The 115,343-nt window shown below is 40.2% G+C and carries 90 protein-coding genes, 2 tRNA genes and 1 pseudogene (2 of these 93 running past the window's edge); 36 read left to right on the top strand and 57 right to left on the bottom strand.

Going from position 1 to position 115,343, the window contains the following annotated elements:
* The 5 genes from FPK91_RS01180 to FPK91_RS01165 form a co-directional block, all read right to left on the bottom strand.
* On the bottom strand, nt 1-1,721 hold the 5' portion of the coding sequence (locus tag FPK91_RS01180; protein WP_144206896.1) for a S9 family peptidase. The gene continues 220 nt to the left of window position 1, outside the view; 1,721 of the gene's 1,941 nt are visible here — the first part of the coding sequence; it begins with the start codon at nt 1,719-1,721; its stop codon lies beyond the left edge, outside the window.
* 194 nt (nt 1,722-1,915) lie between these two features.
* Nucleotides 1,916-2,053 carry a hypothetical protein gene (locus tag FPK91_RS20895; RefSeq protein ID WP_158638057.1) on the bottom strand — a complete coding sequence of 46 codons (138 nt, stop codon included), beginning with the start codon at nt 2,051-2,053 and terminating at the stop codon, nt 1,916-1,918.
* A 212-nt stretch (nt 2,054-2,265) separates the two neighbouring features.
* The gene (locus FPK91_RS01175; protein ID WP_144206894.1) at nt 2,266-4,449 is read right to left on the bottom strand and encodes an OsmC domain/YcaO domain-containing protein; all 2,184 of its coding nucleotides are present in this window, start codon (nt 4,447-4,449) and stop codon (nt 2,266-2,268) included.
* A gap of 288 nt (nt 4,450-4,737) precedes the next feature.
* Nucleotides 4,738-5,904: a N(5)-(carboxyethyl)ornithine synthase gene (locus FPK91_RS01170; protein WP_144206892.1), complete on the bottom strand. Its 1,167-nt coding sequence runs from the start codon at nt 5,902-5,904 to the stop codon at nt 4,738-4,740.
* A gap of 670 nt (nt 5,905-6,574) precedes the next feature.
* Nucleotides 6,575-7,108: an Lrp/AsnC family transcriptional regulator gene (locus FPK91_RS01165; RefSeq protein ID WP_144206890.1), complete on the bottom strand. Its 534-nt coding sequence runs from the start codon at nt 7,106-7,108 to the stop codon at nt 6,575-6,577.
* A 229-nt stretch (nt 7,109-7,337) separates the two neighbouring features.
* Between FPK91_RS01165 and FPK91_RS01160 the strand changes: the two genes are divergently transcribed.
* The 3 genes from FPK91_RS01160 (at nt 7,338) to FPK91_RS01150 (ending at nt 12,162) form a co-directional block, all read left to right on the top strand.
* Entirely contained in the window at nt 7,338-9,491 is a 2,154-nt protein-coding gene (locus FPK91_RS01160; RefSeq protein ID WP_144206888.1) for a TonB-dependent receptor, read from the top strand.
* A gap of 90 nt (nt 9,492-9,581) precedes the next feature.
* Entirely contained in the window at nt 9,582-10,931 is a 1,350-nt protein-coding gene (locus FPK91_RS01155; RefSeq protein WP_144206886.1) for a cytosine permease, read from the top strand.
* A gap of 112 nt (nt 10,932-11,043) precedes the next feature.
* Nucleotides 11,044-12,162, top strand: coding sequence for a DUF917 domain-containing protein (locus FPK91_RS01150; protein WP_144206884.1), 1,119 nt, complete (start codon nt 11,044-11,046; stop codon nt 12,160-12,162).
* Nucleotides 12,163-12,221: 59 nt separating this feature from the next.
* Here FPK91_RS01150 and FPK91_RS01145 read toward each other — a convergent pair whose 3' ends face one another.
* Nucleotides 12,222-12,683 carry a methyltransferase family protein gene (locus FPK91_RS01145; RefSeq protein WP_144206882.1) on the bottom strand — a complete coding sequence of 154 codons (462 nt, stop codon included), beginning with the start codon at nt 12,681-12,683 and terminating at the stop codon, nt 12,222-12,224.
* A gap of 98 nt (nt 12,684-12,781) precedes the next feature.
* Nucleotides 12,782-13,594 (bottom strand): sulfite exporter TauE/SafE family protein, encoded by an 813-nt coding sequence (locus FPK91_RS01140; RefSeq protein ID WP_144206880.1) that lies wholly within the window; start codon nt 13,592-13,594, stop codon nt 12,782-12,784.
* A gap of 315 nt (nt 13,595-13,909) precedes the next feature.
* Here FPK91_RS01140 and FPK91_RS01135 point away from each other — a divergent pair, with 315 nt between their 5' ends.
* Together FPK91_RS01135 and FPK91_RS01130 are read left to right on the top strand one after the other, a co-directional pair.
* On the top strand, nt 13,910-14,884 hold the full coding sequence (locus FPK91_RS01135) for a DUF1852 domain-containing protein (RefSeq protein WP_144206878.1): 975 nt from the start codon (nt 13,910-13,912) through the stop codon (nt 14,882-14,884).
* 57 nt (nt 14,885-14,941) lie between these two features.
* Nucleotides 14,942-15,970 carry a methionine synthase gene (locus FPK91_RS01130; RefSeq protein ID WP_144206876.1) on the top strand — a complete coding sequence of 343 codons (1,029 nt, stop codon included), beginning with the start codon at nt 14,942-14,944 and terminating at the stop codon, nt 15,968-15,970.
* 513 nt (nt 15,971-16,483) lie between these two features.
* Here the strand turns inward: FPK91_RS01130 and FPK91_RS01125 are convergent.
* The 15 genes from FPK91_RS01125 to FPK91_RS01055 all read right to left on the bottom strand — a co-directional run bounded on the left by FPK91_RS01125 (nt 16,484) and on the right by FPK91_RS01055 (nt 40,770).
* On the bottom strand, nt 16,484-17,878 hold the full coding sequence (locus FPK91_RS01125) for an ATP-binding protein (RefSeq protein ID WP_144206873.1): 1,395 nt from the start codon (nt 17,876-17,878) through the stop codon (nt 16,484-16,486).
* Nucleotides 17,879-17,926: 48 nt separating this feature from the next.
* A complete protein-coding gene (locus FPK91_RS01120) occupies nt 17,927-18,586 on the bottom strand; it encodes a response regulator (protein WP_144206871.1) in 660 nt (219 codons plus the stop codon).
* Nucleotides 18,587-18,633: 47 nt separating this feature from the next.
* Nucleotides 18,634-19,461, bottom strand: coding sequence for an FAD:protein FMN transferase (locus FPK91_RS01115; protein ID WP_144214059.1), 828 nt, complete (start codon nt 19,459-19,461; stop codon nt 18,634-18,636).
* A gap of 125 nt (nt 19,462-19,586) precedes the next feature.
* Nucleotides 19,587-20,885: a DUF3570 domain-containing protein gene (locus tag FPK91_RS01110; RefSeq protein ID WP_144206869.1), complete on the bottom strand. Its 1,299-nt coding sequence runs from the start codon at nt 20,883-20,885 to the stop codon at nt 19,587-19,589.
* Nucleotides 20,876-21,061, bottom strand: coding sequence for a DUF4266 domain-containing protein (locus tag FPK91_RS01105; RefSeq protein ID WP_144214057.1), 186 nt, complete (start codon nt 21,059-21,061; stop codon nt 20,876-20,878). Before FPK91_RS01105 ends, FPK91_RS01110 begins: the two co-directional genes overlap by 10 nt.
* A 58-nt stretch (nt 21,062-21,119) precedes the next feature.
* Nucleotides 21,120-21,638 (bottom strand): TlpA family protein disulfide reductase, encoded by a 519-nt coding sequence (locus FPK91_RS01100; protein WP_144206867.1) that lies wholly within the window; start codon nt 21,636-21,638, stop codon nt 21,120-21,122.
* Between the two features lie 282 nt (nt 21,639-21,920).
* Nucleotides 21,921-22,487, bottom strand: coding sequence for a cytochrome b/b6 domain-containing protein (locus FPK91_RS01095; protein WP_144206865.1), 567 nt, complete (start codon nt 22,485-22,487; stop codon nt 21,921-21,923).
* Nucleotides 22,488-22,821: 334 nt separating this feature from the next.
* The gene (locus FPK91_RS01090) at nt 22,822-24,777 is read right to left on the bottom strand and encodes a multiheme c-type cytochrome (protein WP_144206863.1); all 1,956 of its coding nucleotides are present in this window, start codon (nt 24,775-24,777) and stop codon (nt 22,822-22,824) included.
* A gap of 750 nt (nt 24,778-25,527) precedes the next feature.
* Nucleotides 25,528-26,772, bottom strand: a complete 1,245-nt coding sequence (locus FPK91_RS01085; RefSeq protein ID WP_144206861.1) for an NADH:flavin oxidoreductase/NADH oxidase family protein — start codon at nt 26,770-26,772, stop codon at nt 25,528-25,530.
* 183 nt (nt 26,773-26,955) lie between these two features.
* Complete coding sequence (locus tag FPK91_RS01080) at nt 26,956-27,342, bottom strand: hypothetical protein (protein WP_144206859.1); 387 nt, start codon at nt 27,340-27,342, stop codon at nt 26,956-26,958.
* Between the two features lie 722 nt (nt 27,343-28,064).
* The gene (locus tag FPK91_RS01075) at nt 28,065-30,644 is read right to left on the bottom strand and encodes an agarase (protein ID WP_158638056.1); all 2,580 of its coding nucleotides are present in this window, start codon (nt 30,642-30,644) and stop codon (nt 28,065-28,067) included.
* Between the two features lie 810 nt (nt 30,645-31,454).
* Nucleotides 31,455-31,724 (bottom strand): hypothetical protein, encoded by a 270-nt coding sequence (locus FPK91_RS01070; protein ID WP_144206857.1) that lies wholly within the window; start codon nt 31,722-31,724, stop codon nt 31,455-31,457.
* A 1,008-nt stretch (nt 31,725-32,732) separates the two neighbouring features.
* Nucleotides 32,733-36,326: a VCBS domain-containing protein gene (locus FPK91_RS01065; protein WP_144206855.1), complete on the bottom strand. Its 3,594-nt coding sequence runs from the start codon at nt 36,324-36,326 to the stop codon at nt 32,733-32,735.
* A 64-nt stretch (nt 36,327-36,390) separates the two neighbouring features.
* The gene (locus FPK91_RS01060) at nt 36,391-39,429 is read right to left on the bottom strand and encodes a TonB-dependent receptor (protein WP_144206853.1); all 3,039 of its coding nucleotides are present in this window, start codon (nt 39,427-39,429) and stop codon (nt 36,391-36,393) included.
* Between the two features lie 351 nt (nt 39,430-39,780).
* A complete protein-coding gene (locus FPK91_RS01055) occupies nt 39,781-40,770 on the bottom strand; it encodes a polysaccharide lyase family 7 protein (protein WP_144206851.1) in 990 nt (329 codons plus the stop codon).
* A 1,132-nt stretch (nt 40,771-41,902) separates the two neighbouring features.
* Between FPK91_RS01055 and FPK91_RS21030 the strand changes: the two genes are divergently transcribed.
* From FPK91_RS21030 to FPK91_RS01045, 3 genes and pseudogenes are all read left to right on the top strand, one after another.
* On the top strand, nt 41,903-42,025 hold the full coding sequence (locus tag FPK91_RS21030; RefSeq protein WP_405127331.1) for a hypothetical protein: 123 nt from the start codon (nt 41,903-41,905) through the stop codon (nt 42,023-42,025).
* Between the two features lie 192 nt (nt 42,026-42,217).
* Nucleotides 42,218-42,454 carry a tyrosine-type recombinase/integrase gene (locus FPK91_RS21025; protein WP_227006736.1) on the top strand — a complete coding sequence of 79 codons (237 nt, stop codon included), beginning with the start codon at nt 42,218-42,220 and terminating at the stop codon, nt 42,452-42,454.
* Nucleotides 42,451-43,598: pseudogene (locus FPK91_RS01045) on the top strand (IS91 family transposase). Before FPK91_RS21025 ends, FPK91_RS01045 begins: the two are co-directional and overlap by 4 nt.
* A 262-nt stretch (nt 43,599-43,860) precedes the next feature.
* Here FPK91_RS01045 and FPK91_RS01040 read toward each other — a convergent pair.
* The 3 genes from FPK91_RS01040 to FPK91_RS01030 form a co-directional block, all read right to left on the bottom strand.
* Nucleotides 43,861-44,943, bottom strand: a complete 1,083-nt coding sequence (locus FPK91_RS01040; protein WP_144206849.1) for a hypothetical protein — start codon at nt 44,941-44,943, stop codon at nt 43,861-43,863.
* 117 nt (nt 44,944-45,060) lie between these two features.
* A complete protein-coding gene (locus FPK91_RS01035) occupies nt 45,061-45,642 on the bottom strand; it encodes a hypothetical protein (RefSeq protein WP_144206847.1) in 582 nt (193 codons plus the stop codon).
* Between the two features lie 721 nt (nt 45,643-46,363).
* Entirely contained in the window at nt 46,364-46,810 is a 447-nt protein-coding gene (locus FPK91_RS01030; protein ID WP_144206845.1) for a DUF2938 domain-containing protein, read from the bottom strand.
* Nucleotides 46,811-47,291: 481 nt separating this feature from the next.
* Here FPK91_RS01030 and FPK91_RS01025 point away from each other — a divergent pair, with 481 nt between their 5' ends.
* Both FPK91_RS01025 and FPK91_RS01020 read left to right on the top strand, forming a co-directional pair.
* Nucleotides 47,292-47,966, top strand: a complete 675-nt coding sequence (locus tag FPK91_RS01025) for a glutathione S-transferase family protein (RefSeq protein WP_144206843.1) — start codon at nt 47,292-47,294, stop codon at nt 47,964-47,966.
* Between the two features lie 117 nt (nt 47,967-48,083).
* Nucleotides 48,084-49,211, top strand: coding sequence for a zinc-binding dehydrogenase (locus FPK91_RS01020; RefSeq protein WP_144206841.1), 1,128 nt, complete (start codon nt 48,084-48,086; stop codon nt 49,209-49,211).
* A 265-nt stretch (nt 49,212-49,476) separates the two neighbouring features.
* On the opposite strand, the gene FPK91_RS01015 is transcribed toward FPK91_RS01020, so the two are convergent.
* From FPK91_RS01015 to rnm, 11 genes are all read right to left on the bottom strand, one after another.
* Entirely contained in the window at nt 49,477-52,086 is a 2,610-nt protein-coding gene (locus FPK91_RS01015) for an endonuclease (RefSeq protein ID WP_144206839.1), read from the bottom strand.
* A gap of 63 nt (nt 52,087-52,149) precedes the next feature.
* Nucleotides 52,150-55,287, bottom strand: coding sequence for an ExeM/NucH family extracellular endonuclease (locus tag FPK91_RS01010; protein WP_144206837.1), 3,138 nt, complete (start codon nt 55,285-55,287; stop codon nt 52,150-52,152).
* Between the two features lie 33 nt (nt 55,288-55,320).
* Nucleotides 55,321-56,373, bottom strand: coding sequence for a porin (locus FPK91_RS01005; RefSeq protein WP_144206836.1), 1,053 nt, complete (start codon nt 56,371-56,373; stop codon nt 55,321-55,323).
* 1,152 nt (nt 56,374-57,525) lie between these two features.
* Nucleotides 57,526-60,264, bottom strand: a complete 2,739-nt coding sequence (locus FPK91_RS20890) for an Lcl domain-containing protein (protein ID WP_158638055.1) — start codon at nt 60,262-60,264, stop codon at nt 57,526-57,528.
* Nucleotides 60,265-61,118: 854 nt separating this feature from the next.
* Nucleotides 61,119-61,209: transfer RNA gene (locus FPK91_RS00995), tRNA-Ser, on the bottom strand.
* A 132-nt stretch (nt 61,210-61,341) separates the two neighbouring features.
* The gene (locus tag FPK91_RS00990; RefSeq protein WP_144206834.1) at nt 61,342-61,674 is read right to left on the bottom strand and encodes a hypothetical protein; all 333 of its coding nucleotides are present in this window, start codon (nt 61,672-61,674) and stop codon (nt 61,342-61,344) included.
* Nucleotides 61,675-61,951: 277 nt separating this feature from the next.
* Nucleotides 61,952-62,824 (bottom strand): 23S rRNA pseudouridine(2605) synthase RluB, encoded by an 873-nt coding sequence (gene rluB, locus FPK91_RS00985; RefSeq protein ID WP_144206832.1) that lies wholly within the window; start codon nt 62,822-62,824, stop codon nt 61,952-61,954.
* Nucleotides 62,825-63,412, bottom strand: a complete 588-nt coding sequence (scpB, locus tag FPK91_RS00980) for an SMC-Scp complex subunit ScpB (RefSeq protein ID WP_144206830.1) — start codon at nt 63,410-63,412, stop codon at nt 62,825-62,827.
* Nucleotides 63,413-63,445: 33 nt separating this feature from the next.
* The gene (locus FPK91_RS00975) at nt 63,446-64,234 is read right to left on the bottom strand and encodes a segregation and condensation protein A (RefSeq protein ID WP_144206828.1); all 789 of its coding nucleotides are present in this window, start codon (nt 64,232-64,234) and stop codon (nt 63,446-63,448) included.
* A gap of 270 nt (nt 64,235-64,504) precedes the next feature.
* Complete coding sequence (locus tag FPK91_RS00970; RefSeq protein WP_144206826.1) at nt 64,505-65,125, bottom strand: L-threonylcarbamoyladenylate synthase; 621 nt, start codon at nt 65,123-65,125, stop codon at nt 64,505-64,507.
* On the bottom strand, nt 65,122-65,982 hold the full coding sequence (rnm, locus tag FPK91_RS00965) for an RNase RNM (protein ID WP_144206824.1): 861 nt from the start codon (nt 65,980-65,982) through the stop codon (nt 65,122-65,124). Before rnm ends, FPK91_RS00970 begins: the two co-directional genes overlap by 4 nt.
* A 528-nt stretch (nt 65,983-66,510) precedes the next feature.
* Between rnm and FPK91_RS00960 the strand changes: the two genes are divergently transcribed.
* The 6 genes from FPK91_RS00960 (at nt 66,511) to trpA (ending at nt 73,370) form a co-directional block, all read left to right on the top strand.
* A complete protein-coding gene (locus FPK91_RS00960) occupies nt 66,511-68,061 on the top strand; it encodes an anthranilate synthase component 1 (protein WP_144206822.1) in 1,551 nt (516 codons plus the stop codon).
* A gap of 38 nt (nt 68,062-68,099) precedes the next feature.
* Nucleotides 68,100-68,717 (top strand): aminodeoxychorismate/anthranilate synthase component II, encoded by a 618-nt coding sequence (locus FPK91_RS00955; RefSeq protein ID WP_144214055.1) that lies wholly within the window; start codon nt 68,100-68,102, stop codon nt 68,715-68,717.
* Complete coding sequence (trpD, locus tag FPK91_RS00950; RefSeq protein WP_144206820.1) at nt 68,717-69,757, top strand: anthranilate phosphoribosyltransferase; 1,041 nt, start codon at nt 68,717-68,719, stop codon at nt 69,755-69,757. The genes FPK91_RS00955 and trpD overlap by 1 nt, the downstream gene beginning before the upstream one ends.
* Complete coding sequence (gene trpCF / locus FPK91_RS00945; protein ID WP_144206818.1) at nt 69,757-71,232, top strand: bifunctional indole-3-glycerol-phosphate synthase TrpC/phosphoribosylanthranilate isomerase TrpF; 1,476 nt, start codon at nt 69,757-69,759, stop codon at nt 71,230-71,232. The genes trpD and trpCF overlap by 1 nt, the downstream gene beginning before the upstream one ends.
* 97 nt (nt 71,233-71,329) lie before the next feature.
* Entirely contained in the window at nt 71,330-72,535 is a 1,206-nt protein-coding gene (trpB, locus tag FPK91_RS00940; RefSeq protein WP_144206816.1) for a tryptophan synthase subunit beta, read from the top strand.
* A 4-nt stretch (nt 72,536-72,539) separates the two neighbouring features.
* Nucleotides 72,540-73,370, top strand: a complete 831-nt coding sequence (gene trpA / locus FPK91_RS00935) for a tryptophan synthase subunit alpha (protein ID WP_144206814.1) — start codon at nt 72,540-72,542, stop codon at nt 73,368-73,370.
* A gap of 212 nt (nt 73,371-73,582) precedes the next feature.
* Here the strand turns inward: trpA and FPK91_RS00930 are convergent, their stop codons facing one another.
* The gene (locus FPK91_RS00930; RefSeq protein WP_144206812.1) at nt 73,583-74,797 is read right to left on the bottom strand and encodes an OmpP1/FadL family transporter; all 1,215 of its coding nucleotides are present in this window, start codon (nt 74,795-74,797) and stop codon (nt 73,583-73,585) included.
* A gap of 236 nt (nt 74,798-75,033) precedes the next feature.
* On the opposite strand from FPK91_RS00930, the gene FPK91_RS00925 reads away from it, so the two are divergent.
* The 3 genes from FPK91_RS00925 to xthA are packed head-to-tail and all read left to right on the top strand — an operon-like array spanning nt 75,034 to nt 76,712.
* Nucleotides 75,034-75,585 (top strand): septation protein A, encoded by a 552-nt coding sequence (locus FPK91_RS00925; RefSeq protein ID WP_144206810.1) that lies wholly within the window; start codon nt 75,034-75,036, stop codon nt 75,583-75,585.
* Nucleotides 75,586-75,603: 18 nt separating this feature from the next.
* Entirely contained in the window at nt 75,604-75,903 is a 300-nt protein-coding gene (locus FPK91_RS00920) for a YciI family protein (RefSeq protein WP_144206808.1), read from the top strand.
* Entirely contained in the window at nt 75,903-76,712 is an 810-nt protein-coding gene (gene xthA / locus FPK91_RS00915; protein ID WP_144206806.1) for an exodeoxyribonuclease III, read from the top strand. The genes FPK91_RS00920 and xthA overlap by 1 nt, the downstream gene beginning before the upstream one ends.
* Nucleotides 76,713-76,883: 171 nt before the next feature.
* On the opposite strand, the gene FPK91_RS00910 is transcribed toward xthA, so the two are convergent.
* The 6 genes from FPK91_RS00910 to FPK91_RS00885 all read right to left on the bottom strand — a co-directional run bounded on the left by FPK91_RS00910 (nt 76,884) and on the right by FPK91_RS00885 (nt 79,826).
* A complete protein-coding gene (locus tag FPK91_RS00910) occupies nt 76,884-77,060 on the bottom strand; it encodes a GGDEF domain-containing protein (protein WP_264371784.1) in 177 nt (58 codons plus the stop codon).
* Between the two features lie 233 nt (nt 77,061-77,293).
* Nucleotides 77,294-77,569: a hypothetical protein gene (locus tag FPK91_RS00905; RefSeq protein ID WP_144206802.1), complete on the bottom strand. Its 276-nt coding sequence runs from the start codon at nt 77,567-77,569 to the stop codon at nt 77,294-77,296.
* A gap of 195 nt (nt 77,570-77,764) precedes the next feature.
* Nucleotides 77,765-78,040: a hypothetical protein gene (locus FPK91_RS00900; protein ID WP_144206800.1), complete on the bottom strand. Its 276-nt coding sequence runs from the start codon at nt 78,038-78,040 to the stop codon at nt 77,765-77,767.
* A gap of 48 nt (nt 78,041-78,088) precedes the next feature.
* Complete coding sequence (locus FPK91_RS00895) at nt 78,089-78,898, bottom strand: SAM-dependent methyltransferase (protein WP_319593228.1); 810 nt, start codon at nt 78,896-78,898, stop codon at nt 78,089-78,091.
* A gap of 50 nt (nt 78,899-78,948) precedes the next feature.
* Nucleotides 78,949-79,515, bottom strand: a complete 567-nt coding sequence (locus tag FPK91_RS00890) for a GNAT family N-acetyltransferase (protein ID WP_144206798.1) — start codon at nt 79,513-79,515, stop codon at nt 78,949-78,951.
* Nucleotides 79,512-79,826 (bottom strand): hypothetical protein, encoded by a 315-nt coding sequence (locus FPK91_RS00885; RefSeq protein WP_144206796.1) that lies wholly within the window; start codon nt 79,824-79,826, stop codon nt 79,512-79,514. Before FPK91_RS00885 ends, FPK91_RS00890 begins: the two co-directional genes overlap by 4 nt.
* A gap of 452 nt (nt 79,827-80,278) precedes the next feature.
* On the opposite strand from FPK91_RS00885, the gene FPK91_RS00880 reads away from it, so the two are divergent.
* Nucleotides 80,279-81,010, top strand: coding sequence for a type 2 periplasmic-binding domain-containing protein (locus FPK91_RS00880; protein WP_144206795.1), 732 nt, complete (start codon nt 80,279-80,281; stop codon nt 81,008-81,010).
* 203 nt (nt 81,011-81,213) lie between these two features.
* On the opposite strand, the gene FPK91_RS00875 is transcribed toward FPK91_RS00880, so the two are convergent.
* The 5 genes from FPK91_RS00875 to FPK91_RS00855 all read right to left on the bottom strand — a co-directional run bounded on the left by FPK91_RS00875 (nt 81,214) and on the right by FPK91_RS00855 (nt 86,553).
* Nucleotides 81,214-83,457 (bottom strand): xanthine dehydrogenase family protein molybdopterin-binding subunit, encoded by a 2,244-nt coding sequence (locus tag FPK91_RS00875; protein WP_144206793.1) that lies wholly within the window; start codon nt 83,455-83,457, stop codon nt 81,214-81,216.
* 2 nt (nt 83,458-83,459) lie between these two features.
* Nucleotides 83,460-83,924, bottom strand: a complete 465-nt coding sequence (locus tag FPK91_RS00870; RefSeq protein ID WP_144206791.1) for a (2Fe-2S)-binding protein — start codon at nt 83,922-83,924, stop codon at nt 83,460-83,462.
* A gap of 3 nt (nt 83,925-83,927) precedes the next feature.
* The gene (locus FPK91_RS00865) at nt 83,928-84,560 is read right to left on the bottom strand and encodes a nucleotidyltransferase family protein (RefSeq protein ID WP_227006649.1); all 633 of its coding nucleotides are present in this window, start codon (nt 84,558-84,560) and stop codon (nt 83,928-83,930) included.
* Nucleotides 84,557-85,615 (bottom strand): XdhC family protein, encoded by a 1,059-nt coding sequence (locus tag FPK91_RS00860; RefSeq protein ID WP_144206789.1) that lies wholly within the window; start codon nt 85,613-85,615, stop codon nt 84,557-84,559. The genes FPK91_RS00865 and FPK91_RS00860 overlap by 4 nt, the downstream gene beginning before the upstream one ends.
* Before the next feature lie 293 nt (nt 85,616-85,908).
* Nucleotides 85,909-86,553 carry an MBL fold metallo-hydrolase gene (locus tag FPK91_RS00855; RefSeq protein WP_144206787.1) on the bottom strand — a complete coding sequence of 215 codons (645 nt, stop codon included), beginning with the start codon at nt 86,551-86,553 and terminating at the stop codon, nt 85,909-85,911.
* Between the two features lie 269 nt (nt 86,554-86,822).
* On the opposite strand from FPK91_RS00855, the gene FPK91_RS00850 reads away from it, so the two are divergent.
* The gene (locus tag FPK91_RS00850) at nt 86,823-88,121 is read left to right on the top strand and encodes an alpha/beta fold hydrolase (RefSeq protein WP_144206785.1); all 1,299 of its coding nucleotides are present in this window, start codon (nt 86,823-86,825) and stop codon (nt 88,119-88,121) included.
* 289 nt (nt 88,122-88,410) lie between these two features.
* On the opposite strand, the gene FPK91_RS00845 is transcribed toward FPK91_RS00850, so the two are convergent.
* Complete coding sequence (locus FPK91_RS00845; RefSeq protein ID WP_144206783.1) at nt 88,411-88,899, bottom strand: hypothetical protein; 489 nt, start codon at nt 88,897-88,899, stop codon at nt 88,411-88,413.
* 1,008 nt (nt 88,900-89,907) lie between these two features.
* Between FPK91_RS00845 and FPK91_RS00835 the strand changes: the two genes are divergently transcribed.
* Nucleotides 89,908-90,246, top strand: coding sequence for a cytosolic protein (locus FPK91_RS00835; protein WP_144206782.1), 339 nt, complete (start codon nt 89,908-89,910; stop codon nt 90,244-90,246).
* A gap of 83 nt (nt 90,247-90,329) precedes the next feature.
* On the opposite strand, the gene FPK91_RS00830 is transcribed toward FPK91_RS00835, so the two are convergent.
* A complete protein-coding gene (locus FPK91_RS00830) occupies nt 90,330-90,647 on the bottom strand; it encodes an antibiotic biosynthesis monooxygenase family protein (RefSeq protein ID WP_144206780.1) in 318 nt (105 codons plus the stop codon).
* Nucleotides 90,648-90,760: 113 nt separating this feature from the next.
* Nucleotides 90,761-91,240: a L,D-transpeptidase family protein gene (locus FPK91_RS00825; RefSeq protein ID WP_144206778.1), complete on the bottom strand. Its 480-nt coding sequence runs from the start codon at nt 91,238-91,240 to the stop codon at nt 90,761-90,763.
* Nucleotides 91,241-92,241: 1,001 nt separating this feature from the next.
* Here FPK91_RS00825 and FPK91_RS00820 point away from each other — a divergent pair.
* Together FPK91_RS00820 and yidZ are read left to right on the top strand one after the other, a co-directional pair.
* Nucleotides 92,242-93,441, top strand: coding sequence for an MFS transporter (locus FPK91_RS00820; protein ID WP_144206776.1), 1,200 nt, complete (start codon nt 92,242-92,244; stop codon nt 93,439-93,441).
* Nucleotides 93,416-94,381 carry an HTH-type transcriptional regulator YidZ gene (yidZ, locus tag FPK91_RS00815; protein ID WP_144206774.1) on the top strand — a complete coding sequence of 322 codons (966 nt, stop codon included), beginning with the start codon at nt 93,416-93,418 and terminating at the stop codon, nt 94,379-94,381. Before FPK91_RS00820 ends, yidZ begins: the two co-directional genes overlap by 26 nt.
* Nucleotides 94,382-94,674: 293 nt before the next feature.
* Here the strand turns inward: yidZ and hutZ are convergent, their stop codons facing one another.
* From hutZ to FPK91_RS00800, 3 genes are all read right to left on the bottom strand, one after another.
* A complete protein-coding gene (gene hutZ, locus FPK91_RS00810; protein ID WP_144206772.1) occupies nt 94,675-95,223 on the bottom strand; it encodes a heme utilization protein HutZ in 549 nt (182 codons plus the stop codon).
* Nucleotides 95,224-95,314: 91 nt separating this feature from the next.
* Nucleotides 95,315-95,824 (bottom strand): heme utilization cystosolic carrier protein HutX, encoded by a 510-nt coding sequence (hutX, locus tag FPK91_RS00805; protein WP_144206770.1) that lies wholly within the window; start codon nt 95,822-95,824, stop codon nt 95,315-95,317.
* A gap of 124 nt (nt 95,825-95,948) precedes the next feature.
* Nucleotides 95,949-97,985 (bottom strand): TonB-dependent hemoglobin/transferrin/lactoferrin family receptor, encoded by a 2,037-nt coding sequence (locus FPK91_RS00800; RefSeq protein ID WP_144206768.1) that lies wholly within the window; start codon nt 97,983-97,985, stop codon nt 95,949-95,951.
* Between the two features lie 404 nt (nt 97,986-98,389).
* Between FPK91_RS00800 and FPK91_RS00795 the strand changes: the two genes are divergently transcribed.
* From FPK91_RS00795 to FPK91_RS00755, 9 genes are all read left to right on the top strand, one after another.
* Entirely contained in the window at nt 98,390-99,139 is a 750-nt protein-coding gene (locus FPK91_RS00795; protein WP_144206766.1) for an energy transducer TonB, read from the top strand.
* A 147-nt stretch (nt 99,140-99,286) separates the two neighbouring features.
* Nucleotides 99,287-100,015, top strand: a complete 729-nt coding sequence (locus FPK91_RS00790; protein WP_144206764.1) for a MotA/TolQ/ExbB proton channel family protein — start codon at nt 99,287-99,289, stop codon at nt 100,013-100,015.
* Entirely contained in the window at nt 100,012-100,428 is a 417-nt protein-coding gene (locus FPK91_RS00785; RefSeq protein WP_144206762.1) for an ExbD/TolR family protein, read from the top strand. The genes FPK91_RS00790 and FPK91_RS00785 overlap by 4 nt, the downstream gene beginning before the upstream one ends.
* Nucleotides 100,429-100,483: 55 nt before the next feature.
* Nucleotides 100,484-101,485 (top strand): heme/hemin ABC transporter substrate-binding protein, encoded by a 1,002-nt coding sequence (locus tag FPK91_RS00780; protein WP_144206760.1) that lies wholly within the window; start codon nt 100,484-100,486, stop codon nt 101,483-101,485.
* 27 nt (nt 101,486-101,512) lie between these two features.
* A complete protein-coding gene (locus FPK91_RS00775; RefSeq protein WP_144206758.1) occupies nt 101,513-102,529 on the top strand; it encodes a FecCD family ABC transporter permease in 1,017 nt (338 codons plus the stop codon).
* Between the two features lie 18 nt (nt 102,530-102,547).
* On the top strand, nt 102,548-103,435 hold the full coding sequence (locus FPK91_RS00770) for a heme ABC transporter ATP-binding protein (protein WP_227006648.1): 888 nt from the start codon (nt 102,548-102,550) through the stop codon (nt 103,433-103,435).
* 94 nt (nt 103,436-103,529) lie between these two features.
* Nucleotides 103,530-105,386, top strand: coding sequence for an ABC transporter ATP-binding protein (locus FPK91_RS00765; protein ID WP_227006647.1), 1,857 nt, complete (start codon nt 103,530-103,532; stop codon nt 105,384-105,386).
* Nucleotides 105,387-105,488: 102 nt separating this feature from the next.
* Nucleotides 105,489-106,868: a heme anaerobic degradation radical SAM methyltransferase ChuW/HutW gene (hutW, locus tag FPK91_RS00760; protein ID WP_144206756.1), complete on the top strand. Its 1,380-nt coding sequence runs from the start codon at nt 105,489-105,491 to the stop codon at nt 106,866-106,868.
* A gap of 55 nt (nt 106,869-106,923) precedes the next feature.
* Nucleotides 106,924-107,157: a hypothetical protein gene (locus FPK91_RS00755; protein WP_144206754.1), complete on the top strand. Its 234-nt coding sequence runs from the start codon at nt 106,924-106,926 to the stop codon at nt 107,155-107,157.
* Between the two features lie 267 nt (nt 107,158-107,424).
* Here FPK91_RS00755 and FPK91_RS00750 read toward each other — a convergent pair.
* Nucleotides 107,425-107,515, bottom strand: a tRNA-Ser gene (locus FPK91_RS00750).
* A 168-nt stretch (nt 107,516-107,683) separates the two neighbouring features.
* Between FPK91_RS00750 and FPK91_RS00745 the strand changes: the two genes are divergently transcribed.
* Nucleotides 107,684-108,166: a hypothetical protein gene (locus tag FPK91_RS00745; protein WP_144206752.1), complete on the top strand. Its 483-nt coding sequence runs from the start codon at nt 107,684-107,686 to the stop codon at nt 108,164-108,166.
* 36 nt (nt 108,167-108,202) lie between these two features.
* Here the strand turns inward: FPK91_RS00745 and FPK91_RS00740 are convergent, their stop codons facing one another.
* Nucleotides 108,203-108,802, bottom strand: coding sequence for a glutathione S-transferase family protein (locus FPK91_RS00740; RefSeq protein ID WP_144214045.1), 600 nt, complete (start codon nt 108,800-108,802; stop codon nt 108,203-108,205).
* A 68-nt stretch (nt 108,803-108,870) separates the two neighbouring features.
* Nucleotides 108,871-112,281, bottom strand: a complete 3,411-nt coding sequence (locus FPK91_RS00735; protein WP_144206750.1) for a hybrid sensor histidine kinase/response regulator — start codon at nt 112,279-112,281, stop codon at nt 108,871-108,873.
* Nucleotides 112,282-112,467: 186 nt separating this feature from the next.
* On the opposite strand from FPK91_RS00735, the gene acs reads away from it, so the two are divergent.
* Together acs and FPK91_RS00725 are read left to right on the top strand one after the other, a co-directional pair.
* Nucleotides 112,468-114,420 carry an acetate--CoA ligase gene (gene acs, locus FPK91_RS00730; RefSeq protein ID WP_144206748.1) on the top strand — a complete coding sequence of 651 codons (1,953 nt, stop codon included), beginning with the start codon at nt 112,468-112,470 and terminating at the stop codon, nt 114,418-114,420.
* A 209-nt stretch (nt 114,421-114,629) separates the two neighbouring features.
* Nucleotides 114,630-115,343, top strand: the start of a protein-coding gene (locus FPK91_RS00725) for a DEAD/DEAH box helicase (protein ID WP_144206746.1). The gene runs 1,041 nt beyond the window's last position; 714 of the gene's 1,755 nt are visible here — the first part of the coding sequence; it begins with the start codon at nt 114,630-114,632; its stop codon lies off the right edge, out of view.

The following is a 115,343-nucleotide window of genomic DNA, read 5'->3' as shown; positions in this document are numbered from 1 at the left end:
AAGACTGGCGAAATATTATGTAAACGTTCTTTGTCTGTGGCTGGGTCACCTAACTCGTCATAAAGGCTTTTTCGAAATGCTTCCCAATAAGGAGGAATACTTTCTAGGGTTCTCACCCAGTTAGTCACCCCAAAGATATTAATACCGACTTTGAACTCATCAGTAAATGCCATCGCAGCCATTGTTAAGTAACCGCCGTAACTACCGCCCATAACACCAATTTTATCAGCATCAACCCAATCTAAAGTTTGCAGATACTTTTTGTTATAAACCACATCCTGTAAATCATCTTCACCATGACGCTTATCATCTAAGTGAAAAAACGTTTTACCATAGCCACTTGAACCACGATTGTTAATCTTAATGATGGCATAGCCATTATTCACCAGATGTTGAACCGTTGCCGAGTAACCTTTTCGAGATTGCCCGCCTGGCCCACCATGGATATAAATCAATGCGGGCACTTTTTTCATATTAGCTTGTTTAGGTTTATAAAGAATCGCTGGGATATCTATGCCATCAAAGCTTTTAAAACGCACCACTTCACCCGTAACAAGATTCTGTTCTTTTATGTTTGGATTACCAGAATTGGTTAATCGAAGTATCGAGTCTGTGCCGAGTTTGTGCGTGTATAAATTTGATGGTGAGGTATCTGAGTTAATGTAAAATACCATTGAACTTGAATCATCAGAGAAATTCACCCCACGTAAATCACCACTAGGTAATGTGGGTAATTGAAGTTCAGAATCGGTGGTTAAATCAGTAATCACCAATTGAGTTTGCGCGTCAGCATTGACACCGGTAATTTGAAAACGGCCATCTTTTGAGAAATAGCTAAAACTGACATCCCAATCTGCTTTATAGCTTAACGTGCTTTCATCGGTCGCTAAATCAAATGCCCATGATTGGTTGAACTCACCAAATTCATCCGTGGCATACAACAAGCGTTTATTGTCTTTAGAAAAAGTATCAACTGAGTAAGCAACGTCACCACTATGTTCAGTGAGCAATCGCGGTTTTGCCATTTTCAATCTAAGGTCGATTAAATAAAGATCTGAGTTACTGTTTGAGTGGCTTTTACTCAGGGCAATAAAACGACCATTCGGACTCACTACTTCGACACTGAAACCAGAGTCATTTTTAAACACTAACTGGCGACTGTAATCTTTAGCATTATATTGATAAACATCAAAATACTTAGCGTCTCGCTCATTGGTTACCACAAAGAATGATTGCTCATCTTCATGCCAAGACATTACTGACGCTTTTAAGCCTTCACCTGGGGTTAAATCTACTTCTGTACCATCTAACTCTTGGACATAGAGGTGGTTAAGTTCATCACCACCTTTATCTGCGCTATATAAAAAGCGCTCGTCTTTTGGAAACCACGACTCAACAAATACCGACTCTTTGGTTGAGAACGTCAGTTGTGTTGACGGGCTTCCATCAACAGGGACACGGTAAGCATTAAAAATACCGCTTTCATCATTACTGACTAAAACAGCATTGCCTAAATGATTAATAGAGGAACCAAACACGCTGGTGGTTTTATAGAACTCTTCAGCATTGTAGCTTTCAAATGCCACTGAATTACTGGCAACTGAATTAATAGACGCTGATTGGGGTTTAACATCATTAGCTTTATTGGTGTTCGAGCAACCACCGAGTGCAACCGCCACGATGGCCGTTGTGATAGCAGTTGTGATGAGGGTCTTAAACATGAAAATATCCTTATTATGTCCGTGAACTTAAACGAGATAACTCAAAATGTCGATGTAATATCTAGTACAGTATTTAACCTAACAGGACTCGCTAATATTGGCTAGCGCTATGAGAATCGATAAAGCAGAAGTTGAAGCAGAAAGTGATAACATAAAAAATATCGGGACTTTCGCGTATACATTAACGAGCAAGTTTAAATGACATAGGCAAGAGTATTATTTGCATGCTCTGGAACGCCCAAACCCACTAAACTCGACATCACAAAAATCACCAAAATGGTTATTGCTAATGCTGCAATGACAATCATCAATAGCCTAAATAATGTCGCCATCAAAGTTCCTTTGACCTGCGCTTTTGAGTGACCGATACACGTTTATATCTGACACATTCAATTCATAAGGTAACAGAATTACTCTATATATTGTTATTGCTATAGATTGAGGATGATATTGAACGAGTTAGTGCTAGTGATAGTGATAAACAAAAACAAAAAAGCCCATCATTTGATGGGCTTTAAAACAGGTTTATCAATTGTGCTTTACACTATTTAGCAGCATTAGCGCGTGCTTGATGTAGCTTTTTATAGCTTTCAATCAATCTTAAATGCGGCTCGATACCTTCAAGGTTCATGCTGGTTTGCGTTAAACCAAAGAACTTCACTTCACCCGACACGGTGCCGACAACGTTTTTCATCAGATCTTCACCAAACATACGGTTGAAGTTATTGATAAAGTGCTCAAGCGCTAAATCATCATCCAAGGTCACTTCTAATACGGCATTCACCGCTTGATAGAACAAACCACGCTCAACAGTGTTGTCGTTGTATTGTAAGAACTCAGCCACATAATCCATTGCATCTTCCAGTCTACCGATTGCAAGGTAGATTAAGATTTTAAGCTCGATAATGGTTAGCTGGCCCCAAGGGGTATTTTCATCAAATACAATACCAATCAAGGTTGGAATGTCAGTTTGGTTATCCAGTTGGCTTTCTTCTAAACGCTCAACTAAATCAGTTAACTGCTCTTGCGTTAACACATGCAGGTTTAAAATCTCTTCACGATAATCCAGTGCTTTATTGGTGTTGTCCCAAATAAGATCTTCAACAGGATACACTTCTGAGTAATCAGGTACCAAGATACGACAAACCGCAGCGCCTAATTGATCAAACTCCGCAATATAAGCTTCTTTGCCAATATCGGCTAATATGCCAAACAGACTTTCAGTTTCTTCTTCCGTCGTACCAGAGAAGTCCCATTCGCAGAAATCATAATCATGATTGCTACTGAAGAAACGCCACGAGATAACCCCTGTAGAGTCAATAAAGTGTTCAACAAAGTTTTCAGGCTCTGTTACTGTCATGCTGTTGAACGTTGGCTTAGGCACATCGTTCAAGCCTTCAAAGCTTCGACCTTGTAATAATTCAGTAAGGCTACGCTCAAGCGCCACTTCAAGGCTAGGATGGGCGCCAAATGAAGCAAACACACCACCTGTTTTAGGGTTCATCAAGGTGACACACATTACTGGGAATTGACCTCCAAGTGAGGCGTCTTTAACCACAACAGGGAACCCCTGCTCTTCTAGGCCTTTAATACCCGCTAAAATGCTTGGGTACTTTTCAAGTACCGTCATTGGCACATCAGGCAGGACAATTTCTTGCTCGATGATTTGGCGTTTAACCGCGCGCTCAAAGATTTCAGATAAACACTGCACTTTGGCTTCAGCCAGGTTATTACCCGCGCTCATGCCGTTACTTAAAAATAGGTTCTCAATTAAGTTAGATGGGATATGTACCACTTCACCATCTGAGTGACGAGTGTAAGGAATGGTACAAATACCACGCTCAAAGTTACCAGAATTAGTATCAATCAGGTTTGAACCACCTAACTCACCATCTGGATTATAAATCTCTAAACAGTATTCATCTAAAATGCCTGATGGCAGTGAGTCATCTTCTTCTAACTCAAACCATTTTTCATTGGGGTAATGCACAAACTCGCTGTTAGCTATCTCTTCGCCAAAGAATTGGTCGTTATAAAAGAAGTTACAGTTCAAGCGTTCAATGAACTCACCTAAAGCAGAGCAAAGCGCACTTTCTTTGGTCGCGCCTTTACCGTTAGTAAAACAGGCTGGTGATGCTGCATCACGAATGTGTAATGACCACACATTCGGCACGATATTGCGCCATGAAGATATTTCAATCTTCATTCCAAGTTCTGCTAGCATTGCAGTCATGTTAGTAATGGTTTCTTCAAGCGGTAAATCTTTACCAATGATATAAGTACTTGCATCGCCTTCAGGTTGACCCATTAGCATGGCATTGGCATCCGCGGCTAAATCAGCAACGGTTTCAATTTTAAATTCTGGCCCCGTTTGCACCACTTTTTTAACTGTACAACGGTCGATAGAACGTAAGATACCGGTTCTGTCTTTATCAGAAATATCATCTGGCAATTCAACTTGAATCTGAAAAATTTGGTTGTAACGATCTTCAGGGTCAACAATGTTGTTTTGCGACAGCTTGATATTGTCAGTGGGGATATCACGCGCTTTACAATACACCTTGATAAAGTAAGCCGCACAAAGCGCTGACGATGCTAAGAAATAATCAAACGGACTTGGCGCTGATCCATCACCTTTATAACGAATCGGCTGATCGGCTGTGACAGTAAAGTCGTCAAACTTTGCTTCAAGTCTTAAGTTGTCGAGAAAATTAACTTTGATTTCCATTGAATAGTTCCAGAGTCGTGCGCTGTAAATTGGCGAGCATATCTAATGAGGGGAATTATCGGTGTTTTTAGCCCAATAGTCTTGGGTTAATTTTATTTATTGCTTAATTAGCTAGAAAGGGAAACGAGCAATTAACAACTATTATTAAAATAATACTGCCCATGTAAGTCACATGACTAGGTTAACACTCACCTTTTTCATTATCAGGTCAGGGCTAATATAAAATCTAGCCCTTCGCGCTATAGTCAAATTCCCTTGAGAAATAAGCCTCTAATAAATACGTTAAAATTACACAGCTAGATTTAGCTCAACATCTTTGATGGCATAAGGTGATTCTGACTCACGATGTTGAAAAGACAAAATAGCCTCATTCAAAATAACACCAGAATCAATGTTAATTGCTCTTCGAATCGTCTCATTTTGCTGCCAACTTTCTCGGCCTGCTAACACATTTGGTAAGTAAACAATAAGCGCTGCAGAAATTGAACGAGTTGCGCTTTCCCAAAGATAAGTCGGCGTATGATCTACCGCATAATAATCAACCGTTTCATGCTTAAACATCGGCTGTTTAAATGTAGTCGGTTTCGCAAAAAAGAACCCCATACCTTCATCACAACTCACATCAATAATCAGACTATGAGGTTTTAGACAGTCAGCTTCAGATTCGATAACAAAGTTAGTTGGTTTAGCGGTGTTTTGAAAAGTACCGTTAACAATAATATCGGATTCACTGATGAGTTCTGCTAATGGTCTGCTGCTACCATCATGCTCGACTACCATCATCCGAGCTTCACCCTGCTCACCTGCGCGAATTCTCACATAGTCACAATCAAGTACCTCTTCACGAACTTGCTCTTCAGGACGTTGGATACAAATAGTGATATCTTTAAATCCATGGGCTTTAAGCGCATAAATAGCACCACGGCTCACTGCGCCAAAACCAAAAATAATCGTCTTACGTTGATCGCCATAATTACCATCAATGCCTTTTAGTTGCAGCGAATGCAACACAGCACAGTAACCGGCCATTTCGTTATTTTTATAGAATGTGTGGCGGCCTACTTGACCATTGGGTGACCAGATAAACATATCTTCAAAAGCAATTAGCGTTTGCTTTCTATCAAGTGCTGCCTGAGTGATTTCTTGCTGCTGAACACAATGCACATATCCCCATAATGTGCCTCCTTCACGCAGTTCTAGTAAGTCTTCTAATACAGGTTTAGCAATAATAACGGTACCGATGTCTGCCAGTAACTCATGGCGAGTGGCTATTCCGCCAGTTAATGCGGCAATTTCTTCATCTGAAATACCAAAGGGTTCGCCGTAACCTTGTTCAAATATTAGCTGTTTACGAAGCGCTTCAGGAATGCGGTGTAAATGTCCTGGATGGATTGGAAATCGTCTTTCATCTACTTTACGCGAAGTCCCTATGACTCCTACTTTTAACGTGTTCATGTCATCGTTCCTTGTTATATCAATGGATCTGTTTGACTGCATACACGAATTGTCACTTTCGCCAATAGGCCGATTACTCTAATGAATAGAGTATGGAATGGGGTCTGCTCTGCTATAAGATAAACAGAGTTTTAGAATATGAAGAACGCTATTACATCCAATATTTGTAAACTAAATACTGTCGATAACGTTTGAATAAATGAAGAGATATATGTCATCAAACTCAATGAGCTATTTACGTCGGTATTGTCAGTAGCACTTATTGAAAGCAACACTTATTGACAGCAACGCTTTATAGCAAACGGTTAGAGTTGATTGAAAATGTAGAACTGCTAAAGCTTTTGATAAACGCATCTAGCATAAGATGAGAATGTCTAATTACCGAGGAGGAAGATAAAAAAGATAAGCTAGATACCATAACACGATCTGGCTCCATCATGTTGAGACATAGAGTATGATTGAGTATTAAGATGAGTTTATTATCGATTACTGTAACCGTTTAGGTTAACTCTATAGCCTGAATGAGCTTCAGGCTGAATTTGGGTACAGAGTTGGCTTTAGAATTAATTCAATTTTAAATGATAAAATCTATGAACAAAGCCATATGGCGAGATAAAAGCCTGTGACTCACCACTGTTTTACATAAAGAACAAATAACACTGAATAGCTATTAACTTTGCTCAGACACCATTTCAGAATCCTGTGAACTATCATCAAGCCACTTCAAACTTGATAGCGGATAACCCAAAAACCATTTACTTCTTTCCATCACAATACGGGTCTTAATATTCTTAATACTCAGCTCTGGTCTATCTGAAAGCTCAGTACACGTTTCATTCAATTTCTTGATATTTGGAAAACAACTTAACGACAAGTAATCCACGTCACCAGAAAGCTGCATACAATCCATAAACCCTGGAATATCTTGTATCGCACTCACAAAACGTCGACGTGATGGCGCGGTGTTATCGTTGAGGGTGAACTCCACATACGCCATAACATGCTCACAAATTTGTTCAAGATTAACATCAGCATGAAAAGTTCTAAAATAGCCCGCTTCTTTTAACGACTTCACTCGCTGAAAACAGGCGCTAGGAGAAAGGTTTACTTTTTCAGCTAATTCGATATTAGTCAGATCCCCTTCAAGATGAAGCGTCGCCAATATTTTTTTGTTGTAACTATCAATTTTTACTTTCTTTTTCATTTTCAGAAACCTAGCCCTAAATAATCTACTAACTACCTTGCCTATACTCAATTATCCATGAATAATTTGCAAAATTTAGCGTGTTTCATCCCAAAGCGACAAATTTTTACTGCATTTAAATAGCATTACAAAATATTATTTTCTGCCAAAGTCTCACAATGGTTATAACGGATCGCACTAATGCACAATATCTACATATTTATGCATAATAGCCTATGAGGGCACAAACATGATAAACACTAATCGTCATTATTTCGCAAAATCAATCCTCGCAACAGCAGTGAGTATTTCGCTGTTTAGTTCAGCTTATGCAGCAGATGTTGCGCAACAAGATATTGTTGCCGATGCTGGTATTGAACGAATCGAGATTAGTGCTCGTGGCCGTGTTGAGACATTACAAAATGTCCCAGACTCAGTAACGGCTTTTAGTGCGGACATGATCCAAAACCAACGCATTGAAAGTTTCAGAGATGTTGCTGATTTAACTCCCAATTTAAGTCAGCTAGATAATTTTAGACCTGGCCTTGCCCGTATTACCATACGTGGTCTGATAACGCCACAAGTGGGTGATGCGCCCCTCGCCTTTGTGGTTGATGGCGTAACCGCACCCGATTTAGAATTTATTAACCAAGACTTAGTCGACATTGAACGCATTGAAGTCATGCGCGGTGCACAGGGTGCACTTTATGGTAAAGGCGCCATTGGCGGCGCCGTGATTGTCACCACAAAAAAACCAACCGATGAACTTGAAGGCACTATTAAAGGGTCTTACGGAAACGGCAATACCTACAACCTCAATGGCGTAGTATCTGGTGCACTTAATGATGACAGCAGTGCATTTTTTCGTGTTGGCGGTTACACCAAAAACTCTGACGGCTTAATTGATAATGTATTTCTAGATGAAGAAGCGGATTATTTTTCAGAAGACTCGGTTTTTGGCCAATTTGAATTTGAATTGTTTGATGACACCACATTAAACCTTCGTGGACGTTATACCACCAGCGATGCAGGCTTTGCTTATTATCAAAATGTCACTGAAGAAACCGCTGAAGATTTTGATATTGAAACCTCACAAAACATCCGTAATAACGACCAGCGTGATGTTTATGAGCTAAGTGCTAAATTAACCCAGCAATATGACTTAGGTACATTCAACTTCATCACAGCCTATAGCAGCTCAGAGAATCAACACTTTTACGATGGCGATTACTCTGCAGACCCAACCTTTATTGACGAAGATGATTTCTTTCGTGCGCCATTTGGCACCGAAGGGCTATTTGATGTTAAGTCATTCACTGTTGAGTCGCGCTTTACCTCGCAAAGTGACCAACGTTTAAGATGGGCAGTGTCAGCGTTTTACCAAGATAAAGAACGTGACAACACCATTAACTTCTATGATGACTTTTTAGGTGATGTGCCACTGGATCGTGATGACTTTACCGATGAGATGATTTATCTCACCATCGCTGACAAAAACAGCAGTAAAGCGTGGGCGCTTGCAGGGCAAATCAACTACGACATTACCGATAAACTCGAACTCACCGCCGCATTACGTTACGACAACGATACGCGTGAGTCTTATGATCCTAACTACCCTATTGATTCCTTTGCTGAAGACACCTTTAGTCAATGGCAACCAAAAGTGACCTTAGCGTATCAAATGAATGAGGATCTGCTGCTTTATACTGGCTACTCAAAAGGCTTTAGAAGTGGTGGTTTTAATGAACCCGCTGAAGGTATTAACCGGGTATTTAATCAAGAAGTATCAGATAGCTATGAAGCAGGCTTTAAAACCACTTTATTCTCGAACAAAGTGACCTTAAATGGCGCTATCTTCATGATTTCACAATCAGATGCGCAAATAACCCAGTTTAACGTAGACACCTTTACCCTTGAAAACCTTGCCATTGATGATGTTTCAACCAAAGGCGCTGAAGTAGAATTAGGTTGGGCAGCCACTGAAAACCTCGATGTACGCTTTAATGCTGGCGTGATTGACTCAGAAATTAAAGAATTTGCAGACAGACCAGAACTTGAAGGACAATCGCAAGTATGGGTACCTGAATATACTTACAGCTTGTCTGCGAATCATTTCTTCCCGATTAACTCAAATTGGTCAATCGTGTCGCGAGCAGATATTCAAGTTCAAGGGCCGCAATACTTTGATATTGAAATCCCTGAAGTGACTTCATCTACCTTCACCTCGATTAATGCCGGTGTTGGCTTACGATCTGATGACTGGACAGTGCAGTTATATGTCAATAACCTCACTGATGAACGCACCATTGAAGACATTTTCTTCTTCGGTGATGGCGTGACTGACTTGGCACGTATGCCAAATAAACCACGTACTTACGGTATTGAAGCGATATATAATTTCTAACGTCATTATCGTTAAATTAACTCAGGCCTCGCTATATTAAATTCTCGCTATATTAAATTATAGTCGAGGCCGATTTTACAAGTAGACCATATGCCGCCATTGCACTCTAAAAATAACACTCAGCAACAAGCATTTGAGCAAAATCAAACAACATTACCTACAAGTAGTGAACTCTTTGATGACTATGCAACCCGACCCGTACCGGCAGATAAAACCGTAGGCGGCGTTCGAATTGGTATGATTAACGGTGGGCTTGCATTTGCTGTACCAGGGCTCATTACAGGACTTGAGCTCGGCGGCGCATTAGGGCTTAAACAAAGTATTTACGCGTTCATTATTGGCGGCATCATTTTATCAATATTAGGAACGGTTACTGGCATCGTCGGTATGCACAATCGTCTCACCTCTTGTATGACCATGAAGTTTGTATTTGGCCGTAAAGGCGCAAACCTGCTTAGTCTTGCTTTTGTTTTATCGCTGCTTGGTTGGTATGGCGTAAATATCAATTTATTCAGTGAAGTGTCACAAGCCCTTTTTCAACAACTCTTTTCAATCAATATTCCGCTGTGGGGTTTGGAAATTAGCGCAGGTATTTTAATTACTCTCACCACTATTTGGGGGTTTAAACTCATCGAGAAAGTGTCGAGTTTATTTGTGCCTGTACTGTTTATTTTAGTAGCTTACATGCTTTATAAAAGTGTTGGCTACGTCATTCCAGCCGATACAGTCACCAGCTTTGACACCATTGAACTGTCGTTTGGTGAAGCGGTATCCGCCGTTGTAGGTAGCTTTATTGTCAGTGTGGTATTAATGCCTGATTTTACTCGGTTTGCCAAAAACACTAACGACACTGTCATCGCCTCTTTTCTGCCGTTTCTCATACTCAACACCTTTGTTTATATTGCCGCGGCAATGGCTGGTATCGCCGTTCAGCAAAGTGACATTTTAGCCGTCATGCTGACATTAGGTCTTGGCACCGCTGCATTTATCTTGCTCATCATGTCCAGTTGGGTCACCAATGTGGTGAACTTATATAGTGCAGCTCTTGGTTTTAATGCCATCAACGTAAAATGGACTGAGTGGAAAGTGATTGTTATTGCCGGTGTGTTAGGCACCGTTATCGCCTCATTTAATCTACTGGCTAATTTTACCGATTTCTTGTTCAGTCTATCGATCATATTTACCCCTGTAGCCGCAATTTACGTGGTGGATTTTTTTCTCATCCGTAAACAACAAATCTACCAATTAAGCGAGTTACACCGAGTTGCATCGGTTAATTACCTCGCAGTTATAGCATGGGCTGTGGGCATAGGCACTTCGCTATTAGCAAATAACGGCTTGATAACCTTAACCAGCATTGAAGTCTGCGACGCCATTTTAGTCACGGTGCCGACCTATTACTTATTAATGCAATTTATCGCAAAAAAATCGTTTGCTTAATCAATGCATGAAATACAAATGTTTTGTAGTGCAGCGCAAATTGAACACATATTTTGCGCTGCTTGATTAACATGATCACTATTGAAGCTTACCACCCTCAGGGATGTCATTAATGAAAACACTCACAAGAACCGACCTATCCGATATCTTGCATGGCTGCGCAATTTTAGGCACGGGTGGCGGTGGCGAACTCGATGAAGGCTTTTATTATATTGATAAAGCTATCGCGGCAGGTAAAACCTTCCAACTTGTCAGTGTCGATGATGTTCCTCAAGGAAAAAAGATTTGTACCCCTTACATGTTAGGGGCGTTATCGCCAATGACAGATGAAGAAGAACAGCAATATAAACGTCTACCTAAAAGCAGTACATCATCCATCATGACCGCATTTAGACGGTTAGAAAAATACACTGGCGATGAGTTTTACGGCACAATTTGTTGTGAACTCGGCGGGTCAAATACAGCGATTTCATTCTATGTTGCCGCTATGGCTAATGGCTATATTATCGATGCTGACGTGGCAGGTAGAGCGGTCCCTGAAATTACTCACTCGACTTACTATTTTAACAATATTCCTGCAGCGCCAATTGTCACCGCCAATGAATTTGGCGAGTGCTTTATCTGTGAAAATGTGATTGACGATTTACGCGCCGAAAACGTGATTAGAGCATTATCAATGATTAGCCGTAATGATATCGCAGCCATTGATCATGCAATGCCAATTGAACAAGTTAAAGATGCCGTAATTAAAGGCACAATTTCAAAGTCACTTGAAATCGGTAAAGCCTATCGCCAAGCCAAAGAAAACAATCAAGATATCGCAGAAGAAATTGCCAGTCATGGCGGCGGTTATGTGGCTTTTCGAGGAACGGTAGCAAGGTTTAACTTTAGAACTCAAGACGGTTTCACACTCGGCGATATATTTATTGATGGTACTGGGCAGCATAGTAATGACAAATACCACATTGAAGTAAAAAACGAGAATTTAGTCAGTCGCCTAAATGGCATTGTCGATGTCACTATTCCAGACTTAATTTGTTGTCTGGATATGGATACTAACACCCCTATTACCAACCCTAATGTCACCTATGGCACTAATGTCGCCATTGTTGTATTGCCAGCGCCTAAAGAATTTGTCACCGCAAAAGGCTTAGCTGCATTTGGCCCTGCTTATGCAGGTATCGATGCCCCTTACCAAGCAGCTGTGGAACGTCACTTTGCAAAAAGTTAAAGCTTAGCTTTTTGGCTGTTTGGAAATTATTTATGAGTCTCACTGAAAGCCTTTAGGTATTAAAGCCATCGTCGAACTTTATGTTTATAATCAGCGAAATCTGCGCCAAATATTTCAGCAAGATGTTTTTCTTCAGGCTTTATTTGAAATTCATTCATATACAGTATGAAACCTACCAAACCAATAACTGACATTGGGGATGCTAAATAAACTGATTGAGACAACAGAAAAAAAGCAAAACCCACATACATTGGATTGCGAGAAATAGCATATATACCTGTATTGACCAGAGCTGAAGCTGACTCTGGTTTTAATGGATTGGTGGTAGTTCGGGCTAGACGGAAAGAAACCACGCCCGCAATAGCAAACAATAAACCCAGTATAAAAATAGTTAACGCAATTAACTCCAGAATAAATGGGTTAGTGACAACAAAAGCAGAAAATAATGATATTCCCCAGACACTCATAGAAAAGATTAACACTATAATCACTGGTGGTATTTTATTATAAAGTACACTCATAATTCTCCCACAATACACAAGGCAAGATCACCAACGTTTTCTAAAGCAGAAAACGCACAATCATGCGATTACTATACTAAAAACCAGTCGCCTTCCCTTTAACTCAACATCATTTTCGCAGCCATGACCAACAGTAGCGCGGCAAAGAGCTTTTTGATGATTGAAACCGGTAAATGCTGTGTCGATTTAGCACCTATGGGCGCCATAAACCAGGAGGTACAAACAATACCCAACAAAGCAGGTAGATATACAAATCCTGCAAATCCATCTTCTAATGAAAAGTAAGCACTCCCTGAACTGATATAACCTATCGACCCAAATAATGCGATAACAATGCCACAAGCCGAAGCGCATCCGATGGCCTTTTTCATATCCAGTGAAAAATAGGTCAACAAAGGCACCAACAACGCCCCACCACCAATACCAATCATGGCAGACAACCCACCAATGATTGTCGTAAAAATGGTTAACAAACCTTTATTGGGCATTTTATCTTGTGTAGAAACATCACTTTTTGTGCTGCTATAAAGCATCTTTAATGCAATAAGTACTACGCTTACAGCAAACACTAAACGCACAATTTTATCAGGTAAAAGCGCGGCCATAAAACCGCTAATAAGCGCTCCAAGTGCAACACCAGTCATGACCCAAGGGGCTAACCCCCAAGGTACATTACCATTTTTATGATGAGCGATAGCAGCAGAAGTCGAGGTAAACAATATCGACGCTAATGAAGTTGCAATGGCAACGATAACCACCTGCTCAGCGGGTAAAATCTCAAAGTGCAGTAAAATACTGCTCAGTATTGGGACGATAATTAACCCACCGCCAATGCCTAACAGTCCAGCTAAAAATCCAACACCAACACCTAATAATGCGCAAGACAATACCAACAACAGCCAATCACTCATTCAGTTTTCCTATTAATATCATTAGAGAACACCATAAAATAAATTAACTCGTGGCCTCATCAAGCTGATTAATATAACTGACTCGCACTTAAGTTTTAAACATAATAAATCATGAATGTTTCTCACATTGAATGTGAAATTAAACCAATTTTCATCATGCTCAGATCCAAGTATAAATATTGCTTAGCGATTAACGCTAGGCAATATCAAAGTTGATTCCTACTGAAGGCATAAACACTCATTTTAAATACAGTGGATGCTACTGACACGATAAATCAGAACACTTGATACCTGAACATTGGATACCTGAACACCATGAATAATAACTTTACATTTAATATTAAAAGCCTGTGTCTTGATGAAAATTATCGACCTTCAGACAATACGCGTATCACCACCAACTTTGCTAACTTGGCGAGAGGACAATACCGCCAAGAGAACCTACGTAATGCCTTAAAGATGATTGATAATAGTTTTAATGCTTTAGCCCATTGGGATAACCCAAAAGGCGATCGTTACTCTGTAGAACTTGAAATTATTTCGGTTAATATGGATATAAAAGGAAGCGACCAAAGCTTCCCATCGATTGAAATATTAAAGACCCATATTCTTGATAATAAAACCAATAATCGCATTGAAGGTATTGTAGGAAATAACTTTTCATCTTATGTACGAGATTATGACTTTAGCGTGTTACTACTCGATCATAATAAGAATCAACCTAACTTTAGTATTCCAGCTAACTTTGGCGAACTGCACGGGAAACTCTTTAAATATTTTGTCAGTTCAGATATTTATAAGCAGAACTTTAACAAGTTACCTGTTATTTGTCTCAGTGTTTCAGATAACAAAACCTATCATCAGTCTGAAAATAACCATCCCGTATTAGGTGTTGAATATCAGGCAAATGAATCTTCTTTAACTGAACAATATTTCAAAAAAATGGGCTTGCAGGTGCGATATTTCATGCCGCCAAATAGTGTTGCGCCTTTGGCTTTTTATTTCTTTGGGGATTTGCTTAATGACTACAGCAATCTTGAACTAATAAGCACTATTAGCACGATGGGTACTTTTCAAAAAATATACCGACCTGAGATTTATAATGCCAATGCCGCCGCAGGTACACACTATCAGCCAAACTTGAAGAATCAGGATCATTCATTAACTCAAATTGTCTATGACCGAGAAGAGCGCAGCAAATTGGCTAATGAGCAAGGAAAGTTCACTGAAGAAAACTTCATCAAACCATACCAAACAGTACTTGAGCAATGGTCAGCTAATTACGTTTAAACACTAATTTTATTATTTATTTTAGATATTCAACTCCAATATACGGCATCACTTATTATGAAAATATTATTACCGACTTCAACTGCTGGCAGTTTACCTAAGCCTTCTTGGCTTGCTAAGCCAGAAACGCTTTGGTCACCTTGGAAACTACAAGATGATGAATTAATTGCAGGAAAACAAGATGCGTTACGTGTGTCATTGCACGACCAACAACAAGCAGGTATTGATATTGTGAGTGACGGCGAGCAAACTCGCCAACACTTTGTCACGACCTTTATTGAGCACCTTAGTGGAGTCGATTTTGAAAAGCGTAAAACCGTTAAAATTCGTGACCGCTATGATGCAAGTGTGCCAACCGTTGTGGGTGCAGTGTCACGCAAGCAGTCTGTATTTGTAGAAGACGCCAAGTTTTTACGTCAGCAAACCAAGCAACCCATTAAGTGGGCTCTACCAGGCCCTATGACCATGATAGATACGCTTTATGATGAACATTATAAAAGTCGTGAAAAATTAGCTTGGGAATTTGCCAAAATTCTCAATCAAGAAGCCAAAGAATTAGAGGCTGCGGGTGTTGATATTATTCAATTTGATGAGCCTGCATTTAATGTCTTTTTTGATGAAGTCAATGATTGGGGGATTGCGACTTTAGAAAGAGCAATTGAAGGACTTAAATGCGAAACCGCGGTCCATATTTGCTATGGCTACGGCATCAAAGCTAATACCGATTGGAAAAGCACCTTGGGCTCAGAATGGAGACAGTATGAAAAAGCGTTTCCTAAACTGCAAAAATCGAGTATCGATATTATCTCACTAGAATGCCATAACTCCCATGTACCATTAGAGTTACTTGAACTCATTCGCGGTAAAAAAGTGATGGTTGGCGCTATTGATGTCGCAACCCATAGCATTGAAACGCCGGAGGAAGTCGCTAATACTTTGCGAAAAGTACTCGAATTTGTCGACGCTGAAAACCTTTATCCGTGTACTAACTGTGGCATGGCGCCCTTACCTCGCCAAGTAGCAAGTGCCAAGCTAAAAGCGTTAAGTGCTGGGGCTGCAATCGTTCGAAACGAATTATCAATTTAGTATTTACCACTCTACATTTTTTCGCTGTGTTAGCTGCAGAATAGATAACAGTCTAATGTTTTTCTGGTTTGAAATAACAAATGCGGTTAATGCTTCGCTCAGCGTAAAAATGGATAATACGTTAGTTATTGAGGGTGATACTTACGAAATATTTAATGATGCTCTTATCACCTAATATCTGTTCTGGTCTAATTCCATCAGGCAGTAAAAAGTAGAGTGAGTATTGATGATTTTATTAAGGGTTCAAGCAATATCGACATTTCAGCTATCTATGTGTGACAAACGCCTTTAGCCCCTTAGAGAGTTAAAAAACCTTCTTCATCAAAGGAAAGCCTTTTTCGCGAAGCGACTAGGCTACGCAGATACGCAGATACGCAGATACGCAGAAGTACATGTTATTAGGCCAACCCTGAAAACAACAATTAAATCATCTGAGTCAGCCCTGATAAAAAACCTAACCAACACCACAAACCTAAATAAAATTATCCTTAAAACAATGTCGTTAGCCCCTGTTTACGATGGTAAATTAATGCTCACTTTGAGGCCTTTAGGTTCAGCTTGTTTAATCTCTAACTCTCCCTCATGTAGCGACATAATGTGACGGCAAATAGACAAGCCCAATCCAGCGCCTTGGGAACTTCCTTCGTCCACCCGATAAAAACGATTCTGCGCTAAGGCTATTTCAGAATCATCCATACCAATACCTTGATCGATAATCTCAATCGAATCTAGGCTATGATTTTTGTAACTGCGAATACTAATCACAGACTCTTTTGAACTGTATTTACAAGCATTTTCAATAATATTCTTCAACACTAATTCAAGGTAAAAAGCATCAGCTTTCACTGTAAAACCTTTTGGAATATCTAATTTCCACTCATAATCAGCCACTATATGTACAAGTTGATTAATGACATTTTCAATGAGTAATTGTAAGTCACACTCCGTTTTATTAATTGCTTGTATAGCATCAACCCTTGATAGCAGTAACAATTGTTCAACTGTATGGCTCATTCTGTTAATCCCTTGTCCCATAGCCTGAGTGTAAGGTAATGCATTTCTTTTTATTTCTTCATCCACCTTATTTAAGACGCTCTCCAAACCATCGCTATGAAGTTTTATAATGGCTAAAGGTGTTTTTAATTCATGGGCGGCATCGGCACTAAATCGCCGTTCACGACGCATCAAATCGGCAATTCGTGATAAATATCGGTTAAGTGAGTCTTGTATCGATGTCAACTCTGCTGGCAAATGTATCTCTATTGGCGATAAATCTTGAGCATCGCGATACGTTAAGTGTCGTTCTAATAACTTGATGGGTTTGAATAGATAATAGGTCACCAACAACATGATAAGCAGCATAATCGGGGCAATGATTAAGGGGGATCGCCAGCTGTTAGCATTAATTTTATCAATGAGTTCTTGGCGAACATCATCGCGCTGGGCAGTAATTATCCAGACTTGTTGCTTTGCTGAATACAAGCTGTAAACATGCCACATATGCTCACCAACGGATTTGTAAATATATCCCTGTGTAAAGTCTGTTAACGGTTGCTCGCCACTATTATCAGAGAAAGCTAACATTTCTCCCAATGACGAAAATAATTGAAATGACAGTTTTCGTTCGTAAGAAAGGGTTTCAACATCTGACTTCTCTGCAAAGGTTTCTATTTCTGATGCGTTAACATGAAAGCGAATGGGATTTTGAACAAGGTTATTCAATTTAGATGTGGTTAATTGCTTCACATAGAAGAGTTCAAGTAATTTTGCAGTTTGTACCATTTCAGCGTCGAATAATTCTTCAACTTCGTACATGGCATCTCGGGTACTAAGTATGCTGGACAATGTCACCGTCAATAATATCCCCAGCAACATGAGCAAACTAAGAGAAAAACGTAAAGAAAACATAATATCCTTATCATAAATACTGAAAGTATTGGTTATTGAAAATATTAGTTACGGAACTTCAGTTAAAATATAGCCAATACCTCTAACGGTTTTTATTAATTCTGGCGCCATCTTCTTTCGTAAATGATGGATATGAACTTCAATTGAATTACTACCCACTTCATCCCAGCCATAAGTTAATTGCTCAAGTTGACTGCGAGTCAGTACTCGTCCTGCAGATTGCGAAAATTCTAATAATAATTGGTATTCACGCCGTGGAAGTTTGATTAACTGCTCTCGAAAGTGTACTTCACAGCAGGAGAAATCGATCGTCAAGGCACCAAAACTAAATTGATTGTTATCTAAACCATGCTGGCGACGAACAATAGCGCGCAACCTCGCAACTAACTCTCTGACATCAAAAGGTTTACTCAGGTAATCGTCAGCGCCAATATCTAAACAATTTAATCTCGTATCAAAATCAGTATTAGCAGTAAGCACGATTATTGGGAGTGAAATACCTTCGCGACGCCACTGTTTTAATAAGTCTTCACCGTTACCGTCAGGTAGCCCCAAATCTAAAATGATGGCGCTAAAATCTTCGTTAATTAACGAAGCGACCGCTTCCTTATAAGAGGATATATGATCGACTTGAATCCCCTCTTTCGATAAACTCAGTTCTATCCCTTGAGCTAATAACTGGTTGTCTTCAATTAACAACACTCTCATCGCTTATTCCTTGTTAAATTATCAAGTCAAAAACTATTAATCGTAAATTACCTAAACACCTTGAAATCAACATTTTGTGCAGTCAGAAAAGCCTCAGAATCAGCTCCTTTTAACATCGCCATCGTTGATAGCATGCCTGCTGTAATACAATTGGGCCCGAGTACCGTCACTGACAGCGGTGCATTCTCTACTGGGTATCCTGTTTGTGGATTGATAATATGCCCATAACGTACTGAATCAACCTCGAAATAACGACGAGTAGTGCCACTTGTCGCTAATGCACCTTGGCGAATGGTTAACTGTGCAGCCGCATTATCCAGCTGTTGCGGGTTTTCAATACCGACTTGCCAACCATCTTCTTTAAGGATTGGACAAGCAATATCACCACCAAAATTGACCATCACAGAGATATTCGGCCAACGCTGACTCAGTTGTTGCGCCGTACTATCAACCGCATACTCTTTACCTATACCACCAAAATCCAAACTCATTGCTGCAGGCATGGTCAATTTGCTATCAGTAAAGTCAATGGCACTAAAATCTACTAACGTTAAAGCAGATTTAATTGCACTCGCCTTCGGCACTTGATGGCTACCATCAAAGCGCCACAAATTCATCAAAGGCCCTGCACTGATATCAAATGCGCCGCCACTTAATTGATAACATTGCTGGGAAAATTTCAGTAATTGAGCCGTTTCTACATCGATTTTTACTGCCTTTCCTTGAGCATTATTGAGTTGCCAAACAATATTACCTTGCAAAAAACGACTGTATTTCTGTTCGATACGCCTTGCTTCATCCACGGCAATATTAAGCATTTGCATAGCAATATGCTCATCGTCTATTTGCATCAATACTTCACACGGACTTGCCATAGCGGTAAATGAGCCTAAAAAACCCCAAGAGCGACGTGATAAGGTCGCAGCTGTTGGGGCTTTTAATGTATTAGGTAATTTATTTAGCAAGTTAAACCACTCGATTTATTGAGGTGTTATTCATATTAAAACGAATAACTAATTTGAGCTACGATTGCTTTTACCGATGGAAATAAATCATGATTATTGAGTTGACCAGGTATCTCTGTGCCATTATTTTCAGGATTTTGTTGATAATACTCAATACGGTAACTTAGCTCATGACCACCAGATAATCGATGACCAAACTTAAGCCCTACAGTATAAGCCGACATATCCCCAATACGATAATCTGCACTAGCATATTCAGGTAACACTTGATCTGTTCTCAAGAAGGGTTGATAAAACTCAGCAGCCTGCTGCTGATAATAGCGCAGGTGCAATTGTCCATATAAGCTAGGGGTAAAATAATAGCGATAATGGGTTTCTAAAGTATGTGCTTGAATATCCCAGTCATCAGTATTATATCGATATGAAAAATCGACAACACCTTCATCCAACGCACCTTTAGCTAATATATAAACACTGTGTTTAGTACGAGAATCTGGACGGTTCTCATAACGATAACCGTGGGATTGACCATTACCATCGACCATACTAAGAATTTTATAAGGGTCAGTCATATAACCAGACACACTTGAAAAACCATAGTTGGCTTGCATTAACCAATTACGGTTAAGTATTTGTGTTACCCCCACCATCATATCTGCTGTTTGTTTAGTGTCATCACCCAATAATCGGGTTGCATCAAATGCAGCTTGGTAAGCATCGTCGCCATCATAATCACCACGAAATACCATTTCTGAAAGCGCAATAGGACGACCACCAACAGGGTCAACAGTATCATTAGTATAAGCACCAGATAATGCCAGCGTCGTATTGTTCTTGTTAAAACTTCGCTCAATTCCTGCATTCAAGCCTAACGACAAGTAATCATATTCATTCGAGCCATATACACCCAAGTTTACAGTCCAATCCGGATTAAGTATTTCTTGCCAGTTAGCACTTAGCTGCACTCTAGTATCTTGAAAAGTATCATCAAGCGGTGTTTCACCTACTGCAACCGTATATTCTCCATTACCTGATGGGCGGGTAAAAGTTTGACTATCAGATTGTGCAACTGCGCCAGAGGCTGATGCGCCCGTTAAACTGTCGACAACAATTTTCATATCTAGCAGCGAACTTTCGCCAAAAGACTTTTGAACATTACCAATAGCTTCAACGGCTTGTACTCGATCCTGCTCGCCATAATACATAATGGCAGCATCTACATTCCAATCATCGTTTACAGGGGCTTGATCCTCTGCAAGAGCTTGATAAGAAAGAAGACTACAACTTGCCATCGCTAATGCACTAGCAATGTTATGTTTAGGTGTTAATTGCATCCGCAACCTCCTCCAGCTAATGAGCGTCCGCCACTTGTACCTTCTTTACTAAAATAAATATGGTCATCCAATGCCAGATCTAATTTTTCGTTATTTAGCGCCATATCAGCACGGGCAAATTGATCTTTTTCCCATGGTTCGACACCTAAACTAGAGCAGCCCGCTAAACTCCCCATGACAGATAAAGCAGCTAATACTGTGAGGTATTGCTTTACGTACGACTTTTTCATTGGCTTATTCCTTTAATAACAGTTGTATTTCTTGTTCATAAGCAGGTGTATGTTTTTCATAAAACCCCACATGACGCTGAACTAACTCACCTTGTCGATTAAACAGGTAACTGCTGGGCATACCGGGTAAATCAAATGCTGTGGCCACATCTCCATCAGGATTAAACCTTAAGTTAAATTTAGCCGGGATTTTAGTGAGAAACTCATGAGCCAATGCGGTATCTAAATCGAGGTTTATCGCAACAACTTCAAAACCTTGTTGTTGATATTTGGCTTGCATCTGGTTCATCCAAGGAAATGATTTACGACATGGACCGCACCATGATGCCCAAAAGTCCACATACACCACCTTGCCAGAAAACTCTAGCAAGCTACTTTCAACGCCCTCTTGGGTTAGTAAGGTATGTTCAAGTGAAGGGGCAGCTAAAAGCGGCCCACTGACAATCAATGTAGCAACTAAGCAAAGTATCTTTATTTGATGTTCTGCTAGTTGCTTGCTTAAGGTTCGTATAGTGATTTTCATTAATTTCAAACTTAACAATAATTTAATAACAACAAGCTAAATCTTCAATCTTAAGGTTGTATTAAGGAGGCTTAAGGAATGTTTTATAAAGCGATTAAATCAGCATCAACATGATGGAACGAATAACGGTGCGAATGATATGAAGCTAGCAAAGGATCCGTAATATGAAGTAAGTAAGGGAGCAAAAATAAGAAGAATAATGACAAGGCGGTAATTGAAGAAGATGTAATAACTCAGGCAGTTTCTGTCCTGAGTTGAATTAGTAAACCAAATAGCGACCCGCTAGCCACTAATAATTCTCGACACGACCCCTTTATCGTGACCAAACTCTGCCAATATAATTCCCGCTAAATGTAAACTAATGAAAGGGATAAAATACCACAGAGCAAGTTTATGAACGGTTTCCATTTGATGCTCAATAGCTGCTGGGCCAAATTCTATAAGTAATCCAGTAACTACCGATAAAGTGATGCCGAGATAAAAAAGCCAATAAACCCAAGCTTGAAATTTTTGACGAATATTCGCTTTAGCATCAAAAGCTGAAGGATATTGCAAACCGTATTTAGCCATATAAATAAACCGCAGCAAAACAAATACAGCAACCGAATAACCAAAATAAAGGTGCCATTGAAACATGACGTTACGGATATTTTTCGCGATTACTATTGCATTTTTATCTGTAATCAAGAGATCAATTTTAAACAAACCTTGCTGAATAATTTCAGCCATATGGCGCTTTTCCATCCATCCTAAACGCAATAAAATGGTTGTCAGCATGACGAGCATTGAAAGTGCGAGTCCCCAGTGAATAAAGCGATGAATATTTGATAAACGAGTATCCTTTTCCATAATAACCTCTCATATACTTACTTCCTTGCACTTTACCTTTAATAAATTAACGTTAGCTTATGGATTATTAATAAATAAAGCTTCATTGATTAAATGCAGTGGCTACTGATGCTTTTCTATCACTTAACTCAAAGTAACCTGCGGCTTAATCAATATGCATTATTTACATACCTTGGCGAAATAATGAGTAATGTGGAAATATTTAGATAGTTAATTTAGATAGTTAATGTAAATAGAAATATAAAACATAAATAAAAAATGCCTGAATGGCTTCAGGCATTTTTCTCGGTTTATCGTGGATGAAACGATATTATTTTATCAAATAACACATCACTTAAAACTGATGTGCTTCTGCAAGTCGAGCGGGGGTATGACATACAGAACATGATTCACTGTTGGTTACTGCAGGGTCAAACACAGCATAACCAGCACCATCTTCACCAGCATGCATCATGCTGTCAGGTGTAATAGCAACATTGAAATCGCCACCTTGTTGACTCATATGGTTTTTGGCAGAGTCACCACTATGACAAGATGCACAGTTAGCTGATATCGGCGTAATACCGTAAACGCTGGCCTCATCTAAACCGTTTAATACGGTAGCTGGCGCAACATTATCAAGGTTAATTTCGCCAGTGTGACATGAAGTACAATCAACAGGCTTATTTCTATCTGTTGTTGGCATATTGCCAAGTTCACGTTCCTCATTGTATACACCAAAATGCATGTTATGGATAAGTGGTCCCCATGCCATGGCGTAATCTTCACTGCCTTTTCCTGGTGCCCAGTTGTATGCGCTATGACATTGAACACACGCATCACCACCTAAATCTAGACCGCCACGAGCAGAGCCATGTCCATCTAACCCCTCGGTATGACAAGTCAGACATTTAAGGCCATCAGAACTAGAGCGACGAACATCGTTAATATTAGACGCTGTTACTGGCGCTCTTTTAGCACCATCATCGTAATAAGCGCGGCCATCAATACCGCCGAATAGTACTTCGCCTTCGACATATGGCAGTGCATGTTCAATGGTATAAATGTATTCATCATTATCACCAGCAACAACGCCTGTTGCGCGAGCAACATGACCTTCATCACGACCAGGCAACATCGCTTCACCATTTTTCATCACTGTAGCCCAGCCATTCAGAGTATCTTCTGAATCTGCAACAACCGTTAAATCGACATACTTGCCATCGATATCAGTGGCTTTAACCGTCACTTCAATCTTAGTGTCATCGTCCGCATTACGAAGAACTGAAACAATCTCAACAGTGTAACGACTTAGCGCTTCATCACGATCTGTAGCGTTTTCATGCTCATAATAGAAACCGTCTATATTGTGGCAACTAATACAACTTCCTTCTGTAAAGGTCGAATGGTCAACTTTTGCACCTTCACGATCAGGATCTTGAAGGTTTGTATGACAGCTAGCACAGCCATTGATTGACGCAGTAAACTCAACATCGTCCATATGACACGTTGAACAACGCTTCATATCCATTGAGTAGTTGCTCCATAAAGCAGAGTGACCAGAATAATTCTTGCCACCTTCTCCATCAGCTAATTTACCATGGCCAAACATCGCCATCGTATTTTCTGCCCAGCCGCCATCTTTTTGTTCTGTTTGGGTATGACAAACGATACAAGCTTCAACAATGACAATTTCTTGTTCATTATCAAGTGCATGGTGATGTTGATGCCAGCCCCAAACCGAATTACCGGTAGCTTCTTCAAACGCCCCATGACATGAAACACATTTAGCATCATCTGTGGTAGTAACTTGTGCATATTGATCGGTTTTAGTGAACATCACTCGCTTAGTACGCGGCATGCCATTATTGCCGTTACCAGGGCGAATATAGCCTGTACCAATTGAAGATTCTGTGGCTGAGTCCTGTGGCATCACTAAAGAATAAATACCTTCACCATTATGACTTAGGGTACCCGCTGAACTATCTTCACCTTCAAAATAAGTCACATCTACGGTGTCAGCAAGTAAACCAGCATCATTTTTAATGGTTGAGAAAAGTTGAACTCTATCTAAATCTTCTACAGCAATCCCATCTTGATTGATTACAGAAAACTCAACATTAACAACGCCACTGCCATATTCCCAACTTAATACTTTAGCCACTGCAGAGGTTGTAATAACTGGTGGCTCCCATGGAATTCCAGGGTCACCAGGTAAGCCATCTTTACCATCATCTCCATCACTACAAGCTGATAAACCCATGGCTGCAATCACTGCAAATGCAACACGGCACTTGTTTATATTTTTCATTGTTATCTCCAAAAACCTGAATACCTCTTAGTGGGTAGCAGCAACATTAGGAGTAAAGATAAAGTGAAACTGTGGTTAAGCTCACGTAAATAAATAGCGATACAAAGAGACACATTATTTACTAAGTAAAGCCGAGTTCGCCTATCAATAGATTATTAATTCAAACTTAATACAACGTATTCATTGAATTTAATTTTCACTTATTTAACGCGATATAAATGAAATAAAAAACCAATATCCATGAATTAAATTCCAACCTTTAACTTAGTTTTTAGTTCAACTTTTAACTCTCATTCCAGCTTTAACTGATATATGACAAACTAATATAAAGGAAATAAGACTTAACGAAACTTAAAACCTTATTGCATTTATATTGGCAAACATGGGGGACAAAAACACCGATAAAAATGAGCCTTGAAATTTCACAGAACCACTGAAAAAGAATGTGAAGTAAATGATTATATTGAGTAGTGTTTTTTGTACTAGCGGATTTTTTGTTGAAATCAATTTTTCTGCAATTTTTTTTGCTAGAAGATGTTTTTGTAGTTGCCGCTTTTTAAAAAGGTCTATTAGAGAAGATTTAAAAACAGATAGTTCGCGAATAATTTAACATCATATCTGTTCCCATAAATAACAGAACGTTGACTCATCAAAGTTCTGTTAAGTTATGGGTTTTGCTCGTGGCTAATGACTATTTACAACTACCCACGACTCATTACTTGAGATTAATTACTAGAGACGAATAAGCAACTATGCCCTGCGCTTTTTAAACGCATGAAGGCCTGCGCTTAAGATAGTTTTAAATACCACGCCAAGTGCGCTTAAGTTAGGGTCGGCTTTTTTACCTGCTGCAATACGCCACATTTGGTGTTCATACCAAACCAGTCCAACCATCCCTATTTTATCAAGTGCTGGTTTACCAGTCGTCGGCACCGTTAGCGACATGCCATAGTTTGGATTTTTAATCAATTTATTAGGAAAATCTGGGTCGACGGCCATAGTGCGCGCAATACCAATAAAGTCAGTGGCCGATGTATTCAAGGCCTCATTCATTGCTGGCGCCGTTCGAAATCCACCCGTAACCACCAGCGGAGTGCTAACCAGTTTCCTGACCTTTTCCATGTAATCCATAAAATAGGCTTCACGTTTTATCGTGCTTTCCTTCACTGGCTCAGTTTTATTTTTAGAGCCCATCATCGATGGACTTTCGTAAGTACCACCAGAAATTTCAATTAAATCGATACCGTTATCACTCAATTTTTCAACGACCTGCATCGACTCTTCTTCCGTGAAGCCACCTTTCATAAAGTCGGCGCTATTAAGCTTTATCCCAATAGGGAAATCATCACCCACCGCTTTACGAATTGCACGATAAACCTCTAGTACAAATCGAAGTCGATTATCTAAAGAGCCACCCCATTTGTCTTCTCGTTGATTGTGTCTTGATGATAAAAATTGACTAACAAGATAACCATGAGCGCCATGAATTTGTACCCCAGTAAAACCTGCTTGCTTTGAAAGCATGGCACTAATGGCAAATTTAGTAATGATTTCATGTATTTCAGTTTCATTCAGGGCTCGCGGCGTATTAAAGCCTTTTTCTAATCCACGGCCTAATGATATCGCTGAAGGTGCTACTGGCTCATCACATAAAAACTTAGGAATTTGTTTACCAGGATGATTAAGCTGCACCCATATTTGTGAGCCATTTTTCTTGCCAGCGTCAGTCCATTCACTGAATAACGCTAAGTCACTTTTTTCATCTAAAACAACATTTTTAGGTTCGCCAAGTGCACTTCTATCCACCATGACATTACCAGTAACGGATAAACCAATGCCACCCTTTGCCCAGCTATCATATAGCCTAACTAAACCCCTAGTTGGGTTATGTTGTTTATCACCAAGCTGCTCACTCATTGCCGATTTGAATAAACGATTCTTTATAATTTGGCCATTTGAAAGGGAAAAAGGGTCACTGAGATTAATCGAATTCATGCTTGCTCTTATTGTTATATTATTTTTATTTGATGGGCTCAGTATGCGCTATTTTACCAGTAGTTCCGAGCATTAACTCTATTGTAGATTCGGGATTAAAAGAGCAACTGATTCGCCACAGTATGGGGGGATTGCGTCAGCACATCGAGCCAAATGCAGAATAAACTGACGTTTGAGAGTATGTTAACTCACGCTTTTCACCTTACTTAAATACAAAGCAAATAGCGTAATAAAAATTGAATCCAGTATTAATGTTACCGCTGCTTTTTCAACATACTGAGCACCAAAAATAAGCACTAATAAAACAAATACAATTTTACTTAAACCTACGATAACCAGTGATAAATTACGATACATTGGCTTAAAAGCGCCATAAATCAGCAACACACCCATTAAGAAAATAAGAAAACCCCAACTCCTAACAACAACTTGAGCCACTGGTTCAGTAAGAGCTTCACCAAACATGCTAATTAAAGCAGCTTCAGGTGCAAAAACAGCCAAAATCATTGAACAAGTCAGTAAACCTGATATCAGCATAATCCATTTTATATTATTAATAATAAGCTTCAAAATAACTCCTAACAATCCGTGTATTCTATTGCCTCATTAACAGGCTAAACATAGTGAATTTGAATAAGTGACGCAGGAAATAACAAAACTACATGAGCGTTTGTCTCGCAGGTCGGGAGAACGTATTTTTCTGTGAGTGGTACTATCAATGCACTGACACCTTTAGCATCACTAACAGTTGCTTTCCTAATATCAATATTCATTTTTACACCTGCTTGATAAAACTTTTTATTCAGCGTCTTAAATAAATTTCTTCCCAACATTAGCTTTGCAATAAACATATCACGTCAGATATTGATATAAAATACTAACATCCCATTTTATCCCCGTTTAATGTTCGTCATTTTATAATGCTTAGCAAGCGCATTTACCGGATCTATTATCAGTGAACTTAAATTGGTTAAACTTTTGAAATTTATATCTCAGTTTAGGAATTCATCAATGCCAATAGAGGTAATTTAATTCGATAAAAATCGCTGCATCATATAGCATTTTTAGAACGGTTCAGTTTTACTGAATGGTTGAAGGATGGCATGCTATTGAGAGCTGGATAAAATATACTCATTGCGATTAGAACTATCTCTATAACGAGCATCAATTGACTATATTTCAGTTACTTGAATAAATCACATAAAATCTATAGCTCACAGGTTTGCCTGACAGGTAATCAATAACGGTGGTATTTATTGATTACCTAACAAACAGACTTTCATCAACAAATACTATTTACCATAACGATTTTGGTACATATTCGATGTCACTTCTTTTACAGCCTTTATCATCTCAGGGTATGGCACATCGGTCACCGTGACAAAACCAATGTTGGCATTTTCACCATCAAATGCTCGACCAGAGATCGGTTCATCAACGTATTGAAACCAATGAGCACCAACCATGTAGGGCTTATCTAACACACTCTTCATATAAGCTTTATACATGCGGGCACGATCTTGCTGATTAGCAGCATGAACAATACCAGGGTTATACATGCCAGAATCTGTCGAAGTACCAATATGGAACTCGCCGACGACAACCGGTAAATCAACTTCTTCTAAGAAGTCCCAGTAATCTTTTTGCATTCCTTCTTCATAAATATTAAAGCTCAATACATCAGAGTATTTGAGTGATGCTTTAATGATTTCATCTGGCATTCCCCAGTTTGCCATACGAGCGCCCATATACAGGTGATTGGGTAATACCTTTTCTAAGGTGTCATGCACAACTAAAAAGTACTGCTCACCTAGCATTTCAAGCATCCTTGATAAATCCGTAACAAGTTGTTCGTTATAATCAGAAAACGCCACTCCATCCATAAATGATGACCAACTATCAAGATTAGTGCCCCAAGCAGTATTTAATTTTTCAATAGATTGATATTGCGCTTTAATATGGTTAGTGAATGCCGATTTTGCAGGGCTAAATTGCGCATCTTTTGATAAAGCATCCAAAATAACGCCATACCTTGCGGGTACACTGCCCTCCCGTTCTCCCCAGCTTTTTTCATTATCAATAAAGATACCTGCGCACCAAGGTGAAGCTTGAATATTATTGGCGATGGCATCTATTGTTATTTGAGCGCGTCTAGCAAAGATAGGATCGTAGGGATCAGGCATCAAACCCCAATGATTTTTTTGCCCTGATAGGGTTTTAAAATCACCAATTATCCAGCCATTAGCGAAGTATGGCACTTGTTCAGACTGATAAAATGCAGGATCGACCCAATTACCGAATGAGGTAAAACCCCAATCATGCATTCGCTGCGCCGTGACTTGATGCCATTTTTTTAAGTAAGATTTAGGGTCGTCGTTTGATTGACCATAGCGCCTTTCAAGGTTGGCACGATAAAAACTAAATGTTTCACCGTGGGGTACAGGCCCTTTATGGGTCGAGCGGCGGTAACTATAATGATCAGCTAAGGGCTCGTTATATTCAGGTAACCACTGAAACATCTTGTTTCTCAGTTTTGAGATAATAAAGCGTTTTTCGCGGGCACTGCTGGGAACATCAACAATCCCCATTGAATCCTCTGGGGTTATTTCATCATTTTTTATCACTCTTATACTAGGCTCATCGTAATCGACCCCAGTAATGGTACTCATATTTGCCATACGCACATTGGCAGGTCCATGTGAGAAAAATAAATGTCCTTCAGGATCGACCATCCACCACTTGCCATCCACTTTTTCAGTCCTAAAATAACCCGTTGCATCTAATTTAGGGCCACGGGTATAGCCACCATATTGAGAGCGATTAGGCATGCCTGTAGAAGTACTTAATTCAGCGAGTTCTTTATCTGCTAGCGCTTTTAGCTCATTGTCAGAACTCACATGTTGTGGTGTTTCATATTTAGCATTTTGACCATAACGGTCGATAATATTGGCCATATATTCTAATGGCGCATCATTATTAATCGTTGGATTTTTTCGAATACGAATATCATCGATAATGACTGATTTAGACTCTAATAAACCGATAGTAAAAAACGTTAACGAAGACAATGATGTAAAACTTTCATCCGCTTGACGCCAAGAGCGCCAAATCATCATTTTATCATCGGTATCCCACGGTTGAATATCGCCCCAAAGTCCGGCATCAGTAGCAGCCTCTATTCCCGCAAGTGGAAAGTAAACCGTGCCTTCATAATTAACTGGAAGGCTAATTGAACGGCTCTGATATTGTCCTTCTGGATTTGCGATATTGAGGTAAAGCTGGATTGAATTATCACTGGTATTTTTAACATCGAAGGCCATATTGACGTTATCGTAACTCGCTAAGTGCCATGGTTTATCTGGTGTTATTGCTAATTCAGCAATATTGCTTTCATTTGAGAAATTTACCGCAAGTTGAGTATTTTCAGTAACGGCTAAAAGCCTTGATTGAGTATCTTTGTGGGTTAACCATGACAGGTGTTTGGGGTCATTAAAATCGACCAAGGTTGTGAGAACCGTTTCTTGAGAAAATACATCAGGGTGAGTCACTTTTTGGTTCTGATCTTTTCCTTCAACTTGTACCTGCTTAACAGCGTTTTCAGATGATTCGCTCTCAAAGCCATTTACAGTTTCATTAGGGCTACAGCCCGTAATAACCAAAGCTGTAAATGTCGCTATGGCTGTTTTTGATGCCAGAAAAACGAATCTAGATGGCTGAAATGTTTTATAAGTCGTCGCCGTGTACCCAAATAGTTTTCGAAAAATAGTGAAGCTATTAGTAACTAAAGATCTAATAAATAAGCGGTTAATCAAAAATCTATTATTAACCTTAGCGATGACAGTATTAGAAGTACTTTTAATAACTTGCTTCATTACACAATTTCCCTATTCGTTTTTAATGGATATCAGCGGTTTACAATACAATTCACTTTTCTCGTTATTGCCTTAGCGACAAGGTGCTAAAAAATACCCCATGAGTAAAATCAACTTAATTAGGTATGTGACAAGTTGCCAAAAAACCATGCTATGTGACGATATTTTGTGAGTTAATTCAGTTTCACGATAAAACCCAAAAACATCGTTAATGGCATCAGCATGGTGATAATCCACAACGCTGTTTGATTGAATCTAACTAAAGTAGTACCAGGCTTTATAATCGGATAGCCATTGTTATGAACCAGCTGAACGGCACACTAACCGTCAAGAATGATTCATCAAAGGTTAAAATACATCCAATCTAAAGATGCATAACACAGTCTAACAAATCTACGATATTGTCAACAATTAACATTTCTTAAGGGTAATTTATGATGGGAGGTAGACGAAAAGGTGAAACTCACTAGGACCAGAAAATTGTAACTTCTCTCGTCTAAACAGATTGTTAGCAATATTTATAGGTTAGTTGGGTACAGCATTGATATTTTCTGAACCTGGAGGCAAGTTATCGCTTTATCTTTAAAGTACGAATACTTTCTCTTTAAAATACGAGTACTTTGATTTCATTAATCTAGCAAGCTGTTGCCTGTGAAAACAAGCCGACATATTTTAAGTTAAAGATAACCGATAGCTTGGTATCATCCTCAGCAGTTCAACTGCTGAGGTGAGTGATTGAGAACACAAGGCGAATGGATTTCGGATTTGGGGTTTTGGATTTGTTATGTTCAGTACCGTCTAAAATAGTGACTAATCTTTCATCCAATCCAAGTTAGGCAATGCGTTTAAATGTTCGGTATAACGTACCTCGTTAAAAGAGGTATTATTTTCCATAATATCAGACACTTCGATAGCCAGCGCGCAAGCCATCCATTGTATTGCTTCTTCACGCGGAGTCCCCGTCATGACTAAACGCATTAAAGTTTCTTTCACTTTTTTAGGTTCACCATCGGTGATTTGATTTTCGACTGTTTCAATAAGTGTTTCTTCAGTCATGTAGCTGTCTTGCTGTTCGTCCATTTTAAATTCTCTGTTGAATACTGATTTACGGGAAGATCATATATAGCGCTATTATGTCGTAAACACGGAGTAAGGAATAGAACAAAACCCTTCATAAAACGAATTCGATAACTCGATCTCACCGTGTTTAGAAAATGATTCGGTTAAATCCATCTTTATGACATTTAATGAGTAAAAAATATCAGCAACAAGTAAATATATGAAAAAGTAAGTTAAGTGCCCTAACCCACATTTGGACAAAAGTAAGTTAGTGCAAAAATTCTAAAAGTGAGCTGTGAGATTAGAAAATGTATGGTAATAAATTAAAGTTTACACTGACCCAACATATTCTTGATTTATATGGGAACGACAATCAGTAATATTATTGAGATGTTTAAGCATAATGAGTGTAAAAGTAAAGCAAATGGGTGGCTATTTGATTACAGTGACGAGATCAATCAAGTTAATTTCTATCACTTTTTTTATAAAGGAATGCATAGAAAACGATCAAGTATGATCAACCCCTGAGTTTGGGTAGTAATGTCGAAAGTGTAGGTTTTATTAGGTATCACGGTGTATGCATTATATTGAACCCAGGCACTGAGTTAGTAAGCTATTATTCTCTATTCGCTTTGTTCTCGGCAATATGCTTTTCAATTCCACACGTATCAACCAAGTCATTATCTAATACTGATCAGTTAACAATTTTGGCCGATCTTTCAGGTACGGCATAAAGGTCTCTTTATTGTATGGTTGCCTTTCATTGAATTACCTCAAGCGCTCTAAAATCTGTTATTTTCATTCACCTATTTGTTAAAATGCTTATAGCTGGATATTTAAAAAACTCGCTAAAGACGAAAAAGATACAGAGGAAAAAATAGATACTTTGCTATTTATCACTTTTAAAAGAGCGAAAGTCGCATTCAAATAGCACAGTTTGGTCTACAAAATAAGTACAAAAAATGCCGCTATCAATAAGCGGCATTTTTAACACATTGTTTAAAACATTAATTTACAACTGCAAGTTAATTAGTCTTCTTGCACTGTTGCTTCGGCAGAACTAGAGTAAGTCGTACTTAGATCGTCACCCACAGCATAACTTTCGAAGTCCTCAGATAGAACCGCCGTATCTGTTGCATCAGCAATCACGATATCATCAGCTAATAACTCTTTTGCTGACTCTTTCGAAGAGCTACCAATACGTATTTGATACGTTTCTGTCGCTGTACCTGTATTGATTGCTTCATAAGGACCGTAGAACGTTGTACCGCCATCAATTGACAAAAAGTAACCTGTTGCAGTCCAATCTATAACTACATCAATATCGGTATCATCAGCATACGTTAAGCCTTCAATAGTTTGCTGATCTTTATTAGCATCACGATATTTAACCACACCGTCTTTAGCAAAGATTATTTCGCCCGTTAGGTTACTTGAAGAGGCAGAGCCACCATAAATACTAATATAAGCGGTATTATCTTCGCTAACCTCTGGTGTAGCAGTGAAGTCAGCAATGGCTTGTAGCTTAATGCTTGCAGAAATAGAGCCTTCAGCAATTCCGTCCGTAGTTAAACGTAACTCAGCGTCAGCGTCTAGTGATGTGTCAGCCATTCGGGCAACTTTATTTACACTAGTTCCCGCTATGGTCTTAACGGTTGCTTCAGCAGAACTTGCATACATTGTACTTAAATCTTCACCTTCAGCATAAGTTTCGAAGTCTTCAGATAGCACTGCCAAATCGCTCTCATCAGCAATGACGATATCATCAGCGAGTAATTCTTTTGCTGACTCTTTCGAAGAGCTACCAATACGGATTTGATACGTTTCTGTTGCTGTACCTGTATTGATTGCTTCATAAGGACCGTAGAACGTTGTACCACCATCAATTGAAAGTGAATAACCTGTTGCAGTCCAAGCAAGAACTACATCAATATCTGTATCATCAAAATAAGTTAAGCCATCAATGGTTTGTTGATCTTTATTTGCATCACGATACTTAACAGCACCGTCTTTAGCAAAGACAATTTCACCCGTTAAGTTACTTGAAGAAGCAGAGCCACCATAGATACTGATGTAAGCGGTATTATCTTCAGAAACTTCTGGTGTAGCAGTGAAGTCAGAAATTGCTTGTAGCTTAATGGTTGTAGAAATAGAACCTTCAGCAAGTGGATCCGTTGTTAAACGTAACTCAGCGTCAGCAGTTAATGATGTATCAGCCATTCTGGCAAGATTGTTTGCTCCAGTATCAACAACAACTGTGCCTGTAATTGTGATTGCTAATTCAGCGGTAGTGCCATCAAAAGATTCAATAGTAAAGGTATCGATTTCACTTTCACCCACAACAAGTGCTGCAATAGTGGCATCAGCAGTATCAAGTGTATACGTCCAAGAACCATCTTCTAAAATTTCTAATGTACCGTATGTACCCATTAAGGTTGTCTGAACAATAAAAGCTTCGCCATCATCTGGGTCAAGTACACTTACAGCACCTGCTGCCGTTGCCTCATCACTTGCAATTCTTCCAGTTAAATCAAAGAATACTGCTGGCGTAGGTTCTTCTGTGCCATCGCCTGCATCAAATACAGACACTTCAGCGTAAATAGCTAAGCTATATTTGCTGTCTGTACCATCTAAAGTTTCACCTGCATCATAACCTTCAAAGTCATCTGAAAATATACTTGTGGTGCCAGCGGTATCAGAAAATACTTCAATGTTATCAGCATAGAAAGAACCGAAAGGAATCGTTCTATCATTATCACCGAATCTAAATTGGATAGCTTTAACACCATCAGAGAACCACTGGTCTAAGCCTGTATAATCAGAGTCAACAACTGCTGCAGTAGAGAATGAACCTCCACCGATCACTTCACCATCAATAGTCACGGTGATTTGTTCTACAGCATCTAAGTCCCATGTGATTTCTACATCATAAAACTGCTCTTCAACAAGAGGGGCTGTGATTATATTGCCAGGGTAAGCGTCACTGTCAGTATTTCGAACAAAGAAACGAGGGTCAATTACAGTGCCGTCGTCTTGAATTTGAGTTCCTTGAATACGCAAATCTATAAGCGATTCACTAGAACTACCAGATGAGCCATAAAGCGTAATGTAAGCATCTTTAATATTTCCATCACTACCAAGCGCAACCTCTTTAGATATAGATGCACTCAGCTTACCTTGACGAAGGTTATCAACGGTAAATCTAATCTCACCCGTATCGCCACCTGTATCGCTTATTTTTACAACTTGAGTAAGCGAAGCAACACGAATATTAATTTCAGCAGTGGTACCATCAATAGAAGCGATAGTGATTGAATCACTTACAGATTTACCTAATTCAAGGTTAGCCACAGTATCGTTTTCAGTGCTAACAGTATATGACCAGTTACCGTTGGAACTGATACTAAATGTACCATAATCAAGTGCTACATCAGTTTGAGCAACAAAAGCATCTTCTTCAAAGTTTGGATCAATAATGGTTACGAAACCTGTTAATGGATCCGTAGCAGTATTTTGAACAGTACCGCCAAATTCACCTTCAATGATTGCTGCAACAGGGTCATTGTTATAACCAACAGCGGCTCCAATTACATCAAGTAACGCCTCATCAACAGAACTAGCAACTTGTGAAGTCGTTTGCAAATTAATTTGTGCTGTCTCAAGTGTAACTAAAGACTCTTCAGAAAAAGAACCATCAGCGACGTCACTAGCAAGATCTTGCATAACGGTAGATAAATCTGCGTCTGCGTTGTCTGCATCAACTTGTGATAGTAGCGCTAGCACTGAACCATATCTATCAGCATCTTCAGCACCATCAGCACCAAGTTCAACAGTACCAACTAAAGTAGGAAGCACTTCTGTTGTATCAAAACGAATACCAAAACGAGCATTAATTATTTCAGCTTCGTCAGCAAACTGGTTTAAATCACTACCCGCGTTTTGAACAGCCATTTCGGTTAAAGGAGAAACTACATAGGTAGGTGGTGGTAGTATGGTTTCCACACCCTCATCATCAGTCTCAATAATATTTTCAACTACATTCACTACAGATCTTAGTTGAGGAGCATCTAAAGTTAAACCTGTTGATTCGTCCGTATAAGTACCGCCAGTACATGCAATTAAACCCGCACCTTCGAAATGTACATTGCTAAATGTAACGCCACCTGAAGTGTCAGAGGTTGCAGTGCCTTGCTCAGGAAGAACCGCAGCACCACTATCATCAACTTTAAATATGTCACAAGTTGCACCATCAATAGGGCCCTTAATAATGCTAGCTGAAACATTTAAGGTTGGGTTGATAACAGGTGTAGATGCACCAACACCTTCGGTAAAACCTGCATCATCTGTATATGTAGCAGAAACAGAAATGACTGAACCTTCATCAGCTTCGGTAATTGTGTATGATGTACCAGTAGTACCTGTTGACCAAGCGTACGCAATGCTATCTGCTTGAATTCCATCAGCATCAGTAGCTGCTGCAGAGATTGTTTCGCCAGCGATAAAATTGCTTCCGGTTATTGCTATACTACCGCGAGTATTTCCATCTAGTTCAGCACCGTCATCACCACCACAACCTAATAGGCCTGTCGCAATGATGAGCGGTATAAGAGATTTATTATTCATTTTTATGACTCCAAAAAGATTCTTTTTCCAAATTTAGCTTGTTTTATTTAACTACTAGAATTGGCTAGTACTTAAAGCTGACACCTGCGAACAGGCGAGGACCGTAATCACTTACTTGACCCAAGTTACCTTGAGTATAGAAGTCATCACTACGAGGCTCACTGAACAAGTTAATTGCTGAAACTTTAATACGAAGGTGTTGATTGATTTTGTAAGCAGCACGAGCTTCCCAAATACCTGCCTCATCAACATAACGCAGTCTTGTGCCGTTAGAAGTGTATGGTTGGAAGTATTCACTGCGATACTTGTAGATAAGAGCAGTATCAAAATCGCCTATTTGGTAGTAAACCTGTCCATTGAATACATGCTCAGAAAATCCAGGTACTGAGGCAGGAGGAACAATACCTACGGTATCCTGAGTAGCAACACCATCTAAACCAGTAGTAAAGGTATTACCGTAGTTACTATCTTCAAACTCATAGCTTGTATCTGCATAGTTATAACCAAACTTCACACCAACGCCAAAATCCCAACGATACGAGAATGACGCTTCGAAACCATAAAGGTCACTGTTTTCGTCAGTAGTGACTGAATTAGTAATAGGTAAAGAAACTTCCACACCGTCAACGATAAAATTCTCTAACTGTGTTTGCTGTTGGAAACCGCCATTGAATTGCTTGTAGTAAACACCTAGCGCTACCATAGAGTCATCGCTTGGATACCATTCAAAAGCAGCGTCATAGTTCCATGACATTAATGGTTGAAGATCAGGGTTACCTGAACCATTAACACCAACCAACAAGTCTTCAACTGATTCAGGGTCATCCGAGTCATCGGTTACGAATGTGCGGCTATAACTTAGATCAGATGGATCTGCACGTGACATACCTCGGTAAATACCGGCCCTTAGGAGAATATCATCAGTATAATCAACGACTAAGTTAAAGCTTGGTAGTACTTCAGTGTAATCACCACCACCAACAATCTTTTCGATACTTCCATCAGGTACTAATTCGACGATACCTGTCGCCGGATCAGTGACAACGTCGAAACCTTCTCTAAAGCCAATAGAGGTAACGTCAGTATTCACTACACGAACACCAAAGTTACCACGAATAAATTTACCAAACATTTCAGTGTCGTAATTAAGCATGGCGTAAGCAGAGGTAGTTTGTTCTGTTACGTCAATAGTACCCGCATTCTCGTATGTAACCTCTGGGTATGCGAATTCGCCGCCTTGTGATGCTGCTACTGCTTGAGAGAAACACTCGTTATTGTAAGTTGCCCACGAAGCGCCTGTACCGCTTTCTACAACATTACCTGAACTGTCAACATGGGTGATAATATCACCGTCAGAAACACTGGATAAAAAATCAGTCTCAGGGAAGGCTATTTGGCAACCTTCAAGTACATCGATGGCCGATGTTGCAGATTCATCTAAATTAAATGTAGTTCTTGAGCCATTACCGTTCGTGCCACCAAATTGAACAAATGTTAGCTCAGAAACGCGAACGCCAGCTTGAACGCTACTTAAAAAATCACCGTCTAGAATATAATCAATATCAACGCGTGCACCCATAATTTCGTTGTCGCGGACATTTTCTCTGTCGATACGAGTACGAAGGCTATCAGTAAAATTGGAAATATCAGTCACATCAAAATCAGTCACTGTGAAATGCGGAATATATTCACCTAAATCCCAAGATAAGGAAGGACGAGAGCTCGTTCTTCCTCGGTTTGTTATTTGTTGTTCTTCACGGCTGGTTTTAGAATAGCCAAGGTCAACACTAATCTTTAGATCATCAGAGAAAAAATGTTCAACGTTCAAGCCATATCCACGATAGTTTTCTTCACGCGAAAATTGCTCGCCCGCAGATTCGATGCGTTCTTCACCTTCCCAATGTAGAATACCGCCAACATCGTTTGTGATCAGATTTTGTCCCGTTACACCCGGTGTAACGCGCTTTTGTAAGAAAATTAAATCATGACGCGCTTCTGCTTGGGTACGATCTGAAATTTGCGCGTCAAAATTGATATCCCATTTATTTGAGGGTTGGTATTGTAGAGCAAAGAATAAAGCGTCTCTTTCATCAGATGTTTCATTTTGACGGAAGCTTCGGCTTGAGCCAGTCCATGCGTATTCTCTGCCATCATCTACTGCAAGACCTGTTTCTGGATCAATATCATTATTATAACCTTGGTTATTCGAGCCAACAATTTCATCTTCACAATCGCCCGCTGAGCTACGGAAAAAACCGGTATTGGTATCGGTTGGATCATTCAAACATGCCCACAAAGATGAACCCGTTGGGCTTGAGCTTCTATATTCAGCTTCTGGCTGGCTAATATCTTGACGCTGCAAACCTACACTCAAACCAAATGCTTGACCGTTATCAAACTCAAATTGGTCAACATAACTTAGTGTTCCACGGTAGCCCAAATCACCTTGAAGTGAATTGTCAACGTTTGCTTGGTCTGGGTTGTAGTTACCTTTTACTTCAGCCTGAAAACGTTGTTTACCAAAATCTAAAGGCTTAAGTGTATCCAGGGTAATAACACCGGCAACCCCACCTTCAATCATGGAAGCGTCTTGTGTTTTATAAATAGCGACTTTCTGCATCAACTCTGATGGGAACTGAGAAAAGTTAACTGAACGGTCACCACTACCATTTGTCGCTTCACGGCCATTGATGTTAGTGGCACTTAAGAATGGGCCTAAACCACGAATACTGATTTCAGTAGCACCACCATTTTCACGGTGAGATGATGCACCCGTTAATGTTTCTAGCGCCTCACCAATTGAAAGTGCAGGTAAATCACCAATATCTGAAGCAGATAAACCGTCAACAACCGTGGTAGATTCACGCTTTATTGCAATTTGGTCTTGAATTGTTCTACGTGTACCAATAACTTCAACAACTTCTATATCATTATCAACTTTAACTAGATTTTCAGTTTCGGCTTCTTGTGCTATTGCCGAAAATGCAAAAGAACTGGTTACAGAAGTAAATGCAGCAAGCTTCATCCATTTTGCTATAGGTGAAAGCTTGAACTTCCCTATTTTATGGATGGGTTTTGTTTTTTTACTTAATTTCGTCGACATACCTTACTTCCCCTTAGTATTTTAATAAGCATGTTAATGCCATTTATTGGTATAGTTATTATTGCAAGCAGGTTACTGCCATTAAATTTTTATATTTATTATTGCAAGCAGGTTACTGCCATTAAATTCTTATATTTATTATTGCAAGCAGATTACTGCCATTAAATTCTTATATTTATTATTACAAGCAGGTTACTGCCATTAAATTCTTATATGTAAATTAGAGTTATATTAATTTCAACAGACGAAACCCAAACAAAAGTTTTAACCTATTAATTTAAATAAAAATATAACCAATAATTGTAGTTACGAGTTACGAGTTACGAATTATAAATTGATGTGTTAACCGCGCTAAAATTTATACCCTTTATGCATGTTATGGATATGATAGAAAGTGGCTTGCACATAATCACCATCAGCGCCGTCATTGTTTTGATTATAAACACCCGCTTTAAAGTACATATACTGGTTACTAGCACTATAACCACTATCTTTCATATCGTAGTACTTAGTAATATTAGGCTTACCTTCCCTGATTATAGTGACGAACAACACTTCATCTTCGACGGAAATTTTATAAGAGAATTTTTCGTTTAAGGCGATTCCGTCATCAGGGTCTGACAAAGTATGTGAACGTGAGCCAATCATATTTATCCAGATATCATCACCATCATTTATTTCATGGGCAAAATAAATAGCCCCTTTCGAGTTGGCTGGTAATTTTCGGTAATATAAACGAATAGGTTCGTCATCCGTCGCGTGAATTTGCCCGATGACCACGCGTCCAACCTTTTTTTTATCACCTGTGGTAGATACTCGGTTTATTGCCAAAGTCCCTTCCAAACTGCCTTCAACACCCCCAGACTTAGCTTTCGCCGAACCATGCGCATTGCTGAAAACCCAGTTATTTTTAGTCAGGCCACGAGTTTTAATTCGAACATTACCTCTACGTAGCATTTCGCGTAGTTCGGTTCTCGCATATTTTGTATTTTTTGAGGTCTTGGCACCTACGTTTGGGCAAGCGAATACCAAGCCACCATCATCTGCTGTATAAAAAAATGGCTTTAAGTTAAACCCTTTAGCTAATGATTTCTCATAGACGGTGTCAGCTTTTTTATCTTTGTTGAGATCGGTTGGCAACGTTAACGACCAATCGAGTAAGTCAAAATTTTCACCAGGCTTTTTAAGCGGATCGAGTTTTGACAAATCCCCCAGTAAAACACCTTCAGCAAGGCTAGTGTGTGACTTAGGAATAAGCGTATTCTCCTCAATTGCCTGAGCATTGAGTGATGCGCTAAAAACAGCTAAAGCAAAAAATAGCACAGCGAAAACGTCACACATTTTCTTTTGAAAATGTCGGTAAGATTCATATGTGTTGATATTGAAATCCTTTATAATTTACGATCTCTTTGTTGAATATGTTCGTGTATTGTTCGGCTTAACTATTTTCAAAGCTTATTTAGAATACCTATATGCACAGCATATAGTGGCGCACCTACACATGAACTTAGCTAACCCTGAAAAACGTAATAAAAATAGGTAAGACTTTGCTTCTATTTAACACCAAAAATCATCTAATTTCGTTGTAAAAAGAAGCAGAACTCTTTGTTGTATATGAACAAATAGCTATGATTAATTGCTATGCATAGAATCATACATATCTTACCTAACGCAGCCACATTCTTAACAATTTGTTCACACCTGTAACTTTGCGTTAAACAAAATATAACCACCACAACACGCCATTGTCAACCAAAATAGTGCCGCAAGCATTACCAAAAACCAAAATTGGTAGTAACTACGGCATAAAAAAGACTAACGCATTGGCTTGACACATTTTTATATAACAAAAAGAAATTTAATAAACAATAACTTACAGAAAAGTCGAGTTGTTATTGATGAATAGTTTTTATATTCACTACCAATGGATATGACAACATTACCAAATAACAGAACAAAGTTAGTCAGTGACTCAGCTGTATCCCTAATTTACAAAGTGTTATTACCAATTTGCATGAGGGTATTACCAATTTTAATGCGGGTATTACCAATAGATGATGTAATGAGATTACAGTTCAGAACTAATATGCAGATTATAAGCTGTACGATAATTCGTATTGATTGTGATTTATCATTAATGCTCTTGTTGAACGAAGCTGCGCTGTCAGGCGCATTAGTGCTTATTTCGATGCATGTCCTGATAACCTTTCTACCGATGACTTAAAGCGCTACTTTGCCAGCTTGATTAAGTCACATTCATGGAGCACAGTGAAACTCGACCGTAATGGGTTACACATTCACTTGTAAATAGGTCTATCGACATGTTCTCAACCAACACTGAGAGTGGCTTAATATTGTTAAGCCTCCGCAAGTCCAAAGACTGCCCGACATTCTCACGCCCGCAGAAGTTTCAATCGTCATTAGCCTGACTCATAACCTGCGATATCAAGTGTGTTTTCTAGCCTTATACAGTATGGGATTACGTCTTGGTGAAGCCATTTCATTACAGGTTGGCGATATCGATTCACAGATGATGCAGGTGCACATTCGTAATGCTAAAGGCGGTAAAGGTAATTTTTTGCTCCTGCAAAAATGACATACATCACATCCATGTGATTAACAGGTTAGTTCCGCTGCCACAACGCACCTTGTTAGCACTGCGATATTACTGGCAAACTCATCGCCACCCACGGCTGATTTTTCCTGGTAAAGATGGCAAGCCTGATTCATTGATAGATAAAGGCGGAACTTACTTTAAAATCAGAAGGAAAAAGCCTTAAAACGGGTTATCCCTGAGTGCAATATTCATAAGTCCATCAGCCCACATAATTTGCGCCACAGCTACGCCACTCATCTGTTAGAGCAAGGGTTAGATTTGCGCTCAGTGCAAAGCCTGCTCGGCCACAACAGCCTTAATACCACCGCCCGTTATACCCGCCTCACCACTATCACGCGAAAAAATACTGCTCTATCCATTAACCAACTGACTGATAATTTGGTGCTCAAGTGGGAGTGTGATCTATGAAGTTCATTGAACTTTTGCGCGACCACCTTGATGACTTTAATCAAGCTTATGATGGTCAAATTACATCATCCATGCGCCAAGCTATTTTCGCCATGCTAAATTGTCGCAGCAACACTGAGCGAACCAGCCAGTGGGCATGTCAGGGTTGAGCTCATACTGCTGATTTTCCGCTGTCATGTGGTCATCGCAGTTGCCCGCAATGCCAGCACAACACCACTGAAGATTGGCTTAACAAACAGCAAGCTAAACTCCTGCCCGTAGAATATTACATGGTGACGTTCACCTTGCCTTATGAACTGCGAAACATCACTAAACACCAACCAGAGTTAATGTATCAAGCCATGTTCTCGGTGGCCGCAAGCGTGCTAAAAGACTTTGCCAAAAACGCCAAACAATTGGGCGGTGAAATAGGGTTTACGGGCGTGCTGCATACCCATAACCGCAGGCGTGACCCTTGTGTTATAAGAAGCACCCGCACATTCACTTCATCATTCCGGCAGGCAGTTTTGATAAACGCAAAAAACAATGGAAAAAGAACAAGGGTAAATACCTGTTCAACGCCTTTAACCTGGCCAACCTGTGGCGAGCAAGACTGCTGGCGCAACTGGCAAAACTTAATCTAAAACAGCCTAGCTCGATACCCAAAAAGTGGGTGGTAGACTGTCAACACGTTGGCAAAGGGCTGCCTGCGCTCAAGTACCTGTCGAGATACCTTTATCGCGGTGTGTTACCCGATAAAAATATCGTCAGCAATATCGATGGACAAATCAGCTTTGAGTATCAAAATAGCCAAACCAACACCACTGAAATCCGCACCTTGCCAGTCACCCAATTTCTATGGCTAGTCCTGCAGCACGTACTACCTAAAGGTTAAGGCGAGTCAGAGACTCTTAACAATGAGAGTGGCTTGTTGAGAGGCTGTGCAGCCAAGCTACGGCAACGAATACGCTTGATGTTAGCCGTAGCTGGGACGGCATTAATGCCGCTCGAAAACCCCACAAAAACTCAAGCCGTACGGCCTTGCCCATGCTGCAGAAAACCGATGGTATTTATGGGCTATCTGCAACAAAGGAATGGGAATAAGCATGCACGACTGACAAGCTTTATTAGCCAAAAAACAACGACACCTAACGCCACTGTTTAAGCACAAGGATTAAAAAGTTAACAGTTAAGATGCGGAGCAAGAAAAGTATAAGGAGGTGCTAAGGTATTGATATTTCTAGGTAACGAAATTAGCTGACGGTGCTGATGCTAGGGGATAGATGCGGCTAGTGAAAAATGTTACTGCTCAGCACACACCTAAAAAGCGTAAGCTCTTACGCCGATATTTACACTATAAAGGTATCACTCGGGCTTGTTCAACACTTGGGATAAGGACGCGGCTACGCGCGGCCTATCCTTATCTGTTACATGTTCTCATTAGTTGCGACAACAGCAAGCCTATCAAAGATGATTTTTTGGTATAGCCCTTCAGAGAAAGCTATTGAATTCGATGCTGTTGCTTCTCCATGAACATCTTCAACAAATAACTTACATTGAACACTTTGCCCCCAATAAGTATTTATTAGTTTTCTATCTTCTTCTGGAAGTTGAGATATATCTGTCGAAGAAAAAGTACCTACAACCGTAGAGTTTGGAGCAATTTCCGATTTTGTCTCAAAATCACTAAGCGTTAATTTTAAGTCTATATAATTTTCCCTACCTATATAAACTCTAAACAAAGCAGGTCGTTTTATGGAGGTGTTAAGTCGACCAGAATTTATTAAAGTCACTGATATTTCAAAATAAGACTTATTAGAGATTAACTCTTCCTTTATTTGAGTAACCTTTCGATCAATTTCAGGAATAGATGACTGGAGTTCATCATATTTCTCTTTGATATTCGAAAGCTTCTCTTCAAAAGATTGCTTGAATTCATTTAGTGTTAAAGCAATATCAGTGACATTGAAGTCAATTTCTGTTTGTAAAGGTCTGTTGAGTTTATTACATTCATGTTTAGAAAAGTTATCTGGAGTGAAAACACTAAGTTTTTCCAAGTCATTTTTTCTATCTGCAATTTTTTCAGGGAAATCTTTAAGCTCTTGTTTTGCTCTTTGTAATAATTCTTCAAGTTCATCAAGGGTCACAGAGCGATCTTGAGATGTTCGTTTTGGCCCTCCATTCATAAAAACAAATCTTGGAGTATCTTCTTCTTTCATCTTTCGTAAATAGGAAAGCTCAGAGTGTTCATCCAACGATACTTTTGCTTTATCTGAAACTTTTCGACTAATTCCATTAACTTCAATCGCTAGCTTTGATCTCTGAATAACATACGTTTGCCAAATTGGGACAAGTAATGCTATTGATGCCCCTAAAACTGCAGCGAATATATTGGAATAATCACCTATCCCTTTTAGTAAATAAAATGACACCATTCCAACTAGTAACCCTATTACTAAAGCAACAGCCAATTGGATAGTACTAGCTACGCTTTCTTTTTTTGATGTCATTTTAACTCCATAGTTTGATAGACATGTAACGCCCTGTTAACAGGCAAAAAATAGTTGGTTAAAATTAGCGACGAAGGAGCAAAAACCAACTGTTTTTTGTCCTTGTTTAACAGCTTGTTATGTTTGTTTTACTTCACTACATGCAAGCGTATCCAGTACAGTTAATATTAATAATATTACGCTTATATTTACCGTTGCGCTCTCTTGTTCATAAATATATCGCCAATCAACAAAAGCATTCGAAATAGTTTTTATATGGTCTTTAAAAAGTGTTTTACTTGGAATTTGAAACTCAACACTCTTCTCTTTGGTTAATTTGTTGATTTTATCTTTGAGTTTATTTGGCAAGTGTTTAAACAGAGAGCTTAAGCTATGAATTTCTTCGGCTTTGCCATAAATGTTTTGGAGTGTTTTTAAATACATTTCACATGCAAAAGCTGAATTAACAACAAATGGTGCCGAAGCTTCTTGGCTAAAGGGAGGTTTGTGTAAACTTTTTGAATGTATATCCCTAGCTATTGTTGCAAAAGCTCTAGCTTGTTTAAACATTAGTGTTGATTGACTAAATTCAACATACAAGTTTTTGTCTTTTAAAAATTGAGTATATCTCTTAGCATTTTCTACGGGATCACCTGAATCAGGAATTTTGCCAATTTCCATATCTTTATCCATGATTTTCAAGTATTTCACATCATCCATTGAATGCACCAAATTTGACTACAAACATAACATTTGTATAGTGCGCATGCGCGTTTAACTCATTAGACCAGTAAAAACGCGCACAGACAAACTCTTGTATTAAAAGCTAAAAATGAAAATAAGCCTAATACACCTATGGTGTTAACGCGCATGCGCGGTTTCTAGACCTCTTATCTAAACCCGAAAAGAGCTAACCGGTTGATATTATGTAACATTTAATTATCACACAAGTGTAAACGCGCACAATTTTCGCCATTTCCGCCTACAATTCGGCGAACAAAAAAATACTACTGTATAAAATACCAGTTAAACAACATCAACTATACATGGTGAAAATTTGCTTTTAAAATGAGAAATAAACTATGTAGGAAGTTAAATTATAGGCTGACAATATTGCTATACATAAGTTTTTCGATGGGAATACAAATGGAGTTAACCGTTAATGGCTTAGGAACTAACTATTAATGGGGCAGAACCACTTAGCCGCCCTAACCCGTTTATGGCCAAAAGTAAGCTAGAAAGTAACATCGGCTCAATTTATTTCAGATAAAATTTTATACAGAAAACATCTAAGCAAGCGGCCAATTTTACCCAGCCACTACAGCACAGTAGAACATTCTAATTCACACCATTAATCATGGTGGTAATATTCTACGCTTTTGTAGATTCAACTTCTCATAGTATTTTTTCAACATTTGTGCGCGAGCAGTGACACCAGATCTTACTTGTTAGGTTTGCCAATGATGGCACCCATCAATAAACCAAATACAATGTGTGCGACTAATGCGACCATAGCTTTAGGCATACTGTTAAAAAATAAACCTTGGCCCAAAATTGGCATCATTACCGTCATCGCGCCTAGGTAAATGGCGGTTAAAAATATTGCACCTCGGATGGGAGCTGGTCCTTTTAAATTTAAAATGCCTACCATCAGATAACCCATAGGAAAAAGAAAAGTTCCCATGATGAAATGTACAATGACTCCTAAGGTATGAGAGCCTCCTAACATTGGCGCCATAAGCGCTGCTACATCCATCGGCTGACCAAGTAACTTCGGTGCCATGTATTGTCCCATGAGGGTAAAGACAATAGTTCCAACCAAACCGCCGATAAGCCCTCTGACAAGTTTTTCCTTCATTACTACTTTGATTTTAGCTACGTTATTCACAATTAAATTCCTTTAATTAATCTGTTTTTAGAGCTGAACCTGTTGATTTACACACGCCTCGCAACAACATTTAAACATTCTAGCTCACAAAAAACCATATCTAGTAACAACCATTGATTAGCTGGCATTACTCATACAGCTACACTTATGACAAAAAATTGTAATTTATAAAGAATATCTAATGAGCCCCCTTTTTTAGCTATACCTGTCGTTCCAATACTGAATTTTTCAATTTTGGCATATTAAGCAGTGCGATAATTTTTAGTGTCACAAATGCCATAGTAGTGCTTACTAAGCTTACTATGAGTTAAATAGCAGAGTATCTCCGTCTTATTATTGTCTTTAAAGCAACAGTGATTCACATTTACCTCTATATATCACCACATTAAAACAAGTAATAATGCGGTTAACTTAAACATTGCAACCATAATCCAGTTGTAACCTAATAAAAAATTTGACAATAATGATGGAAAGCTGACTTATGATTACTTTGAATGGTTTTGCTGCTAGCAACTATTACAACCTCGTAAAACATTTACTGCTATACAAAGAACTGCCATTCCAAGAAAACCTTATTTACGCTGGTAGTGATGCGTTGTTAGCAATCAGTCCTGCAGGAAAAGTCCCCGTTATTACAACCTCTGAGGGGCTTCATATTTCAGAGTCGAGTGTCATTTGCGATTTTATTGAAGAGAATTACCCTACATCGAATGAGCAGCAGCTACACCCTGAAAATGCTGGTGAACGCGCAGTTGTACGTCAAATCATGAAAATAGCTGAACTCTATTTTGAACTGCCAAGCAGACGATTTATTCCATATGTATTTTCAGGCACCGACATACCTGAATCGGTAGCGATTGAAGTACGCCAAGTATTAAATCGTGGCGTTATCGCGCTAAGTCGCTTGGGTCAGTTTTCACCTTGGATTGCTGGTGAAAAATTTACGATGGCTGACATCTACGTTTATCACGTAAATACCATTGTCAGTGCATTTGCATCTAGCCAACTTAACTGGGATGTACTTGCACAGGTGCCTGGTATGAAACAGTGGAATGATTCTATGAGTCAATCAGCCATTGCCCAAAGTATAGAGGCTGACCGACAGGCAAATATGCCCCTGTTTATACAAAAGCTGCAGGCTCAGATCCAAGAATAAGACTAATACTAAAACTTAAACTTAAACGAGTACTTGAATTTAACCACGAACAAAATACGGCCAATACAATAGCGTTATTGGTTCAAAAGATTTAATTATTTGCAGGAGCAAAATCAAATGACTGATACAAATATTCAACTGACTTCAACAATCAGTGAAGACAATAAACTAACACTGGCTTTAACAAGCATCGAAATGCCACAACCTTCTGCCGATGAAATCGTTATTCGCATTGAAGCTGCACCTTTAAACCCTTCTGATTTAGCCGTTTTGTTCAGCGCAGCTGATATGACAACCGCGGCACAATCTGGCACTGAACAAAATCCGACTATTAGCGCGAATGTTCCGGCTCAATTTATGCCTGCAGTTAAAACACGTGTGGGTAAAGCAACCGCTGTTGGCAATGAAGGGGCTGGAACCGTTGTTGCAGCAGGGTCTTCTCCTGCAGCGCAAGCATTAATGGGTAAGACCGTTGCTGTAATTGGCGGTGGCACTTATCGTCAATATATCTGTGCCAATGTACGAAGCTGCTTAGCGTTAAAAGAAGGCACTACGGCTAAAGAAGGCGCATCGTCTTTTGTGAACCCGCTTACCGCATTAGCAATGGTTGAAACTATGCGCGCTGAAGGCCATAAAGCCATTATTCATGCCGCTGCGGCGTCTAACCTTGGGCAAATGCTAAACCGTATTTGTATTGCTGATGGTGTCGATTTAATTAACATAGTCCGTAAAGTTGAACAGGAAAAACTGTTACGTGATATGGGCGCAAAATATGTGGTTAATTCAAGTAGTGATACTTTCCTTACTGATTTAACTACAGCGATTATTGAAACCGGTGCAACTATTGCGTTTGACCCAATTGGTGGCGGTCAATTAACCAGTGACATTCTTAACTGTATGGAAGTTGCCGCATCTCGTGATATGACTGAACATAGCGTTTATGGTTCTGACATTTTCAAACAAGTTTACATTTATGGTGCTTTAAACCGTGGACCTATTACGCTGAATCGTAACTTTGGTTTTGCATGGGGAGTCAATGGATTCTTATTATTCAATGCTCTCGGCAAACTAGGCACTGAAACTGTCGTGGCAATGCGTAAACGTGTTGCTGATGAAATCACCACAACGTTTGCAAGCCACTACACCCATGAAGTGTCATTAGCAGAGGTATTAACATTACAATCGATAGCGGGTTATTCAAAGCAAGCTACTGGTGAGAAGTACTTGATTACCCCTCAAGTTTAAAAACTTCTTAAACGAAAAGAGCTAAAGACAGAGATTTAATAGCTCATTCAATAAAAGCAGATATTAATTATTAGTATCTGCTTTTTATTTGATCGAAGTAGAAAACAACCGGCTAGATTTTTAATGCAAAAAATAAAGACAAAAAAAAGCCAGTCGTACAAAGTAAACTTCGTATAACTGGCTTTTAAGGTTTGATACTAAGCTTAATTCAAGCTGCTAGCATCATAATCATCAGACTTGTTTTAACTTAACTTATTTTACTAAATTAAGACTGACGACGGCGCCATAGCAGTGGCAATAATAATAGAAGCCCTGCTCCTAAACTGCCGGCGCTATAGTTTTCGCTCCAACCATCATCTAACGTGTTTGCCACATTGATACTGACAGAAGCACTTGTTTCTTCTTCTCCGTCACTCACAACAAGTTCAAACACTAATGCTTGGTCGACTGAAACTTCAGGTGTTGTCAGATTTAGCACAAGACCCGTTGCAGTAAAATCAGTTTGAGCGCCAGAAACTTGTTTCCAGCTATAGGTTAAACCTGCAGGTTCATTAGCAATAGCCGCAGTGATAACAGTGTTTTCACCTTCATTAAGCTCAGTATTTCCACTAAAGCTAATGTCGAATGATAAAGGCACATTCTCAATCGTTACATTAACCACTTCAGTAGCTTCAAGAGAACCGTCGCTTACTGTTAAAGTAAATTGCAGTTGCGTATCAGCACTGACTTCAGGTGCTGATAATGCTAATACCGCACTCGTCGCATCAAACTCAAGCTCTGGGCCTGCAGTTTGTTCCCAACTGAATGTTAGCTCCGCACCATCTGCAGCAACAGTTGCAGAAGCATCAATTGTTAACGATTCACCTTCGTTAACCTTCTCTGGCGATACAATAATCATATCAACATCTAGAGCTGGATTAAGTGGGTCGCCACATTGCTCGCCATATACCGCTTGTACCCATTCTGGATAATCGATATACGGGTTACGGTTGCCTTGGTAAGTATAAATAGCATCGTTACGCTGTGCATCTGTTGCATCTGCTGGATCTTGTTGATGCCAAGCATAAAGCGTACACAACTTGCCATGAAGCGGGTCATTATTTGACACTTCATCAGCTGTAGTTATACGATCTACAGCAACCAAATCAGGCATATTAGAATCGTTACCTTGGTAACGCGTATCCATATACATGATCATACGTGCGACGTCGCCTTTAACTTCGTCTCTTGGTTCAAAACAGCGAGCAGCCGCATCAAGATAGTTACCTGGCGCTTCAGCAACTTCAACCCCAGTATCACTACACTCATTAAAGTCATAGTTACTGCGTGTTGAGTTAACTTTCACATTGGTAGGACGTAAGTGATGCGCATCGGTATAACCGAGTTGTGATTCACTTGGGAAGCCATGGCTCTTAGCCCAAACGTGCTCACGGTTCCAATCACTGGTATTGCCACCATTATTTTGCTTAGATACTGATTTACCAGTATAAAGCTCAATAACATTACTGCTATTAGCTGGATCTTCATCAGAATGTGACAGTGCAGTCCACACCTGCTTATAACTCAATTGTGTATGACCTGCTGTGATAGCGACAGAAATCGCATTCTTCATTGCTTCGGCATCATCAAAACTGCCTGTCAATACATTTGTGTAGTAAACATTGGTATCAAATGTAGCAGGATCTGCTACTGGCGTTAATTCATCACAACCAGAACACGGCGTTTCAGGATCTGGGTCTGGCACAACGGGAGTATCTCCACATGCACTTTCACCCATACAACCTAGACCATCGGCAGTGTCTTTATCAAAGGTCACCCATTGATTGTTGTTACCAGGAAAATCAGCACCTGCGTCAGTATCACCAGCTGTAACACTTTCTTTTCGTCTTAAGGTTTTGTCTTTGGTAGAAAAGTTAGCATCGTTTGGATCTGTCCAAGCACCATCAGGTCGTTCACCTAGCTTTCCTAAACGGTCAATAACTACACCGTCTTGAAATAGCACTAACGCATCATCGCCATTAAAATAAGTGACGGTTGATTCAGTGCCTATTTTGAATGCATCTTCAGCACTCGCATTATGAAACACAATGCTATCACCTGCATTCAACATACCGGTTAACGTTTCAGTATTACCAGCTTCAATACTGCCGTTACCGAATAGGCTCAGAGTATAAACCGAAGCATCTAAATCAATTGCACCGCCACCCACATTGGAAATTTCAACTGCTTTATTACTACCGCCGCCTTCAACGTATTCAGTAATCAGCAGTACACCAGGTTCAGCAGTACAAGCGCCTTCACCAGGACAACCGAGTCCATCGCTAGTGTCTTTATCAAACACAACCCACTGGTTATCAGTACCAGGGAAGTCTGCAGATGCATTGGTATCGCCAGTGGTGATACTCGCTTTACGTCTTAAGGTTTTATCTTTAGTAGAGAAATTAGCATCGCTTGCATCTGTCCACTCAGAACCAGGGTCTTCGCCTAGCTTGCCGAAACGATCAATAATCGTTCCGTCTTTTGTGAGCAATAAAGCGTCATCGCCATTAAAATAAGTAACGGTTGACTCGATGCCCACTTTAAACTGATCTTCAGCACTCGCATTGTGATAAACAATACTGCTACCTGGTGCTAAATTACCGGTTAATACTGATGAGTTACCAGCTTCTGTTGAACCGTTCGAGTATAGCGTTATCGCATATTGAGCGGCGTCTAGATCAATATTGCTATCGCCTAGGTTCGAAATTTCAATGGCTTTATTACTACCACCACCTTCAACATATTCGGTAATAACCAAATCTGCATGAGCGGCTGTAGATGCTGTTGCTAAAAGAAGAGTAACTGCTTTAGCGACTGCACTGATTTTATTATTCATAGTCGTCTCTTTTATTTAATGATGAGGCGCAGCCTTGACTGACACCTCACCTTTCAGTTCAACTTACTTACGATTACGACGACGGAACGCCGATAAACCAAGTAGGGATAACAAACTTAATAATCCAGTGCTACCGCCACTACCATCATGTTTTTCTTCTTTGATGTCAGCAACTAATGCATCTCGACTTGCCACTTCTATATCTAAAGAAACCTTAGAGCCTTCAACCACATTGCCATCACGCTCAAGTGACACTTTTGCGGTATAACGTGCAGATGGTGCGCCAAATACTTCAAAGTTAATAAACGTTTCACCGTCTTGTGTTAACACCACATTTGGTTCAACCAATTGGCTTAAGTCCAATTGAGCTTCATCATCTTTTGGTGTCAACTTGATGATGGCAATATCACCCGCCATCGCACCAGCAGACTCAGGGATCTGATATGGCACTTTCATCAACTTATTAAGATTGGTTAAATGGATTTGACGATTAGCATCAGCCTCACCAGGTGTATAACTTAAAGTAACGAGTGCTGGATCATGATCTGAAGAGCGGAAATGATCTTCAGCAAAGAACTTATTCACTTCGTTATCGTAATCACCTTTGTACTCATTGTTGTAATCGTAAAGGCTCGATTCAGCAGCATTAATGTGCCAATCCGATGCATCGATTATACGGTCTTCAAGGGATGGAGAAATTAAGATATGGTCCAATGAACCCACTTCATCGTTATAAGAATAACTCCAAGGTGTTTTACCTTTTTCTTCAAAAACTTTAGAGATAATATCGATATAACCATAGCTACTTGTAATCGCTACTGGTGCTCCATCAGTGTTGAACTGTGGCTTAGTACCGACAAAAGTATGACTTGCAGTCATTAGGGCTTTGTTACGAGGATTCTCAGTTAATACTAATAAAGGATCTTCTTTCGCATAGGCATTAAGATCACCCAAGATGATTTTATCGCCTTCAACCGTTTTAAGTTCTTCAGCTAAACGAACGGCACCAGAAATACGGAACTCAGAACAAGAACCTTGGAAATCTAGATCTGGAGCATCTTCTTCCCACTTAGTCGCATCGCCAAAGTCAACACCCTGCCAATCTTCCCAACACGTTGAGCCTTTAGACTTAAAGTGATTTACTGCAAGCGTTAAACGTTTACCAGTTTGGTTAACCACAAAGGTCACAACAAGTGCATCACGATGATAGTTTTGACCGCTTTCTAAGATCTCATCTCTATCATCTTTAATAACTTCGTTATTAACATTTACGATAGTCGGTGCTTTTTGTTGTGGCATAGTCACAACACGCGTGCGTTCGATGCTTAATTTGCTTGGACGGTAAATAATACCGGTCGCAATAGCATCTGAACCCAATGCATCTAACGCATCAAGAACCTGATTACCATTATGATCAAAACCAACGAATACATAACGATTTTCAGTTGAATAAGGCTTATCGTGGTTATTTGCATATTCGTCGTTGTAGTAAACGTTAACTTCATTCACTAAATCTGCAATAGCACTTTTAAGACCATAACCGTTGTTCTCTATTTCCATCAAACCTACTGCATCAGCATCAAGAGCACGAAGCGCTTCAACTAACTTAGTTTTTTGTTGGATGAACTCATTGTAGGTATCAGCACCACGGCTTTGGCCGAATTGGTTTTGATCGCCACCAAATGGAGAATTAAAGTAATTAAACAAGTTTTGACTGGCAATACGGATAGCAAACTGGTCATCTGCAACCGTTTCATCAATATCAGGGCTGTCTGTTCTTGGCAAATTATGGATAAAGTTGGTACTGGTTAACTCGTTAGTTACCGTTAGGCTGTAATTGCCAAAGGTGTAACTAATAACCCCTTCCATACCTACAACACTGTCATCGATGCGAACATAATTATCTGCAGGAGCAATGCCAAAGTTAGGATAGTAAGGGATAACATCATTACTAGCTTTCGTAGCACTTTCAATGACTAAACGATAATCATCGTTTTGCGCAGCTGCCGCTACAGATTCTGGTGAACCAGCAACATTAAGCTGATTTGGCTGCATATTAGGACGTAAATATGCCAAGGTCATGTTGTTGCGGAAGCTATCGAAGTTAAAGCTGAAACTACGTGATACTCGCATATCATGGATACCGTCAGCTTGTGGACGTATATCTTCAGGTAAGTTAACTAGCATGCCTTCATAACGTTCAAGCATGGTCTCAACAGAACCACCGTCTGAATCTAGCATTTCAAGATCTGTCGCTAACGTTGGCGTGTAAGCACTGTTAGTCACTTCCCAGCTTTCTGCACTTAACTGCGTTTGACCGTAATTGTCAGCAACATCACTGCCTAAACAGACTGTGCGTCCCACTAACTGACTATCAGCATTGCCGCTTTCAACAAAAATACCATCAGAAGTTAATGGGTTACCATCAGCAACTTCATCACGTAAATAGAAACCTTTTTTAGGAATATCAACAACGGCAGTCACGACGCCTTGTACAGCAATACTCTGGCCTTTTAATGGTGATTCACCACCAGTACCTTGAATTTCACTGATTGTTGTTAAATTTTCGCAAAAGAACGGGGTAAAAGCGTCAGCAAGATTTGGGGTGCCAACTGTGCTCATATCTAGCGGACTAATGACTTCCCATTGAGAAGCATCAAAGTCGCTTGAAGGTGCAGGTGCATTGCCTTCGCTGTCTTGGCGACGGCGTAATGTGGTGTCTTCAGCCCAAACACTGGTGTTATCAGCTGCGCCAACACGATCGATGATTACGTCACCGTTTTTGATGTAAAAGCCGTCATTACCACTTAGGTAAAAGTCGCTGTAAGTCCCTGAACCATTGCCTTCACCAATAACAAAATCACCACCATTATCGGTAATAATTTTTTTATATTCGTCAGAAGCTGCAGCATTGATTACCACAATAGACTTACCAGCTTCAACGGTGATACCCGTTAATAGCGGCGCACCACCAGCTGCAAGCATTTGGTTTTCGTACTTACCGTTACCCCACATAAATGCGGCGGTATCATCGGTAAAAGTAAATGATTCAGTTGCATGAGTATTGGTAATTTCTACAGAGCCAACTTCAGCACCATAATTTTTCTGAACCATTTCTGTGATCAGTAAATCGTTAACTGCTGCGTTAGCGCCTAAACTGAACATACTGGCTACTGCCAGCGAGAGAACACTTTTCTTCATAGTAAACTCGATATTTGTTAACTGGGATTGAAACTAGAAGTACATGCGTGCATATGCATAAGCAGCTTCTGGCGCTTCGCCAACTCGGCCTTCAACTGACAAAATGATGTCTTTTGCAGGTCGGAAGTTGAAACCTAAACTTGCCCAACGACGATCTTTGCCGTACTCAGCAGGAAGCTCGGTGTAGTCGAAACCTGGACTTTCAACATCCCAGCTTTCATATTGCTCATGATTTGCAGAAGCGATAATTTCCCAAGATTCAGTAAGGTCATATTTACCACTTAGGGTCACGCCGTAGTTACGGAACGTTTCATAAGCAAGATAAACATCGCCACTTTTACGAATAGCTAAGTCTTCATCTTCGATAAAGCCATTAAAACCTAAAGCAATATCAGAAGTAATGTGAACGCGCATACCTAAACCGAATAGCTGCTGCTCGCCATACTTAGAGTCACCTTCAGAGCCGCCGCGCGCTTCAACACCCGCTACAACAGAAACAAAGTCTGACTTCCAACCAGCATAACCATTGACGATGTCGCCTTGTGGAGAGCCGTTTTTATGCTTACCTTCATATGAATATGAAACACCGTAAATTAGGTGTTCAAATTTAGCTTCATATTTAACGGTATTTTCCTGGTCACCGGCTTCGCCAGTTTCTACAGATTTGTTAAAAGTAAAATCACCAAAATGATCATATTCATCAAATGCAGTATCAGTTAAACCAAGTTCAATCCAATGATTATCATCAAATATATAACCGACATACATTTTGTCGATTGCCAGTTCAAACTCACCGTCACCACCAAGCCAATTTCGACGTTGATAATCTAACTCTAAACGGTAGATAAAGTTTTGACGCTGGCCTTTAACACCTAAAGTGGCAAAACTGTCATCTACATAACCTTTGGTATCGTAAAATTCATCATGGTTGTAATCTGAATTGGTACCAAAATGACCCCCTACACCCACTTCACCATATAGATGAATGTTATCTCCATTATCTTCTTCATATATTGAAACTGCGTTAGCAGCATTCATACAAAATAAAGAAGCTAAGGCGACTGCAACGGCTGTTTTTCTAATCATCGCGTTTATTTCCATTAGTAAATTTCAACCTCTTTGATAGTGGGTTGAATTCTGACTTAATAATTATTTATGTGAGGTTGATTTATAGGCAGGAAGAATACCGAAAGACGTTATTTAGAAAAAATAAGCACGAAAATGATATTCAAAAGATTCAAATAAACGAAGACAGTGATGATTTAACCCTACTGATTATTACGGTATTTAGCTTGGTTAAATCCGGTTGATAAATAAAAGAACATGAGTACAAGGTAAGATTACTTAAAATATCAGCGCTTACAAAACACACTATGAATTACAACTTATCAACAAATACTTCGACTATTTTTTATAAAACCCGTCCAAATCAACAACCCAATGTTAAGTAAGTCACACATCTATAGCAAGCTAAACCCTGTGACCGCTATCACAAAAACATCTTTACAAACCAGCCGCAACATCTACGCATCAATCGCTACAAATGAAACTTATATGCCACCTTTGCAATATGAGTCAGCTCCGATTGAACGCACTAAAGAACAGTCAAAACTTAAAGTTTATATAACATCAAAAAATAATGTAAATACTGTCCATGTAGTTATTACGCATAAACAAATAAAGCATATTTTCTAAAGACTTATTTTAGCACCCGCCACTTACTCAAAATATTTTAATTAAGCTTAAAATAAGAACAAACCCATGTAATAACATTACAATCAATGAATCAATATCAGACTATTTATTCATTATTGACTATAGAAAAAATAAATTTATTGAAAAAATAATAAAACTCACAAATAAAAATAATTAACATTTATTGCGAGTAAGACCATTCAAAAACGATGTATTTCAATTTTTTTGTTAAAAATTACGTTATTTTTGAGATTATGTTCATCTGTTGTTAGTCAGCATTTTACTGAAAATGTAATTACTAATTTCCTAAGCACACGGTTTAATTGTTCAATAATTAACCTGCAAGTTAGAGCTTTTACTCCATGCGCTGATCAAATTCAGTTCTTAACAATCAGCCAAGATTTTTTAAGCTTAATAAAAAAGGCTCATCATGATTGATGAGCCTTTGGTGTTAAATATATGTTTGAATCCAGTGTATCGAGAAAAATGTTAGAACAAAAACAACTGTTCATTTATTAAGCTATTTTAATTATATAATACCAACTACAGGTTTAATTTTTCCAAGCCTGAATAATCTCCTTCATAACGAGTCGCTCTGAATATTTGCGAACCATAGTCAAACTCCCACGTTATTTCATGACTACTGTTATATTCGAATAGTCGGCCCTTAGTCCCTTCACATACAAGGGTATTCCCATTTGCTAATCGTTGTGCACCTGATATGCGACTAGCGTAAAACTCACCAGTAACCCCTTCACTGTAACTGCTGACTATTTCACCTTCAGTGCAGTTAGTGTTAACACCACAAAATTCATCGACGGATGAGTAATCGCCATCAGATCTGCCACTACCATTATTGAATACCAATATATTACCTGCACCGGGTAAACCTGCTTCAATCCACTGCGCGTCGTGTTGGACAAATAACATTTGTTCTTCAGTGCCATTGTAAGCAGCTGGATTGCCGACTCGAGAGACTATTCCTTGATTTAACGCGTCATGATTAATAATCCAGTATTCATTGAAATTATGCACACTGACTAATATCTGCTGGGTTTCAGCATTGTAATCAACCGAATTAATATGAGTCCAATCTGAAGAAGCTCCACCGCTGGTCAGGTTAAGATTCACCTTGTCACTGTGCTCATTGATATCGCTTACGTAAGTATTGGTAATTGAGCTATCAACATCTTGCACGATATGGTCCCAAATACTCCAACGCCAAACGATTTCACCATCTGTACAGGTATTTGTACTATTTGAACGACAAATTTCGTATATCGCATCGGCCCATAACGTATCATCGGTGACTCTTGTACGACCTAAAGCCAGCGCTTCAGCTGCTGTTTTCGCTTCCCATACTATGGCTAAGATATTACCATTTGGAAGCTGCTCGACATCATGGTGACTCATGTAGGTATCTGTTGCGAGTGACTGACTCCAAACGACATTACTGTCCCAATCCAGAATTTCAATGACACCGGCACTACCACCAAATTGCCCTTCAAATACATCAGGTTTACTGTCAATGGAGCCTGTACGTAACAGTTCCCCTTCTTCTGTCAGATACACTGATAACCCAGGGCGGTATTCACTTTGCCAAGTATGGACTGTTTCGCCCAATGTATTGATTAGAAAGGTGTCAGTTGAGCCAAGTGGTGAAAATAAGGTGTATTGCTTTGGTTCAGCGGTAACTGATTCGAAATCACGTACGCACCTGAGTTTATTATTTGCACGTAAAATATCACCTTGTGGCCCTTTGTAATAAAATATCCCATCAACGCCAACTGCCGAACTTGCTCCAGGTTCACTTGCTACATCTAATTTATCATTACTGCGCTGTGATCCTGCACCATGAACATCCAGTATCGTATTTTGCATGTAGCCTAATGCACGGCCAAATGACACATATGTCGCGTTACTACCATCACCACTATTGGCCACATGCGTGGTTGAACTCCAGTAATAGCCCCAATCAATCTCTCCCTTTTCATTAATCAATGAACTGCTGTTAAAAATGGGATCGATTGCAGCCATGTTATGGGTATCTGGTGACACTGAATAATCAATAAGACTCTGTAACTCTTTAATATTTGGTAAACGCCAATCACTAAAAGATCCGGTAGTGGCTGTTTCACATTGAGATACTGCGTCATCCCAATGACTCGATTCAGCATCATTTTGTTGCCACATTAATTCCGTGGCGATATCGCTTACAGTACCATCAGCTTGTGCGACAAATTCATTGGTACCATAATCTTCATTGCCTGCAACGCAGCGTACATAATAGGGTTTAGTATCGGTTGGATAACCTTTTATTCGACCGTCGACATAGTTAACCCCAAACATTGTTGGGTCACCATTCATCGTGGTGCTTTTATATAAAGTCGTTGAAGCATATTGACCATCGATGATGCGATCGTTTGCAGAGTTCAAATCACCAAATGCCCAGTCAAAAACGCCATCAATAAACGGCACTAATGTTGAAGTGTCTGTCCCTTGGTAGTCACTGGCGTCTTTACCACTAAATAATATAAGTGAGTATGCCTCTTTAACATTCGGTAAACGCCAATCGTCTCGATCCGCTAACGTTAGATTGTCACAATGCGCCACGGCCGCGGACTGAAATAACTTATCATCATAATTTAATAAGCCATCACTATTGATATCGCTACTTTGCTGCCAAATTAACCCTGTCACATTATCGATAACAACCAGACCATCATTACTGAGTGAATAGCTAGGCTGAACACCACTGTAATCGGCATCATAGCCGCTTCCGCTACATGCTATTGCAGCCCCAGTAGACGAGCTATAACAGATGCTTTGATTAGTATCGACAATGGCATAGGCTTTATGAGTATTTGAGCTCGAGCTATGGATAATAATGGTGTCAGCCTGGCTATTATCACTGCCATCGTTAACGACTAACGAAATAACATATTCACCATCACTGTCAGGGGTGAAACTGGCAATAACGCTCTGAGCATTGGTTAACGTCACTGAAGTATTTGGTGCAGAGTCAATCGTCCAAAGGTAACTCAGCGGATCTCCATCTATATCTGAACTCATACTACCGTTAAGTGTCACTACCATACCGGTATCGACCGTTTGGTCATTACCAGCACTTGCTATAGGTGCATTATTACTGGGATTAATAACATCACCAGGATCTTCACTTGATTCATCACTCGAGCCGCAGGCCGTAATAAGGCTTGCAGTCATTAGGAGGACGAGCATTGCACTTGAGCGTTTAAATATTAATTTTCCAAATTGTGTCATCAGACATTTACCTCTTCGGGTTTCAATCATTCTTAAAAATCTATCTAATCTGCGCAGCTGTTTATAGGGCTTAATTCAACGTCATATTACAATTGAATATTTAAAGATTTAACGTTTGGCTTTTCGGGCATAGTTAAGCTGAAATAAATTCTTATAGCCCTAATAAATAGGCTAGATAATTCATTTAAATCAGGCTTTGACTCAGCTCAATTAGTGAAATAAAACAGACGATATACCAATAGTTAACCCTAAAAAATAGTCATTTTAATCATGCGTCTTGCACTAAAAATGACCTATACACACAGAACTATATTTTCCCAATATACAAACTTAACTAAGCGTTACCATCTACTTTACACAACCTTACTTCTACCTACATTTCTGCACTAAAACTGCGATTTTGAGCATACGAAAAGTACATTAATAAATAGAATAATCAGCAATACCAGCGATTAATAGTTCAAGTAATTTCGTAAAATAAACGAAAAAGGCTCATCATTTCTGATGAGCCTTTCGTCATAAATATGGCGGATAGATAGGGTATTTCTGAAATAGGAACCCTTGGGTTCAAATGCTTTTAAAAGTTCATGAAACGAAAAAATGCTCATAATTTCTGATGAGCATTTCGTCTTAAATATGGCGGAGAGATAGGGATTTGTACCCTACATTCAGGTGCTATAAACCTGTTGTTCACATCAGTAAATTCTAGAAAGCAAAAAGCCCGTTACTTTCGTAACGGGCTTTTCTAAATATGGCGGAGAGATAGCAAACTTTGGAAATAGGAACCCTTGGGTTCAAACTACCCAGAAACGAAAAAAGGCTCACCATTTCTGATGAGCCTTTCGTCTTGAATATGGCGGAGAGATAGGGATTTGAACCCTAGACGGGCTATAAACCCGTGCCGGTTTTCAAGACCGGTGCATTCGACCACTCTGCCATCTCTCCGAACGAGCGAGATAATAGCGATCTCACTCGCTGGTGTAAAGCATAAATTAACAGAAATGGTCTATTTGGCTAATTCAACAGCAATTTTCTCTATAGTGCTGCTATTTCATACTCACAAGGCCAATTTTCATGCTACTTATCCATTTTAACTGGCGTTAACCCTTTGGCACGATCTTCTACTGCATCATCAAGTTTAAATCCAGCTTGCTTCCATGAACCCGCTTCTTCTGGGTTAAATTTCTCTTTTGACCAATCAGCAGCTGATTCAACATTAAAGCTCGCTTTAGTCCACTGCTGCGATTGCTCTGCATTAAAACCGCTTTTACTCCATTGCTGGGCTTTAGCGGCATCGAAACCAATGGCTTTCCAATCCGCGATATCTCTTTCTGACATTCCTTTCCATGTTGGTGCTGATGCACAGCCATATAAAAGACAAGCAACCACTACCAAGATTAACTTTTTCATTTAATATTCCTTCAACTATAGGTGAGTAAGACTGATGAAAAAACCATCAAGATTAAATATAGTTAGCAGATTAAACAGTTTCAAGAAATGACCGATAAATTATTGCGTTAAGTGATAAACAAATCGAAGAGGTTAGATAAAGTAAGCGTGATATGGCAATGCGTTAGCATTCACTTGAAAAAAAGTTTAGCCATTGAATTTCAGACAATAAAAAAGGCCACGTTATGTGGCCTTTTAAAAATCAACTCCGCTTTATAAACGAATGGTTTAAGCAGTATTAAGTGCGTTGACGCGTTGACTTAGCTCGTACTGGCGCTGCTTTGTGCTTACGCACTGCACGACGAATCTTAGCACCTTTCACTTTTGAACGAGCTACACTGTGTTTGTCAGTGCCTAGCATGGTACGTGTTTCAGCTTCTAAACCTGCGACTTTACGCAGGTAATTCACTTGTTCCATATCAAGTTCAACCCAACCACCACGAGGTAATGATTTAGGCAATTCGACCTTGCCGTAACGAATACGAATTAGACGACTAACCTGTACTTCTTGTGACTCCCACAAACGACGAACTTCGCGGTTACGACCTTCTTTCAAGGTCACATGCCACCATTTGTTTAGGCCTTCGCCACCAGCTGGTTTAATGGTATCAAAGTTTGCTGGTCCATCTTCTAATGTCACGCCTTTACGAAGCTGTTGAACATTCGATTCAGTCACTTCGCCAAAAGTACGGACCGCATATTCACGATCGACTTCGTTTGATGGATGCATTAAGCGGTTTGCTAATTCACCGTCAGAGGTGAATAACAATAAACCTGAAGTATTGATATCCAAACGGCCAACAGCTACCCAACGTGAATCACGTATTTTTGGTAAGCGTTCGAAAACCGTTGTTCTTCCTTCAGGATCTTTACGACTACAAATTTCGCCTTCCGGCTTATGATATGCCAACACACGACAAATAATGTCGTCTTCGGTTTTGATAGTAATGGCACGGCCATCTATGCGGATTTTAGCATCTGCTTCAACGCGATCACCCAAGCTGGCAATTTCTCCGTCTACACTAATACGGCCTGCAGCAATCCATGCCTCCATCTCACGACGGGAGCCATGGCCTGCACGGGCCAAGACTTTCTGCAATTTTTCGCTCATCTAGTTCGACTCTTCTGTTTGTTGTGGTGTCATTGAGACTTTCTCAAATAACGCCTGCAATGACTCTTCATCCGATAACGACGGTAAATCCGCTAACGCTTTCAAGCCAAAATAGGATAAAAACTCACTGGTGGTGGCATACAGTGCTGGTCTCCCAGGAACTTCTTTATGCCCCACAGCTTTTACCCAATGTCTATCAGCTAAACTCTTTATTATGTGGCTGCTGACGGCCACACCTCTTACATGTTCAATATCACCGCGGGTAACCGGTTGCCTATAAGCAATAACTGCTAAGGTTTCTAACGTCGCACGTGAATATTTAGGGGATTTCTCTTGCCACAATGGTTGTAAGAATTCACTTAACAGCTCTTGGGTTTGAAAGCGATAACCACCAGCCACTTCGACTAGTTGTACCCCACGCTCTTGATAATCTTGTTGTAACTCATCGAGGCATTCTTTAATGCGAACCCGAGAAACATCAAATTTGACTAATACGGTATCTTTTAATGCTTTGACGGTAAGCGGTTTCCCCAAAACAAATAGACTCGCTTCGATTAATTGTTTTAATTGAATCGTGTTTATTTGCATGGTCTTCCTTTGTCGTATTTTGAACAATCTAGCTTAAAACGCTTTTACATAAATTGGCGCTAAGGGCTCATTTTGAACTAATTCAACCAATAGCTCTTTAACCAATTCCATCAAGGCTAAAAAACTCACTACCACACCAGCTCGGCCTTCACTGACATTAAATAAATCAGTAAATGGCACATAATGCTCAGTCGATAACAAAGCTAATATCTGACTCATTCGTTCTCGAGTCGATAATAACTCTCGTTTTACATGGTGATGCTCGTTAGCATCGATTCTTTTAAGCACGTCAGAAAATGCCTGTGCAATATCCACTAAAGACACTTCTGGTGGCATCACCATAGGTTTTACATTTGGCGAGACTTTGGCTTGCGCTAAAAAGACATCTCGCTCAAGCCTTGGTAGTTCATCTAAATCGGCAGATGCCTGTTTAATGACTTCATAAGCTTTTAATTGACGAATTAACACTACACGGGGATCTTCATCATCGTCTTCTTCAGTGGCCATTTTAGGCAAAAGAAGTCGTGATTTAATCTCTGCTAATGTGGCAGCCATGACTAGGTAATCAGCTGCTAACTCAATTCTTGCTTCTGTTAAAATTTCAATATAGGCTAAATATTGAATGGTAATTTTCTCAATAGGTAAGTCAACTACATCGAGTTTTTGCTTACGAATTAAGTACAATAATAAATCTAATGGGCCTTCAAATGTTTCTAAAAACACTTCAAGCGCTTCAGGTGGAATGAACAAATCATTAGGCATTGCGTCAAACGCTTCGCCTCGAACAACAGCTAAAGGTAAACTTTTCTGGATACCCTGCATTGATTGTTCCCTAATTTAATGATTTAAAATCAGCTTACTAAGTTATATCACTCAGTAAACTCATCTTCCGACTTTGGTCATGAATAACTTCACTAAAACCCTAAGTACAAATGACTGCTTATCGCCTAGATTTCAATGGGCTTAATGCCTGCAATGAAACAGAAATCAACGGAATTTTCGGCGAAAAATACCAGACGCGCGATTATACGCACTATTGTCGGTGGTTGAAACCACTATCAAAAAAACTTGCTGGGACAAAAAATAAAAGCGTTAGGCAAATAAGCTAATATCGCCCGCACCTTCACGTACGATATCAATCTCACCTTCAGACATATCAATCACTGTGGTTTGGTTTTCAGCAAGATAACCACCGTGAATAATCGCATCTACGCTGTGCTCTAAAATATCGCGGATATGCTCAGGATCAGATTCAGCAAACTCTTCATTTGGCATCAATAGGCTAGTCGACATAATCGGCGCTTCTAATGCTTCAAGTAAGGCTAGCGCAATCAAATTATTAGGCACGCGAATACCAATCGTTTTTTTCTTAGCACATTGTAGACGGCGCGGCACTTCTTTGCTGGCTTTAAAGATGAAAGTATAAGGCCCTGGGGTGCAACTTTTGAGTAAGCGATAGGCTTGATTGTCCACTTTGGCAAAATTTGCCAGTTCAGATAAATCACGACACATTAATGAAAAGTTATTGTCGTTATCAATCTTACGAATGCGCGCCATGCGGGTCATCGCATCTTTTTCACCCATCATGCAACCTAGTGCATAACCAGAGTCTGTCGGGTAAACAATCACCCCACCTTGTTTTAAAATATTCACCGCTTGGCTAATTAATCTCGCCTGCGGGTTTTCATCATGTATATAAAAGAATTGGCTCATGTTCGCTCCGTCCAAGATTCTGCTTGCCATACCCACTGAATGCCAGCTGGTTGGAATAAATTTTTACCTAACTCAATCCAATTGCTCGGGAAATGAAAATCGCTGCCAATTGAACCCATAAGGTTATTCAAGTGACTCAGCGCGACCAAGTTAGCTCTGTCATCAATACTTTGTTGACCTAATACGACTTCCATCGCATCTCCGCCCGCTTCTTTATATTCACGGACTAATTTTTTAAGCCATTTACCCGATAGTTTATATCCACTTGGGTGCGCAAGAACTGCTACGCCGCCGCTGCGGTGAATAATATCAATGGCATTGGCCATATCACCCCAATTATTTGGAACATAACCAGTTTTATTGCGGGCTAGATAGCGTTTAAACACGCTGGGCATATCTTTAGCATAGCCGTTTTCGGCTAACCAGCGCGCATAATGACCACGGCTTATGGCAGCGCCTGCAGCATATTTCTTTGCACCTTCGTATGCGCCTTCAATACCAGCCTTTGCTAAACGTATGCCAATCTCTTTAGCGCGAAGCTCACGCAGCTCACGTTGTTGAATAAGAAACTCAAGCAATACAGGATCAGTAATATCCATATTCAAACCGACAATATGGATATCAAAGTTGTTCCAACGTGTAGAAATTTCAACGCCATTAATGAGTTTTAATGGCGTTGTATGCTTATTATTAAATTCATGTGCTTCAGACAGTCCATCGACAGTGTCATGATCGGTAATAGCGAACATTTGTACGCCCTTATCAATGGCACGTTCAACAAGTTCAGCTGGAGAGAGTACGCCGTCAGATGCGGTCGTGTGGCTGTGAAGATCGGCCAATAGAGTGTCTGTTATCATTAGGTTATTGTACTTTAAACTTTGTTAGAATGCTTAGCCATGTGCTGTTTATTTGCTACATTTTCAGTCAATTGATAGTCCTTTAGCCGTTAACAGCAAAAAAATAATAAATTTGAGAAATATTCAATTGACTTTAAACGCCAGCTAAGGTCTTCTATAGGCACTTACTTGAGTTTTTATTACTATCTTATTAGTAAATGTTTTACTCATAAACTTAAGTACAATTGATAAGAACCCATTATATAACTTCGCAGTGACATGACCTGCAAGTAACTTAAAAAGAGAACCTATTTAAATGACAAACTTTAACGCATTAAACATCAGTTGGTGGTGGCACTTCCCAAATTAACGGGTTGTGAAGCGTTGTGGTGATTTAAATAACACAAGATTTTACTAGAAAGCCCGCAGAGATGTGGGCTTTCTTGCTATTTACGGCTTGCACTCTCCGATACAACTAACGCAAACCAAGAAAATATGAAGAGAATACAGTATGAAAAAGTACAACATCAGGGAGGCGAAATAAGCATTATGAAGCATCAATTTTCCCATGTGGTAACCCAAAAGCAGACATTAGCGTATCACGCTGATCCATTGAGTCTTTATCAACACATAACTGCTAACGCGCCGCATACCATGTTGTTAGAGTCAGCAGAAATAGAAAGCAAAGATCATCTAAAGAGTATTGTATTAACCCATGCTGCAATGATGGTTCGTTGTGATGGTTATAAACTCACCTTTACTGCATTAACTGATAACGGCGCGAGCTTACTTGCACCAATCAGTGACTTTTTCAAATCAAGTGAACAGCAGCAACAAGATAACGTCATCACGGTACATTTAGCAAAAGTGGCTGAGCGATTAGATGAAGATGCGCGATTAAAATCAACCTCTCCACTTGATGGTTTAAGAATGTTTATTCAACACATTCAAACCAATCAAACAGATGCCTTTGAAGATTTATTTTTAGGTGGCGTATTGGCCTATGATTTGATTGATACCGTAGAGCCGTTACCTGAAGTCCCTAATGCTGATAATGATTGTCCTGATTACTTATTCTATTTAGCTGAAACGTTAATACTAGTCGACCACCAAACCCAGCAAGCCGATATCATTACTCACCAATTTTCAGACAATATGGCTTTAGCTGATACCCTATTTCAACGGGTTAATGACCTTAAAGAAAATTGCCAAACATTAGCAGCTGTTGAGCCATTAGTGACCGTTGATGCGACAACCCAAGTCAACATCAGTGATGAAACATACAAACAAACGGTAATCGACTTAAAAGAGCATATTGTTGCTGGTGATATTTTTCAGGTAGTCCCTTCAAGAAGTTTTAGTCTGCCCTGCCCAAATACTTTAGGTGCTTACCGCGCATTAAGACTGACCAATCCAAGCCCTTACATGTTTTATTTCCGCGGCCCTGATTTCACCTTATTTGGCGCATCACCTGAAAGCGCACTCAAATATGATGCCGCCAGTAATCAAGTGGAAGTTTACCCAATAGCAGGCACACGTCAGCGCGGTAAAACCCTTGATGGTACCATTGATTTTGATTTAGACAGTCGTATCGAGCTTGAACTACGCCTTGATAAGAAAGAGCTTTCTGAACACTTAATGTTAGTGGATTTAGCCCGTAACGATATCGCCCGCATTAGCCAAAGTGGCAGCCGTAAAGTCGCTGAATTATTAAAAGTTGATCGCTACTCGCATGTGATGCACTTAGTCAGTCGCGTAACAGGGCAATTACGCGAAGACTTAGATGCACTGCATGCTTATCAGGCGTGTATGAATATGGGCACCTTAGTGGGCGCACCCAAAGTACGCGCATCACAACTGGTTCGTGAAGCAGAAAAAGCCCGTCGAGGCAGTTATGGCGGCGCTGTAGGTTACCTTAATGGTCTTGGTGATATGGATACCTGTATCGTTATCCGCTCAGCCTTTGTAAAAAATGATGTGGCATTTATTCAAGCAGGTGCAGGTGTGGTGTTTGATTCAAACCCACAAGCAGAAGCTGACGAAACTCGTCAAAAGGCACAAGCCGTTATATCAGCAATTAAAATGGGAGGCGGACTATGAGCACTCTTTTAACCAACGCTGCTAAGCAAGACAATAATATGAAACTGTATTTATTAGATAACTTCGACTCTTTCACCTATAACCTAGTAGATCAATTTCGCAGTTTAGGCTTTGAAGTTCTCATTTACCGTAATGATGTTAGCGCAGACTATTTAGCTGAAAAACTGATTAACGAAGCAGGTAAAGCGGCACTAGTTTTATCACCAGGACCTGGCGCCCCGCACGAAGCAGGTTGCATGATGGAATTAATCGGTAAAGTTGCCGGTAAAGTGCCAATGCTGGGGATCTGTTTAGGTCATCAAGCGATGGTGGAATATTACGGCGGTAAAGTTGAGCGCGCCCCTTTTGTTGTTCATGGTAAAGCGAGTCCAACTATTCATACTGGCGAAGGTGTATTTGCCAACCTTCCTTCACCACTGCCTGTTGCCCGCTATCACAGTTTGGTCGCCACCAAAGTACCCGATTGTTTAGACATTATTGCCACCACTGATGATATGCCAATGGCCGTATTGCACCCACAAGATAAAGCGGTTGGGTTTCAATTCCACCCAGAATCAATATTAACCACCTTAGGCTGCACCTTATTAACCCAAACACTGTCTTATCTGACTAATACGTCAGCAAGTGTTGATTCACCAGCAAAAGGAACACTGTAATGGCTGAGCTACAACCTCTTTTAGACTCGTTATACCAAGGTAATGCCCTTACTCGTGAGCAAAGCGCACAACTGTTTAGTGCTATTGTTGCTGGTGAAATGGACCCTGTAGCCATGGCGGGCATGTTAGTTGCGCTAAAAATGCGCGGTGAAACCATTGATGAAATCACTGGCGCGGCTGATGCCCTGCGTCAAGCAGCTAAACCGTTTCCACGCAGCGCGCAATCATTAGTCACTGGAGTGGTTGATATTGTCGGAACCGGTGGCGATGGCCATAACACCATTAATATCTCGACTACCGCATCTTTTGTTGCCGCTGCTGCGGGAGCAAAAGTCACTAAACATGGTAATCGCGGCGTATCGAGCAAATCTGGCGCATCAGATGTACTGTCACATTGTGGTATTGCGCTAACCATGGACCCTGAATCAGCCAGCAAATGTGTTGATGATTTTGGTTTATGTTTCTTGTTCGCCCCGCATTACCATGCAGGTGTAAGACATGCCGTCCCAGTAAGACAAGCCCTTAAAACGCGCACTATTTTTAATATACTTGGGCCGTTAATTAACCCTGCAAAACCAGAAGCCATGATTCTTGGTGTCTATTCACCGAAGTTAATTGCCCCTATCGTCAATGTTCTTAATGCCTTAGGTGTTAAACGCGCAATGGTAGTGTATGGCAGTGGTTTAGATGAAGTAGCATTGCATGGCGAAACGCAAGTGGCAGAACTTAATGATGGCGATATTCGTTTTTATACATTAACCCCACAAGAGTTAGGGGTTGAGCCTGCTGAGATTAAAGCCTTAGAAGGCGGTGAGCCAAGTGATAATGCCCTTATTACCCAAGCTATTTTAAAAGGTGAAGGTAAGCCTGCCCATCGTGATGCGGTGGCAATTAATGCAGGTTGTGCGCTTTATGTTAGCGGTGTTTGCGATAGCGTGCAGCAAGGCACGCAACTCGCATTAAATACGATTAACAGTGGTAAAGCTTTTCAAGTCTTGACCCAACTGGCTGCAGCAAGCCAACAAGAGGATGCGAAATAATGACCACTATTAACTCTGGCGCTAACACGAGTATTAATTCTGCGACTAATTCTGAAGCTAAAGAATCAAATGTATTAACTAAAATTGTTGATACCAAAGTGGCGCACATTGCCTCATTAAAACTTCGCTACCCAGAAGCGAGCTTACAACCAAAAATCTCAGACCGTAGCTTATTTGATGCGCTAAAACAGCCTAATGCCGGTTATATTTTTGAGTGTAAAAAAGCCAGTCCTTCTAAGGGATTGATTCGCCCAGTTTTTGATGTTGAAGCAATAGCTGATATTTATGGCAACTATGCTGCTGGGATTTCGGTATTAACTGACGAGCAGTTTTTTCAAGGTGATATTGATTACATCCCATTAGTGCGTGCGCGTGTTAAACAACCGATCTTGTGTAAAGACTTCTTTGTCGACCCATACCAAATCAAGCTCGCGGCCCATCAAGGCGCTGATGCTGTGTTATTAATGCTGTCAGTACTCGATGATCAGCAGTATAAATTACTGGCAGCAGAAGCGGTTAAATACAATTTAGATGCATTAACAGAAGTCAGTAATCAGCAAGAACTTGAACGGGCGATTGATCTTAATGCCGCGATTATAGGTATTAATAACCGTAACTTACGTGACTTAAGCACAGACCTTGCAACGACTGAAGTGCTAGCACCGCAAATACCGTCTGACCGCGTTATTATTAGTGAGTCTGGCATTTACAACAATCAGCAAGTAAAACGTTTAAATCCATTGGTTGATGGCTACCTTGTTGGTAGTTCAATCATGGCGCAAGATGATATTGATTTAGCTTGCCGTCAGCTTATTTTTGGTCATAACAAAGTGTGTGGCTTAACCCGCATTGAAGACGTTAAAGCCGTGGCACAAGCGGGCGCTGTTTATGGTGGATTAATTTTTCATCCGAAATCGCCACGCAACGTCAGCATTGAACAAGCAGCTGCTCTTGTTAAGCAAAGCCAACAAGCCAGCATTGGTTTGAACTTTGTTGGCGTATTCGTCAATAAAGCCAATGCCGATATCGTTGCAACCGTTAAAACCGTTGGCTTGTCGGTAGTGCAATTGCACGGCAGTGAAACCAGTGCCGACATAAGCGCGCTAAAACAATTACTCACTGACGCTAAGCTTGATTGCCAAATTTGGAAAGCGGTTAGCGTAGATAGCGGCACCAATACTGTGGGTGATAAACCACAAGGCTGCGATCGTTACTTATTCGACAGTAAAAACAACGCTGAATTTGGTGGCACAGGTAAGACATTTGATTGGCAAGCGTTACTCGACTCATCAGCGATAACAGCCGCTGAACGAGAAAATGCCATGCTCGCAGGTGGGCTGACACCAGAAAATGCATTTGAGGCAAATCAACAAGGTTTCTATGGCTTAGATCTTAATTCAGGGGTTGAATCGGCGCCCGGAGTTAAAGACCCGCAGAAAGTGGCTCACGCATTTGCAGCAATCAGAAAGAATTAATCACATTGGCTCGATTGCGAGCCAATGCATTGAACAGTTTAAGCATTTCGAAATAGCCAACATAGGTATTTCACATAATATTGATAAGGAAAACCCAATGACAAAGCTCAAGTTAGACCCTTATTTTGGTGAATATGGCGGCATGTATGTCCCACAAATTTTAGTTCCAGCCCTTAAGCAACTTGAAACGGCCTTTGTTGAAGCTCAAGAAGACCCTGAATTTCAAAAAGAGTTTACTGATTTACTGAAAAACTATGCAGGTCGACCAACTGCGCTGACACTCACACGTAACTTAAGCCCTAACCCAATGGTAAAAATTTACCTAAAACGTGAAGATTTACTTCATGGCGGCGCCCACAAGACTAACCAAGTGTTAGGTCAGGCGTTATTGGCAAAACGTATGGGTAAAAAAGAGATTATTGCTGAAACTGGTGCTGGCCAACATGGCGTTGCAACCGCATTAGCATGCGCATTGTTAGATCTGAAATGTAAGGTCTACATGGGCGCCAAAGACATTGAACGTCAATCGCCAAACGTATTTAGAATGAAATTAATGGGCGCTGAAGTTATCCCTGTCACCTCTGGTTCATCAACCCTTAAAGATGCGTGTAATGAAGCGATGCGTGATTGGTCAGCAAGCTATGAAAAAGCACATTACTTACTGGGCACCGCTGCAGGGCCACACCCATTCCCGACTATCGTACGTGAATTTCAACGCATGATTGGCGAAGAAACCAAACAGCAAATTCTTGAAAAAGAAGGCCGTTTACCAGACGCCGTTATTGCCTGTGTTGGCGGCGGTTCAAACGCTATTGGTATGTTTGCTGACTTTATTGATGAAAAAGATGTTGAGCTTATTGGTGTTGAACCAGCAGGTAAAGGCATTGATACCCCAATGCACGGCGCACCGTTAAAACACGGTAAAACCGGCATTTTCTTTGGTATGAAAGCCCCGTTAATGCAAGACAGCGACGGTCAAATTGAAGAGTCATACTCAGTGTCTGCAGGTCTTGATTTTCCATCAGTCGGCCCGCAGCATGCTTACTTAAATTCTATTGGCCGCGCACGATACGAGTCCGCAACTGATGATGAAGCACTAGATTGTTTCCAGTTGCTTGCGCGCTGTGAAGGTATTATCCCCGCTTTAGAATCAGCTCACGCCATTGCCTATGCCGTGCGTTTAGCAAAAGAAGCCACTAAAGAAACCATTTTAGTGGTTAATCTTTCTGGTCGTGGTGATAAAGATATTTTCACCGTTGCTGATATTTTAGAACAACGTGATTCAGCTGACGCTGCTAAATAAGGAGATGAACATGTCTTTACCCATTACTAATCGTTATCAAGCAGCATTCGACCAGCTAGACGCGAAGAAACAAGGCGCTTTCGTTCCTTTTGTGACCTTAGGCGACCCGTCTGTTGAAGTGTCACTGAATATTATCAAAACCCTAGTAGATAACGGCGCTGATGCCCTTGAGCTTGGATTTCCGTTTTCAGACCCTCTTGCTGATGGCCCAGTGATTCAAGGTGCAAACCTACGCGCATTAGCATCAGGTACCAGTGTCTCTGATTGCTTTAGCATGTTGACTCAAGTACGTGAACTTTATCCTCAAATGCCAATGGGTTTATTGTTATATGCCAATCTCGTATTTGCCAATGGTATCGATGATTTTTATGCCAAAGCACAACAAGCTGGTGTGGATTCTGTACTGATTGCAGATGTGCCCGTTGAAGAGTCAGCCCCGTTTAGTGAATCGGCTAAAAAACATGGCATAGCGCCAATTTTCATTGCCCCGCCTAATGCTGACAGTGACACCTTAAAAATGGTCAGTGAAAAAGGTCAAGGTTACACCTACTTGTTATCCCGCGCTGGAGTAACAGGAACAGAATCAAAAGCTGGCCAACCAATTGATACAGTGGTGGCAAAATTGGCAGAATTTAATGCCCCGCCACCATTATTGGGTTTTGGTATCGCAGAACCAAGCCAGGTCAGTGCAGCGATTAATGCTGGTGCAGCAGGTGCTATTTCAGGTTCAGCTGTCGTTAAAATAATCGAAAAACACCAACATAACGAAGCTGAATTAGTGAGCGCCCTTGCTGAATTTACTCGTAATATGAAGGCAGCAACTCAAAAAGGCTAACACCATATTGAGACTATGCACTGGTCATTTTTAATGACTAAAGTTTACAAGGCTCATGCTTTCAAGGAAAAGCTTCTAACGGCTAAAATAAATAAACAATGCATTCTCAAATACATTAAACAAAAATGCCGCTCATCAACAATGAGCGGCATTTTTTTATTCTTCATCAAACATTATTTTTAATAGTAAATGCTATATGAATTTTTGCGGCTTTAGAAGGTTAACGAGAAACCGACAAAGTGAATGCTAGAGTCAAAATAACCATTCAACAAGTTACCAGTTAGATCAGTACCAGGAATAAGACCATCTTGACGAATTTCAACGTTACCTAAATCAGCATATTCATAAAACATATCTAATTTACTGTCGCCAATATAAGTACTTACACCCACAGAGTATCGTTTTTGAACTCCAACCGGGATATCAGGCGTTTGTAAATATGGGTCATCTTGAGGTGAGGTTTCATAAGAGAAACCCAACTTTAAATTCCAGTCTTTGTTAATGGCGTAATCTAAACCGACACCGTAATGCCACACATCATCCCAGTCACGGTTTTGCGTTAAATCAAATGAATTTGAAACCCCATCAACGGTACCATTAAAGGTTATCGGGGTAGAATCCCAGTCACTCCACTGATGCCACTGCACAGTCGTTAACAATGCCAATTCAGGTGTTAATTGGTAGCTAGCACTAAAATCCACTAACGCCACTAGGGTGCTGTCCATAGAGTAGTCAGTTAAAAGAAGTTTTTCTAAACGAATATCTGAATTTAAATCACCTTGGAAATCATGCTCTAGTTTTGAACGGTAACTTAAGCCCATCATGAGCTTATCAGTAGGTTGATATACCACACCTGCGTTATAGCCTGTTGCCCAATCAGAGGCACTTTCAATTTGAGTGTTAACCATTCTCGCATCAAGCACGGCATAATTAAGTTGTAATCCCGCGGCCACTGACCATTGGTCATTAATGCGATAACTTAACGAAGGGTTCAATTGTAGCGTCAATAGATTAATATCTTCTAATTGCAGTTCACCAGCCCAATCAGCGCTGTAATCTAAACCAGAACCACCTGCGGTGCCTAACCCAATACCAAAATGTAAATCATCAGTCAGTTGCACTACATGAAATGCAGCAATTGAGGCTAGATAATTATTACTGCCACCGTTTGCGGTATCGTCTACATCATAAAAATCCACACCCAGATCAAATACTAAACCATTAACGGTGGTTTTATTGTCACCCATAAAGGACATAATCGCCGGGTTAACCCACATAGCAGCTGCTGATTCAGTGTAAACACCGTCACCTGCCCCTGCAGTACCTAGGTTGGCATAAACAGCTTCTTGTAAAAATAAACCGCTAGCACTGGCTGGTAATGAAAATAAAAGCGCTAATGGTGCTAATTTTATGATGTTACGGGTCATATTAGTATTCTCTAAAATTTGCATAAGAGAATAATAGCACTAACCATTATTCCATATGGAATATCGCTTATTCTGTTTGTGGCCTTCAGATTTATTAAAAAAAGTACAATTAACCATAGTTCATCTTTAACTTATGTTGATGTTCTTCATATCATCGACGGTAACTGCTACACTTTGCGACAATAATTTCTATTAGCAAATGGACTGCTAAAATCACCTTTAGGCTATAGCATCTAATGAAACAACTGCTTGATTTTCTTCCACTGGTTATCTTTTTTACCATTTATAAATTTTATGACATTTATACCGCTACGGGTGCGTTAATCGCCGCCACAGCAGTACAGCTTATCGTGACTTATTTGTTATATAAGCAAGTAGAAAAAATGCATTTAATCACTTTTGCCATGGTGACATTTTTTGGTTCTTTAACATTGATATTTCATGATGACGCGTTCATTAAATGGAAAGTCACTATTGTTTATGCGTTCTTTGCAATTGCATTGGCAGTTAGTCAAATAATAAAGAAACCCATCCTTAAAAGTATGCTCGGCAAAGAGATGAAATGCCCAGATAAAGCTTGGGCAATCGTCACCTGGTATTGGGTCACGTTCTTTGTTGCATGTGGTATTGCCAATATCTATGTTGCCTTTAGCTTGCCGCTTGAAACCTGGGTAAACTTTAAGGTATTTGGTTTAAGCGCATTAACACTGGTGAACACAGTGATTACCGTTATGTATCTGTATAAACATATGGAACATGATGAATCGGAACAAGAACAAGAAAAATAAATTCAAGGAACCCTACACATGTGGTACATGATTTCGTCGCAAGATGTTGAAAACAGTTTAGAAAAACGTTTGAGTGTTCGACCAGCACATTTAGCCCGTCTTGAAGCGCTCGCTGCTGAAGCGCGCTTATTAGTTGCTGGCCCACATCCCGCTATCGACAATGAAAATCCTGGCGAAGCAGGATTTAGCGGCTCTTTAGTCGTTGCTGAATTTGAGTCTTTAGTTGCCGCACAAGCATGGGCTGATGAAGACCCATATATCGCAGCAGGCGTATACGCAAGTGTGGTTGTTAAACCTTTCAAGCGAGTACTGGTGTAATGAAAATTGTCTCATTTAATATCAATGGTATTCGTGCACGTTTACATCAATTGCAAGCGTTAATCGACAGCCACCAGCCTGACGTAATCGGCCTGCAAGAAACCAAAGTTCACGACGAAGCATTTCCAGTGGCTGACGTTGAAGCCATGGGTTATCACGTACATTATCACGGCGGTAAAGCCCATTACGGTGTGGCTATGCTGTCAAAAGCTGAACCTATAGAAGTCATTAAAGGCTTTAGTGGCGATGCTGAAGATGCCCAGCGGCGGATGATTATGGGTAAGTTTACTCAAGCTAATGGCCGTATTATTACCATAATGAATGGCTATTTCCCGCAAGGTGAAAATATTAGTCACGAAACTAAATATCCCGCTAAACGTAAGTTCTATCAAGACTTGATGCAACATTTAGCTGACAATCACACACCAGATGAAGACATTGCTATTATTGGTGATATCAACATCTCGCCTATTGATTTAGATATTGGTATTGGTGAAGTGAATGCTAAGCGCTGGCTTAAAAGTGGTAAGTGTAGCTTCCAACTAGAAGAGCGTGAATGGTTAGCTAAACTAAAAGATTGGGGCTTTGTTGATAGCTTCCGTGAATTACATCCTGATCGCACTGAGCGTTATTCTTGGTTTGATTACCGCAGCAAAGGCTTTGTTGATAACCGCGGTTTACGTATTGATGTAGTGATGGTGACCAAATCTATGTTGCCAAGGCTGACTGAATCAGACGTAGATTACGATTTACGCGCTATTGAAAAACCATCAGATCACGCACCGATTTGGAGTACTTTTTCAGACTAATCTGTACGGATGCGGATGCGAAACCTCAAGGTTAACATTCCGATGTCTAATCCTAAAAAGCCTAACTGCTATGCGAGTATATAGTAGTTAGGCTTTTTAATAACTGTCTCGCTCTAAATGACTTGCCCTAAATGACTTGCCCTAAATAATGCGGATCTGTTGGCGCCTTGATCAATCGGTATAAGTTTCAGTTGATGCACAGACTTTGTTTCGACCAGAATTTTTTGCTTGATACATGGCCTGGTCAGCATCAGCAATCAGTTTGTCTAATGATATACCAGAAGTGCTGAAGTCACTCACTCCAAAGCTGCGACTTATCTCAAAATTAAACCCAGTTTCATCAGTGATGATTGCATTAAGTTTAGCGCGGTAGGTTTCAGCGATGACTAATGCATCGCTTATACTGCAGTCTTGATAGAATTTCCAGAAAGGTTTCAGGGTGACTACTACAAAAGTTATCAGCCTTAATCAAAAAATTGTCGCCGTAATTTTTATTTATATTCGCAGGTATAAAATAATTTGACGAAGATAAAATCATTTTTCTAATTCACTATGCAACAAATTTATCTTCGTCTTTGATATTACGCTGTCATTCTTAGATCAGCTACACCAGAGTCAACCTTTTCACTTGGTTGACCTTCATCTTCAGGCTGATCATCTTCAGTAAGTACCATCAGGCCAACAACATCAGGGCAAATATCGAGCTGTTTTTCTAAGCTGGAAGTGTCATTATTTAATAATGCCTGCTTTAACTCAGGAGTTAAGCTGGATGTTGAAATCGCATCTGCTAATAATTGCGGATTTTGTAAGTCCGCATCTTGGCCCATACGCTCGAGTAATTGAATAATGTTTGACATGTTTTTTCCTTAAATGATGTCTTGTAAATCCTGCTTATACTTTACAATTTAACTTGCTTGGTTTTGATTAATCTGTGCTTCAAGCGCTGATAATCGAGTGAGTAATTCGATACTTTTAGTATTGCTTTTGAAGGTGCTATCACCAACGTGGTAATGTTAACGGGAGCTCACATTTACTAGTTCCCGTCAAAGGTTTTACGCTGTCATTCTTAAATCAGTTACACCAGAGTCAACCTTTTCACTTGGTTGACCTTCATCTTCAGGCTGATCATCTTCAGTAAGTATCATCATGCCAACAACATCAGGGCAAATATCGAGCTGTTTTTCTAAGCTGGAAGTGTCATTATTTAATAATGCCTGCTTTAACTCAGGAGTTAAGCTGGATGATGAAATCGCATCTGCTAATAATTGCGAATTTTGTAAGTCCGCATCTTGGCCCATACGCTCGAGTAATTGAATAATGTTTGACATGTTTTTTCCTTAAATGATGTCTTGTAAATCCTACTTATACTTTACAATTTAACTTGCTTGATTTTGATTAATCAGTGCTTCAAGCGCTGATAATCGGTTAAGTAATTCGGTATTTTTCTTCATAGATTCCGAGGGAGGTATCACCAATGTGGTATGCTGGCTCAAACTTACATTTGCTAGTTCTCCAAGGGTGATCCTTTGCTGTAGAACCTTATCAATAGGCAATACCGCGGCTTCGTATAGAATGATAATATGTGCTTCGGAATAGGTTTTTAAAAGGAGTTCAACTAAAATCTGTCTATGTGCCTGACCTGTTGAGCGGCGAGTTAATGATTTATCCCCTGCAATACCTATTTGCCATAATACCAAGTAAGCTGACGGGTCAAAAACACGCTGATAAAACATGAACTGGCTGGCTTCATAATGTTGACAGCCCACACTACCTGGGTCGATGCCTAAATCTGCGTATAAACAGTCTTCAGCAGAAATACCGGGGATCATCTTGGCATCAAACCCTTCTTGTTTTGCCTGCTCAATAGCAACACGTGGAGCTTGAGCGAATACGCCTGGGTGACCATAAAATGCGCCAACAACTTTTTTACCAGCACGAACTTGTTCAAGCATCACCTCTACCATTTGTTTATAGGTAATGCGGCGAGATTTACCTTTTTCGTAGAAAGCTTGCAAGCTACGTACATCAGGGTGCATTTCTTTTAGCCATAGCTCGACTATGCCATTAGATACACCAGAAAACACCACATCGGCTTTATCAATATGACTCTTGCTAATGGGGCAAATATGCGCCCCCAGTGTCATTCCTACCCCTACGCAGACTATGCTTCCATTCATTTTAGCCATTCCCACACCCCAATATCACTCAATATTAATTTAGCAAAACCTAACCTAACCTAACAGGTATTAGTATGATTTGGCAGTGATTTCTGCCAAATTTCTGCAGTTAAATAACTAGTCAAATTTTTGGGTTTATCTTTGGTGTTTTTTTCATCAGAGTGGTTAGTTATTGGCTGCTCAATTATAAACCCTAACTTTTGAGTACTCCTATGGGTCGCATAATTGGTGCTGTCATATTGAGCGCAAATTCGTTCAAGTTTAAGAGTGTTAAAACCGAAGTTGATTAATCCGGTAGTTGCCTCTTCAGCAAGTAATTTACCGTTAGATTTCCTTAACAACATAATGCCAATTTCAGCGCAGTTAGGTTGATTATTTGAGGAGAATAAACTCTGTAATCCAATTGCGAGGCCATTTTGTTCAATGACCCAAACCCAGCGCTGCTTTATTGGAGAAAGATTATCTTGTAAGGCAGTTTCGAAAAATTGCTTGATTTGCTGCGGCTCAAAAGGTGCACATATTTTACGCATTGTCTTAGGGTCGGAATAAAGCTGCACAAATATGTCAAAATCACCTTGCTGTATTAATCGCATCGACAGACGCTGAGTATTAAAGCTGTAATTCATTTAACTTTACCAGTTAATAGTGGCGCAATATGTATGGCTACACTTAGCAACATACATATCATTCTAAAGTAAGCTTTACACTTTAAAGAGCTGCTAAACTGCCAGTAAAAATGGGCTTTGTAAGCTAATAAGATTAAGTCTGTGTCATCTTCGGGGTGATAAGCGACTTGGCCAACAACTAATGAACTGCTTCCAGAATCAACAATTAAGTTAACTTCCGTTTGCTGGCTACCTATATGTAACTTTACGGTGTAGCCGCCTTTTGCATAAATATTGATGAGGGGTAAGGCTAATGGGTGTGTTGCTGTCATGTGTCGCAGTCCTGTGCTGTTGAATTAAGGCATTAAATCGATGATTTAGCTTTAGCTTATATTAAATTACCTTATTCGGGATAATAAACTTGTGCTACTAAACTTTTGGTAAAGACTTTATCTGAATCTACAGTAAAAAATCATTAGTTCGTTGCTATCATTACTTTTAGCTGCAAGATCAACGAACTTAACATTTGTTGCCCACAGCCTGACTTTGAACATACTAGACTCACCAGTCAATATCACTTACGTTAGAAATTGATTTTCTTACATCCTAAGCAAAATAGCCTTTGTGTTGTTATGCTTTACATTAGATAATAATCATATAAGCTAAATTTGTGCTATCTGGCGTTACAACTTGAAAAGGACTTTATAAGTTGAATCATATCAAATATAAAATACACTCAAAAAGTAAGCAGCTACTATTCAGCGTATCCCTATGTCTGAGTCTGATGTTAATAAACCAACCTGTTTTCGCTTATCACGATAAAACGATCAGCTTTACCACCAGCAACAGTATTGAACCCTATTTTTTTGTAAATGAAAAACGTGGACTGCAATATGAGTTATTAAGTGCCGCGTTATCAATGAATAATATACTGTTGGGCGAAGTCACTTTTGCGACTAACCTAAGAGCTTTGCGATTAGTTAAAACCAAAAAAACCGATTGTATTATCAATTCTCCCTCTAATAGCGACGGGTTATTTTTAACCCAAAGCTTAATTGAGTATCAAAATAGTGTATTTTTTCTCAATAAAAACAAACTAGAAATAGATGAAATTGAAGATCTTAAAAACTACTCATTAGTTGGGTTTCAAAATGCACATCAATACCTAGGCCAAGAATTTTTAGCGTTATCTAAAACACATAATAATTATCATGAAATTGCCAATCAAAAAAACCAAGTATTAATGCTATTTGGTGAACGAATTCAGGCAATTATCCTTGAACAACGAATTTTCGATTATTATCGTCGGCAAATAGAGAACCAAATAAAGTCGACTTATGAAGTGACTAAAATCACCTTATTTGACCAAGCCCCCCGCTATATTGCTTGTCATGATCCCGATACGGCAATATTAGTCAATGAAGCCATTTCACTATTAAAACAAACCAACTTGTACCAACAAATTTTACTCAATGCTGAACAGGGTGAATACGATATGGCAGAGTTGACCAAATAACCTGATAGCTTGATAGCTTGATAGCTTGAAAAAGGCAAGCTGTAAGAACAAACCATAGGACTCCACTTTTACCTAATAAATAACCCCCTAGAATTTCGTGACCTTTGTAGCTAAAAAATTTGTGGCTAAAAAAATAATTATAAAAAGCAAAAAAATGCCCAAATCGGATGACCGATTTGGGCGTTTATGACTTCTTATAATACTTACATTTTCAACACTTTACTCAGTGGTAAATCACGATAGCGCTTACCGCTTGCTGCAAAAATAGCATTCGTTAAGCTGGGTGCGACTGGCGGCACACCAGGTTCACCAACCCCTGCAGGTTTAGCTGTTGATGCCACGACAATGGTTTCAATTTTAGGTGATTGCCCAATACGTAGTAATGGATAATTATGAAAATTAGATTGCTCGACTTTACCGTCTTTGTAACTAATTTCGCCCATCATAGCGAGGCTTAAGCCAAATATAACCGCCCCTTCTGTTTGAGAGTGAGCTCTATCTGGATTAACTACGGTACCAGCATCAATAGCGGCAATGCTGTTAAGTACTGTTAGCTTATCTCCTTCCATTTCAACTAATGTTGCTACAGCAACGTAGCTAACAAAACTACGATGAACCGCAAAACCCCAACCTTGACCCGGTTTTACTTTAGGATGCTTTGCCATCGCTTTTTCTACGGCATCGATGACCCCCAAGAAACGGCCGATATCAATCGGGAAATCATCTAAGGTTTCACCATAGTTTCCGTATTTTACGATTTGATTTTCAAGCTTCTCATATCGGGGCGTACCCAGTAGTTCACGCCACATTGCAATACAGGGCTTACCTGCATTAACCGCCAGTTCATCAACAAAACTGCCAATACCAAAACCGTGTTGAATATTACACACTGATCGCATCCAGCCGATTCGAGAATGAGCGGTCGCTTTCACTGATTCCAACTGGATTTGCGGTAAATTAAAAGGAATATCAGAAAAACCTAAATCCAACTCCCCTTCTGATGGCATATCAACGCCTTCAGCAAAGGTTGAACTGATAGACGGGAATCCACTGCGAGCCAATAAAGCTTGTGGTGCTTTGTTGTTATCTAACTTCGCTTGATAGTGCTGAGCACTAATCGCATGGTAATAACCATTTTGAATTTCATCTTCACGGCTCCAACTGACTTTTACCGGTTTATTTAATTTCTTAGATAATAAGGCTGCTTCGACACTGAAATCTGGCTTAGATTTACGGCCAAATCCGCCGCCCAGTAAAGTCACGTTTACTTTAACCTGTTCATCCTTTAATCCTAGCGTGCCTGCAACATTCTTCTGAGTGCTTTGCGGGGTTTGGGTTGAAGCCCACAGCTCGCAACCTTCTTTGGTCACTGAGGCAACGGCAACGGGCGGCTCCATCATCGCATGGGTTAAATAAGGCACGGTATAAACCGCAGATAAACTATTGTCTTTATTCCAGTCAGTAACGCTGTCACCTAACTGACGAATAACTTTGCCAGGTTGGCCAACACGCGTCACCAACTGTGCTAAATCAACATCTGAGTCATAACTGCTGTTAGCAGATTCTGTCCAAGTGATTTTTAATGCCTTGCGGCCTTGAATCGCACTCCAGGTGTTAGTCGCTATAACCGCAACCCCACCAAGGGCTTGAAATAAAGGTGCACCTTTGGCAATCGGTAATTGAATAACATCTACAACGCCAGTAACCGCTCTAGCTGCAGTATCGTCTAACGAAGCAACATCACTGCCAAATACCGGCGGACGCGTAATTGAGGCGTAAACCATGCCCTCTACATTTATGTCATAACCAAAGACGGCTTTACCGCTAATCATGTCGTCCATATCCACAATTGTGGGAGATTGACCAATATGAGTAAACTTTGATGCAGGTTTTAAGCTAATACTGTCAGCTTCAGGTGTGGGTAGCTTACTTGCTGCAAGGGCTAAATCACCAAAGCTTAACGATTTAGCAGAGGGTTTGTGATGCACTTTACCTGCTGCGGCATAAACCTCAGATTTAGGGACTTTCCATTGATTAGCAGCAGCTTGCTCAAGCATGTCTCGAGCGGTTGCGCCCATTTGACGCATTCGTTGATAATGTTTACGAATACTGCGGCTACCATCGGTATTTTGGCTACCAAACTCTTCATTAGCTAAACCTTGGACCACAACAATCTGATCCCAATCAGCTTCTAACTCATCAGCCAAAACTTGTGGAATACCCGTTCTGATCCCTTGTCCCATTTCAGAGCGATGACAGGTCAAATAGACTTTATTATCCTCACCGATGGCAATAAACAAATTAAGCTGAGCTTGCTTGCCTTCGGCCATAACCATTGGACTCCAAGCGAGTCCTGAAACACCTAGGGCTAAGCCACTCCCCACACCACCAAATAGTTTTAATACTCCGCGGCGACTGATATTTTCAACTGCTGTAAAGGTAGTCATAATTACGCCCCTACTTTGCTATTAGCAGCAGTAAATATGGCCGCTTTAATACGTGGATATGTACCGCAACGACAAATATTACCTGTCATCGCTTTATCGATCTGTGCTTCAGTTGGCTTAGCTGTGGTTTTTAATAATGCTGCCGCCGACATGAGTTGCCCCGCTTGGCAATAACCGCATTGCGGTACGTTATGTTCAACCCAGGCCGCTTTTAGATTATCGGCTTCAAGCCCTTCAATGGTGGTGATTTTTTTTCCTACAGCTTGTTTAATACTAGTGAGGCAACCTCGAACAGGTTCGCCGTCAAGATGAATAGTACATGCACCACATAAGCCTGCGCCGCAGCCGAACTTAGTGCCTGTTAAGCCTAGAATATCCCGTAAAGCCCATAATATAGGCATATTGGGATCAGCATCGAGACTAAAGTTTCTGCCATTTACCAGCAAAGTTTGTGTTTTTTGTGTCATAACTTACTCCTTGTTAGCCAACCACAAGCTAAGATCGGCTTTAGTATCAATATCAATCGCGGCTTGCTCTAAAGGAAAAACCACCAATTGTTGATTATTTGAATGTTGTTTTAATATTTTTTTTGCACCGCTATCACCTTTAAGTTGTTGCAAGGCCTTAAAGTCTTTAGCAAGGAAAATGGCTGGAACACCAAAACTTTGTTGATAATAGGCGGCTGTTGTTTTGCCAAACTGGCAATAAATTCGATAAAGACTTAAATAGTGTAGATAAGAAATGGCCACTTGATCAGCTAATGTCAGCAGCATTGCATCAGCGTGTTGAGAGTGAGCGTAATATGCCGCCATCGCAACTGAACTTGCCAATCCTGTAGACCAGTCGTTATTCTCCAAAACCAGAGTATCCTTAGGCAGTAAAGGCATTAACCTATTTTTATGCCCGCCTAAAACCACCACTGGTGGCGCTATGTCCAACTGTGTTGTTGCTTCTGTTAACGTAGAAAAGGTATGTTGAATGATACTCTGAGCATGGGTTTTATGACCTAATTTCGCAGCCAACTTTGTACCATCAAAACGGCGACTGCCACCGGCAGCTAACATCACAGAGACAACTTTAGGTGCTAAAGGTAATTGACTCAAGATGACATAACCTTATCCAAACTAGATAACTTATCTTGTTGTTTAAGTCCATGATGAAGAACACCATGGCATTGAGATAAAATACTTAGGGCAACGGAACTGGGTAGTTCGCCGCCTAATGCAAGGCCCGCAGGCGCTGAGAAAAAGCCTTTAAAATCATCAACTGATAACTCACTTTTTAGTAAAACTTTATCTCTGCGATGAGTAGGACCTAAAAGCGCAATATAAGCAATATCAGTGAGTTGCAGTAATTTCAGCGCTTTAGCATCCATGTCTAAATTGTGATTCATAATCACAGCCGCATCGAGATGGTTTAATTCATCTGCTTCGAGTTGCTCAATTGGCGTTTTACAAATTTTAGCGACAGGAAAATCATAACTTCTGGCATAAGCAGAGCGGCTATCAAATACAGTCACCTTCCAATCAAGTTGGTGTGCAATTGTCACCAAGGGCTGTGCATCCAATCCGCCACCAAAAACACCTATATGAAAGGGACTTCGCAGCGGAACTTTTAAGATTTCAATATCGTTTTCAATAGTCAGCTGGGCTGACGATTTTAATTTAGGCGCATCTGATTTAAGCACGTTAGCTGGGTTAAGTAATGCGTCATTAACAACAAACAGTCCATTCACCTGGCTAGCATGAGCACCTTGCTTAGCAATTGTGAGTTGATAAGTGCCTTTACCGCCCCGAGTGAGTTGTTGATGTAACTCAGGTAAGCCTAGGTACTGATTATCGGCAAGCAATGGCACCATCATGATATTAACTAAGCCACCACAACCCAATTGGTAACTGGTGTCGTTTTCGTCAGTGGCATCATAAGTTAACTGCTGTACTTCTTGGGTTTGAATCGCTTTTTGGGCATGACGACGTAAATCAGCTTCTAAACAGCCACCACTGAGCATCCCCAACGTTTTACCTAATGGATCAAACAACATAATCGCGCCGGGCTTTCTATATGATGAACCTTCAACAGAAGTGATCACCGCCAGCGTCCAGTCTTGTTGTGCTGTTTCAGCCCAAATATCTAACAAAGTTAATAAATGATGTGCCATGAGTCCCTGCCAGCAATCTGATTTATCCAATGACATAGCTTTAGTATGACATCAGTCAATAGCCCTATTTTTAATCCAAGGCTAATTCAGTTAATGGTTATAAGCTAACAAAGCAGGTAAAGAATGCAAAGATCTATTGCGTTAAGTCAATTGAAGGCAGAAATAGGGAGTGGCAATAGTAACAATGACAAACCCAGCAAGTCAGGCTGCTTGCTGGTTTAGAGGAATAGTCATCATCAAAATTAAAAATGTAACGTTTTATGCTAATTCAGCCGCTACAAGGTTATGCAGGTTTACATCAGTAATTGGTCTGCCACGAAAGGATTGTGCTGGCGCTCATCTTCAAATGTAGACATGGGTCCGTGACCAGGAATAAAGCTGATTTTTTCACCTAATGGCCAAAGTTTTTGGGTAATAGAATGAATAAGCTGCTGATGATCAGATTGTGGAAAATCAGTTCGGCCAATTGAGCTTCTAAATAGCACGTCACCGACCCAGGCAAGATTTGACTCCGCAGAATGAAAAACAATGTGACCAGGGGTGTGACCAGGACAATGCAACACTGCCAATTGCTGCTCACCGATAGTCACTTCATCGCCTTCAGCTAAATACTCTGTGGGTTCGAAAGAATCAATATGAGGAAAACCAAAGTTCTGGCTTTGTTTCGCTAAACCTTCTAACCAAAACTTATCTGCAATATGTGGCCCAATGATAGGAATGTTTAACTGGTTTGAAAGGTTTTTAGCACCACCGACATGATCAATATGCCCATGGGTTAATAATATTTTTTCTAAGGTTAAGCCTAACTTATTAACTTCAGTAACGATTCTGTCAATGTCGCCACCGGGATCAACCACTGCCGCAAGCTTGGTTTTTTCACACCAAATAACGCTGCAATTTTGCTGAAACGGGGTTACTGGAATGATTTGATACTTCATTACTTTTTATCCTCAAAAATAAGCAAAGGCTGGCGATAAGTCATTATGCTTTAAAGCTAAAGAAAATGTTTGATCTATCTATAAGATTAAAGAAATAAAACCCAGCGGCTAATTGACTGAGTCAATTGAACCCATCATAGATTGGCCTAAAAACCATAAATCCCTAAAACAAAGCTATTTCATTCACGTAACAAAACATTTTCATTGTGACTAGCGACGAACCTTTCTACAATACCACCTTTATCTACTCTATTATTCACAGGCACACCATGCAAATAGACAATATTCTTTCTGGGATCGTCTCCAAAAAACATTTTTTCAACGTTCCGTTAGATTATCAACAGCCTGAAGGTGAACAACTCTCTATTTTTGTACGTGAAATCGTCAGCACTGAAAACCAGCACCTATCACTACCCTACCTGGTATTTTTCCAGGGTGGACCTGGTTTTGGCGCCGTAAGACCGGTTGAAAATAATGGTTGGATTAAACGTGCATTAAAAGAGTATCGCGTACTATTACTGGATCAACGTGGCACAGGCTTATCTAGCTTAATTAACACCACGACACTTGAACATTTAACGCCACAAGAGCAAGCCGACTACGTTTGCCAGTTTAGAGCCGATAATATCATCAGAGATGCTGAGGTGATTCGAGCTGAGCTAGCCAATAACCAACCTTGGAGCATCCTTGGGCAAAGTTTTGGCGGTTTCTGTGTTCTGCAATATTTAAGTGCCGCACCAGAAGCACTGACTGAAGCATTTATTACTGGTGGCATTCCTTCTTTAACTCGCCAAGCTGATGATGTGTACAAAGCGACTTATAAGCGCGTTATCACTAAAAACAATGATTTTTATCATCGCTTTAAAGATGCCGACATTCTCATCGCTGAACTCGCTGACTTTATCAGCGAAAATGATGTGATACTGGCAACTGGCGAAAAGCTAACAGTAGAAATGCTACAACTGCTAGGTGTCAACATTGGCATGGAGCAAGGCCCTGAAGCCGTATACTACTTGCTTGAACAAGCACTTATTAATACCGCTCAAGGTCGAAAGATAAATCCACTATTTTTACATCAATTCAGTCAGTTTTTAGACTATAACACCAACCCTATTTTTGCTTTGATGCACGAATCAATTTATTGCCAACAATTTCATCAACGGGGCGCAAATTGGTCAGCACATCGAGTGCGTGAGCAGTTCCCTAAGTTTAACTACCAAAAAGGCCAACGCTTGCTGTTTACCGGAGAGATGATTTACCCATGGTTTTTTGATCAATTTGAACAATTAAAGCCCCTTAAGGCCGTCGCTGAAATCATTGCCGCAAAATCCGATTGGAATAACCTTTATGATGTCGATGTTTTATTGCAAAACAAAGTCCCAGTGACTGCGGCAATTTATAGCGAAGATATGTATGTTGATATGAATTACAGTTTAGAGACAGCTCAGTTAGTGGATAACCTGACATATTGGATAACATCGGAGTACGAACATAATGGTATTCGTATCGATGGTGAGCATATATTAGATAGGCTTATTTCATTAAGTCGTAAAAAATCGATTAGATAACTGAATTTTGCACTCTATATGACACATATTTATCAAAAGCCGTTACAGGTCACATTTTGGGCGTAGTACCAAAAGCTAAATTAATTTTGAGTTAAGTAAGTTAGCCCATAATCAACCTTGTTCCGCCCTTTATGTTGTGAACTAGTGAATTTATATGAGTAAACCACAATTAGGTTTACTCATTTTTTTTGCCTAAAATAAATCGATAAATTAAAGACTATAATAATCATAAACTTAAATAATCATAAGCCTTCTGCGCTTAAATAAAATTAATCGTTTACATCGATGATTATTTAGCAGCAACCTCTTCCTCAGGCTTATCTCGTAATGAAAAGTATATTTTCGATACAATAAACTCTGCAATCAATATTCCAAATACCAATGCAAAAAATGCGACTAAACCGTTGAAAGGTCCAGTGAAAGTAATGCTGTCGCCAAATGATAAATCAATCACTTCAAGCATGATGATTTTAGAGAAAAACAAAATTGCCCAGGTGCTCAATGCTCGATACACCTTCGGTGCTTTGCCTGGTTTAGCTTTAAAATAATCTGCAATTTTATGCTCCAGAGCTATGGTGAGTTTTAATAACAGCTGTAATAAAATCGCGACCAATAATGACACTGAAAATGAAGATACATTAATGTGCTGCCAAAATTCAGCGAATAAATTTAGCACCAATAAATCGACTAAAATGGCTAAGGTATAGCCGACAAAATAACGTTGTGGAGTATTAAACCCATGTAACGGTGTCGCAATGGTTGTTTGTTCATCTGACATGCTAAACCTCTAATTCTTATTAATTATAAATATCTGTAAGCGTCACCTCCATAGTAACTATTTATTAACAAAACTCAAATGAAGTTACCTAAGATTGAAACTTAAATTTCATCTCAAATCGCTCAAATCTAAAACTCTGATTGGAAACAATCTGCAATACGATATTGAGAAACTTGATTTGAGTTCTCAAGGCACATTATTTTTGACCCACGATTTTGATTTTCAGGTCGATAGTGAAACTGATATAAGAATTATGTTCAATGGATCTAACAACCCTAGGTTAACGTGCTTTTTAAGCGAAGGTATCAAAAGAATAGATTTATCATTTCTGGGCATAAATGAGCTAGAAATTAGGCTCTAGTGCAATGGTATAGAGTTTACACTGACCCACATATCCAAGCTAACTTTCGTTAGGGCTTTTCGACAATGACCGAAGACGGATACAAACGAAGTCCAAAGCTGGATCAATCCCCATCGAAAATCATGCGTTTTTCAGCATTTTTCGTTAGGGGCTGCGGGGTGATCCAAGAGGGTATTGCTGTTGATACCCTTTTGGTCTAGTGTGGGTGAAGCGCCACGACTTTGATTCAAACCAAGTTTGGAAATAAAGGATGGAAACCTACGGTCTAAATCTGGTGTGAACTAAATACCACGACTTTGTTTTGTTCAATATCGCAAACTAGATTTGGGGCAAAAATTTATCAGAATAGCGATTAATGGAAACCTTACAAAACAGGGTTTATTTCGACTAACAATCTGTGCCTTCTGAAAGTAACAATGCGTCTTCTAATTCAACTCCAAGGTAGCGGATCGTGTTATCTCAAATTGAACTTCAATGTCTGTTTTTGGCTGGATATGCTTAACACGATTGTAGTTGTAAAGAAATGAACAAAGACGTATTTCAAGTTGGCCAAATGAATGTCCGGATAAAACTTTAGCAACTAAATCTCTACTACGTTCTCCCCTAATAGTGATAAAATATCCGCACTAGAATAACCGAGAGACTCTATGTTTATCCATCATGTTAACGGTATCGACTGGCTGGTGATTACAGGTTTTGAAGAACTGAAACCTTTATTTATCGAAGAAGCAGGTGCGATCCCCTTTTGCTTCTCTACCGACAGCGAATTGAACCTGATTGATCAAGCCAAGCGCAATTATGGATATTTGCCTACACTCAGCGGCGTAATCACCGATACCGGCACTTTTCAAAGCCTGGATAACGAAGAAGATTTGAACCCACAGCTTGCCTGTATAGTTGAGGGGCGAGGTCGGGTATTTATCTATCACGGCGGCTTTGTGGCTTTTGTTGATGACGAGCAAACCTTTATTACCCGAATGGACTGAAAATTATTCAGTAAGTTGAAATCAGCGAATTGGCATCCCTAGCAAGGAATGGGGCATAAAAAATTGTCCTACTAAATGGCTTATTAGATGCCGTAATCTCGTTCCACTTTAGATATACGAACCTTGAATGAATCATACCAAGACTTACGCCCAGTTTTTTGGGCATCTAAGTGTTCTGAGTTAGCTTTCCAGCTTTTAATTGAATCAAGATCTGCCCAGTATGAAACCGTTATTCCAACATTCTCTCTTGCTGATTCTATACCCAAAAATCCTGATTGCTGCTCTGCAAGCTCAACCATTCTACTTGCCATCTCATCATAACCATTATCTCCTTCTGTTCGTGTAGAAGTAAAAATAACAGCAAAGTAAGGCGGTTTTGGTGTTTTAGCGATAACTGACATTAATGCTCCTAGGCATATAAAGCCCTAATAATGATAAATAATTATTGGATAAAATGTTGATCAACGAAAGCTGCTAACTATTTTATTTTTGTTTAAATCCCTTACGACATGCTTTACCACTCGATATAGATTTCAGTACCTATTTCCACTAAATCCATAAACTCATCCATTTCTGAATTAGTTAAAGCAATGCAACCATTTGTCCAATTGTACTTTTGTGTAATTGAAGAAAACCACCCAAGCCAATTTCGCTGACCATGCACCATAATAAAACCGCCAGCTGAGAAGCCCTTAGATTTAGCATTCTGATTATCCTGAACATTAGGATATGAAATGTGCATCGCTCTATAAAATGATGAATCTTCTTTTTTATAATCTAAGGTGTAACTACCCTCTGGAGTTTTTTGATCACCCTCTTGCTCTTTATGCCCTTTGGGATTTCTGCCAAAAGCAACTTGGTACTCCTTAATAACTTTACCGTTATTAAGTAAGTACATTTTATTGTCAGATTTATCTACTTTTACTAAATCAACTTTAGCGAAAATAGGAGAAGAAAATAAAACTAACACGAAAATTAAAGCAATATATCGCATATATACCTGTGCATGTGATTCCACGTTAACTGGAAAGTAACCATTGACTAAAATGTGAAAAATTGAATTGAGTAAACTTTTACCATTCCGACTTTAATTTTTGTTATATATAAATTTTATTAATATTATCAGCTTAATAGAAATCAAGGTGAACAGGCAAAAAGGAGTGATTAAAGTAAACCAATAATAATCATCCAATAATGACTCCAATATTTTGTGTCCACAGATTAAGCCTAATGTATAGATAGTTAATAGTGAAAATATTGATAAGTTGAAAGCCACCTTCTCCCATTTATCTCTGGATACAATACAAGCCAAGCTACCACAAACTAGCCCTTTTATAGCAAAGCTAACAAAGTTTAATTCTTGGCACCCTAGAAAGGTCTTTTCGCAAAGATGGTGAAACATAAGATGACTTGAGCCATAAATATAATCACCTATAAAAAAGGAGAACCATGGTAACAGAATTAAATATATTACTTTCATTGTGCTCAATCCGTTACCAAGATATAACGTTTTAGTATTTTGCTGGGCATCAATCACTTGTTGGACTTGATTGATACCAATCCAAGTTGGTTAATACCTGTCCAAGTTGATTTGGTATGCTTAACTAGTAGAGTCAGAGTCAATTCTATATGGTAGTTTATTGGATCATGTTATTGGATGACTTTTTCTTCCCTAAATAGTGTGCTCGATGATTGTGTTTAAGCTTACCCAACTCTGTCCTGGACAAATATACCTAAATATTTTTGTAGCTTTAATTCAATACCTTACTGAAACACCATCAATTTTAATCGTTTGAAAATAACAACCAACATCTCATGCACGATCAACAAGAGTCATACAGACACAACACCTTCCTTGCAATAGTTAAACTCAGGCTCAAGATTCAAAGTTAACATTCAGGTTTGTCGTTAATGGACATACCTGATGTCTTAATACTCACTCGCTAGTTAATTTTTACAGGACTATTATCGTCTCAATTAACTTTTGAGGTTCCTATGTCCCGATATCTACTCTGCAGTTTTGCCCTGGTTTTACTCTACCCTACCGCAATCGATCTTTACTTAGTGGGTTTGCCACAGATTGGCGCGGATCTTAACGCAACAGAATCACAGCTGCATTTTGCCTTTTCTATCTATTTAACAGGTATGGCAACCACCATGCTGATTGCAGGAAAACTGTCAGATTCAATTGGCCGTAAACCTGTTGCTATTACTGGGGCTATTATCTTCACGGTGGCTTCAATATTGGGCGGAATGGCTGAACAGAGCAGCACATTTTTAATGGCTAGATTTATTCAAGGAGTTGGAGCCGGTACTTGCTACGTGGTGGCCTTTGCTATTATTCGTGATGTGTTGGATGATACTCGCCGCGCTAAAGTGCTGTCGATGATCAATGGTATCACCTGTGTTATTCCCGTTATCGCGCCCGTAATTGGTTATATGATTATGCTTAAATACCCATGGCCAAGTTTGTTTCTCACTATGGCGATAATGGGTGGTGCTGTTTGTATTTTATCATCGCTAATATTAAAGGAAACCAACCTAAAAACATCCACCAGCGTTAATGAAAACCTTACGTTTTTACCCTCCGCAACAGAATCATTTGCCGAACGCTTCTTTATCAGTCGCATTATGATTACTTCGCTTGGTATGACGACAATTTTAACCTACGTTAACGTTTCCCCCATGTTAGTGATGAATGATATGGGCTTTGATAGAAGTCAGTATTCAACCATTATGGCTGTAACGGCGTTAATCAGCATGATTGCCTCTTTTGCTGCCCCTTTAGCCTTGTCTATTTTTAAAGAACGTAGCATATTGCTCGCTTCACAAAGTTTGTTTGCACTCGCTGCTACAGTGATGACAATCACTTTATTAGCAGATTTGAATCATCATTGGTATTTACTCGGCTTCGGGTTTATATGTTCAGGTTTTGCGATTGGTTTCGGAGTTTCTATGAGCCAAGCCCTTAGCCCATATGCTGTGCGTGCAGGCGTTGCCAGCTCATTGCTTGGTATCACTCAAGTGTCGTGTTCTGCGTTTTATATCTGGATTATGGGTCTTTTAGGTGTAAACGCATTGAATATGTTAGTGATAATTTTGGTTTTAGGTAGCGTAACCAGTATTGCTTTAATACTATTAGTGCCTAAGTCTTCTCAAAGCCAAAATCATGAAAAAATCACTGTCCCGTCTTGATCTGAATTTATTGCATACTCTGCAATTACTAACTCAAGAGCTAAGTGTGTCAAAAACAGCAAAAAAGCTGAATGTGACCCCTTCCTCAGTGAGTAAATCACTCAGAAAACTGCGGGATTGGTTTGACGATCCTTTGTTCGTCAAAACACCTAAGGGGTTAGCGCCGACCCCTTTTACCCAAAGCATGGAACAAGATCTTGCCGATTGGTTGCAAATAAGTAACCAACTGCTACAAAAACAAAGCGGTGACTCACCAAAAGGGATTCAGTTTGACTTAGCCATTGAATCCCCTTTATTACTGTTCACGCTCACAGAGCTCATTCAAGAAATTCAAACACGCTACACTGATGCAAAAATCAAAACCTATAACTGGGATTATGACTCTTTAGAGGCGCTTATTTCAGGGGAAATTGATATTGGATTAACCGGCAGAGAAAGCCACCCTCGCTCAAAAGAGTCGTTAGATTTATTGCCCTACTTCATAGATTTTGAAATTTTGTTTACTGATCTTCCAATGGTGTATTTACATAAAGCACACCCTGCATTGCAAGAAGAGTGGAACTTGGATACCTTTCTCAAATATCCACATATCAATATCGTATGGGAGAAAAGTGAAACTTGGGCATTAGATGAAGTACTGAGCGAACAAGGCTTAAAACGTAATATCACCCTTACCATGTCTAGTTTTGAGCAATCACTGTTTATGGCGGCGCAGCCAAACCAAAATATGATCACCACAGCCCCTAGATATTGTCAGCGGTATACTGAAAACCTTCACCCTGATTTAGTATGCTTACCTATTCCTGTTAATGTGGCGGATCAAGCTAAATTACAAATTCCTTTCACATTAATATGGCATAAACGCAATGCCCATAACCCTAAATTACAATGGCTGAAAGACACTATAAAATCGTTTTATGACAACATAAAATTTGATTAGATGACTTTATTGAATTTAATTAAGCTGCAGATTAAGTGACTAAGCATCGAAGTTAGAAGAGATAGTAATAAGTGATTAGTCATGCGCCCTAAACCCAGACTTGAACTGAGACTTGTTAGAGCTAAAATGATGAAACTCATATATAGTTAAATGACATCCATCAAAATAATAAATTCAAAAAAGCACTGAGTATTATTAATATTCAGTGCTTTAAATTTAACTTTTTAGTTTCAAGTATATTCTTGTATCAATATTTACTAACTTGATTTGCCTACTTGATCAAATAGCTATGTTTAAACAGCTGTCGCTGCTTCAGGTTGTTTGGGTGTGCCATGATGGCCATCACGCTTCCAATCAACATCTAATAATTCAGAACCTGATAGACTAAATGCTTGCCCAAAGCCCTTCACATATAAACCGTGATGAGGATTGAGTTTAAACAAATTAAAGTCGTTCAATATCGCCAGATTATCAATCATTTCACCAAATCGAGCCGATAATGCCGCAACCCCTTTTTTGAAAGTATCACTATCGCGAGACACCAATTCTGCAGTGGCATCAAAGGTTAACCGCTTACGAGCAAAAACACTTTTAGCTTCAGTTTCATCCTGTACTAACATCACTGACAATTTGGCTGATGCTTTCAAGTTAGTACCATGACGAGCCAATTCACTGACCAAAATATAAAAGCCGTCATCAGCTAAAGCAAAAGGAGCGTAACTGGCATTAGGCACACCGTCTGCATCTTGTGTTGCTAATTGCAGCGTTGAGCGCTGCGCTTTAAATTCTTCAATTTCAGGTAATAATTTTTCGCGTAAGCGCTGCTCTTTTTCTGTTGTCATCACACTTTCCTCAATATTAATTCTTTTCTTGCCTCGCAATTAATGGGCATCTCAATTGCTAGCCAAAGTAATACTTTACTTAGTAAGTGGCTTACGCCGCTTCAGTAACACTGGCTTTTAATGCCTGAAAACGTGTGACTTGATCCGCAAGTAATACTCGTTTTTTATCTCGGCCTAAGTAGATTTTGAATACCATTTCGCCATCTGCACCAAAAAAGTTAATCGAGTGACTTTCAGTGCCTCTAAACGGTTTACTGATTAAAGCAATGGCGCTGATGTCATCGAGTTTTAAATGACCATGCAACCCATCACCTTTAGTAATTAAGTTGTAATAGCCGTGAGCATATTTCCCTTTTGGGAACGCACCTTTAAATTCAAAAATGCTGCCAGATACTGCCACTATAGTGGTCATTGGCCCCCATTCTGGTAAAGAGGTCAGTAATGCATCTTTCTCTGCTAAAGGTAGCGCAGTGAACTGACCATCAGGAAGCGCTGCTACCACTTGTCGCTCAGATACATTGAGTGCTGCTGAAATTTGTGCAGGCATCGCTTGTGGATTTTCATTTAAATAATGACGAATTGTTTCGACTGATACAGTCATGGAATACTCCAATTTCGTGAATAATGCTGAATGACTGATGACCCATTCCTTTGTTAATCATCAGTGAAAATGTTTGATAAAGGCAGTAAGTCAATCTTACTGCCCAAAATCGGCTAATTAATGACTAGAAAGAATAACGAGCTGACAATTTAAAATTGCGGCCTTGTTCGTACAAGGTTTGCCACGCTTGACGGTACTCTTCATCGCCAATATTCTCTACAGCAAAGTCCACTCTCAAACCTTCGAAAGTCCCCATTGCAGGTTCCCATGCGACGTAAACATCCCATAGTTTGTAAGAGTCATATTGGTTAAGGTTATCTACCGGTAAGTCATCTTGCTCAGAGACATAAGTGAAGCGAGTCCCTAACTTGATATCACCTTCCATAATGGCTTGTGATAAATCGAATCCCAATTTCTTAGCTGGAATGTTAGATAAGTACTCATCAGTCGTCTTATCTTTACCTTCAGTTTGACCGTAGTTAAAGATCACCCGAGTTTGGTTGTAGCGGTAACGAGTCGTGAATTCAAAACCTGTAAGCTGCGCCTCATCAACATTATTCCAAGAGGTTGTTTGCTCTAAACCTGGAATACCATGCAGAGGGTTTGAAACAGTTTGCTCAATAAAATCATCAACATCATTTCTAAATACACTTAAGGTAATCGCCAGTTCATCATTACCCGCTAAATCAGCAAAACGCATATCAGCTTTTACTTCTTTGTTTTGTGCTTTTTCAGCTTTTAAATCTGGGTTGATTTCAAAGGTATTACACAAGCCATCAGGTAAGAAACCAGGGATTGACGGAATACAGTAATGCGAACCTGTTGAGTACATTTCTTCAATACTCGGTGCACGGAATGCTTCATCATATCGAGCACTTAGGGTTAACCACTCAGTTGTATTCCACACAAGACCAATCGATGGGGTAAATGCATTATCATCTGATGACTCATTTAAGTTGTTACTTTCATTTTTAAACGTGTCGTATCGCACAGCAGCATCTAGTGCCAAGGTATCAGTTAAGGCTATATCAGCTTTGGTAAATGCGCCCCAAACCGTCGTTTCACCATCAATATTTTCAGGTCGTTCGCCTACTTGGCCGCTGTCATCACGGACGGTTTTAATGCTGTCTTGATAGCCGTCAATACCGTAAGTTAATACTGTATTAGCAAAGCTTGAGCTGTTATTTATGGTAAAACCAATGGTGTTGTATTCAGTACTATCAATCTGATCTTTAGTGACGCGATCTTCATCGTAGTCAGTACCGTTCCAGTATAGGTTGGCATTTAAATCAACTAACGGATTATCAGAAGGGTTAAAGCTGTAATCGAGGGTAACATTCTGATCTTTAGTATTACGTTGGATTAATGGTACAGAGCTACCGACTACGGTTGATGGGTTACTTGGAACTAATTCATCAGTATCAGAAAAACGAGCAGAGAACTGTAAACGTTGATCATCCGATGGCTCCCAACCAATTTTAGCTAAACCACTGCCAACTTCAGACCCGCTGTTTTCAAGGGTTTGGTCATTGCCAATCTTGATATTATTACTGTCGTGATAGCTACCACTCAATAACCAATCAATGTTGTCAGCAATGCCGTAAAGAGTCGCGCTAGTTTTAATTTTATCGCCGTTAGTTTCAAAGCCTTGTTTAACGTAACCACCAAACGTGTCGCCGTCTTCTAAAAAGTCGCTCGCTGATTTTGTATTTTGTGCAACCACACCACCAATTGCACCACTGCCCCACAAGCTACTTGCTGGACCACGAACCACCTCAATTGAGCTTAATAACTCAGGATCCATGAAATAAGTTCCGCGGTGACCAGAATTGGTATTTTGACGAGCGCCATCGATAGTTTGTAGAACACGTTGGCCGCTGAGACCACGAATTTCAACACCTTGAGACGATGCGCGAGGACCATTGGTTACGCTAACGTTTGCTTCATTTTTTAATGCATCAGCAACCGAAGATGGTTGTAGTTCTTGAATTTTCTCTTCGCCGACAACGGTGACACTTCTGCTCGTGTCTGATGCCTTTTCACTAATACGTGTAGCGGTTACTAATACTTCATCGAACTCAGTAACTTGCTTTATGTCCTGCGCGTATGCTGCCGTGCTAAAAACCATTGCCATTGCAACTACTAGTGGCTTCTTGGTCATTGTAAAATCCTCAGAAAAATAAATGCGAAAACAACGTAATCCACTGCTCATTCCCTAGCTCAATCATATGCACTTTCCTGTTGCACTGCCCCGTCTACTATCCTGCACAATCTCATAGCAAATTAGGGTGATTTTTAGAAGTGGAACCTAACTAAATTTAATCGTCATTGAATGACTATTTGCCGCACTTTACCTGAGAATAAAATATAGATCAAATGAAAATCATTATCATTTGCGATCTCATTACTATTGAGGTATCTTAGCAATCACAATGACAAGGTTTGATTATAAGTAATTGTTAATTATACATTTGTAAAGATTGTAAAGACACTTAGCTTAAAATCAGCACAATCACAATTTGTTTAACTATTAAACAGGTTGCCGTAAATAGAAGAATAGAACTCATGACACCTAAACGATATTTTGCTTTTGGTTGCTTAACAATTTTGATTCAAGGAGGGGTACTTGCCTCGCAAAATTCAGTACCTGAAATTCAATTAACTGAAGGTGCTGCTATGGGGTCTAATCACACCGTCAGTATCGCCATTGCGATGCAAGCTAAAACGGCTATGGTTCAACAGTCTAAAACGAAAGAAGTGGTGGAAAAAGAAGTCAAAATACAACCAGAAGTTGTAAAGCAGGTCATTAAGAAAACCATTAGCGAACAGGCAATCGTTAAGGCGAAACCTAAAGAAGCGATTGAAGAAACGGCCGTCGAAGAGATGGTGATTGAAGAAGTGGCTAAAACTGACAATACCTCAACTGAAGTCAATGACGCAGAAGTCGAACAAGCAGAAGAATTAACCACCAGCATTGAATCCGATAACAGCCATAACCAGCAACAAGTAGACGCTAAGCAAGGTGTTAGTCAGCAAACAATAGCGCTAAATAAGCCAACATTCTCTGCGCCACCAGCACAACCCAATTACCCTAAAAAAGCCCGTAAGCGTGGCTTTGAAGGTACTGCGACGATTGAAGTGATGTTTAACCAAATTGGTGAGCAACTTTCACTGACCATTATCGACAGCTCTGGTTATAACTTACTTGATGCAGCAGCAATGAATGCCGTTGAGCAATGGCAATTTGCCGCGCCATCACCACAAACCGCTTATGCCTATACCGTGAGAGTACCGGTTAAATTTGCACTGAATTAACAAGCAATAAATCAACCACCCTGCAGGAAATAAGGGTAATCGAGTCATCAAGTGGCACCAGTTAATCATAATTAGCCACAATCTTGTTTAACCACGTTTTAGGAATAACGTACTAAATAAGCGAGTTATACCTAAGGAAATACGTTAATGCCTCAATCGTTATATTTACAGTTATCTGAGCAGCTTGGTTACCTCACCTGGCCTTTGTTAGGTTGCGCTTTTATTGCGTCATTAATCGTTCTAGAACGATTCGCCTTGATAATGAATGAACTCACCAAACGGGATCATTGGTTAACTGAATTACGCCAGCAAACTCGCAGCGCAACGCCAGATCAAAGACAGCAATTAATCACCCAGCTTAGCCAAGGTAAAAGTATGTTGGCCAAAGGCACTGCCTTATTACTGTCCCATGCTGATCAGCCACGAACAATGCGTGAAGAAATCGTCAACCTATGGCTACTGAAACAAAAAGAAAAACTCAGTTCAGGTTTAAAGGTATTACAGATTATCGGCGTGATAACCCCACTACTGGGTTTGCTAGGGACTGTACTTGGGCTTATTGAAATGTTCAGCCAATTGGGGTTGTCAGACGGGCCTGTAACGCCCTCTCAACTTGCAACAGGTCTTGGACTGGCGATGAATACCACCGCAGCTGGCTTAATTATCGCAGTTCCGGCAATCACCCTCGCTAACCTAATGAACTTATGGGCAGACAAACGTTGTCAGAAGTTAGCTCACGCACTTAATCAGCTTAATTTGTGGCTTGAAGGCTTAGATCAAGCACTCACCATCGGCAATGAAAATGTAAAACAGGCGCAATCAGTGATAAGTAATCCTTCTACAAAAACCACTGTCGCTATGGAGTCACTCTCATGATCCGCGCAGAAATGATGACCAATGAGCAGAGTCATTTCCATTTGGATCTGACCCCGCTAATCGACATTATTTTCATCGTTTTAGTGTTTTTACTGCTCACTGCGAATACCCAATTGCTAACGCTACCCGTAGACGTTCCTACTGAGGCAGACTCCGAACTCACGGCTTTATCCCAACAGCAACATATTGCCATCAACATCATGATGACTGAGCCTCATTGGGCTATTGATGGTCAAATTTTTGAGCATTTAGATGATTTTGAAACTGCCTTCATAAGTGCTATCAGCGAACAACCCGACATAAAGGTGGTCGTCGCTGCAGATAAAAGCGCTCCCGTTCAGCCACTAATGAATGTGCTGGCTTTGCTGCAACGTCAGCAAATATCAAATACACAAATCCTCATGGAGCCATAGTTTTTTCGCTGACCAATTGCACCGCTAACAAATTTATTTTTATTTGGAGTTAAACATGTTCAACCTTACATCTATATCTCATAAACCGACATCCCAAAAAGTACGCATTGTACTGAGTGCTTTATTCACAAGTGCCTTAGTTACAGGCGCATTAGTGACCAATGCTTTCATGGCACCAAATGCTTATAGTCAGACTATTGCGACGGATATGACCACTGATAACCCTGTAAATAGCCTTAAAACACAAAATACTCGAGTTGTCAGTGCAGGTGCGGGGATTACTGAATTGGTGCTGGCTCTTGATGCAAGCAATGAATTGGTTGGCGTTGACTCCACCAGCCAAATACCTGCAGAACTGACAGAGGTAGCCAAGCTTGGTTATCACAGAATGCTATCAGCAGAAGGCATATTGGCACTGTCACCTAGCCTACTATTGGGCTCAGATGCCATGGGGCCAAAAACCACACTAGAAGTTTTGTCGCAGGCCAATGTGAACGTGGTGCAATTACCTGATGCTGACACTCAAGCTCAGCTACTTGCCAATATTGATCAAATGGGTGAATTACTGTCACGCCAATCACAAGCAACCGCCCTTAAAAGCCAAGTTGAAGAAGCCTTTGTAAAGCTTGATGCCAAGCAGCAAAAAATCACCGACAACGGCAAACCATTAAAAGTATTATTCTTATTATTACAAGCTGATAGACCCGCTAGAGTCGGTGGTAATAATACCGCCGCAGATATCATTATAAATCTTGCAGGCGGTAACAACATCGCAGGTTTTGACGGTTATAAAAGTGTCTCACAAGAAGGCATTTTGGCGTTACAGCCTGATGTGATTTTAATATCTAATCGCAGTGATGACGAACAGCAGAACCCCGCAGCAGAGCTACTGGAAAAGATGCCATTACTACAGCACACTCCAGCCGGTGAGCATAAGCAAATCAAAGCAATAAAACCCCAAGCATTATTAGGTGGTTTAGGAATAAGTGCTATTCAAGCCGCAGATACTCTTGCCAGTGACTTTCTCTCAATCCAAGCCGCTACCCAACAACTTTAAAGCCGTTAATCAGCTGTAGGAATTAACATGCAAAATCAACGTTGGCTTTGGCCCTGTTTAATCACTGCATTAGTGATAACAAGCCTGTTGTCGGTCAGCATAGGTCCATTGCAAATTAGCCCAACCACCAGCTTTAATGCTGTGGTGAATTGGGCCACGCAACAACCATTATCGACAGTAGCGCCTCACGAACAATTGGTCATTAACAATGTGCGCTTACCACGCACTTTACTCGCACTCGCCGTTGGCGCAACGTTGGCACAATGTGGCGCTGTAATGCAGGGCCTATTTAGAAACCCATTAGCAGACCCTGGCATTATTGGTGTCTCATCGGGGGCTGCTTTAGGCGCTGCTGTTTGTATCGTGTTATTCCCCAATGGCGGCGAATATTTAGTGGCATTTAGCGCCTTCGTAGCCGGTTTAATCACCACGCTTTTGGTGTATAAACTCGCCTCAAGCCCTAGCGGAACATCAGTGGTACTGTTACTGCTATCAGGTGTTGCAGTGGCATCATTAGCAGGCTCAGGCATTGGCGTATTAACTTACATGGCCAATGATATGGCTTTACGAGACTTAACCTTATGGCAAATGGGCTCCATTGCTGGAGCTCAGTGGCATTATGTCATTTTAAGCTTGATAGCTTTAGCCATCATTAGCTGGCACTTTAACCGCAATGCAAAAGCCCTTAATGCTTTATTACTGGGTGAAGCGGAAGCAAGGCACCTTGGTCTTGACGTAGATAAGCTCAAATTGCGTCTCATCATCCTATGCGCTATTGGGGTTGGCATCGCGGTTGCTGCCACGGGAATTATTGGTTTTATCGGCCTTGTTGTGCCTCATTTAGTCAGAATGATAGTGGGACCAGATCATAAACTGCTGCTACCACTGAGTGCGATATTAGGTGCAGGTATATTGGTACTCGCCGATATTGGCGCCCGCTCGATTGTTGCTCCATCTGAATTACCAGTGGGCTTAGTCACAGCACTGCTTGGTGCACCTTTCTTTATTTTGTTGCTGCTAAAGCAGCGCAATAAGTTGGTATAAATGGTCGGTTTATTCAAAATGAAGTCCCATGCAAAATCCCAATCGATGACGTTTGATGATACTCATCTAGGCTTACACAGAAATACGGGGGTAAGTGCGGATGTAAAAGGTAACAACCCTATTCTACCAATAAATAATAGCGCGGTTAAAATCCGTAATTTATCCGTTAACATTGGTAATAAACCGGTCTTATCAGATGTCAATTTACAGCTTAAATCGGGTCAAGTAACTGCATTGCTAGGGCCAAATGGCGCAGGAAAATCCACCTTACTAAAAAGCCTTTGCCAGGAGGTAACTTTAAGCACGGGTGATATTAGCGTTTATGGTGAACAGCTTAAAAGTTGGGATAGACAACAATTAGCAAAATCATTAGCGGTTTTACCGCAACATGCGTCACTGACCTTCCCTTTTAAAGTTCATGAAGTGGTTGAGATGGGTTTATACCCGTTGACGGTAAACCAGCAACAGGGCCAAGCCATTGTTGATGAGAAATTAGAGCAAGTTGCCCTAACAGCACTAAAGTATCGTAGCTATCCCACTTTATCAGGTGGTGAAAAACAACGAGTTCAACTTGCAAGAGTATTGACCCAGCTAGCACAAGCACCTGAAAATCCCATTTTATTGTTAGATGAACCCACATCTGCACTGGATTTAGCCCAGCAACATAGGGTGTTGTCATTAGCAAAATCCTTAGCCCATGACCACCATTACGCGGTTATTGTGGTGCTGCATGACCTTAATCAAGCATGCCAATATGCTGACAGGTTAGTCATTCTTGAGAATGGGGTGGTCGTTAGTGATGCCGCTCCTGCGCAAGCCTTAACCGCAGACATTATCGAGAAAGTATGGCATTACAAACCCACGATGATGCTTGATGCTAAAACTAACACCCAGTACATCTTCTAATGTTAGTTTCTCGCCCGTTTACTTGCTAAACCACCAATCAACATTGCCTATGCAGTTCACACTGACTAGGCAATGTTCATAAGGATAGATCCCCTTGTCATCATTTGATTCAACAAAACCTCTTATCAATAAAGCCGAGAATCAATCACAACTCTGTTGGGCTTGGCTATTAAACAAAGTATTGCGTCACCGTCCACAGTTGATTAAAGCGAATACCATCGCCATTGTTGCCACCTTACTCAGTTTACCTATTCCGATGTTGATGCCTTTACTCGTCGATGAAGTGCTATTAGCTTCACCAGGATGGTTGATTGAACAGCTTAATATGCTGCTTCCTGAAAATGCCCAAAGCAGTGGTTATTATATTGCTGCGGTATTAGTGATGGTGATGCTATTGAGATTACTTAATATGCTCGCACAGGTGTTTCAATCACGAGAATTTACCAAAATAGCTAAACGCATTAGCCTCGATATCCGTCAACAGGTGTTGTTCTTTCTGCCTAAAATTCAAATCAGTGAATTTGATCGTTTAGGGAGTACCGGGATTTCAGCTCGATGCATTACCGATGTTGATACTGTTGAGCGCTTTGTTAGTGACACATTGTCGCGCTTTATTATTAGCTTACTCACCATTATCGCCATTGCCAGTGTTTTACTCTGGCTCAATTGGCAACTGGGATTAATGATCATTCTCCTTAATCCGCTGGTGATCTATTTTTCTTCGCGATTTTCACAGCATGTAAAGGTATTACGCCGTAAAGAAAATGCCGCAACCGAAGCTTTTCAGCAAGCCTTAGTCGATACTATTGATGCGACAAGAGAGTTACGTTTGGCGCAGCAAGAGCAATTTTATTATAAAAAAGTCTTTGGCCTAGCAAGCCAACTTAGCGACAGAGCTATTGCCACCCAGTGGAAAACCGAAGCCTTAAATAAGTTAAGTTTCACCACCTTTTTATTAGGTTTTGAGTGCTTCAGAGCCATGGCCATCTTTATGGTATTAGTGTCTGATCTCACCGTAGGGCAAATCTTTGCCATCTTTAGTTACCTTTGGTATTTAATGGGCCCAATTCAAGAATTACTTAACATTCAATATGCTAAGTTTGGCGCTATCGCAGCTATGGAGAGGTTAAATCAATTACTTGGATTAGAGACTGAGGCTACACGTCTGCCACCAACAGAAATCGTCAGCTCAAGCAATTTAAATGGATCCAGTCGTAATAACCCCGCTATTGAAATAGCTTTCAAACAGGTAGATTTTGGATTTACCGAAAATCCCAAATTATTAAACCAACTCGACTTTCAAATAGAAAAAAACGAGACCATTGCCCTATTAGCCATGAGCGGAGCGGGAAAGTCGACTTTAATCAATCTACTACTGGGTTTCTACCAACCACAATCAGGACAAATAATCATAAATCAGCAACCCCTTGAAGCATATGGATTTGATATATTTCGTAGCCAAGTAGGTTACGTACCCCAAAAGCCCAAACTACTCACAGGCACCCTGCGCGATAACCTCACCCTAGGCAAAGTTTATGATGATGAAAAACTGTGGCAAGCCTTAGATCAAGCAGCACTTAGCGAAACAGTCACCGCTTGGCCCTTGAAACTAGATACTGACTTAGGCCGGGCGCAGACACGATTATCAGGCGGGCAAATGCAACGTTTAGCGTTAGCCAGAATGTGGTTAGCCTCCCCTCAAGTTGTCATATTGGATGAAGCAACATCCGCATTGGACGTATTAACTGAAAAGCAAGTGCTGTCAAACCTACAGCCTTTTTTACAACAGCGAACCTGCATTATTATTACTCATAGATTAAATAACTTACGCTTAGCTAACCGCATTTTAGTGCTCGACGAAGGCAAAATTAGTCAATCTGGTAATGAAGAAAATCTAACTACAACCAACGGGCTTTTTAGGCAATTATACTGCGAGTCCAACGAGTGCTGAACCAATGACTTACATTGTAAATAATAAAAATTTGAGCTAAGTCACTTGAACACCTATTGATAATGGTTATCATTACCAAAGTATTTATTCTATGGATTTAAAATGATTTTAACGCCGACCATGACGGGTTTATCTAGCCCTGAACCTCTGCAACATGCATTCAAAGTTAAGAGTGCCCCCCATGCTGGTCGCACTGGCAGCAGACCGTTCAATGCCGGTCCCCAATTATGGGAACAGTGGTGGCAGCAACCGACATCAGCAGATAAAAGAGCGCTGTATATTCACATTCCTTTTTGCCGAAAACGTTGTAGCTTCTGCAATTTTTTTGAAAATGGCGCTAAGCCTGAACGGATCAGCGACTACATGCAAAGTCTGTGTGAGCAACTCAATAGTGCAGCTATGAGCCCGTTGGCACAAAGCCAACCCTTTGACACTGTGTATGTCGGCGGTGGCACACCCACTGACATTAAAGCAGAAGAAATTGCAGCGTTGGGTAAAGCAATTCAGCAATTCCCTTTAATCAATAATGCTGAAATCACATTAGAAGGTCGTCTTAATGGTTTTGATGATGATAAATGGCATAGCGCTTTAGATAATGGATTTAATCGCTTTTCGTTTGGAGTACAAAGTTTTGATACCGCTGTTCGTCAAGCGGCGGGACGCTTTGATGATAAAGACACCTTAATGGCTCGCTTACAACAACTGAGCCAGCATCCTAGCGCCAGCATAGTCATTGACTTAATATTCGGCCTACCTGGTCAAACTATGGAGATTTGGCAACAAGATATTCAGGCAGCAATGGAATGCGGCTCTCATGGTATCGACCTATACCAATTGATTGGTTTAGCGGGTAATCGCATTGAAAAAGCGAAAGATAAAGGAAAAGTACTCGGCCCCCAAGCAAGTGATTATCAAGCAGATAGTCAAACGAGAGCCAATATGTACGCATATGGCGCTAACAAACTCGAAACTCAGCAATGGCAACGCTTATCAAGCTGCCACTGGCGACGTGATAACAGAGAACGTAGTATCTACAATTCGCTAGCCAAAAGCGGCATAGAAATCTTACCATTTGGAGCAGGCGGCGGAGGTAGCATTCATGGCCACGGTTTAATGAATGCACGCAATCTCAGTGAATGGCAGCAAGCTCATACAGCACATAAAGAAATCTCAGAAAAAGAGTCGCTTAAAACGCCAACTCAAGTACCCGCAATGGTATTAACGCCAAATCCTTCAGCCGCATTTGATGCTGTTTTTAAACGAGGATTAGACTCCGGAACCTTAGCTTTTTCAGCTATTGAAACAAGTTTGATTAACCACTTATTACCATTATTTAAAGCATGGCAACACCATGGATTGGCAACGTTAAGTGAATCAAACTTATCACTGACGCTAGCAGGACGTTTTTGGAATGTAAACATGCAGACTGGGCTGTTTGAATACCTTTCAAGCAACCCTTATAACAAAACTGAAGCCGCTTAATTGCGAGCTTTGGCTCCTTATTCGCGTTGTAAACTATATCAAAAAAGGTATTGAGATGATCTTAACATATGCATTACTAACCGCATTCTTTGGCACATTACTATTACGTTACCAGGATGCATTTAACAGCAAGCTGTCTCATAAAGCGGCTACTGCTTTAATCAATATTATCTCTGTAATTATGTTCATACAAATATGTGGTACAGCAAAAGGCACTATCGTCTATCTGGCAACTATAGCCCTATTTGCAGTAACGATTACTGCTTGCTCACGTAAAACTGTCATTTAATATTTAGCAGCACTGCTTGACCACCAAAGCAGTCCATACCGAACCCCCAAGAGTTTAAATCAAGCACTACAAGCATGGGATTCAACACGACATTAAGGTGTTGCACTGACCATCGAATTAAAGTTAATAAAAAGCCCGTTACTTTGGTAACGGGCTTTCTAAATATGGCGGGGAGATAGCATATTTCTAAAATAGGAACCCTTGGGTTCAAACTACCCAGAAACGAAAAAAGGCTCATCATTTCTGATGAGCCTTTCGTCTTAAATATGGCGGAGAGATAGGGATTTGAACCCTAGACGGGCTATAAACCCGTGCCGGTTTTCAAGACCGGTGCATTCGACCACTCTGCCATCTCTCCGAACGCCGCGAATAATATGACAACCCACGGCTGCTGTAAATCCCTAATTTCAACTTATTGATTAACTGCTGATAAAAAAAACACTTTGGTCATTAATTCAATAATCACAGGTTATGAACTAACCTATTGGTAATACTTTAAAAAATAAATACATCATGAGGTCTTTTGATGAATCTTCAAATTGAAAAAATGCAGATGTTGTATGCCATTGAAAAAAGCTTAATAGCTCTTAATTTAAAGAAACAAAAAAAGTTAGCGGCACTTGTTGTTATCGCCATTGTACTTGCTGCTTTAACATTACTTTCGGCAAATATTGCTATCTTTTTATATATAGCTGACTTAAGCCACTATGCTAACAAAGCTTGGCTAATGGTTGTTCTTAATAGTCTTTTAACATTAGTCCCTATAGCCATTATGGTAAACCAACAAAAGTCAGCACCTGAAAAAACCATTACTGAAATTCGTGATGCCCTAGCTGATGATTTGAGAGTAAATGTAGAGACGACCTCAAGTGATATTAAAGACAGTGTTGAAAAGCTAAGTAGCTTTGGTAAAGACATTAAAATACTCAGTGACAGTGGCTTTTATGTCTTTAACCATATTGTTAAGCTTGCCACTGGAATGCTGAACAGAACATCGAAAAATGGTTAATGAGTTTTACTAAATTGTCATTGAGCTAAAGAATTATTAATCAAACATTCCAATAAAACCAGACTGCTGCTCTACATTAGCTAACCACTGCTGAATATTGGGATAAGAAGCTAAATTAAATCCCCCTTCATGAGCTACGTGTGTGTAGGCGTACAGTGCTATATCTGCCAAAGTAAATTGTTGTCCTATCATAAATCGATGATCAACAAGATGATTGTCCAGCAATGTCAGTACACCAGCCCCTGTAACATGTAATGACTCATATTCTGCTAAACGTTCTGCTGGCATACCTTGATAGAGCTGAATAAACCTCGCCACTGCAATACAAGGTTCATGGGAGTATTGCTCGAAGAATAACCACTGATACATTAACGCTTTTTCAAATTCGTCAGTGGGTATTAATGATGAATTAGCGGCCAAATAACCAATAATAGCGTTAGATTCTGCCAATACTCTACCATCATCCAGCTCAATTATCGGTAATTTACCATGAGGATTTTTAGCCAAATATTGATCAGTTTTAGTTTCACCCGCCATTAAATCTATGGCATGCCAATGATAGTCAATATTGAGCAAAGACAAGGTTAATTTTATCTTGTAACAGTTACCTGATTTCTCATCACCATAGACCTTTATCATTGCTCATCCTTTGCATAAATCATTTAATAGATAATTATAAATGCCTCATCACCTTTCAAAAGTGACTATTTAACTAAACTGGATATTAACGCCCGCAAAGCGGCAGGTTTTATCATTTTAGCCATATAGTGATACCCGCGCTTTTGAACATCGTCAACTAAATCTTTGTTGGTATTAGCCGTTATCAAGATACCAGGTAAATGTTCGCCATATCGAGAACGAATACCATCCATAGCATCGACACCATTTTGATCGTTATCTAGATGATAATCGGCCAATACGATATCTGGAGCCACGCCTTTTAACCCTAGCTTTATTCGGGCATCAGCCAAATCAGTCGCACAGATAACCTCACATTTCCAGCGCGTGAGTAAACTTTCAAGCCCTGCAAGAATGGCTTCTTCGTTATCGATACAAAGCACTTTTACCCCCGCTAAAGGTTGGGTTAGTGACGGCACTGGATTAACTGACTTTACGCTCACAGTTTCACCTAATGGCACTATGATTGAAAAAACAGACCCTTGCCCTAATTTGGACGATAGCAATATTTGATGATCAAGCACTTTACTAATCCTATCGGCAATCGCTAACCCCAGCCCTAGGCCACTGACATTTTGACTACTTGGGTTATTTAAACGCTTAAACTCTTTAAAAATTTCTTCAGTTTCATTTTCATCAATACCACAACCCGTATCAAGTACTTGGATTTCTAAGAACTTACCACGATGGCGGCAGCCCATTAACACCTTGCCACCTTTTGCATAGCGATAAGCATTAGTTAAGAAATTTTGCAAAATTCGTCTTAACAATGATAAATCAGAATTGACAGTGGCATTACATGGGATCATGTTAAAGCGGATTTGATTATCTTTTGCCATGGCATCAAATTCTACTGCCAGTCCATTGAGTAAGTCAGCAATAGCAAAGTCACGGCGATTAACATCAACCATGCCAGAATCGAGTTTTGAAATGTCCAGTAAATCAGTTAATAACTCCCCTGCGGTGCGCAGTGAATTATTAATGTGCGACAAGGTAGTTTTACCTTCTTGATCTAAATTGGGGTATTGCGCTAATGAGGCAGTAAATAACCTTGCTGCATTAAGCGGTTGCATTAAATCATGGCCTACCGCGGCAAGAAATCGACTTTTAGAGGCATTGGCCATTTCTTCTTGAGCTTTAGCTTCGAGCAATTCACTGTTCAACATTGCAAGCTCGTAAGTACGTTCTTTTACGCGGCTTTCAAGGGTTTCATTGGCCTCAATTAAGGCTTTCTCTTGTTTGCGGTACTGCGTAATATCAGTAAAGGTCATCACGAAACCACCATCCGGCATGGGGTTACCTTGAATCTTAATGACTTTGCCATCTCGACGTTGTCGCTCAGAAATATGTTCGGTGCCATTGCGCATATGTTGCACACGAATATCCACTTGGGTTTCAATGTCTCCTTCACCACAATAGCCTCTAGCAGCATTAAAGCGCACCACCTCGCTAATTGGCATCCCTTGTTGTAAAAACCCCTCGGGGTAATCATAAAGCTCAGAGTATTTGAAGTTCCATGCCACTAGACTCAAGTCTTTATCTACCACGCTCATGCCTTCGTAAGCATGTTCAATGGCGCCGCGTAACATATCTTGGCTTAAAATGATTTTTGATGAGGCTTCATCAACCAAACTAAACACTTCATCGAGGGCTAAATCACGCCCTTGAAGTACTGAATCCATCACCAAGGACGCACTGGAAGCCCCTAAGACACCGGCAAGCATATGCTCAGTGTGAGACACAAGCGCTTCATCAGCGACTTTGTGCCAAGAATCACTGCGGACAGCTTCAGGGGAGTATTGACTAAAACTTTCATATGCACGAGTAGGACTGACAAAGCGGCTGGCAAGTATCAATAGATCTTGCTGTGAAATTGCGGTGTGTTTGCGATTGGTCTGTTTTTTACTGACACCTGGATTAATAAAGTTACTGGCTTGAATACGTTCAGCTACGCCAGCTCTAAACCATAACGAGCCCAATATATAAAAGGTCACATTCGCCAGCAGCGCAAGTAATGTGTCATCCACCTGTGGCGTTATTGATGCGAGTAAACCCGTATCACCACTGGAGCCAACACTGCCTTCAAATAAAATATAACACCACAATGAAAAACCAACCGCTAACCCTAAGAATACCCCTGAGCGGTTACCATACTTCCAATATAAGCCACCAAGTAGTGCCGGCGCTAATTGCGCGAAAGCGCCAAAGGATAGCTGCCCAAGATGAGATAAGGACTCATTATTGCCAAGTAAAAGGTAACTTAAGTAGCCTAACCCCAGAATGATGACAATGGCTAAGCGGCGCGCATTTAATAGGAACCGAGCAAACTGGTTAAAGTTAGTTCCGCTGATTTTTCCTGAGCGCAGCATGAATGGCACTAACCATTCATTACTGATCATGACGCTAATCGTCACTACGGCAACAATTACCATGCCTGTCGCGGCTGAAAGCGTACCTAACAGTGCGATAACGGCAAGTACAGGCTGATCAAGTGCTAAGGGTAAGTTAATCACATAAGTATCTGCTGCGACGGTATCGCCAAGCAATAACTTTCCAGCGAGAGCTAACGGCGCAACAAATAATCCGAACATGGCTAAATACAGTGGAAATATCCAGCGGGCTTTGTTCAATACTTTTTCTTCGGCGCATTCCACCACCATCACATGGAACTGCCTTGGCATGCACATAAAGGCGGCTATACCGACAATCATTTTTGGCAAGAAACCACCGATATTTAACGTTTCATTTTTAATCAGATCTTTTTCAGCTGCTTGCTGCCATATGTCAGTAAAACCATCAAAAAATCCGTAAGTGATTACGACACCAACAATAAGAAAAGCAGCTAATTTAATTAATGATTCAAACGCAATGGCGACCATCATGCCTGGGTTATGTTCTGTGGCATCCAGTTTACGAGTGCCAAACAAAATAGCAAAGATAGCGAGAATAAATGTCATTACCATAGGCACACTAGCATCGTTTATAGGTAATTGTTCTGGTTGGAATAAATTGAGACTGAATACCATCGCTTTAAGCTGCAATGCGATGTAGGGCATGATGCCGAAAAGTGCGATTAAAGTAACGATGGCAGCTAGGGTTTGAGATTTGCCATATCGCGCAGCAATAAAATCGGCAACCGAGGTGATATTTTGTGCTTTTGACACTAATACCATTTTACGTAATACCCCAAAACCGAGGGTAAATACTAAAATGGGTCCGAGATAAATCGGTAGAAAAGACCACAAATCGTTTGCAGATTGACCAACTGTGCCTAAGAAGCTCCATGATGAGCAGTAAACCGCTAGACTTAAGCCGTATATCCATACTTGAACTTTTTTGGTGATCTTACTAAACCAACGTTCAGCGCCCCACGCAAGTATAAACAGTAATGACACATAGCAAATTGCAATGACAGCAACGACTAAGGTTAAATTCATAGCGATCTCTTTTGTTATTTTTTGTTTATTAATTACGCAATAAAACAACGTTATTTGTTTGTCATGCTAACATGCGCAACGATCTAAATATTAAGGATATTTTAAAACTAGACCAAGGTCTAATGGAGTTCACATCCTCATGCAGAGGATACTTTGATAACGCAAATTTTGACAAAGGGAAGCCATATGAGCTCGCAGTCTCTCTATAAAGTACCAGCAGATTTCGCCGACAATGCACTGGTAAACAACGATCAATACACCAAAATGTACCAAGAATCTGTGGTAAACCCAGACGGTTTTTGGAGAGAACACGGTAAGCGCATCGATTGGATAAAGCCTTATACCAAAATTAAAGATACCTCATTTGACGATCATAATCTGTCTATCAACTGGTTTTATGACGGAACATTAAACGCTTCTGCTAACTGTTTAGATCGTCATTTAGAAAATAATGGCGACCGAGTTGCGATTATTTGGGAAGGTGACGATGCCAATGAGCAGCGTAAAATCACCTACCGAGAATTACATACCGACGTATGTAAATTTGCCAATGCACTGCGTAGCCAAGGTGTTTGTAAAGGCGATGTCGTCACAATTTATATGCCTATGGTGCCAGAAGCTGCTGTTGCTATGCTGGCTTGTGCTCGTATAGGCGCCATCCATTCTGTCGTCTTTGGTGGTTTCTCCCCTGATTCAATCGCATCTCGTGTCATTGACGGAAAATCAAAAGTACTGATTACTGCTGATGAAGGCGTTCGCGGTGGACGTAAAATTCCACTTAAACGCAGTATTGATGAAGCACTTAACAACCCTGATGTAGATTGCGTTGAAAAAGTCATTGTACTTAATCGAACTGGCGGCGATATCGACTGGGTTGAAGGCCGCGATGTTTGGTGGAGCGATCTAGTAAAAAATGCATCAGAGCATTGCCAACCTGAAGAGATGGGTGCAGAAGACCCGCTATTCCTTTTATACACTTCTGGCTCAACAGGTAACCCTAAAGGTGTCTTACACACCACTGGTGGTTATATGGTTTACGCCTCAATGACTCACGAATATGTCTTTGATTACAAAGAAGGTGAAGTTTACTGGTGTACTGCTGATGTAGGTTGGATTACTGGTCACTCTTACATGGTTTACGGTCCTCTAGCCAATGGTGCCACTGTACTTATTCATGAAGGCGTGCCTAATTCTCCTGGCCCTTCTCGTTTAGGCGAAATGATTGACCGCCATAAAGTGAACATTCTTTATACGGCTCCGACATTAATTCGTGCATTAATGGCTGAGGGAAAAGAGCCGTTTAGCGATTTCGATGGCAGTTCGTTACGCGTAATGGGCTCTGTGGGTGAACCAATTAACCCTGAAGCTTGGCGCTGGTATAACGAAGTGATTGGCCATGAGTCATGCCCTATTGTGGATACGTGGTGGCAAACTGAAACTGGCGGCATTTTAATTAGCCCATTGCCCGGTGCAATCGATACCAAACCCGGTTCTGCTACGCGTCCATTTTTTGGTGTGCAACCTGCGTTAGTCGATAACATGGGTAACATTCTTGAGGGCGCTGTAGATGGTAACTTGGTTATTCTCGATTCTTGGCCTGGCCAAATGCGTACCGTATTCGGCGATCACGATCGTTTTGCCTTAACTTACTTTAAAACCTTTAGAGGCATGTACTTTACAGGTGACGGTGCTCGTCGTGATGAAGATGGCTATTATTGGATTACTGGCCGTGTCGATGACGTTATTAACGTATCAGGTCACCGCCTAGGCACTGCAGAAGTTGAAAGTGCCCTCGTTTCACATGAGCTAGTTGCTGAAGCCGCAGTAGTGGGTTACCCCCATGACATCAAAGGTCAAGGTATCTATGCTTATGTGACGTTAATTAATGGCGTTGAAGAAACTGAAGAATTACGCCAAGGATTGCGTCAGTGGGTTCGCAAAGAAATTGGCGCACTCGCTACACCTGATTTAATTCAGTGGGCTGGCGGCTTACCTAAAACACGTTCGGGCAAAATTATGCGTAGATTCTTACGTAAAATTGCCGCCAATGAAGTGACAAACTTAGGTGACTCTTCAACCCTTGCTGATCCTGCAGTGATTGATACCCTGATTGAAGCACGTTTGAATAAAACGGAATAAGCTTGTTTCAGTGAACTTGTAATTGGTGATTAGTTAAAAGTTTTCGACCCCCTTACCACCCTGAGCATTCCTAACCAGAATCTCGTTGCCCCCTTAATTGGGGGCTTTTTTTAAGTTAAATCATTTTGTTGTCGCTACATTCAATTTATATATTCATGCTAAAGTGAGCTTCATAATTAAGTTTACTCATAAGTCATTCAATAAAATTTATGTCTGCAACTATTTCACTACGTGATTACCAACAAGATTCAGTCAATGCTGCTGTAAGCCATTTTAAGCAAACTAATGACTCTGCGGTACTCGTACTACCAACGGGGGCTGGTAAAAGCATTGTTATCGCGGAATTAGCGCGTATTGCCCGTGGTAACGTCTTAGTACTCACCCACGTGAAAGAACTCGTCGCGCAAAATGCTGAAAAAGTAGGTTTATTGACCGAAGAGGCCAATATTTATTCTGCAGGCTTAAATCAAAAGAAAGCCCATGGAAAAACCGTTGTAGCCAGTGTCCAGTCAGCGGCAAGAAAACCGGAGCAATTTAATCAGGCATTTTCGTTAGTGATCATCGATGAATGCCATCGAGTCAGTAATGATAAAGACAGCCAGTACCAGCAATTATTAGCCCACCTTAAAAAGACTAATCCACAAATAAAGCTACTAGGATTAACAGCCACACCTTATCGGCTAGGTTTAGGCTGGATTTATCGTCACCATTACCACGGAAAGATCGGTAATGCTGAAAAACCGGTATTCGAAAAATGTATTTTTGAGTTACCGATGCGTCCGCTAATTAAAAAAGGGTTTTTAACTGCACCCAAATTATTTGACGGCTTGAGTGCGCAATATGATTTTAGTCAGATAGCGCCAACTCAAACGGGTGAATTTCCACAAAAGGAAGTTGACGATTTACTCAATCATCAAGGCCGC

This window comes from Shewanella donghaensis, assembly GCF_007567505.1.
Taxonomy (GTDB): Bacteria; Pseudomonadota; Gammaproteobacteria; order Enterobacterales; family Shewanellaceae; genus Shewanella; species Shewanella donghaensis.
The sequence above is the reverse complement of the archived record's forward strand: the minus strand, read 5'-3'. Positions and strand labels throughout refer to the sequence as shown.

Excerpts from the sequence above, each read along its gene's own strand:
- trpCF (WP_144206818.1), top strand. The coding sequence starts at position 69,757 with ATGACCACTATTAACTCTGGCGCTAACACGAGTATTAATTCTGCGACT.
- FPK91_RS01090 (WP_144206863.1), bottom strand. The coding sequence starts at position 24,777 with ATGAAAAATATAAACAAGTGCCGTGTTGCATTTGCAGTGATTGCAGCC.
- FPK91_RS01100 (WP_144206867.1), bottom strand. The coding sequence starts at position 21,638 with ATGAAAATCACTATACGAACCTTAAGCAAGCAACTAGCAGAACATCAA.
- FPK91_RS00850 (WP_144206785.1), top strand. The coding sequence starts at position 86,823 with ATGCAAATAGACAATATTCTTTCTGGGATCGTCTCCAAAAAACATTTT.
- FPK91_RS00870 (WP_144206791.1), bottom strand. The coding sequence starts at position 83,924 with ATGACACAAAAAACACAAACTTTGCTGGTAAATGGCAGAAACTTTAGT.
- FPK91_RS01015 (WP_144206839.1), bottom strand. The coding sequence starts at position 52,086 with ATGAATAATAAAATCAGTGCAGTCGCTAAAGCAGTTACTCTTCTTTTA.
- FPK91_RS00920 (WP_144206808.1), top strand. The coding sequence starts at position 75,604 with ATGTGGTACATGATTTCGTCGCAAGATGTTGAAAACAGTTTAGAAAAA.
- FPK91_RS20895 (WP_158638057.1), bottom strand. The coding sequence starts at position 2,053 with ATGGCGACATTATTTAGGCTATTGATGATTGTCATTGCAGCATTAGCA.
- FPK91_RS00885 (WP_144206796.1), bottom strand. The coding sequence starts at position 79,826 with ATGACAGCAACACACCCATTAGCCTTACCCCTCATCAATATTTATGCA.
- FPK91_RS00780 (WP_144206760.1), top strand. The coding sequence starts at position 100,484 with ATGTTCAACCTTACATCTATATCTCATAAACCGACATCCCAAAAAGTA.
- scpB (WP_144206830.1), bottom strand. The coding sequence starts at position 63,412 with ATGCAAATAAACACGATTCAATTAAAACAATTAATCGAAGCGAGTCTA.
- FPK91_RS00775 (WP_144206758.1), top strand. The coding sequence starts at position 101,513 with ATGCAAAATCAACGTTGGCTTTGGCCCTGTTTAATCACTGCATTAGTG.
- rnm (WP_144206824.1), bottom strand. The coding sequence starts at position 65,982 with ATGATAACAGACACTCTATTGGCCGATCTTCACAGCCACACGACCGCA.
- hutZ (WP_144206772.1), bottom strand. The coding sequence starts at position 95,223 with ATGACAACAGAAAAAGAGCAGCGCTTACGCGAAAAATTATTACCTGAA.
- FPK91_RS00900 (WP_144206800.1), bottom strand. The coding sequence starts at position 78,040 with ATGTCAAACATTATTCAATTACTCGAGCGTATGGGCCAAGATGCGGAC.
- FPK91_RS00855 (WP_144206787.1), bottom strand. The coding sequence starts at position 86,553 with ATGAAGTATCAAATCATTCCAGTAACCCCGTTTCAGCAAAATTGCAGC.
- FPK91_RS01155 (WP_144206886.1), top strand. The coding sequence starts at position 9,582 with ATGCCGCCATTGCACTCTAAAAATAACACTCAGCAACAAGCATTTGAG.
- FPK91_RS01085 (WP_144206861.1), bottom strand. The coding sequence starts at position 26,772 with ATGAATTCGATTAATCTCAGTGACCCTTTTTCCCTTTCAAATGGCCAA.
- FPK91_RS00860 (WP_144206789.1), bottom strand. The coding sequence starts at position 85,615 with ATGGCACATCATTTATTAACTTTGTTAGATATTTGGGCTGAAACAGCA.
- trpA (WP_144206814.1), top strand. The coding sequence starts at position 72,540 with ATGAACATGTCTTTACCCATTACTAATCGTTATCAAGCAGCATTCGAC.
- FPK91_RS00895 (WP_319593228.1), bottom strand. The coding sequence starts at position 78,898 with ATGGCTAAAATGAATGGAAGCATAGTCTGCGTAGGGGTAGGAATGACA.
- FPK91_RS00955 (WP_144214055.1), top strand. The coding sequence starts at position 68,100 with ATGAAACTGTATTTATTAGATAACTTCGACTCTTTCACCTATAACCTA.
- FPK91_RS00930 (WP_144206812.1), bottom strand. The coding sequence starts at position 74,797 with ATGACCCGTAACATCATAAAATTAGCACCATTAGCGCTTTTATTTTCA.
- FPK91_RS01170 (WP_144206892.1), bottom strand. The coding sequence starts at position 5,904 with ATGAACACGTTAAAAGTAGGAGTCATAGGGACTTCGCGTAAAGTAGAT.
- rluB (WP_144206832.1), bottom strand. The coding sequence starts at position 62,824 with ATGAGCGAAAAATTGCAGAAAGTCTTGGCCCGTGCAGGCCATGGCTCC.
- FPK91_RS01060 (WP_144206853.1), bottom strand. The coding sequence starts at position 39,429 with ATGTCGACGAAATTAAGTAAAAAAACAAAACCCATCCATAAAATAGGG.
- FPK91_RS00825 (WP_144206778.1), bottom strand. The coding sequence starts at position 91,240 with ATGCGATATATTGCTTTAATTTTCGTGTTAGTTTTATTTTCTTCTCCT.
- FPK91_RS00745 (WP_144206752.1), top strand. The coding sequence starts at position 107,684 with ATGAATCTTCAAATTGAAAAAATGCAGATGTTGTATGCCATTGAAAAA.
- FPK91_RS01035 (WP_144206847.1), bottom strand. The coding sequence starts at position 45,642 with ATGGATGATGTGAAATACTTGAAAATCATGGATAAAGATATGGAAATT.
- FPK91_RS01120 (WP_144206871.1), bottom strand. The coding sequence starts at position 18,586 with ATGAGAGTGTTGTTAATTGAAGACAACCAGTTATTAGCTCAAGGGATA.
- yidZ (WP_144206774.1), top strand. The coding sequence starts at position 93,416 with ATGAAAAAATCACTGTCCCGTCTTGATCTGAATTTATTGCATACTCTG.
- FPK91_RS20890 (WP_158638055.1), bottom strand. The coding sequence starts at position 60,264 with ATGACACAATTTGGAAAATTAATATTTAAACGCTCAAGTGCAATGCTC.
- FPK91_RS00795 (WP_144206766.1), top strand. The coding sequence starts at position 98,390 with ATGACACCTAAACGATATTTTGCTTTTGGTTGCTTAACAATTTTGATT.
- acs (WP_144206748.1), top strand. The coding sequence starts at position 112,468 with ATGAGCTCGCAGTCTCTCTATAAAGTACCAGCAGATTTCGCCGACAAT.
- FPK91_RS00990 (WP_144206834.1), bottom strand. The coding sequence starts at position 61,674 with ATGAAAAAGTTAATCTTGGTAGTGGTTGCTTGTCTTTTATATGGCTGT.
- FPK91_RS00845 (WP_144206783.1), bottom strand. The coding sequence starts at position 88,899 with ATGTCAGATGAACAAACAACCATTGCGACACCGTTACATGGGTTTAAT.
- xthA (WP_144206806.1), top strand. The coding sequence starts at position 75,903 with ATGAAAATTGTCTCATTTAATATCAATGGTATTCGTGCACGTTTACAT.
- FPK91_RS00960 (WP_144206822.1), top strand. The coding sequence starts at position 66,511 with ATGAAGCATCAATTTTCCCATGTGGTAACCCAAAAGCAGACATTAGCG.
- FPK91_RS01115 (WP_144214059.1), bottom strand. The coding sequence starts at position 19,461 with ATGGCAAGTCCGTGTGAAGTATTGATGCAAATAGACGATGAGCATATT.
- FPK91_RS00875 (WP_144206793.1), bottom strand. The coding sequence starts at position 83,457 with ATGACTACCTTTACAGCAGTTGAAAATATCAGTCGCCGCGGAGTATTA.
- FPK91_RS21030 (WP_405127331.1), top strand. The coding sequence starts at position 41,903 with ATGGGATTACGTCTTGGTGAAGCCATTTCATTACAGGTTGGCGATATC.
- FPK91_RS00800 (WP_144206768.1), bottom strand. The coding sequence starts at position 97,985 with ATGACCAAGAAGCCACTAGTAGTTGCAATGGCAATGGTTTTTAGCACG.
- FPK91_RS01165 (WP_144206890.1), bottom strand. The coding sequence starts at position 7,108 with ATGAAAAAGAAAGTAAAAATTGATAGTTACAACAAAAAAATATTGGCG.
- FPK91_RS01010 (WP_144206837.1), bottom strand. The coding sequence starts at position 55,287 with ATGAAGAAAAGTGTTCTCTCGCTGGCAGTAGCCAGTATGTTCAGTTTA.
- FPK91_RS01105 (WP_144214057.1), bottom strand. The coding sequence starts at position 21,061 with ATGGGGAGTTTAGCGGGCTGCTCTAGTTTAGGTGTCGAACCATGGGAA.
- FPK91_RS00790 (WP_144206764.1), top strand. The coding sequence starts at position 99,287 with ATGCCTCAATCGTTATATTTACAGTTATCTGAGCAGCTTGGTTACCTC.
- FPK91_RS01135 (WP_144206878.1), top strand. The coding sequence starts at position 13,910 with ATGAATAATAACTTTACATTTAATATTAAAAGCCTGTGTCTTGATGAA.
- FPK91_RS00890 (WP_144206798.1), bottom strand. The coding sequence starts at position 79,515 with ATGAATTACAGCTTTAATACTCAGCGTCTGTCGATGCGATTAATACAG.
- FPK91_RS00925 (WP_144206810.1), top strand. The coding sequence starts at position 75,034 with ATGAAACAACTGCTTGATTTTCTTCCACTGGTTATCTTTTTTACCATT.
- FPK91_RS01140 (WP_144206880.1), bottom strand. The coding sequence starts at position 13,594 with ATGAGTGATTGGCTGTTGTTGGTATTGTCTTGCGCATTATTAGGTGTT.
- FPK91_RS01110 (WP_144206869.1), bottom strand. The coding sequence starts at position 20,885 with ATGCAATTAACACCTAAACATAACATTGCTAGTGCATTAGCGATGGCA.
- FPK91_RS01160 (WP_144206888.1), top strand. The coding sequence starts at position 7,338 with ATGATAAACACTAATCGTCATTATTTCGCAAAATCAATCCTCGCAACA.
- FPK91_RS01005 (WP_144206836.1), bottom strand. The coding sequence starts at position 56,373 with ATGATTAGAAAAACAGCCGTTGCAGTCGCCTTAGCTTCTTTATTTTGT.
- FPK91_RS01145 (WP_144206882.1), bottom strand. The coding sequence starts at position 12,683 with ATGAGTGTACTTTATAATAAAATACCACCAGTGATTATAGTGTTAATC.
- FPK91_RS00770 (WP_227006648.1), top strand. The coding sequence starts at position 102,548 with ATGAAGTCCCATGCAAAATCCCAATCGATGACGTTTGATGATACTCAT.
- trpB (WP_144206816.1), top strand. The coding sequence starts at position 71,330 with ATGACAAAGCTCAAGTTAGACCCTTATTTTGGTGAATATGGCGGCATG.
- FPK91_RS00755 (WP_144206754.1), top strand. The coding sequence starts at position 106,924 with ATGATCTTAACATATGCATTACTAACCGCATTCTTTGGCACATTACTA.
- FPK91_RS00880 (WP_144206795.1), top strand. The coding sequence starts at position 80,279 with ATGTTAATAAACCAACCTGTTTTCGCTTATCACGATAAAACGATCAGC.
- FPK91_RS01065 (WP_144206855.1), bottom strand. The coding sequence starts at position 36,326 with ATGAATAATAAATCTCTTATACCGCTCATCATTGCGACAGGCCTATTA.
- FPK91_RS01175 (WP_144206894.1), bottom strand. The coding sequence starts at position 4,449 with ATGGAAATCAAAGTTAATTTTCTCGACAACTTAAGACTTGAAGCAAAG.
- hutX (WP_144206770.1), bottom strand. The coding sequence starts at position 95,824 with ATGACTGTATCAGTCGAAACAATTCGTCATTATTTAAATGAAAATCCA.
- FPK91_RS01020 (WP_144206841.1), top strand. The coding sequence starts at position 48,084 with ATGACTGATACAAATATTCAACTGACTTCAACAATCAGTGAAGACAAT.
- FPK91_RS01150 (WP_144206884.1), top strand. The coding sequence starts at position 11,044 with ATGAAAACACTCACAAGAACCGACCTATCCGATATCTTGCATGGCTGC.
- FPK91_RS01040 (WP_144206849.1), bottom strand. The coding sequence starts at position 44,943 with ATGACATCAAAAAAAGAAAGCGTAGCTAGTACTATCCAATTGGCTGTT.
- FPK91_RS00975 (WP_144206828.1), bottom strand. The coding sequence starts at position 64,234 with ATGCAGGGTATCCAGAAAAGTTTACCTTTAGCTGTTGTTCGAGGCGAA.
- FPK91_RS00735 (WP_144206750.1), bottom strand. The coding sequence starts at position 112,281 with ATGAATTTAACCTTAGTCGTTGCTGTCATTGCAATTTGCTATGTGTCA.
- FPK91_RS01130 (WP_144206876.1), top strand. The coding sequence starts at position 14,942 with ATGAAAATATTATTACCGACTTCAACTGCTGGCAGTTTACCTAAGCCT.
- trpD (WP_144206820.1), top strand. The coding sequence starts at position 68,717 with ATGGCTGAGCTACAACCTCTTTTAGACTCGTTATACCAAGGTAATGCC.
- FPK91_RS01095 (WP_144206865.1), bottom strand. The coding sequence starts at position 22,487 with ATGGAAAAGGATACTCGTTTATCAAATATTCATCGCTTTATTCACTGG.
- FPK91_RS01025 (WP_144206843.1), top strand. The coding sequence starts at position 47,292 with ATGATTACTTTGAATGGTTTTGCTGCTAGCAACTATTACAACCTCGTA.
- FPK91_RS01125 (WP_144206873.1), bottom strand. The coding sequence starts at position 17,878 with ATGTTTTCTTTACGTTTTTCTCTTAGTTTGCTCATGTTGCTGGGGATA.
- FPK91_RS00905 (WP_144206802.1), bottom strand. The coding sequence starts at position 77,569 with ATGTCAAACATTATTCAATTACTCGAGCGTATGGGCCAAGATGCGGAC.
- FPK91_RS01075 (WP_158638056.1), bottom strand. The coding sequence starts at position 30,644 with ATGAAGCAAGTTATTAAAAGTACTTCTAATACTGTCATCGCTAAGGTT.
- FPK91_RS01055 (WP_144206851.1), bottom strand. The coding sequence starts at position 40,770 with ATGTGTGACGTTTTCGCTGTGCTATTTTTTGCTTTAGCTGTTTTTAGC.
- FPK91_RS00835 (WP_144206782.1), top strand. The coding sequence starts at position 89,908 with ATGTTTATCCATCATGTTAACGGTATCGACTGGCTGGTGATTACAGGT.
- FPK91_RS00830 (WP_144206780.1), bottom strand. The coding sequence starts at position 90,647 with ATGTCAGTTATCGCTAAAACACCAAAACCGCCTTACTTTGCTGTTATT.
- FPK91_RS01070 (WP_144206857.1), bottom strand. The coding sequence starts at position 31,724 with ATGGACGAACAGCAAGACAGCTACATGACTGAAGAAACACTTATTGAA.
- hutW (WP_144206756.1), top strand. The coding sequence starts at position 105,489 with ATGATTTTAACGCCGACCATGACGGGTTTATCTAGCCCTGAACCTCTG.
- FPK91_RS00820 (WP_144206776.1), top strand. The coding sequence starts at position 92,242 with ATGTCCCGATATCTACTCTGCAGTTTTGCCCTGGTTTTACTCTACCCT.
- FPK91_RS00785 (WP_144206762.1), top strand. The coding sequence starts at position 100,012 with ATGATCCGCGCAGAAATGATGACCAATGAGCAGAGTCATTTCCATTTG.
- FPK91_RS00970 (WP_144206826.1), bottom strand. The coding sequence starts at position 65,125 with ATGAGCCAATTCTTTTATATACATGATGAAAACCCGCAGGCGAGATTA.